Annotated in this window: 80 protein-coding genes and 8 tRNA genes; 12 read left to right on the top strand and 76 right to left on the bottom strand. The window is 41.6% G+C overall.

All coding sequences use genetic code 11. From position 1 onward, the window contains the following. Nucleotides 1-343: 343 nt before the first annotated feature. From BUB56_RS04290 to BUB56_RS04280, 3 genes are all read left to right on the top strand, one after another. Nucleotides 344-2,158 (top strand): heme NO-binding domain-containing protein, encoded by a 1,815-nt coding sequence (locus BUB56_RS04290; RefSeq protein WP_110940137.1) that lies wholly within the window; start codon nucleotides 344-346, stop codon nucleotides 2,156-2,158. A gap of 117 nt (nucleotides 2,159-2,275) precedes the next feature. Beyond that, entirely contained in the window at nucleotides 2,276-3,016 is a 741-nt protein-coding gene (locus BUB56_RS04285) for a CAP domain-containing protein (RefSeq protein WP_110940136.1), read from the top strand. 11 nt (nucleotides 3,017-3,027) lie between these two features. Next, nucleotides 3,028-3,372 (top strand): hypothetical protein, encoded by a 345-nt coding sequence (locus BUB56_RS04280; protein WP_110940135.1) that lies wholly within the window; start codon nucleotides 3,028-3,030, stop codon nucleotides 3,370-3,372. 37 nt (nucleotides 3,373-3,409) lie between these two features. Here the strand turns inward: BUB56_RS04280 and BUB56_RS04275 are convergent, their stop codons facing one another. The 24 genes from BUB56_RS04275 to BUB56_RS04160 all read right to left on the bottom strand — a co-directional run bounded on the left by BUB56_RS04275 (nucleotide 3,410) and on the right by BUB56_RS04160 (nucleotide 32,234). Continuing rightward, nucleotides 3,410-4,648: an efflux RND transporter periplasmic adaptor subunit gene (locus BUB56_RS04275; protein ID WP_110940134.1), complete on the bottom strand. Its 1,239-nt coding sequence runs from the start codon at nucleotides 4,646-4,648 to the stop codon at nucleotides 3,410-3,412. Nucleotides 4,649-4,660: 12 nt separating this feature from the next. Then, nucleotides 4,661-7,012 carry an ABC transporter permease gene (locus BUB56_RS04270; RefSeq protein ID WP_110940133.1) on the bottom strand — a complete coding sequence of 784 codons (2,352 nt, stop codon included), beginning with the start codon at nucleotides 7,010-7,012 and terminating at the stop codon, nucleotides 4,661-4,663. Next, on the bottom strand, nucleotides 7,012-7,722 hold the full coding sequence (locus BUB56_RS04265) for an ABC transporter ATP-binding protein (RefSeq protein ID WP_110940132.1): 711 nt from the start codon (nucleotides 7,720-7,722) through the stop codon (nucleotides 7,012-7,014). Before BUB56_RS04265 ends, BUB56_RS04270 begins: the two co-directional genes overlap by 1 nt. A gap of 26 nt (nucleotides 7,723-7,748) precedes the next feature. Next, nucleotides 7,749-8,321, bottom strand: a complete 573-nt coding sequence (locus BUB56_RS04260; RefSeq protein WP_110940131.1) for a TetR/AcrR family transcriptional regulator — start codon at nucleotides 8,319-8,321, stop codon at nucleotides 7,749-7,751. Between the two features lie 120 nt (nucleotides 8,322-8,441). Beyond that, nucleotides 8,442-9,482: an HD-GYP domain-containing protein gene (locus BUB56_RS04255; RefSeq protein WP_110940130.1), complete on the bottom strand. Its 1,041-nt coding sequence runs from the start codon at nucleotides 9,480-9,482 to the stop codon at nucleotides 8,442-8,444. A gap of 189 nt (nucleotides 9,483-9,671) precedes the next feature. Then, nucleotides 9,672-9,767, bottom strand: coding sequence for a MetS family NSS transporter small subunit (locus BUB56_RS04250; protein ID WP_110940129.1), 96 nt, complete (start codon nucleotides 9,765-9,767; stop codon nucleotides 9,672-9,674). Nucleotide 9,768: 1 nt separating this feature from the next. Continuing rightward, entirely contained in the window at nucleotides 9,769-11,274 is a 1,506-nt protein-coding gene (locus BUB56_RS04245; RefSeq protein WP_110940128.1) for a sodium-dependent transporter, read from the bottom strand. A gap of 473 nt (nucleotides 11,275-11,747) precedes the next feature. Continuing rightward, on the bottom strand, nucleotides 11,748-13,199 hold the full coding sequence (locus BUB56_RS04240) for a HAMP domain-containing sensor histidine kinase (RefSeq protein WP_190014189.1): 1,452 nt from the start codon (nucleotides 13,197-13,199) through the stop codon (nucleotides 11,748-11,750). Then, complete coding sequence (locus BUB56_RS04235) at nucleotides 13,180-13,884, bottom strand: response regulator transcription factor (RefSeq protein ID WP_110940126.1); 705 nt, start codon at nucleotides 13,882-13,884, stop codon at nucleotides 13,180-13,182. Before BUB56_RS04235 ends, BUB56_RS04240 begins: the two co-directional genes overlap by 20 nt. 25 nt (nucleotides 13,885-13,909) lie before the next feature. Beyond that, nucleotides 13,910-14,587, bottom strand: coding sequence for an ABC transporter ATP-binding protein (locus tag BUB56_RS04230; RefSeq protein WP_278319454.1), 678 nt, complete (start codon nucleotides 14,585-14,587; stop codon nucleotides 13,910-13,912). 5 nt (nucleotides 14,588-14,592) lie between these two features. Beyond that, on the bottom strand, nucleotides 14,593-15,195 hold the full coding sequence (locus BUB56_RS04225; RefSeq protein ID WP_110940125.1) for a hypothetical protein: 603 nt from the start codon (nucleotides 15,193-15,195) through the stop codon (nucleotides 14,593-14,595). Between the two features lie 20 nt (nucleotides 15,196-15,215). After that, the gene (locus BUB56_RS04220) at nucleotides 15,216-16,406 is read right to left on the bottom strand and encodes an ABC transporter permease (protein WP_110940124.1); all 1,191 of its coding nucleotides are present in this window, start codon (nucleotides 16,404-16,406) and stop codon (nucleotides 15,216-15,218) included. 15 nt (nucleotides 16,407-16,421) lie between these two features. Further along, complete coding sequence (locus BUB56_RS04215) at nucleotides 16,422-17,663, bottom strand: efflux RND transporter periplasmic adaptor subunit (protein WP_110940123.1); 1,242 nt, start codon at nucleotides 17,661-17,663, stop codon at nucleotides 16,422-16,424. A gap of 142 nt (nucleotides 17,664-17,805) precedes the next feature. Beyond that, nucleotides 17,806-18,621 carry a hypothetical protein gene (locus BUB56_RS04210; RefSeq protein WP_110940122.1) on the bottom strand — a complete coding sequence of 272 codons (816 nt, stop codon included), beginning with the start codon at nucleotides 18,619-18,621 and terminating at the stop codon, nucleotides 17,806-17,808. A 172-nt stretch (nucleotides 18,622-18,793) separates the two neighbouring features. Further along, a complete protein-coding gene (locus tag BUB56_RS04205) occupies nucleotides 18,794-20,950 on the bottom strand; it encodes a DNA topoisomerase III (RefSeq protein ID WP_110940121.1) in 2,157 nt (718 codons plus the stop codon). 344 nt (nucleotides 20,951-21,294) lie between these two features. Further along, on the bottom strand, nucleotides 21,295-22,428 hold the full coding sequence (locus BUB56_RS04200; protein ID WP_110940120.1) for an ABC transporter permease: 1,134 nt from the start codon (nucleotides 22,426-22,428) through the stop codon (nucleotides 21,295-21,297). Between the two features lie 14 nt (nucleotides 22,429-22,442). After that, nucleotides 22,443-23,219 (bottom strand): ABC transporter ATP-binding protein, encoded by a 777-nt coding sequence (locus tag BUB56_RS04195; RefSeq protein ID WP_110940119.1) that lies wholly within the window; start codon nucleotides 23,217-23,219, stop codon nucleotides 22,443-22,445. Between the two features lie 14 nt (nucleotides 23,220-23,233). Next, nucleotides 23,234-24,229, bottom strand: coding sequence for an HlyD family secretion protein (locus BUB56_RS04190; protein WP_190014186.1), 996 nt, complete (start codon nucleotides 24,227-24,229; stop codon nucleotides 23,234-23,236). 13 nt (nucleotides 24,230-24,242) lie between these two features. After that, nucleotides 24,243-24,854, bottom strand: a complete 612-nt coding sequence (locus tag BUB56_RS04185; protein WP_190014184.1) for a TetR/AcrR family transcriptional regulator — start codon at nucleotides 24,852-24,854, stop codon at nucleotides 24,243-24,245. Between the two features lie 363 nt (nucleotides 24,855-25,217). Continuing rightward, on the bottom strand, nucleotides 25,218-26,981 hold the full coding sequence (locus BUB56_RS04180) for a GGDEF domain-containing protein (protein ID WP_242946220.1): 1,764 nt from the start codon (nucleotides 26,979-26,981) through the stop codon (nucleotides 25,218-25,220). A gap of 477 nt (nucleotides 26,982-27,458) precedes the next feature. Continuing rightward, the gene (locus BUB56_RS04175; protein ID WP_110940115.1) at nucleotides 27,459-29,168 is read right to left on the bottom strand and encodes a glycosyl hydrolase family 18 protein; all 1,710 of its coding nucleotides are present in this window, start codon (nucleotides 29,166-29,168) and stop codon (nucleotides 27,459-27,461) included. A 796-nt stretch (nucleotides 29,169-29,964) separates the two neighbouring features. After that, complete coding sequence (locus BUB56_RS04170) at nucleotides 29,965-30,486, bottom strand: chromate transporter (RefSeq protein WP_110940114.1); 522 nt, start codon at nucleotides 30,484-30,486, stop codon at nucleotides 29,965-29,967. Next, on the bottom strand, nucleotides 30,483-31,097 hold the full coding sequence (locus tag BUB56_RS04165; RefSeq protein ID WP_110940113.1) for a chromate transporter: 615 nt from the start codon (nucleotides 31,095-31,097) through the stop codon (nucleotides 30,483-30,485). The genes BUB56_RS04170 and BUB56_RS04165 overlap by 4 nt, the downstream gene beginning before the upstream one ends. Nucleotides 31,098-31,118: 21 nt before the next feature. Further along, complete coding sequence (locus BUB56_RS04160) at nucleotides 31,119-32,234, bottom strand: aminopeptidase (protein WP_110940112.1); 1,116 nt, start codon at nucleotides 32,232-32,234, stop codon at nucleotides 31,119-31,121. A gap of 229 nt (nucleotides 32,235-32,463) precedes the next feature. Here BUB56_RS04160 and rd point away from each other — a divergent pair, with 229 nt between their 5' ends. Both rd and BUB56_RS04150 read left to right on the top strand, forming a co-directional pair. Continuing rightward, entirely contained in the window at nucleotides 32,464-32,625 is a 162-nt protein-coding gene (gene rd, locus BUB56_RS04155) for a rubredoxin (protein WP_110940111.1), read from the top strand. A gap of 129 nt (nucleotides 32,626-32,754) precedes the next feature. Continuing rightward, the gene (locus BUB56_RS04150) at nucleotides 32,755-33,651 is read left to right on the top strand and encodes a DMT family transporter (RefSeq protein WP_110940110.1); all 897 of its coding nucleotides are present in this window, start codon (nucleotides 32,755-32,757) and stop codon (nucleotides 33,649-33,651) included. A 64-nt stretch (nucleotides 33,652-33,715) separates the two neighbouring features. On the opposite strand, the gene yihA is transcribed toward BUB56_RS04150, so the two are convergent. The 19 genes from yihA to BUB56_RS04055 form a co-directional block, all read right to left on the bottom strand. Next, on the bottom strand, nucleotides 33,716-34,348 hold the full coding sequence (gene yihA, locus BUB56_RS04145; protein ID WP_110940109.1) for a ribosome biogenesis GTP-binding protein YihA/YsxC: 633 nt from the start codon (nucleotides 34,346-34,348) through the stop codon (nucleotides 33,716-33,718). After that, nucleotides 34,338-36,686, bottom strand: coding sequence for an endopeptidase La (gene lon, locus BUB56_RS04140; RefSeq protein ID WP_110940108.1), 2,349 nt, complete (start codon nucleotides 36,684-36,686; stop codon nucleotides 34,338-34,340). The genes yihA and lon overlap by 11 nt, the downstream gene beginning before the upstream one ends. 244 nt (nucleotides 36,687-36,930) lie before the next feature. Then, complete coding sequence (lonB, locus tag BUB56_RS04135; protein WP_110940107.1) at nucleotides 36,931-38,622, bottom strand: ATP-dependent protease LonB; 1,692 nt, start codon at nucleotides 38,620-38,622, stop codon at nucleotides 36,931-36,933. A gap of 127 nt (nucleotides 38,623-38,749) precedes the next feature. Next, a complete protein-coding gene (gene clpX, locus BUB56_RS04130) occupies nucleotides 38,750-40,024 on the bottom strand; it encodes an ATP-dependent Clp protease ATP-binding subunit ClpX (RefSeq protein WP_110940106.1) in 1,275 nt (424 codons plus the stop codon). Between the two features lie 18 nt (nucleotides 40,025-40,042). Continuing rightward, complete coding sequence (gene clpP, locus BUB56_RS04125; RefSeq protein ID WP_110940105.1) at nucleotides 40,043-40,627, bottom strand: ATP-dependent Clp endopeptidase proteolytic subunit ClpP; 585 nt, start codon at nucleotides 40,625-40,627, stop codon at nucleotides 40,043-40,045. A gap of 33 nt (nucleotides 40,628-40,660) precedes the next feature. Continuing rightward, on the bottom strand, nucleotides 40,661-41,938 hold the full coding sequence (tig, locus tag BUB56_RS04120; protein WP_110940104.1) for a trigger factor: 1,278 nt from the start codon (nucleotides 41,936-41,938) through the stop codon (nucleotides 40,661-40,663). A gap of 287 nt (nucleotides 41,939-42,225) precedes the next feature. Further along, nucleotides 42,226-42,408: a hypothetical protein gene (locus tag BUB56_RS04115; RefSeq protein WP_190014180.1), complete on the bottom strand. Its 183-nt coding sequence runs from the start codon at nucleotides 42,406-42,408 to the stop codon at nucleotides 42,226-42,228. An 86-nt stretch (nucleotides 42,409-42,494) separates the two neighbouring features. Next, nucleotides 42,495-42,956: an NAD(P)/FAD-dependent oxidoreductase gene (locus BUB56_RS04110; RefSeq protein ID WP_110940102.1), complete on the bottom strand. Its 462-nt coding sequence runs from the start codon at nucleotides 42,954-42,956 to the stop codon at nucleotides 42,495-42,497. Nucleotides 42,957-43,610: 654 nt separating this feature from the next. Further along, nucleotides 43,611-44,927, bottom strand: coding sequence for a GAF domain-containing SpoIIE family protein phosphatase (locus BUB56_RS04105; RefSeq protein ID WP_110940101.1), 1,317 nt, complete (start codon nucleotides 44,925-44,927; stop codon nucleotides 43,611-43,613). Nucleotides 44,928-44,940: 13 nt separating this feature from the next. Beyond that, nucleotides 44,941-45,276, bottom strand: coding sequence for an STAS domain-containing protein (locus tag BUB56_RS04100; protein ID WP_110940100.1), 336 nt, complete (start codon nucleotides 45,274-45,276; stop codon nucleotides 44,941-44,943). 2 nt (nucleotides 45,277-45,278) lie between these two features. Beyond that, the gene (locus tag BUB56_RS04095; RefSeq protein WP_190014178.1) at nucleotides 45,279-45,743 is read right to left on the bottom strand and encodes an ATP-binding protein; all 465 of its coding nucleotides are present in this window, start codon (nucleotides 45,741-45,743) and stop codon (nucleotides 45,279-45,281) included. A 2-nt stretch (nucleotides 45,744-45,745) separates the two neighbouring features. After that, entirely contained in the window at nucleotides 45,746-47,809 is a 2,064-nt protein-coding gene (locus tag BUB56_RS04090) for a chemotaxis protein CheA (protein ID WP_110940098.1), read from the bottom strand. A 27-nt stretch (nucleotides 47,810-47,836) separates the two neighbouring features. Next, nucleotides 47,837-48,295, bottom strand: coding sequence for a chemotaxis protein CheW (locus BUB56_RS04085; protein ID WP_190014177.1), 459 nt, complete (start codon nucleotides 48,293-48,295; stop codon nucleotides 47,837-47,839). A 68-nt stretch (nucleotides 48,296-48,363) separates the two neighbouring features. Further along, entirely contained in the window at nucleotides 48,364-50,640 is a 2,277-nt protein-coding gene (locus tag BUB56_RS04080; RefSeq protein ID WP_190014175.1) for a methyl-accepting chemotaxis protein, read from the bottom strand. A 46-nt stretch (nucleotides 50,641-50,686) separates the two neighbouring features. Beyond that, on the bottom strand, nucleotides 50,687-51,118 hold the full coding sequence (locus tag BUB56_RS04075; protein WP_190014173.1) for a PAS domain-containing protein: 432 nt from the start codon (nucleotides 51,116-51,118) through the stop codon (nucleotides 50,687-50,689). Nucleotides 51,119-51,531: 413 nt separating this feature from the next. Next, nucleotides 51,532-51,894: a Na-translocating system protein MpsC family protein gene (locus BUB56_RS04070; protein WP_110940094.1), complete on the bottom strand. Its 363-nt coding sequence runs from the start codon at nucleotides 51,892-51,894 to the stop codon at nucleotides 51,532-51,534. A 556-nt stretch (nucleotides 51,895-52,450) separates the two neighbouring features. Then, the gene (locus BUB56_RS04065; protein WP_110940093.1) at nucleotides 52,451-53,542 is read right to left on the bottom strand and encodes a GGDEF domain-containing response regulator; all 1,092 of its coding nucleotides are present in this window, start codon (nucleotides 53,540-53,542) and stop codon (nucleotides 52,451-52,453) included. A gap of 556 nt (nucleotides 53,543-54,098) precedes the next feature. Next, nucleotides 54,099-54,647 carry a signal peptidase I gene (lepB, locus tag BUB56_RS04060; RefSeq protein ID WP_110940092.1) on the bottom strand — a complete coding sequence of 183 codons (549 nt, stop codon included), beginning with the start codon at nucleotides 54,645-54,647 and terminating at the stop codon, nucleotides 54,099-54,101. Nucleotides 54,648-54,751: 104 nt separating this feature from the next. Continuing rightward, nucleotides 54,752-56,296, bottom strand: coding sequence for a hypothetical protein (locus tag BUB56_RS04055; RefSeq protein WP_110940091.1), 1,545 nt, complete (start codon nucleotides 56,294-56,296; stop codon nucleotides 54,752-54,754). Nucleotides 56,297-56,739: 443 nt separating this feature from the next. On the opposite strand from BUB56_RS04055, the gene recJ reads away from it, so the two are divergent. From recJ to BUB56_RS04040, 3 genes are all read left to right on the top strand, one after another. After that, nucleotides 56,740-58,464: a single-stranded-DNA-specific exonuclease RecJ gene (recJ, locus tag BUB56_RS04050; protein ID WP_110940090.1), complete on the top strand. Its 1,725-nt coding sequence runs from the start codon at nucleotides 56,740-56,742 to the stop codon at nucleotides 58,462-58,464. Between the two features lie 105 nt (nucleotides 58,465-58,569). After that, nucleotides 58,570-60,300: an NADH-dependent [FeFe] hydrogenase, group A6 gene (locus BUB56_RS04045; RefSeq protein ID WP_110940089.1), complete on the top strand. Its 1,731-nt coding sequence runs from the start codon at nucleotides 58,570-58,572 to the stop codon at nucleotides 60,298-60,300. A 101-nt stretch (nucleotides 60,301-60,401) separates the two neighbouring features. Next, a complete protein-coding gene (locus BUB56_RS04040) occupies nucleotides 60,402-60,914 on the top strand; it encodes a hypothetical protein (protein ID WP_190014171.1) in 513 nt (170 codons plus the stop codon). A gap of 209 nt (nucleotides 60,915-61,123) precedes the next feature. On the opposite strand, the gene BUB56_RS04035 is transcribed toward BUB56_RS04040, so the two are convergent. Then, nucleotides 61,124-61,315 carry a hypothetical protein gene (locus BUB56_RS04035; RefSeq protein WP_190014169.1) on the bottom strand — a complete coding sequence of 64 codons (192 nt, stop codon included), beginning with the start codon at nucleotides 61,313-61,315 and terminating at the stop codon, nucleotides 61,124-61,126. Nucleotides 61,316-61,436: 121 nt separating this feature from the next. Between BUB56_RS04035 and BUB56_RS19330 the strand changes: the two genes are divergently transcribed. After that, nucleotides 61,437-61,577, top strand: coding sequence for a hypothetical protein (locus tag BUB56_RS19330; protein WP_190014167.1), 141 nt, complete (start codon nucleotides 61,437-61,439; stop codon nucleotides 61,575-61,577). A gap of 223 nt (nucleotides 61,578-61,800) precedes the next feature. Here BUB56_RS19330 and BUB56_RS04030 read toward each other — a convergent pair. From BUB56_RS04030 to BUB56_RS03955, 16 genes are all read right to left on the bottom strand, one after another. Further along, nucleotides 61,801-61,877 (bottom strand) — tRNA-Arg (locus BUB56_RS04030). Nucleotides 61,878-61,884: 7 nt separating this feature from the next. Continuing rightward, nucleotides 61,885-61,961 (bottom strand) — tRNA-Arg (locus tag BUB56_RS04025). 11 nt (nucleotides 61,962-61,972) lie between these two features. Next, nucleotides 61,973-62,046: transfer RNA gene (locus BUB56_RS04020), tRNA-Gly, on the bottom strand. 7 nt (nucleotides 62,047-62,053) lie between these two features. Beyond that, a tRNA-Leu gene (locus BUB56_RS04015) sits at nucleotides 62,054-62,136 on the bottom strand. Nucleotides 62,137-62,149: 13 nt separating this feature from the next. Next, a tRNA-Lys gene (locus BUB56_RS04010) sits at nucleotides 62,150-62,225 on the bottom strand. Between the two features lie 4 nt (nucleotides 62,226-62,229). Further along, nucleotides 62,230-62,306: transfer RNA gene (locus BUB56_RS04005), tRNA-Gln, on the bottom strand. Between the two features lie 10 nt (nucleotides 62,307-62,316). Next, nucleotides 62,317-62,392, bottom strand: a tRNA-His gene (locus tag BUB56_RS04000). A gap of 167 nt (nucleotides 62,393-62,559) precedes the next feature. After that, nucleotides 62,560-62,636: transfer RNA gene (locus BUB56_RS03995), tRNA-Pro, on the bottom strand. A 208-nt stretch (nucleotides 62,637-62,844) separates the two neighbouring features. Then, nucleotides 62,845-63,318 carry a metallophosphoesterase family protein gene (locus BUB56_RS03990; RefSeq protein WP_110940086.1) on the bottom strand — a complete coding sequence of 158 codons (474 nt, stop codon included), beginning with the start codon at nucleotides 63,316-63,318 and terminating at the stop codon, nucleotides 62,845-62,847. Continuing rightward, on the bottom strand, nucleotides 63,296-63,928 hold the full coding sequence (locus BUB56_RS03985; RefSeq protein WP_110940085.1) for an XTP/dITP diphosphatase: 633 nt from the start codon (nucleotides 63,926-63,928) through the stop codon (nucleotides 63,296-63,298). Before BUB56_RS03985 ends, BUB56_RS03990 begins: the two co-directional genes overlap by 23 nt. Continuing rightward, nucleotides 63,918-64,700, bottom strand: a complete 783-nt coding sequence (gene rph, locus BUB56_RS03980) for a ribonuclease PH (RefSeq protein WP_110940084.1) — start codon at nucleotides 64,698-64,700, stop codon at nucleotides 63,918-63,920. Before rph ends, BUB56_RS03985 begins: the two co-directional genes overlap by 11 nt. 176 nt (nucleotides 64,701-64,876) lie before the next feature. Next, entirely contained in the window at nucleotides 64,877-65,896 is a 1,020-nt protein-coding gene (locus tag BUB56_RS03975) for a GerMN domain-containing protein (RefSeq protein ID WP_110940083.1), read from the bottom strand. Between the two features lie 80 nt (nucleotides 65,897-65,976). After that, nucleotides 65,977-66,498 (bottom strand): DUF2179 domain-containing protein, encoded by a 522-nt coding sequence (locus BUB56_RS03970; RefSeq protein ID WP_190014166.1) that lies wholly within the window; start codon nucleotides 66,496-66,498, stop codon nucleotides 65,977-65,979. Nucleotides 66,499-66,637: 139 nt separating this feature from the next. Further along, nucleotides 66,638-68,731, bottom strand: a complete 2,094-nt coding sequence (locus tag BUB56_RS03965; protein WP_190014164.1) for an N-acetylmuramoyl-L-alanine amidase family protein — start codon at nucleotides 68,729-68,731, stop codon at nucleotides 66,638-66,640. Nucleotides 68,732-68,930: 199 nt separating this feature from the next. Next, nucleotides 68,931-69,917 carry an AIR synthase family protein gene (locus tag BUB56_RS03960; protein WP_110940081.1) on the bottom strand — a complete coding sequence of 329 codons (987 nt, stop codon included), beginning with the start codon at nucleotides 69,915-69,917 and terminating at the stop codon, nucleotides 68,931-68,933. Nucleotides 69,918-69,967: 50 nt separating this feature from the next. Next, nucleotides 69,968-70,558 carry a hypothetical protein gene (locus BUB56_RS03955; RefSeq protein ID WP_110940080.1) on the bottom strand — a complete coding sequence of 197 codons (591 nt, stop codon included), beginning with the start codon at nucleotides 70,556-70,558 and terminating at the stop codon, nucleotides 69,968-69,970. Nucleotides 70,559-70,709: 151 nt separating this feature from the next. On the opposite strand from BUB56_RS03955, the gene BUB56_RS03950 reads away from it, so the two are divergent. Continuing rightward, on the top strand, nucleotides 70,710-70,880 hold the full coding sequence (locus BUB56_RS03950; protein WP_110940079.1) for a hydroxymyristoyl-ACP dehydratase: 171 nt from the start codon (nucleotides 70,710-70,712) through the stop codon (nucleotides 70,878-70,880). A gap of 205 nt (nucleotides 70,881-71,085) precedes the next feature. On the opposite strand, the gene BUB56_RS19325 is transcribed toward BUB56_RS03950, so the two are convergent. The 16 genes from BUB56_RS19325 to BUB56_RS03860 form a co-directional block, all read right to left on the bottom strand. Beyond that, nucleotides 71,086-72,468: a hypothetical protein gene (locus BUB56_RS19325; RefSeq protein WP_190014160.1), complete on the bottom strand. Its 1,383-nt coding sequence runs from the start codon at nucleotides 72,466-72,468 to the stop codon at nucleotides 71,086-71,088. Between the two features lie 109 nt (nucleotides 72,469-72,577). Next, nucleotides 72,578-74,200 (bottom strand): peptide ABC transporter substrate-binding protein, encoded by a 1,623-nt coding sequence (locus BUB56_RS03930; RefSeq protein WP_242946219.1) that lies wholly within the window; start codon nucleotides 74,198-74,200, stop codon nucleotides 72,578-72,580. Nucleotides 74,201-74,612: 412 nt separating this feature from the next. After that, nucleotides 74,613-75,596, bottom strand: coding sequence for an ABC transporter ATP-binding protein (locus BUB56_RS03925; RefSeq protein ID WP_110940074.1), 984 nt, complete (start codon nucleotides 75,594-75,596; stop codon nucleotides 74,613-74,615). Then, nucleotides 75,596-76,618 (bottom strand): ABC transporter ATP-binding protein, encoded by a 1,023-nt coding sequence (locus BUB56_RS03920; RefSeq protein WP_110940073.1) that lies wholly within the window; start codon nucleotides 76,616-76,618, stop codon nucleotides 75,596-75,598. Before BUB56_RS03920 ends, BUB56_RS03925 begins: the two co-directional genes overlap by 1 nt. A gap of 18 nt (nucleotides 76,619-76,636) precedes the next feature. Continuing rightward, nucleotides 76,637-77,563: an ABC transporter permease gene (locus tag BUB56_RS03915; RefSeq protein ID WP_110940072.1), complete on the bottom strand. Its 927-nt coding sequence runs from the start codon at nucleotides 77,561-77,563 to the stop codon at nucleotides 76,637-76,639. 14 nt (nucleotides 77,564-77,577) lie between these two features. Beyond that, entirely contained in the window at nucleotides 77,578-78,498 is a 921-nt protein-coding gene (locus BUB56_RS03910) for an ABC transporter permease (RefSeq protein WP_110940071.1), read from the bottom strand. 780 nt (nucleotides 78,499-79,278) lie between these two features. Then, nucleotides 79,279-80,736, bottom strand: a complete 1,458-nt coding sequence (gene gatA, locus BUB56_RS03905; RefSeq protein ID WP_110940070.1) for an Asp-tRNA(Asn)/Glu-tRNA(Gln) amidotransferase subunit GatA — start codon at nucleotides 80,734-80,736, stop codon at nucleotides 79,279-79,281. Between the two features lie 93 nt (nucleotides 80,737-80,829). After that, the gene (gene gatC, locus BUB56_RS03900) at nucleotides 80,830-81,117 is read right to left on the bottom strand and encodes an Asp-tRNA(Asn)/Glu-tRNA(Gln) amidotransferase subunit GatC (RefSeq protein ID WP_110940069.1); all 288 of its coding nucleotides are present in this window, start codon (nucleotides 81,115-81,117) and stop codon (nucleotides 80,830-80,832) included. A 102-nt stretch (nucleotides 81,118-81,219) separates the two neighbouring features. Next, nucleotides 81,220-83,214 carry an NAD-dependent DNA ligase LigA gene (gene ligA, locus BUB56_RS03895; RefSeq protein WP_110940068.1) on the bottom strand — a complete coding sequence of 665 codons (1,995 nt, stop codon included), beginning with the start codon at nucleotides 83,212-83,214 and terminating at the stop codon, nucleotides 81,220-81,222. Between the two features lie 137 nt (nucleotides 83,215-83,351). After that, the gene (pcrA, locus tag BUB56_RS03890) at nucleotides 83,352-85,544 is read right to left on the bottom strand and encodes a DNA helicase PcrA (RefSeq protein ID WP_110940067.1); all 2,193 of its coding nucleotides are present in this window, start codon (nucleotides 85,542-85,544) and stop codon (nucleotides 83,352-83,354) included. A 554-nt stretch (nucleotides 85,545-86,098) separates the two neighbouring features. Then, nucleotides 86,099-87,076, bottom strand: a complete 978-nt coding sequence (locus tag BUB56_RS03885; protein ID WP_110940066.1) for a 2-dehydro-3-deoxygalactonokinase — start codon at nucleotides 87,074-87,076, stop codon at nucleotides 86,099-86,101. A 27-nt stretch (nucleotides 87,077-87,103) separates the two neighbouring features. After that, a complete protein-coding gene (locus tag BUB56_RS03880) occupies nucleotides 87,104-87,757 on the bottom strand; it encodes a bifunctional 4-hydroxy-2-oxoglutarate aldolase/2-dehydro-3-deoxy-phosphogluconate aldolase (RefSeq protein WP_110940065.1) in 654 nt (217 codons plus the stop codon). Nucleotides 87,758-87,795: 38 nt separating this feature from the next. After that, on the bottom strand, nucleotides 87,796-88,830 hold the full coding sequence (locus tag BUB56_RS03875) for a tripartite tricarboxylate transporter substrate binding protein (RefSeq protein ID WP_207650394.1): 1,035 nt from the start codon (nucleotides 88,828-88,830) through the stop codon (nucleotides 87,796-87,798). A gap of 156 nt (nucleotides 88,831-88,986) precedes the next feature. Beyond that, complete coding sequence (locus BUB56_RS03870; protein ID WP_190014159.1) at nucleotides 88,987-90,501, bottom strand: tripartite tricarboxylate transporter permease; 1,515 nt, start codon at nucleotides 90,499-90,501, stop codon at nucleotides 88,987-88,989. 23 nt (nucleotides 90,502-90,524) lie between these two features. Further along, nucleotides 90,525-90,980 (bottom strand): tripartite tricarboxylate transporter TctB family protein, encoded by a 456-nt coding sequence (locus BUB56_RS03865; protein ID WP_110940064.1) that lies wholly within the window; start codon nucleotides 90,978-90,980, stop codon nucleotides 90,525-90,527. Nucleotides 90,981-91,209: 229 nt separating this feature from the next. After that, nucleotides 91,210-92,202, bottom strand: a complete 993-nt coding sequence (locus BUB56_RS03860) for a tripartite tricarboxylate transporter substrate binding protein (protein WP_110940063.1) — start codon at nucleotides 92,200-92,202, stop codon at nucleotides 91,210-91,212. Nucleotides 92,203-92,505: 303 nt separating this feature from the next. Between BUB56_RS03860 and BUB56_RS03855 the strand changes: the two genes are divergently transcribed. Next, complete coding sequence (locus BUB56_RS03855; RefSeq protein WP_110940062.1) at nucleotides 92,506-94,365, top strand: sensor histidine kinase; 1,860 nt, start codon at nucleotides 92,506-92,508, stop codon at nucleotides 94,363-94,365. Beyond that, nucleotides 94,343-95,779: a response regulator gene (locus BUB56_RS03850; protein WP_190014158.1), complete on the top strand. Its 1,437-nt coding sequence runs from the start codon at nucleotides 94,343-94,345 to the stop codon at nucleotides 95,777-95,779. The genes BUB56_RS03855 and BUB56_RS03850 overlap by 23 nt, the downstream gene beginning before the upstream one ends. Nucleotides 95,780-95,994 lie beyond the last annotated feature (215 nt).

Below are 95,994 nucleotides of genomic sequence, written 5' to 3'. Positions count from 1 at the left end.
AACCTTTGGGAGGATATCAGTCTTGAATTTCTGATACTTGGGGGAATGAATATCATCATGAGCCCATTGCCCAAGGGGAACATATTTAGAAAGAAAAAGCACAAGCCAACGAATTTGTTGATTTTGGTATTGGATTATTAAAAGTAAATAGGTTATAATTGAGTTCATAACAATGACCTTTCTTTCAGGGAGAATTTTGTGTGAGAACTTAATTATAACCGAAAATAGGGGGTCATTGTTTTTTTATTTCAAAAAACTTTGTAACCCTTAATATATAAAGAGTTTAAATCTAAAAAGGGGTGTCATACTTGACACTACCTATGCACTATAGGAGGACATACATATGAAAGGTACTGTTGTATCTACCTGGATTAAGAGTCTGGAAAAACTCTACGGAAAAGAAGTTGTTGACCGGGCTGTTTCTAAGGCCGGCTGGGAAACCGACCGGGTTATTACCCCTCTTGAGGATATCCCCGACCAGGAACCTATGGCAATCGTCCGGGAAGTAGCTGCTACTGTTGGACAGCCTGCAGAAAAGGTGTGGCGGGAAATTGGCAAAAGCAATATCGAAACCTTTCGCACCTGGTTTCCTTCCTATTTTGAGCGTTTCAGCTTAAAAAGCTTTCTGATGATGATGGATGATGTTCACAGTCAGTTGACAAAAATGGTCAAAGGCGCAAATCCTCCTCGTTTGATTGCCAGGGAAATAGGGGATAAAACTATTGAAATACTCTATGAATCCAAGAGAGGCATGTTTGATTACTTTCTTGGACTTCTGGAAGGCAGTGCCGCCTTTTTCCAAGAGCGAATTGAAACAGAAATATTAGAAACCGGAAAATACCAGGATGGCAGGCATTTTATGCGTATAAAAATCCTTCTGGAGAAAGATCCCCGTGAAACTGTAAAATACCCCTTAAGCCGCATCCTTTCTTTCGGCATTATTCGCAATGTATCTGCCAAGATCTCCCTTTCTGTTGCTGTAATCTCCTCAGCCCTGCTTTTTTTTCTGTTTGGCAGAGAACAACTCCTTCAAGTTTTCTTCTCTTCGGCAGCCATCTTCTGTATTACGCTGCTTTTCAGCAACGTGGTATTGGCACCTTTTCAGAGGATTCAGGAGCAGTTGAAGAAGCTGTCGGATATGGATTTTGAGGAGAATCTCTCCATCAAAACCGGTGATCATTTGGAAGATTATATGACAGACCTAAACCATATCAAGGAAAAAATGAAAAAAGATTTTCTTTTTCTGAAGGGCGGAACCGACGATATGCACAATTTTACTATGAAATTCTCTCAGGTAGCCGAAGATATGAAGGAAGTTTCTCAGGGCATATCGGATTTGGTACAGGAAGTAGCCAGCGGAGCTGTACACCAGGCCGAGGAAACAGAGAAGTCTGTATATATTCTAAACGAAAACATCGATAATCTAAACCGGCTTGCGGAAGAAGAAGTTCACAGCCAAAAACAATTGGAGATTGCCGTAGCAGATATTCGCAAATCCTTTGGACAGGTTCAAAGAATTGCAGCTGCCTTGCTGGAGATCAAGGATGATTTCTCTAGGGTAAATCATCAGGGAGAGGATTTATCGAAGCGGGCCCATGACATTATGGAAATTGTAACAACTGTTGCACAGATTTCTGATCAGACCAATCTATTGGCTCTCAATGCAGCCATTGAGGCCGCCAGAGCAGGGGAAATGGGCAAGGGCTTCACAGTCGTAGCGCAGGAAATCCGCAATCTGGCTGAGGATTCAAAAAATGCAGTAAAGACGATTAACGAAGGCCTGTTAGCATTTATTGCAGACGTAACCAAAATGATTGAGCAGGTGGCCAATCAATTCCATCGTTTAGAAGACAGCAACAAAACACTGGATGCTGTGGCAAAGGATAATGAAAAAGCTACCGATGAAATCACTAAGGTGGCAAAGAAAATCATAGAGTTGGTGGATGCACTCTCCTCTGAGGCACAAAAAATCTCCGATGTATTCCAAAACATTCATTCTCTCGCCGCCATTGCAGAGGAAAATTCCGCAGCTTCTCAGGAAATGAGCGCCAATGTAGTCCAGTATTCAAGCCGAATCGGCGATTTGATCGATTACATCCAGCAGCTAGACAGTCTCACAGGAAATTTAAAATCAGAATTGAAAAAATATAAAATATAGTGTGGTTTTCCACACTATATTTTTTTCCACTTATGGCAATATATGAATGCTGCCCCTCAACACGATAAATAAATTTTAAAAATGCTCCCGGTAATACTATTACTGAGGTGATGAAAAATGAAAAAAGTCATAGGGATTTTCATCCTTTTATCGCTGTTTGCTGCAGCCTGCGCTCCAGGTCGCCCCCAGCAGCGTCCTATGCTTGATCCGCAAGCCTCTTCCATTTTCCAAAGAGGTGCTGTACGTCAAATTCGCATCGTCAACAACAATGCCCCTCTACGCTCCGGGCGCAGTCCCAAGGCTCCTATCATTGCCCGTTTACCACAAGACAAAATTTATAACGTGGTAGGTGAATTCAACAACTGGTACGTCATTGAAGGGGATCAGGGAGAAATCGGCGCTGTTGAGCCTAAGGATGCCCAACCCCATATTGAAGCCCCCAGCATGGCAGGACAAACGGAGGCCATTGCAAGATTGACACCCAATGAGGAAGAAATGCTCCGTTTATTGAATGCAGAGCGTATTAAAAAAGGTCTACATCCCCTGAAGGTAGACATGGAAATTACCAAAGTAGCAAGATTGAAATCTCAGGATATGATTGATAACAATTATTTCAGTCATAATTCCCCTACTTACGGCAGTCCCTTTGATATGATGCGGCAGTTTGACATTCGCTACATCTATGCAGGAGAAAATCTTGCGGGCAACCCTACGATACAGGGGGCCCATACTTCTCTAATGAACTCCCAGGGACATCGCGACAATATTCTTAATCCAAACTTTACCCATATCGGTATTGGTGTACGGGAAGGCTCTCGGTATGGAAAAATGGCCACCCAATTGTTTGTAGGCAGATAGGAGTGGATATAATGAAACATGAAATCGACAGCGAAAAGCATTATCATAATTTAACAAAAACCATAGAAGGAACTGCCTGGATTCTCTGTGATGCCATTCATACCATGGCAGAAAAGGGAATTGTCCCCAATGACCAAACAGACAATGATTTGACTTCCCGACTGGCACAGCGTCTGGCGGAGATTTTCGAAGTCATCTCAGAATGTGAGGAACCGGAAATCATCGATTTTGCAGCGGATAAAATGCTTGAAACCGCAGGTAATCAGCAGGAGCAGCTACTCCAATACCTGGCACGCTATATGGGGGATAATCCTCTCTATAAAAGGATTTATGAAAACTATCATGATAAAGGATAAAACCCGGGTATCCGGGTTTTATCCTTTATCATGATAGTTATTGATCTTTTGGCTGAATTTTTATTCCCTCTTTAATCTTGTCATTGGGTGAAAGAATTACTTCCTCCCCTTCCTGTAATCCTTCTAATATCTCTACCTGATCACGCTGAGAAATACCCTTCCTTATTTTTCTTAAAGCAGCTTTCCCTGTTTGATTTACAAAAACATGATCTTCTCCATTGATTTCGAATACTGCGGAATCCGGTATCAGCAGAATATTTTCCTTCCGGTCGGTGATGATTTTTAAATCCATATCGTATCCCGGCCGTAAAGCGGTTGTGCCGTCCTGCATACTGACTTCTATCCTGATTCTTTTTTGCTCAATGCCCAAATCCGATACCTTGCTAAAAGCTACGGGATAAATCTTGGTAATGGTTCCGGAAAGCCCTGCAATTTTCAGATCCTCGTTGCTGATCTCCACAGGAAGACCTTCCCTAACCTCAGCCATTTCTCCTGCCAGTATATCGCTTTCTATATAGAGCTGTCCTCGATCTCCAATGTCAAAGAGGGGCATACCAGGTTGAATATAGCTGCCAGCCTCTATATATTTCACCAGTATCATACCATCTATAGGTACCTTGATTTCCAAATCTCCCATCTGTCTCTGCAGCAGTGCGATTTGGGCATCCAACTGTTTCATTTGACCTTCAAACTGAGCCCTTACATGCTCAGAGGCAGATTTCTGACCCACTTCCAGGTTTAGCTTTGCCAGCTTCAAAGCCGCTGATTCTACATCCAGATTTACTTGGGCCTTTCTATATTCTTCGAAGCTGACAGCTCCTTCTTTATACAGCAATTCATTGTTTTCAGCCTGTCTTTTTGCTTCTTCGTAGCGAATTTGAGAAGCTTCCACCTCTATTTGAAGCTTTCTTATTTCCTCTTGATCCATTGGTTTGACAGCCTCACGATATTGAGCTGCAAGAGCCTCTCGCTGTGCTTCCAAGCCTCTTAACTGAATATTCATTTCCTCCGGGTCAATTCTCAACAAAACAGCTCCAGCCTTAACTTCATCGCCTACCTCTACTAAAAGCTGCTGTACTTTACCGGTTACCGTTGAGATGATTTTTCGATCCTGTCTTGTCTTGATGACACCGGTTTCCTCCACTGCGTCTTCCAGATTTCCCCGTTTCACTGACTGAAGGTCCACTTTAACTGCTTGATTCATTTGAAACAGCAGGTAGGCAGCCATGCACAATATGGCAGCTACTATACCAATCACAATCTTTTTATTCTTCATTTCTATCCCCCTCTAGGAAACACGATTTTTTAAAGCATCTATAAAGTTCAGGTGATAAATTTTTCGGATGGTGGCCAGCTGAGCAATCCCCACAAATAAGATAGTTCCTACAGCAGCATATAAGTAGGTTGCCGGTGTTATGATTACAGGAAATGTATAAAGATCTGTGTTGAAAGCCTCAGAAATTCCATTGCACATGGCCCATCCTACAGGAATTCCCAATATGATAGCGATAATGGTCATTAACCCATTTTCCTTGGTAATCATTTTTACAATATCTCTTTTATCAAAGCCTAGTACCCGTAGGGATGAGAATTCCATCTGCCGCTCTGCAATACTGATAATTGTAGAATTATAAACAATGGCAAAACCAAGAATTCCTCCGAACAGCATCATAACCGTTGTAGATACTATTACAGAATCTAAAAACTGCATAAAACTATTTTTCATATCAGTAATAGATTGGATGGCAGAAATATTTTTCACATTGGTTAATTTCTCCCGGACCTGATCCCGGGAGAGAAAGGATACCCCTGTAATCATGCCTTTTTCTGCCAGCTGACCATCCATGGCCTCTATATTCATATATGCATTGATTCCCAAGTATTGCCGGATAATTCCCTTAACCTCCACATTCACATCAGATTTACCGGGAAGATAATTTTTAATAAGGATCTGATCTCCAATAGAAACATTTAATGCCTTTGCCAATCCCTCTGTAAGCAGGATGCCATTCTCAGGGAGGGATATGGCATTGCCCGCCTTATCTTTAAAGGCATAAAGCTTTGTGTCCCTGGGCAGGCCAATGATCGTAACCACTTTTTTCCGCCAGCCCTGCTTCAGCTCAAAGGGGATCTCCAGCTTTGGTTCCATATGCTGAACTTCAATCAACTGTTTTATTTCTCCCACTGCCCGTTTGTGCATGGGTCTTGAGAACTCTATGGTATAATCCATCCTCTGAAAATCTCCATACTGTAATTCAAACATGGAAATCATTCCTTCAAACATATAAACCGGTACTACATTGATCCCATAGGTTAAGGCCAATCCCAGAATCAAAAATGCAAAACGTTTTTTCCCTCGGGCTACATTACGGATTACCATTTTCCAGCTAAAGGTTAAAGGGCCCCATATGAATTTGACTTTCTCTAAAAAAACCCGTTTTCCGGTTTTTGGTGCTTCGGGCCGCATAGAATCTGCCGGCATAATCTTCAGCACAGATTTAGCCGCCAATAATCCCGATACAATGCAGAAGACACTGGTCAAAAGGATGGCGTAAACCATATAAATATAGTAAATATCCTGTCTTAAAATAGGAATGTTATAATACTGAATGTACATATTTGCCAGCATTCCGGAAAGCTGGATGCCCGCAAGTATCCCTATCAGAGATCCAAAAGCTCCGATAGCCAATGCGTATTTGGTATAGTGAAGCAGAATCTCCCCGTTGCCGTAGCCCATGGCCTTTAGAACACCAATGACGGTTCTGTCATTTTTTACGATCCTGGACAGCATGATGACGATTACAATTGAAGCTACAATCAGGAAAAGCAAGGGAATGGCACTGGAGGTCTTTTGGAGCTGGCTGATTTCCTCTGACAGCATCCGATTGCTTAACTGATCGTCTCTCTTAATCACTCGTTTAACACCGTATTTATCAAGGCGGTCTTCCAGCTTATCTGCAATCTCATCGATTTGATCCAAGTCTTTTACCCGTACCAGCACTTCATTATAACTATCTCTGTAACCATAGGCAGATTGGGCAAAATCCTCGCTGACATAAAGAACTCCAAATTTCTCAGGAGCCGGGAGCAGTGCCTGTTCATTTTCCATCAAATAAACATGCTCAGAGCTTGCGGCAATTCCCACAACCTCCAATGGATGGGCTCTCCCATTAATATAGGGCGAAATTTTGTCGCCGATTCGAATTCCCCTTGCATCAGAAAACTGTTCCAGTACTACTGTGCTCTTTAAATCGTTCCTTAGAGGAGCCCCCTCCAGCATGTAGAGTGAAAAGATTTGTTCCGGTGTCTGCGGTATAGATACGATTTTCACCGTTACCTTTTCCCGGGGATCCTGTACCCGAAATGGAACCTGAAAGCTCACTCTTCCCTGTACCATTTCTACCCCGTCAATTTTTCTTAAATCCTCCACAGCCCCTTTTGGAATGCGCACCAGTTGAACAAGGATATCACCAAAATTAGTGATTTCATAATAATAGTTTTTGGTATTCTCCAGATTGATAGCGGTCATGCTAAAGGAGACATAAATAGCCAGGCCCAGGATGATGACCGCTGCAATAGAAAAAAATTGTCCCTTTGATTGTTTGATCATACGCCACAGTCTTAAATCCAGCTTTTTCATTACCATTCAATCCTTTCCGGCGGAATTGGATTGGTATTTTCCTTAATCTCAATGATATTGCCGCTGCGCATTTTAATGACACGATGGGCCATATCTCCAATGGCCGCGTTGTGGGTAATGATCAAAATAGTCTTATTGTATTGTTTATTAATTTTATCCAGCAGAGATAAAATCATAATCCCTGTCTTAAAATCTAGCGCTCCGGTGGGTTCGTCACAAAGCAGCACCAGAGGATTCTTTGCAACAGCTCTGGCGATGGCTACCCGCTGCTGTTCACCTCCACTCATCTGAGCGGGAAAATGATCTTTCCTTTCCCCTAATCCTACCTGCTCCATTACCTCATCAATATCTAATGCATTTTCACAAATTTCTGTAGCCAGCTCTACATTTTCCCTGGCTGTAAGATTACCCATCAAGTTATAGAATTGGAATACGAAGCCAACTTGATCCCGACGATAGATGGTAAGCTGTCTGTCATTGTATTGGGTGATTTCCTTTCCGTTGACGAAAACCTTGCCTTCCGTAGGTAAATCCATTCCTCCCAGTATATTGAGCAGTGTACTCTTGCCGGAGCCGCTAGGCCCAAGAATTACTGCAAATTCACCTTCGTAAAGCTCAAAAGAGGCATTCTGCAAAGCGTTGACCGTTACTTCCCCCATTTTATAAGTCTTGCTGACATTCTCTACCCGCATCAAAACCTTTCGGTTCATTTCCATCCCCCTTTCTAATGACCCTTCTATTTTCTTAATATCCCATATTTGATGAGATCATACACATTTGCCACGATCCACTTGATTCCCTTGTCTTCATGCTTCATGATGAGGTTGTGCAGACTATACTGTAGATGATTGAAAAAGGATGCTGCAAACTCGATATCAATCGGCCTTATTTCTCCTTTTTCAATTCCCTCCCTGATAATTGCCCGCCATGTCTCCTCTAACTTCTTTCCTTTGTATTTTATGATGGCCTCCATTACATAAGGCAGGTCCATGAGATCCTTATATAAATGGATTGAATAATTTTCTACGTTTTTGATGGTGTAATCCAACATGTATTCAATTTTTTCCGTACTGGTGGGTATTTTTTCAGTTTCAGCAGCTATTACAGCAAAATGCCTTTCTATCATTTGTATTAATACTTCTGTAAACAATGCCTCCTTAGAGGAAAAATGTTTATAGATGGTCATTTTACTAATACCTGCAGCAGCTGCCAGCTCATCCATGGAAATACGCTTGTATCCTACTTTCATAAAGAGTTCCTCTGCTTTTTCCATCAACCGGTTATATTTTTTTTTGCTTTCCTTTGTCATTGTCCCACACCTTTTTATACTTTTATACTCTATTAGTATATTTTTATTATACCCTTTTTATCCCATGAATCAAACATTTTTTTGAAATTAGAAAAAAAAGAACAGCTTTTCGCTGCTCTATTACACTACAACATCTAAGATTTGTATGTTCCTGCTTTCAGATAAATCGATAAAACTGTCCTTCGTTCTGACTACAGGCCGGGTAGGATGATTGTTGTGGATATAGATTACCTCCCCTACCTTTCCGTTGCTGAGAGAAACTCTATTCCCTATATAAAAACTGACCATGTTTTTTACAAATAGCAAAGAGAGCGCCGGATCAACCTTTTGAAACCTTGCATCTAAAATATGCTCTAAGGCTTCAAAATAATTATGAGCCTTTGTTCCTCTTCCTGAAATCAAATTATCATAAAGATCTGCAATGGCCACAATCCTGGCAAAAGGATGAATATTTGAAGATTTGATTTTCATGGGATACCCACTGCCGTCTATGGCCTCATGATGCTGCAGTGCAATAATGGCAACATCCTTTGAAAGCCCGTAAACCTCGGAGAGCAGCTGATAGCCATACACACAGTGTTTTTTGATTTGCCATTCTTCATCGCTATCTAATCTATAGTTGCTGTGATAAGCTTTCTCCACCAAATAGTCTCCCACCTTGGTCATTCCGATGTCGTGGAAAAGGGCCCCATATGCGATTCGTTTTATTTCTTCATCAGATAAATTTAACCATTTTGCGATCAAAACCGATATCACCGCTACATTTGCTGAATGAAAGAATAATCCTTCATCTTTTTTGTCAATCACCTTTAAACAGGCAATCAAATTGTTGCTCTTGACCAACTCTGCAATTAACTGATCAATATTGGTATCTAATTCATCTGCAATATATTTTCGGCCAAAACGGAGTGTACGAAAGCTGTATTTAAGCTTTTGAACAAGGTTGCCATACCGAATCTTTAATTTGTTATAATTGATAGTATCGGTAGCATCAGTTTCCTCATGGATGTATACATAATCAACTTCTACGCTTTTTAGCCGGTTGATGGTAAATTGGCTAATCTCTGTGCCCGCCGCAATTAAAAGAATTCCTGTGGGTGATGCGATTTCCTTAGCAATTCTCATTCCATCCTTTAAATTTGCAATGGCAATTCTTCTCATCCCTTGTCCCTCCCTCTTGTCTTAATCCGGTCATGTTATTTCTATTAGTTTATAATATTTTCACGTGAATTCCTAGTATTTGAGAACAACTTCCGACGGGATGACTAGGGAATATTAAAACAGTTGGTACAGGAGTCCTATCGCTTATAGAAAAAAGGAGATGCTTTCGCATCTCCTATACTTTACAGTCTATTTATCTTTGAGGGCTTTGCTCAAAGTAAAAGCCAATCCTCCCCATAGTACTACTGCACCAAACAAGAAAAATATAATTGATGTTGCACTCATACTATTTCACCTCCTCGGCGTTATAAGACAATGCGCCTTCCTTCCAAGGTTTTGAGGCCACATAGAAGGATAGTGCGATAATCGCTGCTACTACACCCCATCCTAATAATAGCAATGCAGACATTGGGTAGCCTTCATAAGGTGCTTTAAACTCTGTAACAAGGTTAGAGATCAACATGTATACCAATACTGCCGGTGTAATGAATTTAACCATAACATCCCACCAAGAACCTACCGGATAAATGGAAATTGGATTAACATGTTCTCTAATCTTATGGGCACCATACAGCCAACCTACAATTACTGCTTCGCTTAAACCGATAACTACAGTACCATAGGCATTGATGAAGTGATCGATAATATCCAGGAAGTATAGTCCTGCACCAGTTGCAAACAATACCCCTACTGCATAACCGCCTATTGCAGTATAAGTAACAATTTTCTTTCTGTCTGCGCCTGTTTTATCCATTACTGCTGAAGCAAAGGCTTCAACCATGGATACAGAAGATGTTAATCCAGCGAATACCAGGCAGGCAAAGAATAATACGCCAAATACCACGCCTAATGGTCCCATCAATCCAAATACCTTCGGGAATGCAACGAAGGCAAGACCGATACTGGCTGTAACAACCTCTTCTACAGGAACACCTTGGCTGGTTGCCATAAATCCAAGGATACCAAATACCCCGATAGCTGCCAGGAATTCAAAACCACTGTTAGCAAAAGCTGTCATAAATGCACTGTTTACGATATCTGTTTTCTCTGGCAGGTAACTGGAGTAAGTGATCATAACCCCCATTGCCAAGCTCAAGGAGAAGAATATCTGTCCGTAAGCAGCGATCCAAACCTTGGGATCCATTACCTTAGACCAGTCTGGAGTAAATAGTTTATTTAAACCTACTACTGCGCCTGGAAGGGTTATTCCTCTGATTACGATTAAGATCATAATTCCAACAAGGGTTGGCAGCAATACTTTGTTTAACTTCTCAATACCGCCGGAAACACCGCGGTAGCAGATAAACCAGTTAATAAACCATATTAGCGTGATTCCAAAGAATATAGGCCACTTGATTCCGCCTAACTCAAAAGGACCGCTGGAAAGACTTAAGAATTCTCCAAAGAAGAATCCATTGGGGTCAGAACCCCAAGCCTGTGTAAAGGCCAAGAAGAGGTAGTTCACAGCCCAACCTAAAATCATAGAATAATAGGTTAAGATTACGATAGAATTAAAGCTCGGCCACCATCCAAGCCATTCCCACTTTTTATTGGCTCTTGCTAAAGCTAAAGGGGTAGAACCTTTAAATTTATGTCCGAAGCTGTACTCTAAAATCATTAGCGGAATACCCGCAGTAAATAATGCGAAGAAATAAGGAACTAAGAATGCGCCTCCACCACTGGAGTAAAGCAAATATGGGTATCTCCAAATGTTACCCAATCCAACTGCGGAACCAACTGCCGCAAGAATAAAACCTATTTTGGAACCCCATTGATCTCTGTTTTGAGACATAATTTCACCCTTTCTAGTTTATTTTATGGACTTAAAATGACACCTGTGAATCTGTCTGCCGCCAAAACAATAATTATGATTGAATAAATAAATCCGAAGGAATCATTCGGTCTTTTGGCGATTGACTTCTACTGAAACCTCCTTTCTGTAAATATTACAAAAACGTAAAAACTATTATATGTTATTATATTACGAACAAAAAAATGTATCAATTTTCAGATTTTTCTCAATGGTGCCAAAATATAGCTGTTTTTTACTATTTAATTCGTTTATCTTCTGATTTCTTTTATTCACTAGCTATCAATCCACTTTTTTCTATTTTTCATCCCAGTCCCTTAGCTCTATAAAAACACTCCCTAAATTTCAACCTTTTGAATAGTAATTATTTTTTAATATTTCAAAATTTTTAATGCATCAAAAAAATCCCCTGATTTGATCAGGGGCAGCTTTAAAAACCTTTGCTTATCTTCTTTTTATAGGATATATTTCGGAATCTCCATCCAAACCATGGTTCCCTTATTGATTTGGCTTTCAATACCAAATTGATATCTGTGGGCCTTCAGGATATTTTTCACGATGGCCATCCCTAAGCCGGTGCCGCTGCTGTCTCTTTTCCTGGACTTATCTACCTTATAGAACCGATCCCATATATAAGGCAGGTCCTCTTTTGGAATCCCCTTTCCATTGTCAATCACTTCAATCCTTAGGAGTTCATCCTTCTCAGTGATTTTAATCACTATTTTTCCATTCTCATAGGAATGATGGATGGCATTGTTAATAATATTGTAAAATACCTGATAGATTTTGTTCTTGTCCGCAAATATGACAGGATGCTCACTTTCCAATTCCAGAGCAACGCTGATATTATTTTTTGACGCAAAATAAGATAGTTTCTCTATAATGCAGTCCAGGATTTCCTGCAATGAGAATTGCTCATATTCCAGATCAGCGTATCCCGACTCCATTTTGGACAAATAGAGGATATCTTCTACCATGTTGTTTAACCGGTCGGATTCATCAATGACAACCTGCAGATACTGATCTTTATCCTTCACATCAAAGTTATCCATATCCTTTACTACCTCCGCATAAGCTTTGATCAGGCTAATTGGCGTCTTTAGCTCATGGGATACATTGGCAATAAATTCTTTTCTCAGTTTTTCGGTTTTATCCAGCTGCCTGGCTAAATCGTTGATGGTTTCTCCAAGTACGCCGATCTCATCATTAGAGGGTTGAATGATTTCTACGGAATAATCTCCTTTTGCAATACATTTTGAAGCATCGATGATCTTTACAATGGGCTTGGTGAAAAATTTCGCCAGGGATAAGGCCAATAGGGTTCCTATCCCCAAAGAAAGTATTGTAATAATAGAAAGCTGCTTTTTTAGAATGGTTGTGGCTTCTTCAATAGGAGCTAAGGCAGAAGAGATCACAATATTTCCGATCAATTGGCCTTGCCGTGTAACAGGGACCCCTACGATAATAGAGGCTTCCGGACCCCTGGAACGTATTCGCTGCAGAGTAAATGGCTTTCCCTGTGCCATCAAGCCTTCTATCTCTCCATCTCCCATAAGAGGAGATGGAAACCTGCGATCATTTCGATCCTGTTCCCGATTGTTGATGAAAAAACGCCCCGGTGTATTGACAAATATCATATTATTCTTTTTATCTATAATCATGACAATAGCATTGATGGATGCTGTGAAGCGGTGGATCTCCTCCAGCGCCTCCTGTGATAAAATATTAAACTCCTCTGATTGCTCCATAATCGAACTTAGCTTTTTTGCTTCATTCTGCAGAATACTTTTCCTTTCCCGAATATAAAATTCATTTAACAAACCGATCTGAAACAACCAAGTAATGAGTAATATGATCAATACTAAAGCGGTAATACCTAGCCACAGCTTACTCAGTATACTTTTCATTTTCATCTCCCGCCTTAAACTTATATCCCGTTCCCCAAACCGTATGTATATATTTTTTATAATCCCCCAGCTTCTCCCGCAGCTGTTTAATATGGGTGTCCACCGTTCTTGCATCCCCTAAAAAATCATACCCCCATACCTGATTTAGCAGCTGCTCTCTCGAATAAACAATTTGCGGGTTTTTTGCGAGAAAATACAGCAGTTCATATTCTTTTGGCGTGAGCAGAAGTTCCTGACCATCCAGCAGGGCCTGCTTATACATAGCTTTGATTTCTAATGCTCCAGCCCGAATATCCTTTGGCCCCTTTCCGCTGTGCTCCAGGGTCCGCTTTAAGACTGCCCGTACTCTGACGGCCATCTCTTTTAAACTAAAAGGCTTGGTAAGATAGTCGTCTGCCCCCAGATCAAATCCAAAAATCTTTTCATATTCTTCGCTTCTTGCTGTGAGCAGTATAATGGGAATCGATGACTCCTGACGAATTTTTCTGCAAACGGTCCAGCCATCGATTTCCGGCATCATCACATCTAACAGTACCAAATCATAAGGCTTGCCTTCCAGCTTTTCTAAAGCTTCTCTCCCATTCTCTGCAGTATCTACTTTATAACCCTCGTTGGATAGATACACTTTTATAATATGGCGCATTTTTTCTTCATCATCAACCACAAGAATTTTAGCTTCGTCCATTTTTTCTCTCCTCTTTTTCGTAACCCTACTGCTCTAAAACCTTTCCATCCCTTACATGGATAATTCTTTTCGCCTGCTTTGCAACATTTAAATCATGGGTAATCAGTACAATGGTATTACCCTCATGATTCAAGGCTAAAAACATCTCTATAATTTCGCTCCCCGATTTGGAGTCCAAAGAACCGGTGGGCTCATCGGCCAATAGTATGCTGGGCCCTCCCGAAAGGGCTCTGGCTATAGAAACTCTTTGCTGCTCTCCGCCGGATAGCTCAAGGGGCTTATGATTCATTCTATCGCTTAATCCAACTCTTTCCAAGAGTCTTGTTGCTTTTTTATAGGCCTGTTCTTTTCCTAAACCTCTCAAAAGCAGCGGAAATGCTACATTATGGATAGCCTTATATTTAGGGAGAAGATTAAATTTTTGAAAAACAAACCCGATTTCCCGATTTCGGACATGGGCCAGTTCGTCTTCATTTCTGGCTTTAATATTCTCTCCTTTCAGTATATACTCTCCGGAGTCTGCCACGTCAATACAGCCGATAATATTCATCAGCGTTGATTTCCCTGAACCAGAAGGCCCAAGTATAGCAACAAACTCCCCTGCTTTAATCTCCAGGGACACTTCTTTTAATACAGTCAGTTTATTTTTACCTATTTTATAGGATTTGACGATATCCCGCATATAGATCATATTGTTTTCCATAGCTGCTACCTTCCTTGCATCACACGGACTTGCGTAATCATTTCCTTATCATTTGGATCCAGCCATATTTGCATCATCATCCCCTGGTAAATGTCCGCAAGATCCAGTTCCTTCTGGGTGTTTTGTCCAAAGCTGATGATCGGGATCCCTACAGGAATCAAAATGGTTTTCGTTTCTCCTGTTAGATTCAGTGCTCTGGCAGTTCTTTGCTGTCCGCTACCGGAGAGCATCGGCCCGCCTCCACCTCCAGGTATTGCGGGCATGGCACCTCCGGCAGTCATTGCTCCGCCTCCTCCACTTTGCCGGACACCACCCGGAGATGCCCCATCACCCGGAGAAGTCCCACTGCTTCTTTCCGGCATTTCAGCCAACTCCAATAGGACTTCATTGCCAATAATGCTTTTTACTCTACCATACAGATCCGGTCTTTGAAACTGGGGTCTATTGTTCTGATCGTTACTCCCCTGTGGGTTTGCTGCCTGCTGACTTTGTGTCTCAGGATTGGTCTGTGCAGGCTGATCTACCGATGCATCGGTTTTTCCGCATGCAGTGAATAATAAGGAAATACTTAAAAGTCCTAATATGCTCAAGGTAATTGCATTCTTCATAACTTCTACTCCTTTATTGTTTACTCATAGTTGAGGGCATCGATAGGTTTTAGTGCTGCTGCTCTTGAAGCCGGATAATACCCAAAGAAGGTTCCAATACCTACAGAGAATCCAAATGCCAGCAGATAGGCAAAATTTGTAGGGATGGCCCTTACCTGGAAGTAATTCATAATCGGCATCGCCAGCATACTCCCCAGGATACCCAATACGCCACCAACAGCACTAATCATAATGGCTTCCAGCAAAAACATCAATAATATATCTCTTTTTTGCGCCCCTATGGCTTTTAGAATCCCAATTTCTTTGGTCCTTTCTTTTACGGAAACAAATAATACATTCATAATTCCGATGCCGCCTACGATCAATACTACAACTGCCACCGCAAGAAGCATCAGGGTCATGGTCCTGGCTGAGTTTTTTGCAGATTGCAGTCGATTGCCTGCATCGATAATTCTAAACTGGTCACTTTTATTCCGATAGACCTCCTGCAGTACCAGATTGATCTCTTCTATAGCTGACTCCACATGGTCAATATCTTTCGCTAAGGCTATAATCGTTGGTCTGGCCAATCTCCCCACAATGTATTTTTCAGCTACCTTATAGGGTACGAATACTGCACTGTCGGGAGAAATCCCACCCATGGAGGAATCTCCCATCCCTTTTAATATGCCTGTAATTTCATACCTTCTGCCTAATATGGTTACCCTCTCCCCAATAACATCTCCTATCTCATCTCCAAAAAGTTCTTGTGCAATGTCCGATCCGATTACGGCTACCCGTTGTGCATCCTCATTTTGTTCTTCTGTAATAAAGGTCCCATAGGCCATCTCCAGATTATTGATAAACATTAAATCTTCCGTAACTCCCCCTAAAGAGGCTGATGCAGAGGTGTTTGAATAGCTTATATCGGCTCTGGCAGCCAATATCATAGATATATTTTTAATAGAGGGCGCCTCTGCTCTAATTTGGGCTGCTACTTCCGAGGTCAGCCTCTCTGTGGCCCTTCCGCCAAAAGCGGGCATGATTTGCAGCGTACCTACGTTTAAGTTTCTGAACTGTTCTTCAACACTGGCTTGACTGCCGTTTCCAATAGAAATCACCAGCACAATGGTCAAAGCCCCCACGATAATTCCCAGGGTTGTAAGAAAAACCTTCGTTTTGTTTCCTTGGATATTCATAAAAACTGCTCTAAAAATTTCAATCAGATTCATATGTCCCACCTGCGCTTATTTCTTATTCTCTATCAATACAGTTTCACCAGGGTTTAGTCCTTCTGTTACCTCTACGTTTTTTCCGTCGGTTAATCCTGTTTTAATGTTTCTGCTTTCAATTTCTCCATTTTGATGCTTTATTTTTACCACTTGTTTTCCATCTACCATTTTTACTGCTTTATTGGGAATCATAAGTACATCCTTACGCTGTCTGAGTATAAAGGATACGGAGCAGGTCATACCGGATTTGATTTCGTCGAAGCCGCTGTCCAGTTCAATTTTTACATCATATGTAACCAATCCATTTTGATCTACCTTATGGAGCGATGCGATAGATATCACCTTTCCCGTAAAAATTTGTCTTTCCAATGCTTCAAAAGCAACCTCAACCCCTTGACCTACAGCTACATTAGCCAAGTCCAATTCAGAAACAGGTACGATGACCTCGATTTTTTTTGCATCGGATACCACAAGAAAATGATTGGTATCTGCTGTGATTTCTCCAGAACTATTGGGTGTAGACACAGTTTCCCCTGGCTTATAAGCAACGTTTAAAACCTTTGCATTTACATCGGAACGTAAAACCGTGTTGTTAAGCTCATCCTGCGCCGTCTCCAGTGCAATTCTGGCAGTTTCCAGGTTTGTTTCTTCCAAGGCTAAATCAAGATTGGAGTTGGACAAAATGTTGTACCTTTCCTGCTGTATGGTGTAGGCCTTTTTTGCACTTTCGTAGGCCATTTTTTTCAGTTCCAGCTCTTGTCTGGAATAATAATCTGCCATTTCTGTCATGGGCAAGTATTCCATTTCTATCTGATCCAGCTTAGTCTTCAGATCATCCAGCTGCTGTTTCTCGTTCACAAGTGTAAATTTAGTATTTTGTTTCTTCTGTTCGAGATTCAACAGCGCCCGGTCGTAGTTTATTTGCGCCGTTTTTAGTTTTTTTATGTATTCTGTATCATCCAGCTTCGCCAATATTTGTCCTACCTGTATCTCATCATTTTCCTTTACATACAGTTCCTTTAGTTTTCCAGACAGATTAAAATTCAAATTTACTGTTGGAATTCTGGATTTCCCATCACCGGCAAAGGCGATGGTCAGATCCCCTCTTCGAACGCTCTCCTCTGTTACTGTGATCGTCTCCGCTGTGGAAGGAGCTGCTTTATGAAGCGTTTTAAATCCATAGAAACCGCCCCCTGCAAGAATCAACAGCATCACCCCTATTTTAACTCCTTTGCTTTGAAACAACTTTTTCAGCAATCTCTATTACCTCCTTTTATGAATACAGCCTATTATGCTAAATTGTATTATATTTCCTATTTGTGAGGGTTTTGTGATGACATTAAAATGGTTTTATGAATTCTATCAATCAAGCCCTTGCAATATGCAAGGGCTTGATTCATTAGGCGTTATTCTTTTCTTTATAGGATTTCATCTTGATGTTTTTCAAGCTTTCAGCTTCTTCTTCGGTGAGTAATCCATTCTTTACCAGTTCATCCAATATATTGACTCTTTCTTTTTTGTTTTCCTCAAAGTACTTTTGTCTTTCTTCCTTCGTCATATTCTTTAGTTGATCAAACTCAGCCTTACGCGCTTCTGCTTTTTTCTCAAAATATGCCTTTATCCCATCGGCTTTTTCTTTTGTCAGTTTGCCTTCTTCTACAAGCTTGTCCAGCGGAAGCCCCATGCCTCTTTTATGTCCAAGTTTTCCCTGTACTTGAGGCATCATCTCTTTCATTTTTGCTTCAATTTTTTCCTTTTGCTCTGCTGTAATAATACCATCCTGAACTAACTGTTCAGTTAGATGGATTTTTTCTTTAACCAGTGCCTTTTTCTCTTCTAAATACTTTTGTCTGTCCTCCAGCGTCATGGCTTTTATCTTCTCAAGTTCTGCCTTTCTTGCCTCCGCCTTTTCTGTCATATACTTTTTAATTTCCTCTGACTTCGCCTGGGTAAGGGTTCCTTCCTCGACCAATTTGTCTAGAACAGCCTCTAATCCTCTTCCCGGTGCCTTATCCTTTGCAACAAAATCCAGCTGTCCTCCAAATCCCTTTCCCTGCTTAAACTTCTGCATGATCCTTACTGTTTTCCCAGCAGCTGCTTCTGAATTTGCTGCCGCATCCGGTTCCTGTGCCAGCGCAGCACCGCCCAAAGCAAGCACCATGCTGCTCGCCAATACACCTGATAGTATTTTCTTCATAAAAAATCTTTTCTCCATTATCATTCTCCCTTCTTAAAAGTTTTTGTCAGTCCTGCTGACAGTACTATTATGTACAAACTTTGTGAGGGTTTTGTGAGGATAAGGTGGGTAAATTTTAAAATTTTTGTGAGGAAAAAGTAAAAGTTTCTATAAAAGAAAAGGAGATCCCACCATGCAAGACCCCCAAGAACTAATCGGCTTTTTCTTTTTTTTCAAAATCAAAAGTCCATCCCCAATAGCCTGTTTCCAGCTGCTTTAGCTTGATCTTTGCGTCAAACTTTCCTCCCTTTGGAGATACTACGCCTTTGAGCAAAGCCTCACCCTTTTGAATTAACTGCTTAGCAATGGTTTTGCTCATCTTTTTCTTGTATCTGGCCATCAGTTTATCCTGCTTAAACAGGCCAAACTTGCAGCCCTGCTTATAATTGCTGCAATAGTAGTTTTTACTTCCTTCCAGGATTTCCCCAGCTTTGCAGGCGGGACAATTGCCCAGCTTCTCCTGAGTGGCAGCAGTACTTGCTCCTTTGCTTCCTTTCTTGGCTGTCCCTTTTTTCTCTCTTTCAAAGATGACTTTTGGGTTTCTTTCGTAGGCATCCTTAACGAGAAAAGCGGTGAAGCGTTCAATTCCTTCCATGAATTTCTTTTCATCCATTTTTCCCTTTGCAATTCGATTCAAGGCTCTTTCCCATTTCCCTGTCATTTCAGGAGACGACAGTTCTTCCGGTACGATAGCAATCAGATTTTTTCCTTTTTCAGTAGGTATCAGATTTTTTCCTTCTCGTACCACATAACCAACTTCGATTAACCGCTCAATAATTGATGCCCGGGTAGCGGGTGTTCCAATCCCGCTTTCCTTTAGCTGCTCCCGCAATTCTTCATCTTCTACAAGCTTCCCTGCATGCTCCATGGCAGACAGCAGTGCAGCCTCTGTATATCGCTTCGGGGGCTGGGTTTGTTTATCTTCGATATTCGTTTCCTCAACGAAAACCTTTTGTCCCTTTTTCACCTTAGGGATATTGTCCTTATTTTCTTCTTCATCACGGTAGAGGCCCTGCCACCCTATTTGCAGTACCTGCTGTCCTGTAGTCTTAAACCATTCCTCCATGACTTCCGTGATCACCGTTGTACTGTTATAAATGTAGTCGGGGAAAAATACCGCCAGGAAGCGTTGTGCAATCAAATGAAATATGTTCTTCTCTTCTTGAGAAAATTTGCTGATATCCCCTTTTTTATCCGTTGGAATAATCGCATGATGATCGCTCACCTTGCTGTCATCTACTATTCTTTTGCTTATGGGCAGTTTCTCCAGCTTTAGCAGGTATTCACAAAACTCTTTATACTGCCCTTCTCTAAGATTTTCAATCTTCTTTCCCAGACCCTTAACCAAATCCTTCGATAAATATTTGCTGTCGGTTCTCGGATAAGTGATTGCCTTGCGTTTTTCATATAATCCTTGGGCAATGGACAGGGTTCTTTCAGCAGTATATCCGTAGCGCTTATTGGCATCCCGCTGCAGTTCTGTCAGATCATAGAGGAGGGGCGGCTTTTTTACCATTTTCTTTGATTCAATGTCTCTGACGAAGCCTTCCTGTTTAAGCACCTTTTTTTCCAGGCTCTCTGCTTTTTCCCGGGAATCAATTCGGCTTTCCTTTGTCTCCCGGTCAATCCATATTCCCTTATAACTGCCAAAGTCTCCGCTTAATTCCCAATAATTTTGAGGCACAAAGGCCTCGATTTCCGCTTCTCTCTTTACGAGGATGGCCAAAGTCGGTGTCTGCACCCTTCCAATGGTCAACAGGCTTTTATATTTTACAGTATAGGCTCGAGTCCCATTAATTCCAACCAACCAATCACTTTCGCTGCGGCATTTTGCGGAAAGATAAAGAGGATAAAACGCCTGTCCATCCTTTAGGTTTTCGAAGCCCTCCCGGATGGCCTCATCAGTTAATGAGGAAATCCACAACCTCTGTATCGGCTTATTGCACCGGGCCAGATTATAAATATATCGGAAGATCAGCTCTCCCTCTCTTCCCGCGTCAGTTGCACAGATAACTGAGGTTACCGACGGGTCTGCCAACAGGTTTTTGATGATGCGATACTGCTGATAGGTTTTTTTGATGGGCTTTAGCTTCATTTCTTCAGGCAGCAGGGGAAGGGTCCGCATATCCCATCGTTTATATTTGATATCATATTCCTCTGGATCACATAGAGCGACTAAATGCCCGATGGCCCAGGTCACAATATAGCCATTTCCTTCAAGACAGCCTTCGCCCTTTGTCTTTGCCCCTAATATCTTTGCGATGTCCCGGGCAACGCTGGGTTTTTCTGCAATAACAAGTTTTTTCATATGTTTCCCCACTTTGTTTAAGGTTATATAGATAGTTTATCATATCTGCACCTAAACCCAAAGTACCCACCTTGAACTTAACCGGTTAGCTAAAGAAAGAGATTGCCTAAAAATAGAGCCCCCGATTCGCTAATAAATAGAAAATACAAGATACTAGAGAGCGTCTCTTTGATCCTTTTGCCTTCGTTCTTAGGGAATGCAGGCAAAGAATCCTAATGAATATTCGGAACGACGAGGGCGTCAATCCCTACCTTTCTATCGAGCTTTATATAGGGAACGGCCTCTGTGCCGTTCCGCTGAATGTTAAATTTTTAAATCACACATCTATATTATAAAAGGGCTACTTAATCCAGCCGCTTCTTAAAACGCATGACCGCAACAAATATGAGTAGAAATGTAAAAAACAGCAACAGCCCTGTCTGCTGCCGCAACGCATCTACCCCAACCCCCTTCAGGACAATTCCCCGGATAATCTGGAGGTAGTAGGTAAGGGGCATGACAAAGCCCATCAAGTAGATAGGTTTCGGCATTGCTTCCCTGGGAAAAACAAATCCGGAAAGCAAAACGCTGGGCAATAGAAGTAATAGTGCCATTTGCATTGCCTGCAGCTGGGTTTTTGCAATCGTTGAAATGATCATCCCCATAGCCAGTGCGCAGATTACAAAGCAGGCTGAAAAAAGCAGCAGCATCAGCATGCTGCCCCGGACCTCCATACGGAAAACCGTCATGGCTAAAATCATTACCAAAGCAAAATCAAAGAATCCAATGAGAATATAGGGAATCAGCTTCCCCAGAATCAGTTCTATAGGACGTATCGGTGTAATAATCAACTGTTCCAGTGTTCCCCTCTCTCTTTCGCGGACTAATGAAAAGGCCGTTAATATAATCGTGATATTTTGAATAACCAACCCAATCAATCCAGGTATAGTAAATTTGATGCTTTCCATGGCAGGGTTATAGAGCACCCTGGGCAATGCCCGAATTCCCCCAGCGCCGATTCCTAAAGGGCCGGCTTTTTTCAGCATCTCCTCTCTGATGTCCCTTCCGAAATCAGAGGATAAAAGCATCGTACTGGAAAGGGCAGTCCTTGCAGTGGTGGCATCGCTGCCGTCTATCAGAAATTGTACTTGGGCTTCCTTCCCCCCCTTGATCAGCCTTTCAAAATCAGGGGGAATGATCAGTCCAACCTTTACAATGCCTTTATCTACCATTTCTATGACTTCCCGATCACTGCCGGCATAATAACGGTCTATAAAATAGTCCGTATGCTTCAGCTTTTGAACCAAGGCTCTGCTCTGGGCGCTGTGATCCTGGTCAAAGACTGCCATATCCACCCGCTCAACCTCTAGCTTTACCGCATAACCAAATAAAAACAACATGAGGAGAGGTGCAGCTAAAGCGATCATCATACTGGCTTTGTCCCGGCGTATATGGATAAATTCTTTCCTAACAATTGCCATAAACCGATGCAGATTCATATCCATCCTCCTCACTAATCCAAATGATTCCGGATTTCCATAAAGGAACCGGTTACTTTGATGTCACTCACACGCTCAACATAGGAGATAAATATATCTTCTATACTATGCATCCCTTCCCGTTGACGTATTTCCTCTACCGTACCCAGCTGCATCAGCTGTCCTCTATATATAAATCCCAGCAAATCACAGCTCTCTGCCTCGTCCATGTAATGGGTCGTTACCAGAATGGTAATACCAGATCGAGCTAACCGATGGATAACTCCCCAGAAAACCCTTCGGGATACGGGATCTACTCCGGCTGTAGGCTCATCTAATATCAAAAGCCTCGGCTGGTGCAATAGGGAGCAGGCCAGGGCCAGCCGCTGCTTCCAGCCCCCGGAGAGAATCCCTGCTGCCGCGTGCTGTTTTTCTCCCAGGCCACAGAGCTCCATGATCTCCTGAATCCTCTCCTTCTTCATGATTCCTGAAATTCCATAAATAGAAGCAAAGAAATTCAGATTCTCTTTAATGGTTAAATCTTCGTAAAGGCCAAATTTCTGCGACATATATCCAATGCTCTGTTTAATTTTTTCTGCATCTTTCACGATATCCAGACCCAATACTGTACCGGAACCGGAAGTAGGTGTCAGCACGCCGCAAAGCATTCGAATTGTAGTGGATTTACCGGAACCATTGGGGCCCAGAAAACCGAAAATTTTACCCTTTGGGATAGAAAAACTGATATGATCAACAGCTGTAAAATCTCCAAAGACTTTGGTAATATTATGAATTTCTATTGCATATTCCATCTTTCCACCCTCTTCTACTCACTTAATTCTGCATCCAAAATCATTCCCGGTCTCAAATAGGTTTGACCCTGTATGATCTTAATCTTTACTTCGTGGACCCTGTTGTGACGATCTTCTTTAGTGATTACATTGGAAGGGGTAAACTCGCTTCTTGGAGAAATAAATATCACTTCTCCCAGAAATTCATTCTTTTTGAGGATATCAGAGATAAGCTTTATCTTCTGTCCCAGCTGCACTCTGTACAATTCTTTTTCTGGTATATAAACGTTCATCCAAAGGTCCTCCAGGTCTATCAAGGTTACTAGAGGTGCACCCATGGGTAAAAACTCCCCTAATTGAAAATTCTTATATAATACGACTCCCTTAGCGGGAGCATTGATATTTGTTTTATCCTGCTGCAGCTTCGTTTGTTCATAGGCTCTTTTAGATTGCTCGGCTAGATGCTCCTGTGCTTTGATTTGGTCCTCACGAACCCCTCTTTCCAAGAGCTCCATTTTTACAACTGCTGTATCGAATGCCTTCCGGGCATTTTCCATACTATGCTCCGCCTGATCCATTAAATATCTGGCATCCTTCATTTGCTGTTCCGGTACGGCTCCCTGTTCAAACATCTCCCTTGTCGTTTCATAAAGATCTTTTCGATAAGCAAAGGTATCTTCTGCTGCCCTTAGCAGTTGTTCGGCTCCTTGAATCTGTTGATAGGCTATATTCAGTTCCTCCTGACGGGTACCCTTCTTTAGATCTGCTAATTGTGCGGTTTGTGCCTGATAAGCAGCTTCCCGCTGCAGGGTAGATAAACCCAATGCAGTGTCCTCCAGCTTTCCAAGCAGCTGCCCTGCCTCCACCTGCTCCCCTTCGGAAACCATTATTTCTTTAATCATTCCGCTCAGCTCTGCTGAAACATCTATCTGTGTTGCTTCTACGGTTCCGGTATACCTGGTGTTTTCCACTTTGCCACACCCCACAGTAAATATCAAAATACTAACCAGTAAAAGGATTGCCTTTTTCACGGATGCTTCCCCCTTAATTCTTTGAGATTCCTGTCAATAATACATCGGCCATCTGTTCCATAATTTCTTCCTTAGATAATCCTTCAACAAAATGTCGGTTGTGCTGCAGCAGTACACTCATACCTACTGTTCCCACCATCATCGCCGTAAGGATAGAGGGATGATACTGCCTAAATCTTCCTTTTTTAATACCTTCCATAAAGAAGTGATCGATAATTCCCTTAATAGGCGGAAGCACTTTTTGAAAAAACAACTCCTGAATATCCGGATGATATTGGGCTTCATTAAGAACTACCTTAATCAGGGTAAAGTTTTGCTGGACAATCTCCAATCTGTTTTTCATAAAAGCAATCAGGATTTCCCGGTCACTTTTATCACTGTTATCATCAAAGATTTCTGCTACACCCTTGCCAATAATCTTTGGCGCCATGATCTCAATCGCTTTTACCAGAATGCCATGGAGCAAGTCCTGTTTCTTAGGAAAATATCTAAAAATCGTACCCTCTGCAATTTTGGCCTTCACAGCAATTTCCTTCGTTGTGGTGCCATTGTATCCTTTTTGAGAAAATATCTCGATAGCAGCCCGTATAATCTTATCTTCTGTGCTTTCAATTTTTTTATCCATAACAACACCTCCTATCATGAGTGATTACTCACTCATGATCAGTGTATCTCTTTCTGCTACTTTTTTCAATCCATTTTTTTGTCATTTTCCCGGGAAATATTGCAGGTAATGTCAAAGCCCTCTAAGAATAAAAGGATATTCTTAGAGGGCTAGTACTACATCTAATATGGGATTTGAAGCCGTACTTATAGAGATGTGTGATTAAGAAATTTAACATTCATCGGAACGGCACAGGGGCCGTTCCCTGCATAAACCCTGATAGAAGTGTAGGGATCGACGCCCTCGTCGTTCCGAATATTCATTAGGATTCTCCGTCGCATATCTATATAATAAAGGCACTGCTTCGCTAGTTTTGACTTTCGATCATTCAACAATATAATTACTGGTCCAACAGCTTTTACACTTTTTCTTCACTTTACTGGCATGCTCTGCAATTTGGCTTACGCTTTCATACTTTTGTTTGCGATTATTCACTACTGCAATAGACAGGCTCATCAAAGGGAATTTTTCCATCATCCCATGGCGGTTTTGTGCCATTATATATCCATGATCCCGATCCAGCTCCGTATAGAATTCAGAAATTCGTTTATCAAATTTTTCAATGATGGCTTCGCAAAGCTTGTTCACGCTATAAGAAGGTAAAATCGCTACAAAATCATCGCCGCCTACATGACCAAAAAAACTATCCTCGAATTCCAAAGCCTTCATCCTCTGTTCAATGACTTCTGCTGTCATTTCTATAACCCGGTCTCCATTCTCAAATCCATAAACGTCATTATAGGCCTTAAAGTTATCCAAATCAAAATAGAGTACAGAGTAGGGCCTGTCCCCAGCAATGACATCCTTTAGTTTTTGTTCGATTAAAATATTGCCAGGAAGTCCTGTTAATGGGTTAGCATACTTTGCCCGGTTCAGTTCAATTTCCGTTGTTTTTTGAAGCAAATCCTTTACGGTTACGATTCCAAAATACTTGCCCTCCCGCAGGACAATAATATAATCGTAGAGAGACTCTTCCTCCCGCATCATAGCCATTTCCGAAACCCGGTCCAATGGTGTATCATAGTCTACCGTTAAGGGATTTTTTTCCATAATTCTATCGATGGAACGTTTCATAAAGATTACATAACCGTACTGTTTGCCTAAGTTTCTATAAAATTTATGCTTCATGATCAATCCTACGGGCTTCCCCCCATCCACCACGGGGATTCCTTGCAGTTCTATTCCGGATTCAAAAATTTCATTTACCTCTTTCCCAAGGGTTTTGGAATCAATAGCAAGGTACCCTTTACTGATTTCTCCTACCTTAGTGTTTGTAATATCGCCAAGCTTAATCTTGTTTTTGGACTGATACTTTTCATAAATTTTTCTTTGCGTCAAAGGATGAATATCTAAAAAACCTGGAGCAGGTCTCTGGATATAATAGCCTTGTCCATAATGAACACCCAGCTGAACCAATTGTTCCAGCTCTTCCTCCTGCTCAATGCCCTCGGCAATGAGATAAAAATTGAGTGAATTGGCTATATCTACCTGGGTCTTTATTAGTATTTGCTTTACTTGATCCTTATGAATATCCCGTATGAAGGACATATCCAACTTGATAAATATGGGACAGGATACATTTGAAATAAAGCTCAAATCCTGACTGTTATTCACCATATGGTCCAGTGCAGCCCCGCAGTTTTTTATCTTATATTTCATAAGCACTTCTAAAAATTCCCTAAAATGATTTATGCTGCTATCTCTTGTCATCTCAAATATAATATATCGTGTATCCATTTTATCATCACGGAAAAAGTTCTGCATCCACTGCTCTACCTTATGGCTGTCATCAAAAAAAGAGGGATCAATATTGACAAAAAGCTTAACGGGCTCATTGCTTTTATCAAATTTTTCTACTGCTTTTGCTTTCGAGAGCCACTCCAATTCCACAATTTTGCCGGTTTGCCTGGCAGCTTCAAATAAGACACTTGGTTTTTCATAAGGCGTTCCTACCGGTCCACGGCATAAGGCTTCATAACCCAATATTTTTCCGTCCTTTAGAGAAACAATTGCCTGAAATACATTTGTGATGCTTTCTTTGTCCAAAATCTCCAGAAACTGCCTTTGGAACAATTCATTTTTTCCCATTTGTCCCAATTCACCCACTCCAAATCTATGTATATTTAGATGGCAACAAACACCCAGCATTTACCTTCATTATATAATTCTAAAGTGTCTTATTTGTTATGGATGTGTAAATTGTCTTTTAATTTATAGTATAAAAGTCCTGTATTTTACATTATGGGAAAATGGGTAATTTTTTTTTTGATGAATTTAGGAAGGATGTGTCGTTAGACGGACCCACGGGACGTGGTTTCCTACATTGTATGCCCCAAATCATGCTTTCTTGCAGGGAAGAACATCGTTCTCCCAATGCGTATCATCAGCGGGCACACACTGTGTGCCCCTACATCTGTCACTGTCATAGAGATGTCATCCTGAACGAAGTGACGGATCTTTGGTTTCTGTCTTAAAGATCCTTCGTTTTACTCAGGATGACAACCATATAGAACCGTACTATGACACATCATTTTACGATTACTGCATATCCCCCAACAACATTTTTTAAAACGGATTATGAAATACCAATTCTTTGTGATCCCTGCCTTGCTTAATCATATCCTGCAATACGGGCCACACAGCCTCATCCTCAAAACCCCTTCTCCAAGCAGCAGTACCCGCTAACCGGTATTTGCCTACCAGGCTGGCCTTTAAAGCAATTGATCTTGGGTCCTCCAGCCATATTTTATACTGGTCTCCATTCTCCTCATATTGGGCAAAGTATTGTCCTGCTTTTTCATCCCATCGGACATCTGCCTTTTTCTCCAGAATGATCTCTCTTGCACGAACCATTGAAATAGCCTTAGACTCTACCCTGTTCTTCCCGTTTTCATCCTTGAACTCACGCCATACTCTTGTATAAAAAGGGAGACCCATTAGGACCTTCTCCTCAGGGATTAATTCCAAGCTTCTTTGAATTCCCCGCTCCACCCATCCAATAGAGGCTACGGATCCGCTTACGGGGCTAGATCCCCAATGTTCGTCATAGGTCATTATCGCCACATAATCCACAATATCCGCCAAAGCCTTTCGATCATAGACCTTGGACCATCGTTCGCTGGAGGAAGGCACCGTAACATCTACAGAAAGTACTAGATTCTGAAGCTTGATCTGGTCTTTTAATTCTTCCATAAAAGCTACGAAAGCAGCTTGATCTCCATAATACATATTTTCAAAATCCACATTAATCCCATCCAGATTGTAAAGGCTGGCGTAAAACACCAGCTGTCCGATAACTTTACTTCTTAAGGCCTTGTTATTAAGAATTTTAGTGGTTAGATCAGGATTAAAGCTGTTCTCCACCAAGGCCCATACCTGGTATCCCTTTTTATGAGCCTCCTCTACATAACGCCTATCGGCTTTATTCAATACGGTACCTTCCTCATCGGCTACACTAAACCATGTAGGTGCAATCACATCCAGAGCTTCAATCCGCTCTTCCCCTGTAAGCTTCGGAGATTTCTCGTGGACATATTCCCAAGCCAAATTTATTTTTTTACCCTCAGGCCTGAAGTCTTCCCGTCTTTGGTTCAGCTGAAAATCCACGATTTGCACTTCATCCTTCGCCAATACCTGTTGTTTGTTTAGATAGCCAATATTTCCAGCCTCGCTGCGCACCCTTACCCATCCTTCTCCTTCTGCAAGGATACGTACCTGGCTGTCCTTATGCAGCCTCTCCAATGCCAGACTATAGGGTGTAGGCTTTGGTGTAAGTCTTGCCTGATCTGCAACGACAACGCCCCACAACTGCTTTTCCGTGAAAGCATCAACAAATACGGCCTTTCCATTTCCGGAGATACTTACCTGAAATCCATAAATCTTTTGCAGCAGTTCTATAGGAATGTAGATTTCTCCCTCTAAATTCTTCACGGGAATATTAATAATAATTCCGTTGTCCTGGATCATTTCCGTCAGTCTTGCATCCTCTAGTTGAGTTTCCTTGCCCATAAGGGGAATAAATACTCTTTTTCGGTCCTCTGATAAAAATATATCCTCTCCCATATGCTTCTGTACCAACCCATAGGGCAGATAAATCCCCGTATCATCCACAAAGGGCTCCCCTTCGTCTCCTATCTCAGCATCACCAAGGATCAACCTTGCATGACTATTTAAAAATGCAGCATGGGTTTTCTTCCATTCCATCACGCCTAAAGTGGCTCCTATCCCCATGAACAGGAGCAAAATCATAGCGATCATCCATCCCTTGCTTCTCATGGTCTTCCCCCCTTGTCCTTTTTCCTAACTCTATTGTATCATATTGACACAGTGCCTTTCGTGGTAATATCAGTAAGTATGTCTGGACATTCAACACGAAGCTTCGTGTGTGCTTAGTCTTGACTCAAATTCGTAGGATAATCGCTATTATTCGTTACACGTTGCATGTTACACAGAGTTATAAGATCTTTTTATTTTTTAAAAATTTATAAATTATTTATTAGCGAGCATATCGTTAATAAATAAAGCTCTGTTAAACTATAATGTTGATTTTGTAGGGTGCGAACCCCCGTGTCCGCCCGCTTATTTTAATAAGGCATCTGCGGGTGGACAGAGTCGTCCACCCCTCCCCGCGTCACAACCTATATCTAAAATATATAATATCCACACTAAACTTTAACAAAGCTAAAAACAAAGTCATACTTCTTTGGAAGTATGACTTTGTTTACTGCATGACCTTATAATTAGGAACTTAATATCTTATAGCGTGCATCGTGGAACGCGTAACGTGCATCGAAAAATGGAACAATAACGTTCCTAAGTTAAATAGCGGAAATAAGAAAATTAAATTTTATAATCTCACATTTAATTCATAGGCGTCAACTTAACCCATCATTTGTCATCCTGAGCGGAGTAAAACGGAGTCGAAGGATCTTTAAGCTAGATGATATATTCTGATAATCAAAAGTAATCTTGCTTATGTTCTATAAGATTCTTCGCTAACGCTCAGAATGACATGCTTCTAAGGTTTATTTGGAAATAATTGGATTACGTTGACGCCTATGACATTTAATTATCAATATAACAATGTTCCCAGCACCCCTGCACCCAAAATGCTCAAAATCGGATGCAGCTTTAATCTATTGATGCTGAATAACACTAAAAGTGAAATCAACACACTTTTATAGTCAATAAAGGCCGTCTTCCCTACAGAGATTCCCGCACTCAAAATCATTCCCAGCACCGCAGGACGAATGCCTTCAAATACAGCTTTCGTCTCCTTTGCATCCTTTACCCGTAAAAAATATCTTGCGACCAGGATCACCAGGATAAAGGAAACAATGGTTACACCAATGCTTCCTGCTAAGGCTCCAGGGTAACCGGCTACTTTATAGCCTACAAAGGTCGAAGTATTGATGGCAATGGGGCCGGGAGTCATTTCCGCTATGGCAATAATGTCTACAAACTCCTTGGCTGTAAGCCATTGGTGATTGATCACTACTTCCTTTTCAATTAGTGGCAGCATGGCCAGCCCGCCACCAAAGCTGAACCCTCCAATTTTCACGAAGGTAATAAAAATCTCCAGTATGATATTCATAGACCCTGCTCCCTTCTGAAAAGGACGAAGCCTAACAGTCCTGATCCTATAATGATTGGGATAGGGTGTATGCGAAAGAAAGCAATCAAAACAACGACTCCTAGAATCCAAAATAGATTTCTCTTGGTTCTCGGCATGTTCTTTCCAAGCTTCAGTACAGCCCCTACAATCAATGCTACCACTGCCGGGCGGATGCCTTTAAAGGCCGCTTCCACAGCATGCATTTGGTGAAACTGAATAAAGAAAACAGCAATCAACAGGATCATTAGAATAGATGGCAGGATAGTAGCTGTACATGCCAGCAGGGCACCCTTAAGACCAAACATTCTATACCCTACATAAGTAGAAGAATTGATAGCCAAAGCTCCAGGAATCGTCTGAGAAAGGGCGATCACATCCATAAATTCATCTTCTTCAATCCATTTGTTTTTTTCCACAATTTCCTCTTGGATCAGCGGGATCATGGCATAGCCCCCACCCAGGGTAAAGGCTCCAATTCGAAAAAAAATGGAAAACAGCTTTATTAAGTCCTTCATTGCTTCGATTCCTTTCTTCGAATAACCAACTCCATTGTTTCTAAAAATTCTATATGATTTTCTTTTTTTTGTCAAATCTCTTAATTCCTATCCTGCTTATTTCAACTGCTCAGGGTTTAAACATTCTAATTCAGGAATCACAAAAATGCCGTCCTTTCGAATCAGCCTGCCGTCAAAATAGATTTCTCCTCCGCCATATTCCGGGGTCTGGATACAAACCAAATCCCAGTGGATTGCCGAATCATTGCCGTTGCTGGCGTCATCATAGCTCTGTCCCGGTGTAAAGTGGAAGCTTCCCATGATTTTTTCATCAAATAGGGTATCCTTCATTGGCTTTAGAATGTATGGATTCACTCCGATAGCAAACTCACCAATATATCTTGCTCCCTCATCGGTATCAAAAACTTCGTTGAGCTTCTGGGTATCGTTGGCTGTGGCTTTTATGATTTTTCCCTTTTCAAATTCCAGACGGATGTTTTCATAGGTGAAGCCTTGGAAAACTGCAGGACAGTTATAAGATAAAACCCCATTGACAGAATTCTTGATTGGCGCAGTAAATACTTCTCCATCGGGTATGTTTAGCTTGCCGTCACACTTAATCACAGGAATTCCTTTGATGGAGAAGGTTAAATCCGTACCCTCCCCTTTAATTCTAACCTGATCTGTCTTTTCCATTAAGCTTACCAGACTGTCCATGGCCTTTGACATTTTACTGTAGTCTAGATTACATACATCAAAGTAAAAGTTTTCGAAGCTTTCCAGGCTAGTGTTTGCCAACTGGGCCATTCCCGCATTGGGGTACCGCAGTACTACCCATTTTGTGTGATTTACCCTTTGTTCAGAGTGAACCGGTTTTTGGAACAGCTCTGAGTACAGCTTCATTTTATTGCCTGGCACATCACTGAGTTCATTGGCATTTAGTCCTGCCCTTATGCCTATGTATGCATCCATATCCTTCATTCTTTCCAGTTCATATCGGGCCATCATTTTTAACTGATCCTCTGTACATTCAAGCAGCAGCTCTCTCTGCAGCTGTGGGTCCTTTATAGTTACAAAAGGCTTTGCACCAACCTTATAGGCTTCCTTTACCAATTCCTTGACAAGGGGTATCTCTAAACCAATAATTTCAATAAGTATGCTTTCCCCTGCCTTCAACTCTGTAGAATAATTGATGAGATTATGTGCCAACTGCTGGATTCTTGGATCTGTCATGTTATCTCCTCCTGAAATTTATTTTTAAATTTTATACTAACCCTTATACTGTATTTAGTAATTTGTACATATAACTATTATTTTATGAATATTATAACATGGAGTCTGTGATGAAAACATAAATTCCAGTAATTTTTGGTTTATTTTTTTGTTTAGGGTACTGGGTTTATGGGTAAAATCATGATAGACTGTTTGTAATTATTTTTAATGGATGAAAGGAGAAGATTTTATGCAAAAATACAGATGTATTCCATGTGGTTATCTTTACGATCCAGAGGTAGGCGATCCCGATGGCGGCATCGCTCCGGGAACAGCTTTTGAAGATATTCCGGATGACTGGGTATGTCCGGTATGCGGTGTAAGCAAGGATATGTTTGAACCTGAAGAATAAAATACATAGAATACAAGCTTCCTAGGTTTCCTATGGAAGCTTTTTTCATGAACAGTCTATTTAGATATCGAAGGTTATAGATTTTTATGGTAAACTATTTAAGTAATAGAAATATAGGAGGCTGATTCGATGAAAAAACAACATCAGGCAGATTTAGCGTTGCTACTGGTCACTCTGGCATGGGGTATTTCATTTATTCTTACGAAAAACACCTTAGATACCCTGTCGACCTTTAACTTTCTATCTATCCGTTTTATCATCTCTGCATTGACTTCTGCACTCATATTTTATAAACGTATGCTAAAGCTGGATAGACAAACCTTAAAATATGGATTGCTCATCGGAGTGATTATGTTCTTAGGCTATGCCACCCAAACCCTGGGGCTTAATTATACTACAGCCTCTAAATCAGGCTTTATCACCGGATTTTCAGTAGTTATAGTGCCCATTTTCTCAGCTTTAGTTTTGAAGAAAGCGCCTAAACCGGCAGCTATTCTTGGCGTTGTATTTGCCATTGTAGGTTTAGGCTTGCTAACCTTAGACAACAACCTGAGCTTGAATATGGGAGATCTGTATACCCTAATCGGTGCCTTCTGCTTTGCTTTTCATATTATTACCGTAAGCAAGTATGCGGTTAAGGTAGATGCTATCAATCTGGCAATTCTTCAGATCGGTGTAGTAGGGGTTTTGAGCGGCATCATCAGCTTATTATTTGAAGCTCCGGTTATTCCCACTGGAGCTGGTGTCTGGGGTTCTATTCTGTTTCTAAGCTTTGTCTGCACCTCCGGCGCCTTTATTATACAGAATACGGCACAGAAATATACTACGGCCACCCATACGGCTTTAATTTTTTCTGGAGAACCGGTATTCTCTGCAATGTTTGCTTACCTCCTGGCGGGGGAAGTATTAACTGGGAGAGGCATCATAGGCAGTATCCTGATTCTTTCCGGCATGCTGGCCGCAGAGTTGGATATTAACCTGCCATTTTGGAAGCCAAAAGCCCAGGTGCAGGATATGGATGCATAGAGGCACAGTGTAAGAAAAATGCAAATTGAAACCCAGCCTAGAGGATATCGTCGGCTGGGTTTGTTTATTCATTCACGCTCTGTTCTTCTTCTCCAAATTCAAACCCATTGACCCGGAAAACCTCCAGGATGACTTCCCAAAGCTGCTCCTTGCCTTCCCGGGTCTCTGCAGAAACAGGAATCAAAATATCCTCCGAGGTCATCTGCAGCTCCTTTCGGATCATACTTAAATGCTTTTGCCGCTGGCCTCTTGATATTTTATCCAGCTTTGTGGCGATCACAATGCCGTTAAATCCAAAACTCTTGATCCAGCTGTACATATGCTTATCCTGCTGTGTGGGCTCGTGTCGGATATCTACCAACTGAAAAACCTCATAAAGATTTTTTCTTGTGGTCAGGTAGGTTTCCATCATCTTTCCCCAAGCTTCCTTACTGCTTTTAGATACCTTAGCGTATCCATAACCGGGTAAATCTACAAAGTGAAACTGCTGATTAATCCGGTAAAAATTGATGGTTTGGGTTTTACCGGGGCTAGAGCTGGTTCTTGCCAGCTTGCGCATATTTACCAGCATATTGATCAAGGATGATTTTCCCACATTGGAGCGCCCTGCCAGAGCAATCTCTGGCAGCAGAGGTTCTATAGGATATTGTTCCGGCTTCACCGCACTGATGACAATCTCCGCATGCTTAATTTTCATAATTTTCTTCCTTCCTCACCAAAGCATGCTCTAATACCTCATCCATATTGCTGACAAAAACAAGCTCCAGCTTTTTCTTTACATTATCAGGAATCTCTTCTACGTCTTTTTTATTCTCTATAGGCAGCAGTACCTTGGTAATACCTGCCCGATTGGCTGCCAATACCTTTTCCTTTACCCCGCCGATGGGCAGCACCCTGCCACGAAGGGTAATTTCTCCCGTCATAGCCACGTTCTTATTTACAGCAAGTCCCGTTAGTGCAGAAATCACTGCTGTGGCCATAGTAATCCCTGCCGATGGTCCATCCTTCGGAATAGCCCCCTCCGGTATATGAATATGAATATCCAAGGTTTGATAGAAATCCTCTGTGATCTTCAGATCTTCCATCTTTGACCGAATGTAGCTGATGCCGGCCCGGGCAGACTCCTTCATTACATCTCCCAGCTGTCCTGTTAATACCAGCTTGCCATTTCCTTTCATGGTGGTTACCTCAATGGATAAGGTATCACCGCCTACCCTTGTCCAAGCTAACCCTGTAGCAATGCCTACTTCATGATCCTCATGGATCTTTTCATAGCGGAATCTCGGAATGCCTAGATATTGGCTTAGATTTTTCGGATGAATCCGAATCATCTTCAAGTTATCTTCTACAATCCTTTTCGCAGATTTTCTGCATAGAGTAGCAATTTGCCTTTCAAGATTTCTTACTCCCGACTCTCTTGTATAGTAGTTGATCACATCCCGTAATCCCTGTTCTGAAATCTGAAGATTTTCTGGTTTTAGACCATGCTCCTTAATCTGCTTGGGTACTAAATAACGTTCACCGATTTTTAGCTTTTCCTCTTCTGTATAGCCGGAGATCTCAATGACTTCCATTCTATCCAGCAGTGGTCTTGGTATCGTGCCTAAGCTGTTGGCCGTAGTAATAAACATAACCTTAGACAGGTCAAAGGGAACCTCCAAATAATGATCGGTAAACTCCTTATTTTGCTCCGGATCCAGTACCTCGAGAAGCGCAGAAGCAGGATCTCCTCTAAAATCGTGGCTTAACTTGTCTATTTCATCAAACAGGAACACAGGGTTTTTAGAACCGCCCTCTTTAATACAAGCGATGATTCTTCCGGGAATAGCCCCTACATAGGTTCTTCTGTGACCCCGGATTTCTGCTTCATCTCGGACTCCCCCCAGAGACATTCTAACGAAGTTACGGTTTAGGGATCTGGCGATGGATTTTGCAATAGAAGTTTTTCCTACCCCCGGCGGCCCTACAAGACACAAAATAGGCCCTTTCATATTCTGAGACAGCTGACGAATGGCTAAATATTCTAAAATCCTTTCCTTAACGCTTTTTAATCCGTAATGATCCTCATCCAGGATAACCTTAGCCTGTTTGATATCCAGTCGGTCCTTGGTCTGCTTGTTCCATGGCAGATCTAAAATCCAATCTACATAAGTACGAATTACACCACCTTCTGCAGACCCAGGAGCCAATCGAAAGAGTCGGTCAATTTCCTTTTCTACCTTTTCTTCTACCTTCTTAGGCATTTTTGCCTTTCTGATTCTTTCCCGGTATTCCTCGGCCTCATCGTGAACTCCGCCTTCTTCTCCCAGTTCCTCTTGAATGGCCTTTAACTGTTCCTTTAAGTAATACTCCTTCTGTAGTTTGTTGATTTGCTTCTTTACCCGGACATTGATTTCCTTTTCTATTTCCAGAATTTCTATTTCCCGCAGCAAAATTTTATACAGTACTTCCAATCGGTCTTTTGGATCAAAGGCTTCTAAAATTTCCTGTTTCTGCTCAATTTTTAGAATCATATGAGAGGCAATCACATCTGCCAGTCTTCCGGGCTCTTCTATGGAGCTGACGGAAATCAGCACCTCAGGGGAAATTCTGTTGCTTACGCTAATGTAGTTTTCAAAGGCATCCATGACTGTACGCATTAATGCCTCCATCTCTTTATCTGCTTCAATTTCGCCCTCGTAATGATCTTCTACTAATTTAGCCTTAAAGAAAGGTTCTTCCTGGGTAAGTTCTATAATTTTTGCCCGGCTAATGCCCTCTACCAAAACACGAATGGCATCCCCGGGAAGCTTAAGCATCTGCTTGATCTTGGAGATGGTGCCTACCTTATAAAAATCTTCCTCTGTAGGAATGTCTGTTTCTGCTTCTTTTTGTGTAGTTAGAAAAATCATTTGGTCGTTTATCATGGCCTCTTCAAGGGCATTAATAGATTTTTCACGACCCACGTCAAAGTGCAACACCATATATGGAAAAACAGAGAGACCTCTTAATGGAATTAAGGGCAGTTCATACTTCTTTACTTTCTTTTTGCTCATGTCATCAACTCCTCATTTGTAAACTCATGTGCTTAGTTTTTGTATTCTCTGCGAAATTATGCTACAATCGGATTTCGAGTAGAAAACCTATAGAATCTATCGGGGTAAAATTGTTATCTATTTCATTTATACGTTATCCAGGTATTGCTAAACTATTTTCTTGTGCAATTCATTATTATATATAATCTTGTAAGATTTTTCAATAAAATCCCTCAATATCTTTACTAAAAAGCACCCCAATCTGCTAGTTTGGGGTGCCAATATGCTTTTGCATGCCGTCTGCCATTGCAATGGTCAAGGGAGAGGGTATAGATGCAACCCAGTCCATGGTATCAAGACGAAAAGCATGGGCTATGACTTCCTGGATATCTTCTATTTTTACTACTTCAATTCCTGCATCTCTAAATCTCTCCTGCCAGTTCTCAGCAGGAATCAATACCTTTGTACAGCCAGCCTGTTTCGCTGCTTCGATCTTCGCTGCGACCCCACCAATAGGCTTTACCTTTCCCCGAATAGACAATTCTCCAGTCATGGCTATCTTATTATCAATCTCCTTGTTGGTAATAGCTGAATAGATCGCTGCAGCTACAGTGACCCCAGCAGAGGGTCCATCTACCATCATTCCTCCTGGGAAGTTCAAGTGAATATCATAATCCAGGGGATTTAATTGAAATTGCTTTCTTAGAACCGTTAGAACATTCTCTATGGAGTTCTGCGCAGTGCTTTTTCGCTTCAGCTTTCTCCCCATGGAGGAGACCTCTTCTTCATTGACGATTCCTGTAATTCGTATGCTTCCGGTTCCCTTCGGCACCGGAATCGCTGTGGCTTCTACCTCTGATAAAACACCGACACTGGGGCCAATGACCGCCAGTCCATTCACTACACCTACTTGTGGATTTGGATGGATTCTTGGCTGAGGCCGGGGCAGATAATGACCGCTCTCTACTACCCATTCCAAGTCTTTTACGGTTAATGCCCTACGATTCTCATTTAAAGCTACACTGCTGGCAATTTGTATCATATTTACCGTCTCTCTTCCGTTGTGGGCATATTTTTTTACAATCTCTACAGCTCCCGGTTCTATTTCAAAGCCGCATTTATCTACTGCATTTTTGCATATTTTAGATATTTCCTCTGGTAATAGGGGTCTAAAGTATATTTCTACGCAACGGGAGCGCAGGGCAGCAGGCAGTTCCTCCGGTGTTCTGGTGGTTGCACCAATCAATCGAAAATCTGCCGGCAGCCCTTTTTGGAAAATCTCATGAACATATCTTGGAACACTAGGATCTTCAGAATTGTAATAGGCGCTTTCTAAAAAAACCTTTCGGTCTTCTAAAACCTTAAGCAGCTTATTCATTTGGATAGGGTGGAGTTCTCCTATCTCATCAAGAAATAATACGCCTCCATGGGCTCTTGTAACAGCACCAGGCTTTGGCTGAGGTATACCTGACTGTCCCAATGGTCCTGCCCCCTGATAGATAGGATCATGTACAGAACCCATCAAGGGATCTGCAATACTCCTTTCATCAAATCGTACCGTGGTGGCATCCATCTCAACAAACTTAGACCGATAGTTAAAGGGCGAATGCTTAATTTTCTTGGCCTCGTCCAGAACGAGGCGCGCAGCGGCCGTCTTCCCGGTACCCGGCGGCCCGTATATGATCACATGCTGGGGATTGGGACTGCATAATGCAGCCTTTAGCGCCTTAATCCCATCCTCTTGACCCACAATGTCGTAGAAAGATTGGGGCCGGGTCTTTTCTGAAAGCGGAAGGGTCAGAGACTGGTTCCTTAATTCATTGAGCTTATCCATTTCCTTTTTGGATTCCTTTTCTATAGCAGCCTTGCTTCCTGCCTGACTCTTGAGTAAGTTTAAGAAGTACAGGCCAATCACAATAGCAAAGAAAAACTGAATAAAAAACACAATGTTTGGCAATTTGTTACCTCCCTTCGAATCTAGCAATGGATTCTAAGGTTAGTATGTGGAATTTCAAGGATGCCTATTGATTACAAAAAATGGGGCATAAACAATAAAGTAGGCGAATATCCTATTCGCCTACTGTTTAAGATGCAGTTTCCTCTTTTTTCTTCTTTGTCTTTCTCTTTTTTGCATCAGAAATTACTAAAGTCGGTTCTGTAGCATTTTCTACGGTTTCCTTCGTCACAATGCATTTTTCAATGTCATCTCTGGATGGAATATCATACATTACATCCAGCATGATATTCTCCACGATGCTGCGCAAGCCTCTGGCTCCAGTCTTACGTTCAATAGCCTTTTTTGCAATAGCCACCAAAGCCTCCTGATCCATCTCCAGCTCTACACCATCTAATTCAAACAGCTTTTTATATTGCTTTACCAAAGCGTTCTTTGGTTCCACTAAAATCTTTACTAAAGCTTCTTCATCCAGTTCATGTAGGGTTACCATTACCGGAAGTCTGCCTACAAATTCAGGGATCAGACCATATCTTAACAAGTCCTCCGGCTGAATCTTATTTAGCAGCTCTCCTACATCCTTGACAACTTTACTCTGGATATTTGCTTCAAAGCCCATAGACTTTTGTCCAATTCGCTTCTGAATGATTTTATCTATGCCATCAAAAGCACCACCGCAGATAAATAGGATATTGGTGGTATCAATCTGTATAAACTCCTGATGGGGATGCTTTCTCCCCCCTTGAGGCGGTACGCTGGCAACGGTTCCTTCTAATATTTTCAGAAGAGCCTGCTGTACCCCTTCACCACTTACATCTCTCGTGATCGAAGGATTATCTGACTTTCGTGCGATCTTATCAATTTCATCAATATAGATGATTCCTTTTTCTGCCCGCTCGATGTCATAATCTGCAGCTTGAATGAGCTTTAGCAGGATATTCTCAACATCTTCCCCTACATAGCCTGCTTCTGTTAAAGAAGTAGCATCTGCAATGGCAAAGGGTACATTGAGGATACGGGCCAGTGTTTGTGCCAGCAATGTTTTGCCCGAGCCCGTTGGGCCAAGCATTACGATATTGCTCTTTTGCAGTTCTACATCATCATGTTTTCCCTGACGGTTGATACGCTTATAATGATTGTATACAGCAACCGCCAAAGCCCTTTTTGCCCGATCCTGACCGACAACATATTGATCCAGCACATTTCGAATTTCCTGTGGTTTTGGAAGATCTGTCATTTCCATTTCTACATGCTCTTCGAATTCTTCTTGAATAATCTCTTGGCACAATTCTATACATTCATCACATATATATACACTGGGACCAGCTATGAGCCGTCTTACTTGATCTTGAGATTTTCCGCAAAAAGAGCATTTCAACTGCTTCTTATCATCAAATCTTGACATCCTTACACCTCTCTTGTCTTATTTCCTGGAAGTGATAACCTTATCGATCAATCCGTAAGTAACGGCTTCTTGGGCCTCCATAAAGAAATCTCTATCAGTATCTCTAGATATTTTCTCTAAGGGCTGTCCTGTTCTCTCGCTAAGGATCTTGTTGATCGTCTCCCGCATTTTTAGAATTCTTTCTGCATGAATTCGAATATCCTCTGCCTGACCTCGGGTTCCTCCAAGAGGTTGGTGGATCATAATCTCTGCATTGGGAAGTGCAAATCTTTTCCCTTTGGCTCCTGCCGCTAATAAAAAGGCACCCATGCTTGCTGCCATTCCGATGCAAATGGTAGACACATCCGGCTTAATATACTGCATGGTATCATAGATTGCCATCCCTGCTGTGATAGATCCGCCAGGGCTGTTGATATATAGCTGAATATCCTTATCTGGATCTTCTGCCTCTAAAAAGATCAGTTGTGCTACCACCAGACTGGCTGTATGATCATTAACCTCTTCCCCTAGAATAATGATTCTATCCTTTAATAACCGAGAGTAGATATCATAAGATCTTTCTCCTCGATTGGTTTGTTCAACTACCATTGGAACTAAAGGCATTAGAATATACCTCCTTTTGTAAATTTCTTCAAATTACTTCGCCTGTTGAACGATAAAATCAACAGCCTTTTTAATTTTAATACCCTCTTTCATGTAGCCATAATCCTGCGGTCTCATGGATTTCTTAAACTTTTCTACATCTGTGTTGTATTGCTTGGCATATTTTTCAATTTCCTGATCAACTTCCTCTTCTGATACCTCTATATTTTCTTCCTTTGCAATCGCTTCTAGGGTCAATTGCGTTTTTACTCTATTATATGCATCATCTTTCATTTGTTCCTTGATCTCTTCAATTTTCTTATTGGCATACTTCAAATAGCTCTCCAAATTTAAGCCCTGGAATTGAAGCTGTCGATCAAAGTCATTCAGCATGCTTTCAATTTCATCCTCTACCATTACCTTAGGAATATCTACTTCTGCGTTGGCTACCGCCTTGTCTAAGATAGCATCTCTGCGTTCTCTTTCAGCTCTGTTTTTTGCGGTTTCCTCTTGCCTTTTGCGGATATCTTCCTTTAACTCTGCTAAGGTATCATGCTCGCTAACATCCTTTGCAAACTCATCATCCAGGACCGGCATTTCTTTTTCCTTTATTTCATGAACCGTTACTTTAAATAGAGCTTCTTTTCCGGCTAAATCTTCTGCATGGTATTGCTCTGGGAATGTTACCTTAACCTCTACTTCCTGGCCAATTTCTGTACCAATCAATTGTTCTTCAAATCCAGGGATAAACTGTCCTGAGCCAATCACTAGGGTCTGCTTTTCAGCAGTTCCGCCGGCAAACTGATGATCTCCTACAAATCCTGCATAGTCGATAATTAAGGTATCTCCATCTTTAACCGGTCTTTCAACAGCAACCAGTCTTGCGTTACGCTCTCTCAATCGCTGGATTTCAGCATCTATATCTTCTTCCTTAACATTATACTCGATTTGCTCTACTTCTATACCTTTGTATTCGCCCAGCTTTACCTCCGGCTTCACCGTTACAGTAGCTGTGAAGATGAAATCCTGTCCTTTACCGATTTGCTCAATATCAATAGCAGGTCTGTCAACCGGCTCAATATTATGCTTCTGGATTGCTTGCTCATAAGCCTTAGGGAATAATTCATTGATGGCTTCCTCATAGAATACGCCTTCTCCATACTGCAGTTCGATCAGCTTCCGAGGAGCTTTCCCTTTTCTGAAACCATTAATGTTGAATTTCCCCTTCATTTTTTGATAGGATTTTTCTACGGCTTTTTCAAATTCTGCTGCAGTAGCCTCGATTTTTAAAGTTACCTCATTATTTTCCTTCTTAACAACAACTGAACTCATGAATATTGTTCCTCCTCTATCTATCTTTATCTTTAATAGAATTCATGGGTAGTTCCCTTTTTTAACCCTTATATTATATCATAAAAACTGTATGTACACTAATATTTTGCCAATTCCCCTAGATTTCTTGAGTTCTATACTGTCCTAATTTTTACCGAAAGCAAAACAAACTATACAGTCCTTAAGGGATTTTAAAAGACCAATGGTTTTTACCATTGGCCTTTTAAAGAATATCTATTGATTCATATTAAATTATAACATTCTACTATAAAATGTAAACCTCTCATTTAAAAATTGTTTATTATTTTTTCTACCATAGTCTTTTTTTTTAGCCAATTCTGCGTGCTTTTATGTATTTTTCCAATAGTTTCTAATGCTAGTAAAATTTCTCTTTTTTCTCCTTCTTCTGCTTCCCTTGCCGCTTGTGCATAATCCCAAATGCCTTCCTTAATATTCCCTTGGATATGCAATCTCCTGCCACTAATCCAAATAGGCAGCGGCGCGAAAGGCCCGCTGAGGATCTCCAGGCAGCAGGACATATTCTGAAATATCCTCTTTAGAGCATAGTATATGGGGCTGTTTCATCCTGTTCACCTCCCCGCTCCTCCAGATTCCGTGCTGTCTCCCAAACCGATTCCCATAAACTGGGGTGAACTACAAGACTGTCCTCTAAATCCTTTAGGGTTATTCTTTTTCTAAAAATGCTATGCAGCGGTCCTATATATTCCGATACATCCTGGCCTGCCATCCATAACCCTATTAATTCATCGTCCTCTCCGAATAACACTTTAACAAACCCCTGGTTGATGCCCTTTGTAAATCCTCTCCAGGTATGGATGAAGGGGTATTTTCCAACTTTATAAGACCGATGTTCTGATAAAAGCTGATGCTCCTGGCATCCTAAACCGGCAATTTCAGATATAGTAAATATGGCACTGGGAATAGCTGTATGGATATCCGTTTCTCTTTTCTTTCCTAAGAGCAGGTCTGCCACAAAAACACCTTGTTGGATAGCCAAAGAGCGTTTTCATAAAGGACATATGTCTCAAAGTAATCTGGTATTTTTTTATTTTTAGTAATAATTTTATAAAGTTTGGGAATTATGTCCCAACTTCTCTATTTTATATGTAACCTATTCCCGATCAAAAATCAATAGTTCCTTTTTCAATGTATATCTATATCCGCCTAAAAATACAAAAAATGATGATCGGTTCGCCATATGTTTCCATTGCATATGGGAACCGATCATCTGCCAGATCCTAATTCACGGTTAAAATTTTCATCTTCAAACTGAATTACAAACACATTCCTTTCTCAGGAAAACCTAATGCTTCGGTACTTCATTACCATACGATGTGAAAAACCTCAACTCAATAGAATGATCCATTTAATTTTACTTACCAAATACCTGCTCTATATTCCTTTCAAGCTTTCTTAAATCCAGTCTTGCAAACTAACTGCTTTACCGATTCAGCTTTCTGCAAACTTAAACAAACAACCTAATTTTGGGTGAATTAGAATCTGTAAGAAGAATTTCTCCTTCTTGTATATTATTATAGCATAAATACTTATAAAAATACAGCTATTTTTTCAGAATATTATAAATTATCTATGCTATTTTGTGGATTCTTTGGTAAGTTTTGCTGGATTATAGTGATCTTTATTCCCCTTTCTAAACCTCTCTTTTAATGGCCAAGAGCGCGATATCATCCTCCATATGGGTCTTGTCTAAACCTTCGAATAGGCTATGAATCTTTGCCTGGAATTCTTTTTTCCACTCCTGTTGGGGTTTTATTTCCAATATTCTTTTGATAAAGTCTGTGTCCTCAATATTTTTATGGGCACTACCGGAACCATCCATCTCTATGGCCCCATCGGTGAGGAGGATCAACTGCTCTTCCTTTTCCAGAGAGATGGCAGTTTCTTCATAGGATAATAGAGAATGATCTATTTCCCAGTTGTTGATCGGTGGTCCTTTTAATTCATAGGTAATTACCTGTTGATTATTTGGGTCCAAATAAACGGGTTCTACATTGTGGCCTGCATTGGCAAGGGTAATGAGGTGCCTTTTAAAATCCAGGATTCCTACCAGTGTCCCAATATAAACGGTTTCGTCCATTTGAAGATCTCTAAATCGAATCTGCAGCTTTTCCAAAATAGCTGAGGGCTTTAGCTTATATGTTTCCGGGAAGGATTGTACAATCCCTCTTACTGCCTGTTTTAGAAAAACAGTTAAAAGGGAGGCCGCTACGCCATGACCGGATACATCGGCAATATAGAAAACAACCCGCTGCTGATCTATTTGAAAAGTATCATAGAAGTCACCGCCTAAATACCGGGCTTGCTTATGGTCTCCATAGATCATGTAATCGCCATATTTGCGAAATCCTCTGGGCATCAAATAGGATTGAATTTTCTGTGCAAACCTGAGATCCTCCTGAATTTTTTGATGCTGATCTGCAATAATATGTTTTTCTAATATCGACTGCTGCAGCAGCAGACAGTTTTTAACAGCCACTCCAATGGGTAGTGCGATCAACTCCAAATGCTTGATATTTACCGCTCGGAAGCTGTCTTCATCTAGGTTTTCCAACATAACCACCCCTAAATTTTCGCCTTCGTACTTGATAGGCACCGCAATAAAAGGGTTCTTTTCATTTCCTACATATATTTTCTTGCAATAAATAAAAAAACATTTAGATCCTAATTCACTGCGTTTTAGGATGTGTTTTCTAATTTCACCTTTTTCCAGGATATAGGATGCATACTGGTCTGCAGATGCCTCTTTGCGTACAAATCCTATGTTTCCGCCTACCAGACGATGCATCTGCTCCATGACGCGAAGAGAAATTTTCTCAATATTTGTCTCCGATAGAAGGGTGCTGCAGAAATCTCCAAAGAATAGCAGTTGGCTGTTTTGAATCCTTAACTTCTCCAGCTTTTCCCGCATTAGTAACATTTCCTCATCCATAGGGCTATGTTCAATCATTCATTATCACTTCTCATTTCTTATAGGAGGCAAAAGCATCCTCCTGTTTTTCATAAAGAGCAATCATCTTATCTAGCTTGGTAATGGTAAATAGTTTTTTGATGTGCTCCTGCAATTCACACAATCTTAAATCCCGTCTGTCCTTTTTTACATAGGCATATGCCTTGACGATGCAGCTCAATCCCATACTGTTAAGGTAGCTTAGGCCTCCTAGGTCCAGCAGAATATTGTGACTTCCTTCAATACTTCTGAGCAGTCCATCCCCAAATTCCCGATAATTCTCAAAGTTGACTTCTCCAGACACCTTTACAACCTTTATATGTTCCTTTATGCAGGTCTCTATCATCATCTTCAGCACATCCTTTCAAAATATATTTTAACAAGTGTGCCCTGATCTTGGCACCTTTCGATTTCCAATTTTGAAGACAGACTATTTACCAAAAACAAACCTCTCCCATTTTCGCAAAAAGGATCTTCCACCAGCTCAGGTATACCTTCCAAATATTTCTCGCAAATGCCCACTCCAAAATCACGGATATAGGTCACCAAATAATTGTCCTCCAGCTCAAATTGTATATTCACCACACCGCCTTTTCCCTTATAACCGTGTACGATACAATTTACAAAGACTTCATCTGAACAAAGAATGAATTCAAAAATTTTGTCTGGCTCTTTTAAATATAATGATGCAATTTCGTGACAATAGTATTTGAATATTTTTAGTGCCGGAATATCCGCATTTAAATTTAGCTGTGCAAGAATCTTACCCTCTTTATTGATTTCAGGAAGTCCACAGTTTTCGTTTAAAGTATCCACGACTATCCCCCCATTCTTCTACTGATGGCTGCCATATCTATAATCTGTGCAAAGCTTCCATCACCCAGTATACTTACACCGGAAATACCTTGGATATTTCCAAACAATTTGTTTTTCCCGATAAAATCGCCAATAGATTTTATGACAATTTCCTGTTCACCCATCAGTTTGTCTACCACCAGTGCAAATTTTCTTTCCGAGTACCCTACAATTATAATAAACAGCCTGTCCCTTTGCCGCACATCCTGAATACCAAAATATTCGCCTACCCGAATCACTGGGACAGCTTGTTCCCGCCAGTTAAAAACCTCTACTCCCCCTATGCTGTGAACAGCCTCAGGAACTTCATTTCCTTTCAGACGAATGGTTTCGATAATAGAGGAAATGGGCAATGCAAAGATATATTCGCCTTCCCGAATCAGCAGTGCTCGAACAATGGCAAGCGTAAGGGGCAATTTGATGATAAATTTCGTTCCTTTTCCCAATTCTGTCTTAATATCAACGACGCCATTTAACTTCCCGATATTGGATTTCACTACGTCCAAACCCACTCCCCTACCGGAAATATCACTGATTTCCTTAGCGGTAGAAAACCCGGGCTCAAAAATATAATAAATGACTTCTGCATCTGAAAGATTGTTCAGCTGTTCTGCTGTTGATAATCCTTTTTCTATGATCTTTTCGCGAATTCTATGAGCATCGATCCCTTTTCCATCGTCTTTTATCTCGATTACTACGCTGCTCTCTTCATGGCGGGCACTAAGCCTAAGAGTACCTGAGGGATTTTTTCCTTTTGCCAATCGTTCTTGTGCCCCTTCGAAGCCATGATCTACTGCATTCCTTAGAATATGGGTCAAGGGATCGATGAGTTCTTCAATGATCCCCCGGTCGATTTCTGTTTCCCTTCCCTCAATTTCAAAATGTACCTCTTTGTTGCATCGCTGTGCTAAATCTCTCACCATTCTGGGAAACCTGTTAAATATATGTTCCATAGGCAACATTCTGGTAGACATGACAGTCTCTTGCAATTCTGAGCCTACAAAGTTGATATGGGGCAAAATATTATTCAGTTTTTGAACCAATGGATCATTTTTATATTTTCTTTTTAAGTCCGCGCCAATCTGATTCAGATTCTCCTTATCGATGATAAATTCTCCTACCAAATTCATCAGCTTATCTATTTTATTCACATCCACCCGAACAGTAACATGATCATCTCTTTTCATGCCGTTTTGACTGCCGCCTACAAGACGGACATTGTCCGGAAGCCGAATATTATCTTCACTGCCTTCCTGAACCTTCTTCATATAGATATGCTTTATCTCAGAGATGGTATTGATGTTTTTGTAGATCATCTCATGGTCACGATCGGTGGCTATGATGAGGGTAAAATAATCACCAAAGGATTCATCCCCTACCTGTTCATAGTCCGGGGGATAGGTCGTAATAATATCGCCGATTCCAAGGAGATTATTGACGATCAGAAATGCTTTTACAGATTTCATTTTCGCACTCTTATCTAATTCTATAAGAACTTTATAGATATGATATTTCTTAGCAACCTCCTGACACAATGCTTCTTCTAGTTTTGTCAACTCCAGCGCTGCTTCCTCAATCTCTTTTTCTGCTGGGGGAGCCTTTTCCTCTGGAAAAGCTTGTGCCTCTTGATTTTTTTTATTCTGAATAATGCATTGTATCTCGTCAATAATGCTGCCGATGTCTATTTCTCTTACACTCCGCTCCTGGATTCCCCGGTGAATTTCTTGCAAGGTATCTAAGCTTTTAAAAAAAGTATTCATTACTTGGGTATCCACCTGTATTTCCTTAGCCCTAACCCTTGATAAGAGATTCTCCAGATGATGAGAAAGACTTGTCATATCATCAAATCCCATAGTTGCAGAAGCACCCTTAATCGAGTGGGCCATTCGGAATATGCTGTTGATGGTCTCTGTATCACCCTGACCTTGCTCTAGAATGAGAAGTTCCTGTTCGATGGCCTGGATCTGCTCCTTAGTTTCTTCTAAGAACATGGCATAATACAGATCATCCATGTCTAGTCTATCCATCTTTATTTCTCCTTTGTCTTCGATTTATTAGGCTCCCAGCTGCTGTATGTCTTGCTGTTCTTCTATGTGAAGAATTTTTTCGATATCCAATAAAAAGATCATCCGCTTGCCTTTTTTCCCTAAGCCGGTGATATATCTGCAATTGACCTTTATTTCTTCAGGAGGCGGTGAAATTTCTGTATTTTCAAAAGACACTACATGGGAAACACTGTCTACTAAAAGTCCAATCATCTTTTCCAATATTTTTACGATTACAATCCTGGATGCTTTACTGATTTGCCTGGGTTCAATACCGAATTTTTTACGTAAATTGATGATAGGCACAACTTCACCGCGAAGATTGATAATCCCTTCGATAAAATCCGGAACCCTTGGAACCTTAGTAATGGTAATTTCCTTTAATCGATTGATCTCATGAATTTTTACGATGTCGATAGCATACTCTTCATTATCTAAGTGGAATACCACATATTGATTTTCATCCATTCCTTTGTCCTCCTTGCTTTTATCCTGACGGTACCCCCACCCTAAAGGGGTTTGATATCCGTCGTGCATTATACAATCTTGAATTTGGATACAATGGCTAACAAGGAATTTGCTTGACTCGCAAGGTTCTGAGCCGTTGATGCTACTTCTTCACTGCCGGCTGATACCTCACTGGCTACTTCATTAACATTCTCCGTAGTGGCTAGGATCTCTTCGCTGCTGGCAGATTGCTCTTCCGCTGCTCCCGCAACTTCTTGAGCTAAACTATTCATTTTCTCCATGGATAAAATCACATCCTGGATAGAAGAGGCCTGTTCCTCTACTGCGGCAGAAACCTGCATGGATAACTCATTGACCTTTTCCACCGCGTCCATAATTGCTTTACTTGCTTTTGCCTGCTCATCGGTTGAAGCCGCAATATCATTAATCATCTTTGTCGTACGCTCAATAGCCACAAATATCTTATCTAGGGCAGTCCCCGTATCCTTCACCAGATTTACTCCATTTTCCACCTGCTTTGCTCCAGAATGGGTAGTTTCGATGGCATTGTTTACTTCTTCCTGAATCTGTTTGATGAGATTTGTAATATCCTTGGTAGCATCACTGGATTTCTCTGCAAGATTGCCAATGGCTCCCGCAACTACTGCAAAGCCTTTTCCGTGCTCCCCTGCTCTAGCTGCTTCAATGGCTGCATTCAATGCCAGCAGATTGGTTTGCTCTGCAATATCATCGATCACTTCCACAATGTCTCCTATTTGAATTGCTGCCTTTCCCAGGCCTTTAATGGCATCGGTCAGATTAGCCATGGCTTTATTGATCTGATCCATCTCTGTAATGGTATGTCCTACTGCCGTTTTGCCTTCTTCTGCAACCAAAACTGTATTTTTAGCTTCTCCACTGGCCTTATGGGCATTGCTGGCTGCCTGTTCAATGGATGTGTTCATTTGTTGTATAGAGGTGGTTACGTCTACAATGGTGGCAGAGGTATCTTCTGTGCTTCGAGCCACCTCTTCAGCAGATTTACCCAGCTCCTCCATGGCACTGCTTACACTGCCTACATTACCTGCCATCTGTGATATATTGGCAGCTACCTGTCCAATGGAAGAACTCATTTCATTCATAGCAGTGGTTAGTTCTTCCAAAGAAGCAGTTTGACTCTCTGCAGAAGCAGACATTTCCTGAGAAATACTGCTGGCTTGCTGTGCAGCACTGCCTACCTGGTTGGCTGCGTCCAATACCTGAACCATAGCCTCCCTTTGACCCTGAATCATATGATTAAAGCTGGCGGCTAAATCACCGATTTCATCCTTAGCCTTTACCTTGGCTGCAACGGTCAAATCCCCGGCTTCCGCTTTGCCCATCAGCTCCATTAGGTGCTTTATCGGATTGGTAATCTGTCTGGCTGCGAAGAATGCTACGAATGCCCCGATCAATGCAGACAAAAGGCCTACGATAAGAGAGCTTCTTTTGATGCTGTTTACTTCTTTCATATACTCTTCAGTAGGAATATTTACGGCCAGGGACCAGTTTCCTACAGGCATGTACATGTTTAACTTATTTTCGCCATTATAGGTATATAATCCGGAGCCCTTGCCTCCCTGAGTCATATGAACCACCTGTTCCTTCAGGGAACCTGCAGCGGTTTCCAACAGATTTTCTTTCAAAATCTTATCTTTCACAGGATGATATAATACTAAACCATTTTTGTCGACTAAATATCCATAACCGGATTCACCGGCCTTCATCATAGCTACCCATTTGCTGAAGGCTTCAAATTTTATAGCGATGGCCACGATGCCGACTATATCCCCTGTATCTGTTTTTAAAGGAATACTATGTACAATCACTGGATTTCCAGTAATCTTTGACTGCAGCACCTCACTCCATAAGGCTTTTCCTGTCATGCTTTCTCTAAAATATTCACGTCCGGAAAGATCCATCCCTGCATTGGCGCCTCCTGTACTGTCCATTACAACCTTTCCTTGATTATTGGTAATCAGAATATCTTCTGATATGATTTCGATAGATTTGCGAAATTGTGCAGTGGTTTTTTGCGCTAACCTTACTGTGTTTTCACTAACCTGGCCTTTTCCAAGCTCTATAGCATAGGACTCAATCTCCGGAAGGCTGTTAAATATACTTCCCAAATTCTCAATGTTCTTTTTTTCTGTCGTCAAATCCCTTGCTCCGCCTTCAAGTACAGCCAGTAACAACGCTTCAGCCTTTTCAACCAGCGCCTTTTCAGCACTGGTGTAGGAATAAAGGCCTAAAACCGATACGGGAATAATGATCAATGCCAGAAAGTAAGCCATTAGTTTTGTCATTAAATTCATCTTGATTTTCATCATGCAACCCCCTTATGCCATTAGTTTTATTTTATATATTTTTCTATTAAACTTCTTTGCAGTGGGACAGCTCCTGTACAATTTTAGCCATTAAGTCTACAGACCGCTCGTAGGTCCGCAGCACCTCCTGCTGCTCTGTAATTTCCCGGATACAGCTAATGGTATAGCTTTCTCCTCCGTACTCCACGATGGACCATTGTATATCCACATCAATAATCCCGCCGTCTTTCTTTTTGTGTTGGCGCACTAACCGGCGCTTTCTCTTGTTTTTCAGAGAAAACTCTAATACTTTTTGGTGCACAGCCCCATCCTCTTCATCAATTCCTAAATCTACTAAGAAAAGTTGCGTAAATTCCTCAGGGCTATAACCATATACTTCTTCCACCGTTTTGTTGGCATATATCAGTCTGCCCTTCCCATTCACGATGAAAACAGGAATCGGTAATAAATCATAGGTCTCAAATTGCTTCAGATCCATATTCATATTGCCACCTCACTCTCCCTTCAATCTAAGATTTCACTGATTTCACTGCCCAAACCCAAATTTCTCTTCCTGCCTTTGGCAAACAGTAATAAAACAAAAAAAACAACACTGCAATCTTATAAAAGCAAGATTACTGTGTTGGTCTACTTCCAGCTAGGATTATGGTCTCTATGGCACCATTTCTCTCTGTCCATCTAACCTGCATATTATGTAATAATCATAGGTGTCAACTTAATCCAATTATTTCCAAATAAACCTTAGAAGCATGTCATTCTGAGCGTTAGTGAAGAGTCTTATAGAACATAAGCAAGATTACTTTTGATTATCAGAATATATCATCTAGCTTAAAGATCCTTCGACTCCGTTTTACTCCGCTCAGGATGACAAATTATGGGTTAAGTTGACGCCTATGATGTAATAATAAGAGTAATTCTGCAGCAGTCTTGAATAAGCCTTCGCTGCACATGTAAAACCTGGAGTTCCATTGCTGTGACCTCGGACAATTTCCTCTCAATTTCTTTATGAATTCTTTCTCCGATGCACTCCCTGATTTGCTCTACCAGTACTATATTATCAGCAGCTATTAGAAATTGTTCTAAATCTGTAAGAAAGCCCTCTATAGAGATTTCTACTACGTCTTCCAATATTTTTGCCCTGACGTTCCTTGGTCCCTTGCCTGTAGTTTCCCTAAGAAGCTTTGCTACAATGATAGCCATCTGCTGCTCATTCTGTATTCTCTTCGCTTTGGTGATCTTTCCATGAATAGGCATTGAGACACCTGCGTTTCTAGTCCAATATAACTAGATTATACATAGTTCTACAATCCTCGTCAATAAAATGTCACAAATTGCGTGAACTTGGAAGAATCTTTCGTGTAACAATTTTCGACATTGTTGCAAAATTTGAATAATCCATTGAAAAGTATAAAGCCAATTGATAATATAATAGGTATAGAAAGGAGGGTTTTTATGAAGGAAAAGCTATTGAGCATCTCCTCTGTCTTCACCGCTGTCTTTGCCGCTTTATGTTGAGGTGGAGGCCTGCTGCTGGCGCCCCTAGGTTTAGGGATATTCGGTTTTACCATTGCCGCAAGACTTGCACCCTATCGCAACCTCTTTATCTTTATCACGGCTTTACTCTTATTTTTTGCCTACCGCATCATTGAGAAAAAACCAAACAATCGTAACAGCAAGATCGTCTTCTGGCTCTCCGTACTGCTGGTCCTGCTCCTTCTATACTATCCAACCCTTTCCACATGGATGATCCGTCTGTTTCCATAGGCAATAGACAATAAACACAGCCAAGTTCATAGGTCCTTGGCTGTTGCTATTGATATAAATTATTAATATTTTTTCTTTGCAGAATATTTTTCACTTCATCCTTGGTAATACGGAGTCTTTCCATCATGCCGTCGATCTTTTCCAGGGCCTGCTTTCCTTCAAGATCCTCATTTCTTAAAAGGGCCGTAATTAATATATCTGCCATTTTTTTATGGTAATGCCCCTTCGCATTTAGCTTATGCTCGTACATCTTCTGATCTGCTCGGTGAAAGATTTGATGGAGCCGTTCTGAGGCATCTAGGCTAGTGGCACAGCCTATAGACATGCTGATGGGTACGTAAGGATTCCCTGTATTATAGGCTTCTACCGCCTCCAATATCTCCCGCTTTTTTTGATTGCAGGTCTCTTGATCCACACCGGGCAGCAGGACGCCAAACTCGTCGCCCCCTAATCTGGCGATGATATCTCCTTTACGGAACGGCTTACGAATAATTTCCGCTGCACACTTCAGCAACTCATCTCCAGTGGTATGGCCGAGTATATCATTCACCATTTTTACTCCATCCAAATCAATGACCATAATGCTAATTACCGGATATCTTTCACGATCCTTATTTATGCGCTCCATTTCCTGATCAAAAAACATTCGATTATATATTCCCGTTAAGCCATCATGGCAGCCTAAGTGACGGATCAATTCCATTTCCCGGCTCAGATCCTCATTGGCCTTTACCAGGGCCTTCTTTTGTTCGTAGCTCTTTAACGCATTTCTTACCTTTAATGGCAATACCACATCGGTTTGTTCCTTAGAAAGAGGACGGGTAACATAATCATAGACGCCCATTTCCAGTGCTCTTTGAATACTTTCAATTTCATCGGCAGCGGAAAAAACGATCACCGGAATGTCCTTATGCTGTTCATTTGCCTGTATATTCAATAAAAAGGAAAATCCATCCATCACCGGCATCATTAGATCGAGAATAATAAGATCGATACTCTCCTCTTTTATAATCTCCAATGCCTTTTTTCCATTCTCCGCTTCGAAAAAGATTCCGCCTTCTATATGCCTTTTCAATATATCCCGCATGATCCTTCGATTAAATACCGTATCATCTACTATTAATATATTGGGACCCATAACTATCACCTCTGTGTAAAATCAAGATTCTGCTTTTACTACATGCAACAAAAGGCTTGCCTATGCTCAATCATACATTAGAAAAGGTTTATTATAACAAAATAGACTGTACAGCATTCCGAGGTCACTGAAAAAGTCAAAAGTGCAACAACTAGTCCAGTTTGTCATCCTAAGCCTTTAGTCCTGAGCGATAGCGAAGGAGCTTGCGAAGGATCTAAGTATTTAAGCACTTTTAGAGATTCTTCATTCCACTACCTTTCATTCAGAATGACAAAGCTTGGACTTTTTCAGTGACCTCCAGAATTCCATCTGTTTCTTCAATGGACTAGCTAGGGTCCCAGAAATTTCTAGGCCTTTTTTCCTATTTCATATTAATAGAAATTATAACATATTTCGTAAATTTGCACTATGATTTGTAAATTTTTTGAAAAATATATTTTTCCCTAATAAGGTTTATTTTTCCATATTTTCCCAATAATGAAAATCCCTTCTGCCGCCAGCCTAAGGGATCCCAATATTTTTGCTTCAATATCAACTTTATTACAAATTAAAAATCTTAATCCAGTTTTCCAAACTTATCTACGGGCAATACTCTAAAAATTGCTTTTCCTTGAATCATCTCTATGTTCACAGGTCCAAAGCTTCTACTGTCTAAGCTATTGTCACGATTATCTCCCATTACAAAAACTTTTCCTTCCGGAATCCTATCGATTTCTATATCTCCTGAGGTATAGGTGCTGCTCAGATAGTCTTCAGTTAACTCCTCGCCATTTACATATACCTTGCCATCCTGAATCAACAGTGCATCCCCTGGCAATGCAATAACCCGCTTAATGAGGTTCTTGGTCTTTCCCTGACGCAGTCTTTGAATAAAATTAAACTGTCTCAGTTCAGCTTCAGTAAACTGAATGTCTGTTTTAAAAGAAATAATATCTCCACGTTCAACCCTATGGGTGTTTCTCAGAATCAAATAATCATGCTCTACTAAGGTTGGATTCATGGAAACGCTGTGAACCTCCAATGGCGTAATAAAAAATGTTATCGTAAAAGCAATGGCTAATGCCAGTGCGATCGTCTTTAACCACTCCATCGCCTCTTTTCTCATTACACATTCCCCCCAAGTCCATATTCGAATTTATGTACCCTATCTATTGTACCACAATAGCAAATAAAAAAGAAACTCATAGCTTGTGGCCTTTCGTTTCTCTTCTATTTAAAGCTATCCAGTTCGATATCATCCAACCACAGAATAGATGGCGTCGACAGCAGCATCTCCAGGTTGTCTATGGCCTCTAATCCACCCTCTATATTTAATAATTCCCATAAATAGGCTCTACTTGGCTGATGCAGAATATTTTTTTCAAAAACTACGCGGTTCTTCCTCATGCCTTTTAGCCTGATTTTCACAACATCCCCAGTATCTGTCATAATCCACATGGAAAAAATACTCTGATCCTTTGCAGACAATTCTTTAAGCTGTATCCTTCTTGGAGAATCGGTTGCTCCCTCAACACGGATGCCATAACTTCCCGATTTGTAATAATCATGATCCAGAGAAACACCTTGGGTTGTATCATAATCCAGCTGGAACATGGCTAATCTTTCAATCTCTTGGACGGGGGCAGGGGCTTCTTCCTCCGAAGCGGACCCTTCCCTAGAACTTCCTTCCATGGAGATAACTTCTACATAGGGTTCACTCCATTTTCCCTTATTCCCTTGCACCCTTAGACTTATATGATAGCTTCCCTCTTCCGGTGAAGGGAGGATTATATCTTTTGTCTCTGTACGCTCAACCAGTACCTCGTCCTTTGTAATTTCCCAAATCGATTGCTCTAAATTTGCTGCTGTACTTTTATTAATAAACGCCCATCCCTCGTCTGTTTCTATTCTTTCAAAATAGGCCGTAGGTTGTACAAAAGCCTCTTTTGTTTTGGATTCCTGAAGCATAAATTTTGACAGACCGAAGGCACCTGCCCCTAAAGCTGCCACTATCAGGATCGCCTTAGGCAGAACTCCTTTTTTGCCGGCAGTTTGGGTTCTTGTTCTGCTGCCGGCAGGGTGCTCTGCCAATGAGGATTTCTTTCTGGCTTCTCCAGGCTGATTTCCCATAGCCCATTGATATAAATAATAACTGCGAAAGGCGTGATAAATCTCCTCCGTATCTCTATAGGAATGCTCACCCCTCCATAGTCTGTGTATAAACTCAAGAATATCCCGATTCTCTTCTTCTTCCGATGCTCCCACCGTAAGAATTTTTCCCATCACACCGGCGATCTTTTTTGTTAATCCTTCAAAGGTATGATCCAGCTGTAGATTTTTGTCCAGCAAGATTAATTCGCTAAAGAAGGGCTGGTGATTATCCACTAGGATTTGCGCTTCATCGATCATCATACTTTGCAAAGGATAGCTTAACTCCTTATACTTTACCAGATCCCTTAGATAAGCAAATAAAATATTCACTCTTTTGTGAATTCCCACATGTTTTTGCTGGAGGTAGCCTTCCAAGGGCTGTGCATCCTTAAATGCAGTCACCAGCACAAGACCCTCTTCAGTCCTTTCCAAATGCAAGAGATTGCCCAGTGCCTTCTGAAGCTTTTCCTGATCCCTCTGCCATAAATCCTCTAAGTCCTTTAATATATTTATGATTACGATCTCATCTTCCTGATCCTTTACGGTACCAATGAATACTGTTTGGCGGTCATTACTTTGAAAGGTTTGCAAAATATTATATTTCTCTATATAGGAAACATTCATATATTTTATTCACAGCCCTTCTCGTCGTCATTTCTGCCTTTGTTGCATCCCCAAAAACAGATTTCCATCATTCTCCAGCTTCATTGCACTATAAGTTTTATTGTACAGGAAAGCCCTGAATAATACAATTCTCCTCCAGGTCCATTCCCTAGGTCTATATTCCTATTTCTTCCTGCCAGCAAACATATCCCCTGCTTTCGCATTGCATAATCCTTGAAATTCACAATACTTGCAGCTTTTATCGAGCAGGTTTAACAGTATTTTTTCTCTGGCCCTTTCATGTAAAATGGTTCTTACCCCTTCAGTCTATATATTGCCAGATTGGCCCTAATCATCCTTTTTTAATCTTTCGACAAAATGTTTATCGTCACCCTCCCGTTGAAATCTTAGGTCTTTTATGGTAGCATAGGCTTTACAGCACAGCTTAATTAGGAGGTTCTATTATGGTTGAAACCCTATGGAAATTTCATGGTATAGATGATGCCTTTATCCCTAAGCCCAATGGCATTGATCCGATCATTCAGAAGGTATTATTCTCTAAGGGGATCACAGACACGGCCGAAATGGAAGAGTTTCTTTCACCGAAGCCCCAAAAAACCTATAATCCTTTCTTGATGAAAAACATGGAAGAAGCATCGGCATTAGTGCTTCAATACATTCTGAAAAAAAAGAATATCTGGATTTATGGCGACTATGATGTGGACGGTGTGGCCAGTATAGCACTGTTAATGGACTTTCTGGGCCGTTTCACTGATCGAATCCATTACTATATTCCTCTGCGGGCAGAGGAAGGCTACGGACTAAACTGTGAGGCCATACAAGAGATTAAGAACAAGGGAGCAGATCTGATTATTACTGTAGACTGTGGCTCCACTTCTGTAAAAGAAGCAGCTTTGGCAAAATCTCTGGGAATGGAAATCATCATCACCGATCACCATAATCTATCGGAAGAAAAACCGGACTGCTTAATTCTCAACCCTAAACAAGAAGGCTGTTCTTATCCCTTTAAGCTGCTCTGCGGCTGCGGCATTGCTTTTAAGCTGGCTCAGGCACTGCAGCAAAAGCTCGGTGCCCCTAAGAACTGCTTAAATGAAATATTGGACTTATTAGCTTTAGCTACGGTAGCTGATGTGGTTCCACTGATTGACGAAAACCGTACCATGCTAAAATACGGTCTTCAGCGGATCAATCAGCCTACCCGCCATGGACTAAACTTTCTTATCCAATCCATCGGACTTGGAGGAAAAAAAATTACCGCTCATCATATCGGGTACATACTAGGTCCTCACTTTAATGCCAGCGGGAGATTGGATGATGCCCGGGCAGGAGTAGAACTGCTGCTTGCCAGGGAGCCTGAAAAGGTTGCAGCTCTTACCCGGCACCTGATTGCCTGTAATAATGAACGTAAGCTGATACAGGATCAAGGATTGGAGTTCTGTCGGGAAAAAGTAGAAAAGGAATATCCCAATGATTTGTTTTTAGTAATCGATTCAGGCAATACCCATGAAGGCGTTATCGGGATTATTGCAGGGCGAATTCGGGATATCTATTATAGGCCTACTTTAATCGTAACAGAAGCCACTGAGGAAGGAATATTAAAGGGCAGCGGCCGCAGCATCGATGGATTGGATATTTATGAGACATTAAAAAAATCAGCGGATCTATTTGTTAAATTTGGCGGTCATAAAAATGCCTGTGGATTCTCTATCGAAAAAAATAAGCTTCCTCTGCTTCGCCAACGATTAAATCAGCAGGCTGCGGAGATTAAAGCAGAGAACCCTGGTATATTTATGAAGTCCCTGAAGGTTCATGGAATCCTGCGTCCTACAGAGATCACTGAAAAGCTTGTGGAAGAATTGGAACGGATTGAACCCTATGGTATGGGCAATGAAAAGCCCCTCTTTCTAATGTCAAACTTGCCGGTTTCCTATCCCTCGGAGTTATCCTTTATAGGAAAGGCCAAAGAACATATTAAACTGAGGGGTATCCCCGGAAGCAGGGGACCGATGGAAGCCATCGGTTTCGGGCTGGCCCAGTGCTATCTGGACCGCTTAGGTGCTCCTGAAGCCTTAGACCTGCTGGGTTTTCCCTGCTTCAATGAATGGAATGGCAATCGCAGCATTCAATTTATGATTAGCGATATGAAAAAAAGCAGGAATAAAGACTAATTTTTTTTTATAAAAACCAATCTGGTTAAAAAAATATCAAAGGATATTCCCAATCGATGTTGAATAGTAGCATAAGGTGAGTTTTTAGTAAAAGGGGGATATACTTTGCAGAAGGTAAAAGTAGTGATTAATGAAAAAGAGGTATTTGTACCAGAGGGAAGCACAATCCTTGAAGCCTGTCGAAGCATGGATCTGTGGATTCCAGCATTATGCTACCATCCTGATTTAAAACCAGGATCAAAATGCAAAATATGCAGTGTTGAAGTAGAGGGGCTGGAAGATCTGGTGGAATCCTGCTCCACAGTTATTGCAGAGGGTATGATCATACGGACTCAAACAGAAAAAATCCACAACAAGAGGCAAGAAATCCTTTCTAAGATCCTGGAAAACCATCCCAATGACTGTCTAACCTGTATGAAAGCTTCAGGGGATTGTGAACTTCAAAATCTATGCTATGTAATGAATGTAACTAGAGAAGACCACGCTTTTCAGAATAAAATTATTGAGGAATATATTGACCGATCCAGTGATGCCATTGTCAGAGATATGAATAAATGTATCCTGTGCGAAAGATGTATTCAAATGTGTGATGAAATCCAGGGCATCGGCATCTATGCTTTGGTAGAACAGGATGGCAGAAAGCTGGTAACAACAAAAGACGGTAAGCCTTTATCAGAAACCAGTTGCATAAACTGCGGTCAGTGTGTAAAGGTCTGTCCCGTAGGTGCCCTCCACGAAAAAAGTGCTATCCAGGATGCCTATAGAGCATTGAGAGACTCCCGCAAGCATGTAGTGGTGCAGGTGGCGCCGGCCATTAAAAATACCTTAGGAGAAGAATTTGGCCTTGCACCGGGAACCGACGTTACCGGTAAGGTAGTCGCTGCCTTGAAAAAGCTGGGGGCTGACAAGGTATTTAACACGGACTTTTCTGCTGATGTTACTATTATGGAAGAAGGAACAGAATTGCTTAACCGGCTGAAAGAAGGCAAAAATCTTCCACTGCTGACCTCCTGTTCCCCTGGCTGGATTAAATTTGTGGAGCATAATTTCCCGCAGCTGCTTCCCAATGTCTCCTCCTGCAAATCCCCCCAGCAAATGTTTGGGGCTCTTGCAAAATCCTATTACGCGGAAAGAGAAGGAATTAACCCGCAAGATATTGTAAGCATTTCCATTATGCCTTGCACCGCAAAGAAATTTGAGGCAAACAGACCTGAAATGGAAACTAATGGACTGCGGGATGTGGATATCGTCCTTACTACCAGGGAGTTAGCCAAGCTTTTAAAGCTTCAACAGGTGCCTTTCCTACAGTTAAAGGATGCGCCCTTCGATGAATTCCTAGGAACAGGCACCGGTGCGGCAAGGATTTTTGCTGCTTCCGGCGGGGTAATGGAAGCAGCGCTAAGAACTGTCACCCATATTTTGACTAATGGAGAAATGAATACCTTAGATTATCATGGAGTAAGAGGTTTGGAAGGTACCAAGGAGGCTGAATTGGAAATCGCCGGCCAAAAGCTGAAGGTGGCTATTGTAAATGGTACTAAGCATGCGAGAAATCTTCTGGAAAAGGTAGCCGTTGGAGAAGCGGAGTATCATTTTATTGAAGTAATGGGCTGTCCCGGCGGCTGCTTAGGCGGTGGCGGCGCTCCCATACCCGACCATCAGGAGACACGGGAAAGACGAAAGGAAGGCTTATATGCTTCCGATGCTGAAAATACCATTCGCAGATCCCATGAAAATCCTGAGGTGCAAAGGTTATATGATACTTACTTAAAGGCTCCAGGCAGTCACAAAGCCCATAAACTGCTCCATACCCATTATGTAGACAGAAGTAAATAGATCATTTTCCTATCATAAAAAGACTGTATCATGATATTTTTCATGTACAGTCTTTTTTTCATGAGTATTCTTTTCAGTGATTCACTGCATAATAATTACTATTGGAGGTGAGATACATCATAGCGAATTTTATAAGCTTTCTGGATCGTTACAATCTGCCATGGCTGCTGCTGGCTATCATTTCCTGGATAATCATTTATTTTACATCTAAACACAAGTCATTCTTTCGGGCATTTCCAATGGGCATATGGACTGCTGTAGTAGGCTATTTATTAGAAAGGTTTTTTATTGCCCATAAATTCTGGACAGAGCGGTTTATCATGATTAATATTAACGATATTGATCTATTTGTTGTCATAGGACCTTTCTTTTCACTAGGCATTTTGCTGATTCAGTATCTGCCTGAAACTGCAATGAAGCAGCTGGCTTCTGTTTTACTTTGGTCCTGCTTTGCCACAGCCATAGAACTCCTTGCAATAAAGCTAGGATTTCTATCCTATATGGAGGGAAAGTGGAGTTATCTCCATTCCTTACTGGCTTACTTTCTCTGCCTTATGAACGCCCTAGGCTTCTACCATACCCTTCAAAGCGGCAAAAAGTATAAACTTTTTTGATGAAAGAAAAAGCATGGATTCTCCGTGCCAGACTGATGATAAAGTGATATTTATAAGCAATCTCACATGGATTCTCCATGCTTTATTTCGGTGTATTGAAGTTTTGCGTATAGTAGGTATGATAGGCGCCACCCAGATGCACCTCTACACCCAAACGCGGACATCCTCCTAAAATATTGGCTCGGTGCCCTGCTAAATTCATCCACCCCTCATGGGCAAAAATAGCACTGGACTGCTCCCATAGGTGCCAGTGTTCTCCCTTTAACAATAACCGGAGGTACATCTACTGCCAAAAGTTGTCCATCTATACTGATTTGTACCCTATCTGCTGCATAAGTCAGTCCCGTGCTAAGGGAAAGGATCATAAGCACTACTGTCAGTAAAAGGCTGCATCGTTTCATGAAATCTTTCCTTTGTACAAGTTTTATTTCAGCGATCATATTCACAAAAGTACTTGCATAAAGCCCCCCCTCAAGGGTATCTTATAGTTAAAACCATATTATGCTGAGGGAGGACACTTATTTGGAAACACAGCGTATTTGTATAGAATTTTCAGCGAGGGAGCTGGAGGAAATCCAGCAAGCTGCCGAAGCCCATCAAATGAGCTTAGAGATATTTGTAAAAGAACTGATCATGTTTGCCATGCGTCCGCCTAATCAATAGGTATTGCACTTCCATCGTAGTAAATACGTAACATCTCTCCTATTTGGGGCCTAAGCCGGTAAAGCGGTAAAAAAATCCTATCAGAATCGATTCTATATCCTTTTTTACCGGGGATAAAGAATAATAATTCCTAATTAGATGCTCAATCGCAAAGCAATTATTTTTTCTAGTCATAAAGAAAAACATAGCAAAGCCTCTAGTCAGTATGACTAGAGGCTTTTTCTGGTGCGCCCTGAGGGTCTCGAACCCCCAACCTTCAGATTCGAAGTCTGCAACTCTATCCAATTGAGCTAAGGGCGCATATATATGGTGAGCCCACAGGGATTCGAACCCCGGACACACGGCTTAGAAGGCCGTTGCTCTATCCAACTGAGCTATGGACCCACAAAATAGAATGGAGCGGATGATGGGAATCGAACCCACGCTATCAGCTTGGAAGGCTGAAGTTCTACCATTGAACTACATCCGCATGCATGTGGTGCGGGCAAAGGGATTCGAACCCCCACGGTTTCCCGCTAGAACCTGAATCTAGTGCGTCTGCCAATTCCGCCATGCCCGCATGCTATCATAACTGGTGACCCATCCGCGGCTCGAACGCGGGACACCTTGATTAAAAGTCAAGTGCTCTACCTGCTGAGCTAATGGGTCATAATGGCTGGGGTAGCTGGACTCGAACCAACGAAATGCCAGAGTCAAAGTCTGGTGCCTTACCGACTTGGCTATACCCCATTGAAATAATTGGGGTGGCTGATGGGAATCGAACCCACGAGTGCAGGAGCCACAATCCTGTGTCTTAACCGCTTGACTACAGCCACCATGTATTGGACATCCATAGGGGTATCTCCATGGACTCACCATCCAGAAGGCATCTGATCAGCAGGGGAGTGTCCCTTTAGAAACAAACCCTCTGTATCAACAGGATATTATAATATCATGTTTCTCTCGTCCTGTCAATAGATCTTTATCTTCCAGTTTTTACCAATGGTCGGGGTGACAGGATTTGAACCTGCGACCCTCTAGTCCCGAACCAGATGCGCTACCAAGCTGCGCTACACCCCGATCTGACTGACAAAATATAGTATACTCTAAATTTAACAAAAGGTCAAAAATAATTACATAGAATATACGTGATTTTTTACTCTTTTTCCATGGTTTTTCTCATGGATTGACTTTCTTTCATTGCATAGCTCTTCTTATTGAATTTATTCATCCAATCCTTCCATAGTATGGACGACTGTACGTCCTATTATACTTGCTGTTTTCAAAATTATAACTCAATGATCTCACTGGTGATCTTTCCCTCACGGATTTCGATAAGCCCGAAGGATGCCCGGGATCCACCCCTAGGTTGTGCAACACTGCCGGGATTAAGAATTAAAAGCTCTGATTTTTTAATATTCTCTGGTATATGGGTATGACCATAGAGAGCAATTTGGCAGCCTAGCTCCAGAGCTCGGTAATATAATCGGTTTAGACTCATTTTCACCTCATATTGATGACCATGGGTCAAAAAAAGCCTCAATCCTTCTAAATCCAGCACCAGCTCCTCTTCTCCCTGGGGGCCGCGATCACAGTTTCCCTTAATCATTACTATATTGGCATTCAGCCGCTCTTTTAGACGTATTCCGTCTTCATAATAATCTCCCAGATGTATCAGCAAGTCGATATGTCCCATTTTGGCCAATGCTAATTCGGCCCCTTCCAGATTTCCATGGGTATCACTGATTATTCCGATCTTCACCGTCTCTTCCTCCTACTATTTCCCTCAACTCATCCTGGAGCTTTGCTAGTGCCCTGGCCCGATGACTGATTTTATTCTTGATTCCTTCACCTAGCTCTGCAAAGGTTTTATCATACGCTGGTACGATGAATAGAGGATCATAGCCGAAACCATGGTCACCTTTCGGCTCAAACCCGATTATACCGGGACATTCTCCCCGTACACTGACTTTTCTTCCGTCCGGAAAAGCAAGAGAAATAACCGATACAAACCGCCCCTGGCGTTTGTCCGCAGGAATTCCCTGCAGCATGTCCAACAATTTTTCGTTATTCTTCTGATCAGTAGCCCCTTCCCCTGCAAACCTGGCAGAGTACACTCCCGGCTGATTGTCCAGTATGTCTACCTCCAGTCCGGAATCATCAGCCAGCGCAATGCTGCCCGTGGCCCTCATGACAGCCTCTGCCTTTTTCATTGAATTCTCTTCGAAGGTTTCCCTATCTTCCACTACCTCCAGATCTGTAAGTCCCGCTTCATCCATAGAGAGGATATCAAAATGGAAAGTCCTTAGAATATCTTTTATTTCTTCGATCTTATGCCTATTTTTTGATGCAATCACCAGCTTATTCCTCATGATTTCCTCCCTCTTTATGCAGATTCCTTCCCTGACTGCCGATTAGCTCTGCTGCTTGGCCAATGGCAGCTTTCTGCTTCTCTATCAGGGCTTCGTTTCCCCTTTCCCCCAGCTCCAAAAGCTTTAACAGCTCCTCACGGCTAAAAGGTGCTTCCTCTCCCGTTCCCTGCAGTTCTACAAATTCCTTTTTATCCGTCATAATGATGTTCATATCCACCTTTGCTTTAGAATCTTCCTCGTAGCATAAATCCAACACCGGCATACCCTCTACAATTCCTACACTTACGGCAGATACGAAGCTGTTAATGGGGAACGTTTTTATCTGCTGGGTTTCATATAGCTTATAAATCGCTTCTACCAAAGCCACAAAAGACCCGGTGATTGAAGCCGTTCTCGTTCCCCCGTCAGCCTGGATAACATCACAGTCGATCCATATGGTTTTCTCTCCTAAGGCTTCCAGTTGAATCACCGATCGCAGGGCTCTGCCAATCAATCTCTGAATCTCCTGTGTCCTTCCCTCAACTTTTCCCCTGCTGGACTCTCTTGGTTTTCGTATTTGCGTCGATCGTGGCAGCATTGAGTACTCTGCGGTAATCCATCCGCTCCCAGTTCCTTTTAGAAAAGGGGGCACCCGGTCCTCTATTGATGCAGTGCAGATTACTTTTGTATTTCCCATCTCTATCAACACGGACCCTTCCGCATATGCTAAATAATCCTTTGTAATTTTCACGGGCCTTAACTCCCATGCACTTCTCCCATCAAATCTTTCCATCGTGATCTTCCTCTCTTTTGTTGTTTGCTATAACATATTCTACCATATTCTCATCCCGATTACATCTTGGATTATTTTAACCCTTTTCCCAAGATTTTATTTTCCACTCCACCTATATAGACGACGTTTATGCAGAAAACACAAGACCGGGAATCACCCCGGTCCTGCACAGCTCTTTAATATTGATTTGCAAAGGTAGGTACTGCCACTGGCTCTTCTTTGCTCAAATTGCCCAGATTAACTTCCTTCCCGTTTGAAAGAATTTTTACGCCTGTCAGGTCTCTATACTGTTCTCTTACTGTCAATGCAACAGCTTTTGCTACCTCCTGGCCTACTTCCACATTCTTCTCCAGCTCTTTAATCTTCTCATTAAAGTTTATATATGCAATGCCATTGCTTACATCCACTCCCAGTACCTGGGTTCCTTCCGGAATCTGACTGTAGAGCCCCAGCCCTGATGGCGGCCCCTCTACCAATGCATCTAAGGCATCCAGTACATTTACAGGTGTATTATCCAGCTTTTCAATGTTTTTGGTTACAGGTACAAAATAGGTTTCCATGCCATTGATCGTGCCTTCATAATAGACAATTACTTTTTGATTGCCCGGCCCAGTGCTGACATAATTAATATTATCCCGGGTAATAGGCTTATCGGTCTTTGTGCCATACTTCAATGCTTTATGAACCTGTCCTTCAACCATAATCTGAACGCTGTCAATAGTGATAAATTCTGTCAATGTATAAACAACAGCCTTTACCAGTGCTTCTTCTTCATCTTTACTTGCATAATTTAAGAAGTCAGAAGTAAAGTCTACTTTACACAAGCCATTGGTAATATTCATGCCACGAATTTCTGTATTGGCGGGAATAACAGGAATCAATCCGATCCCTTCAATATCTTTTCGATTCGCAGGATTATCTACCAGTGCACCGAGTGTAGCCTTTGCAATCCCCTCTGTCCATGGTATTTTACGCATAACAGGAATTAAAAATCCTTTGTCATCTTTATAATACAATACTGTATCTCTTAGCTGAATATCCCCCTCTTGTATCTCACTGCTCGTTACAATCTGGGTTGCAGTTTTATCTTCTTTATTGAACAGGCTTCTGACCAAGCTTATTGGACTTTTACATCCTGCTAGGCTTATCATCATGCAAAAGGTGAGAATCAATGCTAGTATTCTCCTGTGCTTCACGGACGAAACCCCCTAACCAATAGTCTTTATAAAATTATATTAGTCAAGGGGCCATACTATGTCTAAATTATTTTGATTCCCTACTTTCTTTTCATACGGTCCATGTATCCTCCGCGAATATTTTGCGTATCTAAAACAGTGATAAATGCATCTTTGTCGTATTCTTCCAGCATCCCATACAGTTTTTGCAGTGCACTTCTCTTCAACATAATATTTAAGATGTGCTTGATACCGTTTTTCCCGTATCCTTGCACAACGGTTACCCCGAAGCCTTGTGCCCGCAGCAGTTCTACCAGCTGACCTTCATCCTCACGGGTAATCACCTGTACCGATACATTTCCCAAGGCCATTTTTCCCTCAATTAAAATACCTACCATCTGTCCTGTTCCAAAGCCAAGAGAATAGGCGATCAGATTGCCGATATTATCTAATTGCCCCATGATCTTTGTTAAAATCGAAATATATATGAACACTTCGATAGCTCCAAGGCAAGCTGCTTGAATTTTTTTACCCCGAACCATCATGAGGGTTCTTACAACAGAAATCGATACATCCAGTACTCTTGCAGAAAAAATTAAAAGATATCCTAACAATAACTCCATGATACCCCTCCTCCTCACTCTCTATTTACTATATTACCACACTTATGCTATATCCCAACAGATTCATGCCATATATTTTAATATTTCTTTTCTTTAATAAAAAAGGAAATACAGTACAAAGACCGCATTTCCTTTTTTATTACTTAAGGATTACTTCATCAAAATATCTTGTAATGCCGTTGAATAGCGCTTGGGCACATTTTTGCCTATATTCCTCCGTAGCTATCCTTGCCTCCTCCTGCAGATTCGTGAGGAATCCAAGTTCTGTCAATACAGCAGGCATTTTTGTCTCTCTGATAACTACCAGTTTGGGCCTATCCACGATGTTGCGGTTCACAGCACCCATATCCTGAATCATCTGCTGCTGCATAATCTGAGCAAAACGCTTGTTGTCCCGTGTGGTATCTTCGCCGTTATATAGTGTCTGCACTCCATCTATTTTACTGTCAGGGTGGGCATTAAAATGAACACTTACGAAGACATCTGCGTTAATTCCATTGGCCATTTCAGTTCTTTCATATAGCCCCACATAGGTGTCATCGGTTCTGGTCATGATAGTGGTAAAACCTGCATCCTCTAAAAGCTTATTCAGTCGCAGGGATACATCTAATGCCAAATCTTTTTCTTTTAGTGCCAGCTTTGGACTCACTGCCCCTGGATCTTTTCCTCCGTGGCCTGGATCGATGACAACAATTCTCTGATTATACTTAGAGGCTGTCAGCCATAGATTTTCAAATAGCACACTGATGCGATCTCCGGTTCCTGTCGGGGTCAGCAGCCGATAATCGGTTCCTGCTGCCAGCTTGAGGCGTATGACATAATTTTCCTCATCAGCCTTATCATCGATTTGAATAGAATCGATTACCTTATCGGCTGTATTCAGTCGCATCTCCTTCAATTCCATAAGGGCTTTCGGTACAGTCACCACATATTCGTTATTCCAGGAATCATAACCCGCATCGAAGTTTCCTCTTTCAGAAAGCTGCAAATTGAGTATCGACCGGTTATAGGCTTCTTTACGATAGTCAAAACCCTTAAGGGGCTTGTCCTGGAAGTAAATCAGAATATTATTCCCCTCATCCTCAACAAAGATGTTTTCAGTAGTTTGTCCTTCTTCTAAATCCAGCACGATTCTAACAATCTTATCGTCAGGGTTGTAGTTGCTGTCTGGCGCAAAGGGGGCCATTCTAATCCTTTTCACGCCACCCTTGCCTATGTTGATTTCTCTATTATCTGTCTTTAAATGGGCGTTGAGTATATCTACCACCATTCTATTCCCTAAATCAATGGTATTATAGACCGGTGCCTCCTCCGTATAAACAGCAATCACTTCAGCATTATTGTTCTTCTCAAGCTTCACCTGTTTAACGCCATTTAAGAACTGGACTCTAATTTCGTTCTTTGCTTTATCAAAATCAATATTATAACCTTTTGGTGCTTCTAAATCAAAAACAATCCGTGTTACCTCTCTTGGTGCCGGTTCAAAAATAGAAGCCCGGACACTGGTGATACCATTCCGACCGATTTCCTTGCGCACTAAACCCGATGCATTTACAATCGATCTGTCTTGTATGTTCAGTTGAACATTGGGCAAATCCAGTACCAGCCGATCTGTGCCACCCACCTTGCTGCCCTGCAGGTAAATAGGTGTAATCCCTACCGGCCCTGTAGTTTTGATGGTGATCTGCGGAAGTCTGCCGGAAGCATCATGCTCGATAGCCAAGACAGACTGTTTGGGCAAATCTACGGCTGCAGTCATGGTTTGGGCAATCCAGTTTACATCCATGCCCAATTGCTCCGATATAAATCGCAGCGGTACCATCGTTCTAAAATTGTTCCTATAGCCCAGCAGCTTTGCGGGCACTTTATCTGGCAATGTTGTTTTCTGCCCGTTTACAAGGGCTGTAGGACTGTCGATTTGCAAGACGATGGTTTTGTCTGCCATCGTAATGGTTGCTTTACGTTCTTTTTGGTTCCACTCGATTTTTGCCCCTAGGTTTTCAACGACGAATGCAATGGGTACTAGGGTACGGTTGTTAAACAGCATCGTTGGCACATCTGTTACTACATCTTTGCCACCCATCAGTAGATTTACCACAGTTACGTCATAGTTTTTCTTTGTCACTCCGTCCACAACACGGATCGATGTGGCCTCCGACTTGGCGGCAAAGGCAGTAGAGCAGGTCCCTAATAAAAAAGCAAATACAAGCAAAAAAGCAGTGAATCTTTTCATTTTTCGTCCCCCTATTGTGATTGCCTTACCTCCCTTTGTTGCATCATTCATTTTTCCACAATTTCTCCAATTGTCCAGTTATGTAGTTTTATAGCACATTTCGACAGTATTGTCCTATACTTATAGTTATATAACGCTGGAAAACTTATGTCAACTTTATTAACAGAATTGTAACTCAGTTGTAATATGCGTAATAGAACTAAAGAATCTTAAATAATTCGTCCCTTTCCGGAGGTGATATTTCCCTCTGATTTCCAGCTTCTATAATATATCGGCCATTTTCTATAATTTCACCAATCACTGCAATTGAAATCCCCTGTTCCCTCATTTTCTCCAGCAGGGCCTCTTCTTTTTCCCGATCAACGGTCATCAGCATACAACCGCTGGAAATAAGCCTTAAAGGATCGATTTGAAAGAAGTTGCAAATTCTCTCAGTTTCCGGTGCTATGGGGATCGCCTCCCGATAAATCCGGGCTCCTACCATAGATGCCTCACAAAGCTCCCAAAGAGCCCCCAGCAGACCTCCCTCTGTTACATCGTGCATGCTGGATACCCCTACTGCCCCTGCAGCCTTTCCCTCGGGTATCACACTGATTTGTTCTACCATTTTTTTTGCGCCTTCGACGATTGCCTCACCCAATTCCCTCCGCAGACGTGCTTCATGGTCATAGGCCAGAATGGCGGTTCCTTCTAATCCTGCGGATTTAGTCATCAGGATTATATCCCCAATCTTAGCTCCTTGAGACAGTACTACTTTATCCTTTCGCTGTCTTCCGATAGCAGTAGCAGAAACCACGATACGATTCACTGCTGAAGTTATCTCTGTATGGCCTCCAATGATCTCAACCCTGAGCGCTGCTGCAGTTTCACCGGCCTGTTCCATGACCTGCCGAATCTCTTCTATGGTTGTTCCTTCCGGTGCCATAATGGTAAGAAGAAGTCCCAAGGGCTCAACACCACTGGAAGCAATATCATTGCAGGAAATATGCACGGCTAATCTTCCTACCTCGCTGGCTGCTCCAGTGATAGGGTCTGTGGACAATACACAGGCATATTCTCCAAAATCTACTATGGCACAATCTTCACCAACGTTTGGTCTCACCATGACTTCTTCACGATGATAGGTTATTTTATTTAAAACACTTTGTCTTAATGTTTCTGTATCCAGCTTTCCAGCCTTCACCATAATACCTCCTTTTGTCCTGTTCTCTCCATTCTCCATTATATACCAGATTTTTACCTGCAACAACAAAAACGAGCTTTCCATGCATCAATGTCCATCATTCGATGGTCAGAAATAATATACTTTAACTCTATATCTTCAGGAGCTATATCATGAAGAACTAATACCTCTGCATCATATCTCTCTTTTTTGTCATATCGATATACCAGATTTTCTGTAAAACTGTGGGAGGTATTCCAATACTGCAGTAAAAGCTCCTTTCCTTCCGTCTGGAGATAATGTACACAGGGAGCGTATTCTTGAAGGTTTTGCAGCACAAAGGGTTCATAGATTTGATTGGCACAGTTCTCATTGGCAATCCAGCATCTTTCCGGGTTAATCTTTAGGGCTAGTATGGCTGTATGTGAATGAAATTTGTGGTTATCAGGATAATTTAAGCTTGCAAAGACGGCCTTGCTTCGAATCACCCAGGAAGGCACCCATTCTGGCTTCAATGCATCGATCATTCTATGAAATTCGTAGTACCGGGTGTGATAAGACAGCTTGTCGTCGAATTGAATACCATAGTGCAGGGTGTTTTCCAAATCATGAATGCTAATGATGTGGTAGACTCTCTCTGTTTGCTGATAATCCTTAAAAATCATAAAATCACTTCCTTATTTTATTCTCAGTTCTTGCTCTTTTTATATTTTCGATTTTTGCGGCTTCCTATACCCATCTGCATACATGGGCATACATAATTTTCAAGTCATGAAACTGTTATTACTTCAGATACTAACATTAGGAGGGGATATGATGATGAATATTAATTGTTCACTAAATTGTTTTTTTCAAAATGATGGAAAATGCACTTTAACCCATACTCGTACAGCTTCTTCCACACCCCATCCGGAATGTGTCTACTTTATGGAAAAACCCGACACATCTTCTTTAGCAGCACAGCATAAAAATATACACCAGCAATAAAAAGCTGTTAATCAATAGACTAACAGCTAATATCCGTGCAATACGAACTTAGACACTGATTATACTTCTACTTTCATAGGTCTAAACCTTAAATATGAAAACTTATTACATGTATCGTGCAACGGGCAACATGTAACGAGATTAAAAAATCAATCCCTAATCTCATAGGCTTATGAATAATAATCAGGTCTTTTTTCTTCAGTACCTATATCAAGAACATCGCTACGATAGTGGTAACAATCAATCCTGTTACAACAGGAATAAAGTTGCGTCTTGCCAAATCCATAGGCAGTACTCTGCAAATCGCAGCAGCAGGAATCAATCCCCAAGGAACTAATGTACCGCCGCCTACCCAAATAGCTCCTATCTGCCCTAAGGCTGCCAAAACAGCTATGCTGCCATTGACGGCCGTTCCAAATACCTTGGCTAATGATCCTGCCAGAGACATTCCTGAAAAACCTGAACCGTCCAATCCAGTAATGGCTCCTACCAGCATTTCCATTGATGCTGCAACGGGGCGATTCATCGGTGCTATGGATGCCATGGCAGCTCCCATATCCGATAGTATGCCCTGGGAGCCTTCAGGCAGTGCACTAGCTCCTAATACTGCATGAACCGGGTCTACCTCCCCCATGTAGAAGAAAGCAGCAATGGGTAATATGGGTCCAAATATTTCCATTCCGAACATGAAGCCTTCTCGTACAAATTTCGTTATCTTGTCTAATGCCTCGTATTTATACTCTATGCCACAGATGAAGGATAGTACCAGTACTGCGGTCCCCCCAATGAGAGCAGTTGCATCTCCCCCTCGGAGTTCAAATAAAAACATGGCAATGATATCCAGACCAAAAGCAACCGGAACCAGTATCGCTGCCATCTTTGCAATCGGTTTAATCTCCTTTGGCTCATTGAATTCAATATCCTCTAAAACAGGCTTCTCAATTAAACCCCTTTTCATATCCCGTTTTAACAGTATAAAGGCTGTGATAATGGTAACAAATCCCATAATTAAAAATAATGGAGTTCCTTGTTTCATTACAGCTTCTACAGGCACACCGGCTGCCGTGGCAGTAATTGTAGGCGCCCCTTGAATGATATAGTCACTGGATAGGGCCAAGCCGTGACCAAATAGATTCATGGCCATGGCCACACCAATGGCCGGCAAACCCACTTTCAGCGCTACCGGCAAAAGCACTGCACCCACCAGGGCTGTGGCTGGAGAAGGCCAGAAAAACCATGAAACCACAAGCATCACCAAGCCTGTAAACCAGAAAGCAATATCGGGGGTTTTGATGAACTTTGTAAAGGGTGCAACCATAAGTTTATTGGCTCCGATTTCCTCCAGCATCTTTGACATCGCTACAATACAAGAGATAACAACAATAATGCCCAATAGCTCTGTACCGGCCACAATTAGACCATCAAATACGGCTATGGCAGCTCCCATGATGCTGTTTTTTGCTACAACCCCCATAAGGAATACACCGAGTATACATGGAATAATGGTATCTTTTCGAAAAATCATAACAGTTAAAATCACCAATACCATGATGACATATACCCAATGAAGCAGGGTTAATTCTACCATAAAGATACCTCCTTTATTTTTGACTTATATTCATCATATTCTATAAAGGAGGTTTTGGTTACAGATAAAGGATGGTACACCCGCACCATCCTTTATCTGTTTATACTATTTATTTAACTATATCAGCAAATCCGAAGAACCAGTGTCCAAGCAAGGTTTTCTCCCAACCCTTTACATGCTCTTTTACAGCAATAGGATCTGTATAGTAGTAGATAGGCATAACGATCATTTCTTCCATCATCAATGCTTCTGCTTGATATAATAAGTCAAATCTCTCTTTTCCAGCTAATTTTTTGGAATCTTCGATTAACTTATCATATTCTTTATTTCTCCATTGTGCGTCGTTGTTTCCGGAATATGACAACCATAGGTCAAGCATTGTCATAGGATCAGCATAATCTCCTAACCAACCTGCTCTTGCGATTTCGAAGTTTCCGTTATGTCTTGAGTCTTGGAATACCGCCCACTCTTGATTTTGGAGCTTAACGCTGATACCAAGATTTTGCTTCCACATTTCTTGAATCGCTTCACCAATTGCTTTGTGGTTTTCGCTGGTATTGTACAATACTGTCAATTCTGGGAATCCTTTTCCGTCTGGATAACCCGCTTCAGCTAATAATGCCTTCGCTTCTTCTACCTTGGCAGCCTTAGGATCAATACCATAGTCTCCAGCAACAGTTCTGAACTCTTTGCCGTCAGCATCCAGCAATCCTGGAGGTGTAAATCCAGTAGCAGGAATCTGTCCGCCCTTGGTTACCTTTTCAACGATAGCAGTTCTATCAATGGCTAATGATAATGCTTTTCTTACTCTTACATCATCTGTAGGTTTCTTTGTTACATTGAAGATATAGTAGTAGGTTCCGATTTGCGGCAAGATTCTAAATGTAGGATCATTTGCTTGCAATCTAGGAATTTCTTGGTTTGGAACTTCGTCAATTACATCCAACTCTCCAGCTTCATAAGCAGTTAATCCAGTGGTTGATTCTACGATCATGCTGACTTCGATCCGGTCAAGCTTTACCTTATCGGCTTGCCAATAGTTTTCATTCTTAGAAAGAATAAGCTTATCGCCAATCTTATATTCTGTAACCTTGAAAGGTCCATTGCAAACTGTGATCTCAGGATTTTTTGCCCAGCCTTCCGGATCCTTTTCAACAACATCTTTTCTTGTAGGCATAAATGTATAGAAGGTTGTTAACTCAAGGAAGTAAGGTGTAGGCCCTTCTAATACAACCTCAAGGGTTTTGTCATCCAATGCTTTTACAGCTACATCCTCAATGCTTCCAGTCCCTTCATTGTACGCTTGTGCACCCTTGATGTAGTACATTTGGAAAGAGTATTCAGAAGCTGTAGCAGGATCTAGTGCTCTTTTCCAAGCATACTCAAAGTCATGAGCCGTTACAGGCTTTCCATCTGACCACTTGGCATCTCTGATTGTAAACTTATACGTTAAGCCGTCTTCAGAGATTTCATATTTCTCAGCCATCGCATTTTCAAGTTTCCCATCGATCTCTCTCATGAGACCTTCGAAGGTGTTGTTAACGATGTGTCCGCCGTCAGCAGCACTGTTTAGCTGTGGGTCAATTGTCTTTGGGTCTGCATTGAGGTTGAATTTTAATACCTTTGGTTCTGCTGGTTTTTCTGCTTCTGTTGGCGCTTTAGATCCACAGCCGGCAAAGGCCGTCACCACTAATGCCAATATAAGCATCAATACTAAACTTTTTTTGAACAAGTAAATCCCCTCCCATATTTTTCTTTGTACTGCATTTTGCATTTATAAATAATGGTATTGCTAACGTTTTAAATTACTAAAGATCACCTCCTTAAAATGGAGAATCTTGTTATATCCTTATTCTATTGTTTTTAAAAAAATGTACAAATCTTTATTAACAAGATTTAATGTTCTTGAATAGTCTGAAAAAAATCACTAAAAAAAATCTGCTAAACTGATAAAGTATTATATTCTACAGAAGCATAAAAATTCCTTCCGCCATGATGAATTATATAACTTTTTTTAAATAAAAAATATTTTTATTTTACTAAAATTTCTTCTGATGCCTATAACAAGGGGAAACTACCAATGATCCGCTAAGACCATCTTATAGATTCCCCTTGCTCTATCATCTTTTTTTATCCAACCATTGCTACAACAGGTGGCAAGCTGCCATATGCCCGCTGCCAATATCCTTCATTTCCGGTTCAGCTTCAGCACACTTTGGCATTGCATACTTGCACCGTGTACGGAATCTACAGCCTGAAGGCGGATTTAAGGGACTTGGAACATCCCCATCCAAAATGATCCGCTTCTTGGCTTTTGCAATATCAGGATCTGGAATGGGAATGGCTGTCAACAGCGCCTGGGTATAAGGATGAGCAGGATGCTCATACAGTTCATTGCGATCTGCAACTTCTACCAGCTTGCCCAGATACATAACCCCTACACGATTGGATATATGGCGCACCATAGAAAGGTCATGGGCGATAAAGAGGTAGGTCAGTCCCATTTCACTTTGCAAATCCTCAAGCATATTTACAACCTGCGCCTGTATGGAAACGTCTAAGGCAGATATCGGCTCATCGCAAATAATAAATTCCGGCCTTACAGCCAAGGCTCTGGCAATACCAATACGCTGTCTTTGTCCGCCGCTAAACTCGTGGGGGTATCTTACAGCATGGTCCGGAGCTAAGCCTACTTTTTTCAGCAAATCATGAACAATTTCCATTTTTTCCTTTTCTGTAGCCAAGCCATGAATCTCTAGCGGTTCGCCAATAATATCCCCAACGGTCATACGGGCATTTAATGATGCGTAGGGATCCTGGAAGATCATTTGTATTCTTTTTCGGAATGGCAGCATTTCTTTTTCCTTCATCATTCCGATCTCTGCCCCGTTGAAAATGATTTCTCCCGCTGTAGGATCATATAGCCGTATAATGGTTCTTCCTGTAGTAGACTTGCCACAACCGGATTCCCCTACCAAACCCAGAGTTTCACCTTTGCGGATGTGAAAGCTTACATCGTCCACGGCTTTGACATATTGGGTTTCCCCGCCAAAAAATCCTTTGCGGACAGGAAAATATTTTTTAAGGTTTTTAACCTCCAATAAAATCTCATGATTATTTACATTCATTATGCTCTCCTCCTTACTACACCGGTTTCAACTTCAATCTGGGGAGCATCTTCATGTAACAGCCAGCATGCGGCCCGATGCTTTTCATCCACAAAAGTATACTCTGGCCGCTGCTCAATACAAACTCTCATTGCATAAGGACACCTTGCTGCAAAAGGACATCCCTTTGGCGGCTTTAACAAATCTGGCGGAGAACCTTCGATTGGCACTAATCTCTTTTTGCCCCCCAAATCTAGACGGGGAATAGATTTTAGCAGCCCCATGGTGTAAGGATGCTTTGGATTGTAGAAAATATCCTCAGTCTTTCCTTCTTCCATAATCAACCCGCCATACATGACAATGATGCGGCTGCACACATCAGCCACAACCCCCAGGTCATGGGTAATCAGCATAATAGATGTATTGATCTTTTCTTTTAAATCCTTCATCAGCTCAAGAATCTGTGCCTGTATGGTTACGTCCAGTGCTGTTGTTGGTTCATCGGCAATCAACAAACTAGGCTCACAGGAAAGTGCGATGGCAATCATAGCCCTTTGCCGCATCCCGCCGCTAAACTCATGAGGATAATTGTCTACCCGTTTTTCCGGCGAAGGAATTCCTACCAGACGGAGCATTTCAATGGCTTTTTTCTTTGCCTCTGCTTTATTAAGGCCTTGATGGCGACGGATGGCTTCTATAATCTGATCTCCAACAGTATATACAGGGTTTAGTGAAGTCATTGGATCCTGGAAAATCATAGCAATCTCATTTCCCCGGATCGCCTGCATCTCCTTATCGCTTTTCTTTACAAGGTCCTGTCCTTTAAAAATCAATTCCCCTTCCACAATTTTTCCAGGGTACTGCAACAGTCTCATGATAGAAAGAGAGGTTACACTTTTCCCGCTTCCCGATTCTCCTACGATACCGATGGCTTCTCCTTTGTCTAAGGCAAAGCTGACGCCCCCTATAGCCTTTACTTCCCCTACATGGGTAAAGAAGGAGGTTCTTAGATTTTTGACTTCCAATAATTTTTCGTTTTTCATCTTCGTCACCTCTCTATTCTACTTTCGCAAGCGGGGGTCAAGAGCATCTCTTAAGCCATCCCCCAGGAAGTTAAAAGCCAACATCGTTAAACAAATGGCCGCCGACGGGAAGAACAATTGATAAGGATAGGAACGAAGTCCCCCTAATGCATCTGAAGCAAGTGTTCCCCAGGAAGACATGGGCGCAGAAACTCCTAAACCGATAAAACTTAAGAAGGATTCTGTAAATATCGCTCCCGGAATCAACATGGTTGCTGTAACAATGATGGGACCCATGGCATTGGGAATCAGGTGACGGATCAAAATTCTCCAGGTGCTGGCGCCGATGGTTCTGGCTGCCAGCACAAATTCCTGTTCCTTAAGAGCTAGGATCTGTCCCCTTACAATCCGTGCCATGTTTACCCAATAAATCGTACCTAGGGTAATCATAATACTCTTTAGCCCGGGGCCTACAACAACCATCAATACAATCGCATACAGGGTTGGGGGAATGGTAAAAATGATATCCACAATACGCATCATGATATTGTCCACTCTGCCGCCGATATAACCAGAAATTCCCCCATATAACACCCCGATGAAGAAGTTTACTATTGTAGCCACCATGGCTACCGTCAGAGAGATTCGTGCTCCGTATAACACTCGAATATATAGGTCTCTGCCGTGGCTGTCGGTTCCAAACCAGTGTTTTGCGCTGGGTCCTTGGTTTATGTTGGTTAAATCCTGGTCTGAATAAGTGATGCTGGCCATCATGGGTCCAAATACGGCCATAAAGACAATGACCATGATTGTAATAAGACCCCACATGGCCATTGGATCTTTTTTCAATCTTCTCCAAGCATCCTGCCAATAGGTCATGCTGGGGCGAACAATTTTTTCTTTTTCTCGATCCTCGGAGCCAATTGGCTCCCACATATTTTTGGGAATACTTTTTAAACTTTCCATTTCTGCGGCCCCTCCTATTCTTCAACCTTGATTCTTGGATCAATCAATCCGTACAGCAAGTCTACAACTAATACCATGATGACCAGGAATAGGGCATAGAATACCGTCATGCCCATGAGTACAGTATAGTCACGGTTTCCTACACTCTCAACGAAGTGTTTCCCCATACCTGGAATTGCAAAAATTCTTTCTGTAACAAAAGATCCGGTTAGAATCGTTGCGATCAATGGTCCAATATAGGTTACAACCGGTATTAAGGCATTTCGAAGGGCGTGCTTTGCAATCACCACAAATTCTGATAATCCTTTAGCTCTTGCAGTACGAATATAATCCTGCTGCAGTACTTCCAACATGCTTGAACGTGTCAGACGGGCCACAAAGGATAAGGAATATCCGCTCAGGGCAATCACCGGACCGATATAGTGCTTAGGCGTTTTCAATCCGAAGGATGGGAGCCAGCCTAGTTTGGCACTAAAAATATAGATAATCAGCGTTCCAATAACAAAGCTTGGAATAGTAATCCCTAAGGTAGCAATGAACCGGACTGTCTGATCCTGCCATTTGTTCTGCTTTAGCGCCGAGATCATGCCCATTGGTATGCCAAGGGCAACCACCACCAGTACAGAAAGGCCTCCTACCCTTGCCGATACAGGAAATCCTTCACGAATAAGGTCATTTACAGTAACCCCCACCTTTTGAAATGAAGGCCCCAGCTCAAGTCGTGCAATTCCTCCTAAGTAATCCACATACTGCTTCCATAGGGGCTGATCAAGCTTATACTTGGCCTCCAAAGCTTTAATAACTGCCGGCGGCAATGCTTTTTCCCTTGTAAAAGGACCGCCGGGTATGGCATGCATCAATAAAAATGTAATGGTAATGATTAATAATAGCGTAATAAGCATAGAAACTATTCTATTTGCAAGAAATCTTCCCATACAACTCACTCTCCTTTCTAAGATTTATAAGTAAAGCAATTCAGATGAATTAGGCATCCCTCCCAGCCCGTAGTCTTTTCAAAAGGATAAAGGCATTACTAAAACTTTTTATTTGGTCTTAAAAAATTTTAATATTGCCTTTTCAATAAATAAAACAAGACTTGCTACTTATTTGCTTTCTTTTCTAAATATTGCAAAAGTCCTGTTTGCTTAGTTCTAATTATCATAATAGCTGAATTTTCTATACAATTCAACCGATTCTGCAGAATCCTAAGTTTAAATATTTGTAACAAATCCCACCAACTTTGATACTACTGGCTTCTGACTCTGGGATCGTTTTCCTGTTTTTTATTTGATAAAGATATTTTTCATATCTATGATTTTATTTGTTTTTTAAAGTTTTATTAAAACGCAAACGCAAAAGATATGTAATATTATAAAACGATATTCATAGGTTATGCAATGGCATTTCTCAAGATTTTCTTTAAGAATCCTTAATAATTAGACGGGCATTTCTAGATTTTGTTTTCAATGTGCGTACACTCGTTTATGACAAATAGATTTTTTGTTTTTTTAATCTGGGTTTCACCCATTGAATCCGAATAATTATACAAAAAACACGCCATTTATGACGTGTTTCTGCCTGATCCCTTACTATATAGATTTAATCGTCTAAAACAAGATATTTTTTTGTAGGGGCAGACCTGCGTGTCTGCCCGCTTTTACAGGACGACCCATCGGTGGTCCCCTGTATGGATCTTTCATTTTGCTGGCGTTTATCTACAATGCAGGTCTTTCCTTATGATAGGCATTATTTTGTTCTACTGTATAGGCTACTCTCAACAGCGTACTTTCCGCAAAGTGCTTGCCCATGATCTGCAGACCCACCGGCAATCCCTCAACGAATCCGCAGGGTACGGAGATTGCAGGAATACCTGCGATATTGATCGGAACCGTACATACATCGGACATGTACATTTGCAGGGGATCATCGGTTTTTTCTCCTAGCCTAAAGGCTGGCGTCGGCGTAGTAGGTGCAATCAATACATCAAATTTTTCAAAGGCTTTATCAAAATCTTGTTTAATCAGGGTTCGCACCTGCAGTGCCTTTTTATAATATGCATCATAGTAGCCGGAACTCAATGCATAGGTCCCCAGCATAATCCGACGTTTTACTTCCTCACCAAAGCCCTCGCTCCTAGTCTTAACAAACAAATCCGTCAGATTGTCATAGGATTCCGTACGATATCCATAGCGAATACCGTCAAATCGGGCTAAGTTAGAGCTGCATTCAGAGGAAGCAAGGATGTAATAAGTTGGCAGCGCATACTCCGTATGGGGCAAAGAAACCTCTTCATAGTCCGCACCTAAGGACTTCAGTTGTTCAATTGCAGCATATACATTTCTCTTAACTGCCTCATCGATTCCTTCACCAAAATACTCTTTTGCTATGCCAATCTTTAATCCCTTCACATCACTGATTAAGGCCTTTCGGTAATCAACTTCTTTTCCTTCCGCTGAAGTGGAGTCCATAGGATCATGGCCTGCGATGGCATTTAGCACCAATGCACAGTCCTCCACGTCCTTCGTCAGCGGACCAATCTGGTCTAGGGAAGAAGCATAGGCGATTAATCCATACCTGGAAACAAGTCCATAGGTGGGTTTTAGTCCTACCAGTCCGCAAAAGGATGCCGGCTGGCGAATAGACCCTCCGGTATCTGACCCCAAAGCATAAAATACTTCACTGGAAGCCACAGCCGCTGCAGAGCCTCCGCTGGATCCCCCCGGCACCCGCTGCTCATCCCAGGGATTTTTTGTTTTTCGAAAGGCTGAGTTTTCAGTAGAGGACCCCATGGCAAACTCATCCATATTGGTTTTTCCCACTAAAATGGCCTTTCCCTGATACAGTTTTTCTGTAACTGTTGCATTATAGGGGGGTACAAAGTTTCCCAGAATTTTAGAGGCACAGGTGGTAGGAATTCCTTCTGTACAAATATTGTCCTTTAGGGCCATAGGAATACCGGCTAAATCGCTTAATTCCTGTCCCTCCTGCAGCCGCTTGTCCACTTCCTGAGCCCAGGTCAAAGCACGCTCTCTGCTGGTATGTAAAAAAGCCTCTATCTGCCCGTCGATTTTTTCAATTCTATCTAAAGCCGCCTCTGTAAGCTCCTTTGAGCTGATTTCCTTTTTTCTCATCAGATCACGAACCTCATGGGCAGTCCGTTGAAGCAAATCCATATTGCACACTCCTTCTATTTTTGTATTCTGCATCCTTTTCTGACTTGATCCTGACGATACAATCAACGCATATTCAGACTGCATGCGGAATTGTTATTCCATAATTTTAGGCACTTTGAAGCATCCCTGCTGCGGATCCGGTGCATTGGCCAGTACTTTCTCCCGCTCCATGGATGGTTGAACTTCATCCTTTCGCAGTACATTTAATAGAGGCAGTACATGGTAGGTAGGTTCTACCCCTTCCACATTTACCTCATTCAGTTTCTCAATATATCCTACGATAGCCGTCAGCTTCTCTGCAAAGTCCTGTTTTTCCTGCTTCGTAAAGGATAATCGTGCCAGATTAGCTACCTGCTCTACATCCTTTATGCTAATGGTCATGGTTACTCCTCCTTGCATGATTATTCACCAAAAAAGTATTTATAGTTGATTATATATCAACCCTGTTCCTTTTTCTAGATGCTTTGCTGCGTTTTCATCACTTTATTGCTGAATCATGGCATCAAAGGCAGCTTCATCCAAAACGGGCACCCCTAATTCCAAAGCCTTTTCCAACTTTGATCCTGCCTCTTCCCCTGCAAGCACATAATCGGTCTTCTTGCTGACACTGCCCGAGACCCGGCCTCCTAGCCGTTCAATTAACTCCTTTGCTTCATTGCGCTTGTATTTCACAAGGGTCCCTGTAATTACGAAGGTAAGTCCCTCCAACTTTTGCTCACCTGCTTCTGCAGCCTTCTTCCGATTTTCCATATTGACACCGGCCCTGCGCAACTTCTCAATCACCTTAAGGTTTCGTTCCTCTTGGAAAAAGGCCAGTACACTTTCTGCCATCTTCTCTCCAATTTCAGGAATGGAGATGATTTGATCGTAGCTTGCATGCATCAGGCTGTCCATGCTGCCAAAGGCTTCAGCCAACAATTTGGCAGCCCTGGAACCCACCAGTTTAATCCCTAATCCAAAGATAACCCGGTCCAGGCCATTGTCTTTAGATTTTTCAATGGCATCTACCAGATTTTGAGCCGACTTTTCTCCCATTCTCTCTAGGGGGATTAATTCTTCCTTCTTAAGGTAGTAAAGATCCGCCACATCCTCAATTAGCTGCTGTTCTAATAACAAAGCTGCGATAGATTCCCCCAGTCCGTCAATATTCATGGCCTCCCGGGAAACGAAGTGGATAATGCCCCGCCGCAGCTGTGCCGGACATGCGCTGTTGATGCATCGGGTAACTGCCTCTCCCGCTATCCGCACGGTTTCTTCGCCGCATTCAGGACAGACCTTTGGCATCGCAAAGATTTTCTCATCTCCTGTACGCTCATCAAAAAGGACACGAACTACCTCCGGGATCACGTCCCCTGCCTTCTGAATGATTACCTTGTCCCCAATACGAATATCCTTCTGACGGATATTGTCTTCATTGTGCAAAGTAGCACGGCTGATCACCGATCCGGCAACACGTACAGGATCCAGTATGGCCGTAGGCGTTAGTGCCCCCGTTCTCCCTACCTGAATGATGATATCCTGTACAGTGGTTTTTTGCTGTTCTGCCGGGAACTTGTAGGCAATGGCCCATTTCGGGCTCTTGGATTTCATCCCTAAAGCCTCCCTTTGACGGAGACTGTTTACTTTAATCACCAATCCGTCAATGTCAAAGGGCAGCTCCATTCGCCTCAATGCCCATTTTTCACATAACTCAATTACTTCCTCCATACGGCTGCAAACCTCATAGGGGGAGGTTTTGAATCCCAGGTGCTTTAGATAGTCGAGCCCTTCTGTATGCTTATCAAAGATATGGTCCTCTACCTGTTGTATATTAAAGATGAATATATCCAAAGGTCTTTGGGCAGTTATTTTAGAATCCAGCTGACGAAGGGATCCTGCTGCTGCATTTCTCGGGTTGGCAAAAATGGTCTCTCCCCGTTCTGCCTGCTTCCTATTGAGGGCAGCAAACTTTTCCCGAGCAATATACACCTCTCCCCGTACCTCTAAATCAACTTCTTCCTTCAGCTTTAAGGGAATACTTTTGATGGTGCGAAGATTTTGGGTAACATCCTCCCCTATATAGCCATCCCCCCGGGTAGCTCCCTGCACAAATCTACCATCCTCATACCGGAGGGCAATGGACAATCCGTCAATCTTATATTCCACAACATATTCAATCTCTTCCTGTATGGTTTTGCGGATACGCTTGTCGAATTCCATCAGCTCTCCATGGCTGTAGCTGTTATCCAGGCTCAGCATAGGTACACTGTGAACTACCTGCTGAAATTCACTTAGGGCTTGCCCCCCTACTCTTTGGGTAGGCGAGTCCGGGCTGGACAGTCCTGGAAATTTTTCTTCCAGATCGATCAGCTGCTGCATCATCAGGTCATATTCATAGTCGCTGATCTCAGGGGCATCCAGCACATAATACCGATAATTGTGATATTCTAGCTGTTCCCTTAGGAAAGCAGCCTTTTCTTTGGCTTCATTAAATTCCATGAAAACCCTCCTTTTTCGTTAGCCGTTAGCCGTTAGCCGTTAGCCGTTAGCAGTTAGCCGTTTACTGCTTTCGTCAAGGCAACTTAAATTAATATCAAAAATCCTCTAAGAAATCCATTACGGCTATGGGCTAACCGTTAACTGCTAACCATCTTTATGGGTGCAAAGCCTAAAACCAGCTTCTTGATCCCTGCATTGTCAAAAGCAATGGTCAGTTCCGCTTTTTCCCCGCTTCCCTTTATAGAAATCACTGTCCCCACGCCAAACTTTTCATGACGAATCTTGCTGCCAGGCTTGATCTCGCTGCTGCTTGCATTTGCTGCAGGCTTCGTTTTAATATCCATGCTAAGACCTCTATATATGCCTGGGTCGGGGACTAAGCTTTGTTCCTGCTTCCTTGCCTCTTCCTGCTTGTCCATATCAATATAATCTTCAGCAATCTCATTGATAAAACGGGAGATGCTGTTATAATTGGTTCGGCCATAGAGGGTTCTTACTAAGGCATGGGTCAGGAATAAGATCTCCTTTGCCCGGGTAATTCCTACGTAGCACAGCCTTCGTTCTTCTTCTAAATCCTGATCGCTGAATAGGGCTCTAGAAATGGGAAAAATACCTTCTTCCATTCCCGCCAGAAACACAATGGGAAACTCTAACCCTTTGGCACTGTGGAGCGTCATAAGCACCACAGCATTTTCCTGTTCCTCCATCTGGTCAATATCAGAAACTAAAGAAATGGTTCCTAGGAATTCCTCCAAGGTATTTTCTTCCGCTGTTTTTTCAAACTCCATAGCTACCGATAGAAATTCCTGAAGGTTCTCGATCCGCCCATTGGCTTCCATGGTGTTTTCCCTCTGCAGTTCTTCGATATATCCTGATTCCTCCAATACCTTAGAGATCAGCTCCGCTACACCCATTTCATTCTTTAACTCACTAAATTTCATAATCAATGCGGCAAAGTCATTGATACCTTTCACCACTCGTCTAGATAAATCCCCTAAAACTTCTGCTTCCAGCATGGCACTAAAGAGGCTCTCTCCTGTTCTCGCTGCATGCTGCTCCAGCTTTTCTATGGTCTTGTCTCCAATTCCTCGTTTTGGTACATTGATGACTCTTCTAACGCTCAGGTCATCTACGGAGTTTTGGATCAAGCGCAGATAGGCGATCATATCCTTGATTTCCTTTCGGGCATAGAATTTTAGTCCGCCAAAAATCCGATAAGGAATCCCCGCCCGCATCAGCATCTCCTCTAATACCCGGGACTGGGCGTTGGTCCGATAAAGAATGGCAAATTCTCCGTAATTTCGCCCTTCTGATTCATGCATCTCCTGAATTTGATTGACAATAAACCGGCCCTCTTCATGCTCATTCATGGCCTTATGGTAGCGGATACGGTCTCCCGCCCGATTGGAGGTCCACAGCACCTTGCTTTTTCGGCCCCGGTTGTTTTTGATCACGCAGTTGGCCGCATCCAATATGTTCTGAGTGGACCGATAGTTTTGTTCCAGTTTGATCACTGCTGCATTGGCAAAATCATCCTCGAAATTCAGTATATTTCGGATATCTGCTCCTCTGAAACTGTAGATGCTTTGGTCATCATCCCCCACCACACACAGGTTCTTATGGGCAGATGCCAGCATATGTATAAAGGTGTACTGAATCTGGTTGGTGTCTTGGTACTCATCCACCATGATGTATTGAAACTTATGTTGGTAAAAGCTCAACACCTTCGGTTCTTTTTGGAAGAGCTCCACGGTTTTAAAGATCAGATCATCAAAATCCAGGGCATTGTTCTTTTTCAGCTTTTTCTGATACAGCTCATAAATCTCTGCAATCTTTGTAAGCTGAAAATCCTCGGCTGCCTCCTTCAGGAAACCTTGGGGTGTCAGCATGCGATCCTTGGCATCGCTAATCTTATTTTGCACCATTGCAACAGGAAATAACTCATCATTCACATTTAATTCTTTCAGGCAATCTTTCAAGATGTTTTGCTGATCTGCTGCATCATAGATAACAAAATCCCGGGTATAGCCAATTTTTTCAATATCTCTGCGCAGTATTCTCACACAGGCAGAGTGAAAGGTACTGACCCAGATATCTGTGTGTTCACCCAAAAGGGCTTCTACCCTTTCCTTCATTTCCCTTGCAGCTTTATTGGTAAAGGTGATGGCTAATATATTTCCCGGATATACACCCATTTGTTCTATTAAATAAGCAATACGATGGGTCAAAACCCTCGTTTTACCAGACCCTGCACCTGCCAGAATCAATAGGGGACCTTCGGTTTTCAGTACGGCTTCTCTTTGTTTATCATTTAAATGATTTAAATCCATGGATAAACTCCTTTCTATTTGTTGCTCTCTTATCTATCTTATAGGATTTTGTCCATCCTGACAATTAAATCATACATTTTCCAGAACGAATGTTCTTTTTTTAAAAAAGAATTATGCTGGCTTTTTTCTCCTATGTGCCAGTTAATCAATCTGCAGCGAACAAATTAAAAGAAGCCTCTCTCCCACGCGGAGAGGCTTCTTCGTTTTCTGCCTTCCCAATTAGAATAAATGATAATATAGATTTACGTAAGTACAATGAAAGATAAATCCTTTGAAGGATCCCATGAAAATATTCATAAAGCCATTCGACTGAGTTTTAAACATATGTCTCAATTTATAGAATAAGGAAGGAGTAGCCTCCTTACCTTTTCTATGATCTCTTTTGTAAACTCCCCCCTCTTATTGAAAAATCTCCTTTTGCAATAAGAATCAGTTGTCCACACCCATTCTGCTTGCGAAAAGGAGATTTTTTAGATTGTCGATTATTTCGTTAAAAAGAAAATCCATCAAGCATTGTAAAGATTAGAATAACCAACCCACGCTTCCTTAAAGGCTTAACCTCCTGCTAGGATTTTTAAAGCCCCTATAGAGCTTGCTTTTTCAACCACCGGATCCTCCAACAGGATGATCTTATCCCTATCATATCCCAGGATTTCCAGTATGGTACCGTACAATTCCCGCAGCATCCTTTTTCCCCCCACAATTATTGTCGGTTTATATTCTTCCAGTACTTGTGCTATGGATTTGAGATCCTGGTAACCGATTGCACCGGCTATAAAGTTCACTCTTTGATTGGGTGTTGTATCTGAAAAAAGATCCATGCTTCTTACCAAAAAACAGGTTTTTGTAAATCCGTGTTTTTTCACTGCAGCGATCCCGGCTTCAATATACTCCCTCTCTACACTTGAGATCAAGCTTTTGGGTATTGAATGGGCCAGTATGGTTTCACTGGCAAGGGCCCATAGGAGTTCTCCTGCAAGGGTTGTGCTGCATTTTTTTATTCTATGGTTCTCATCAAAAAACACAAATTTTGTATGCGAACCCGGTGATATGTATAAGCGCTCTCCTTTCACCTGGGTAAAGCATAAAGCTCCTATGGATTCCGTTTCTTCTCCCCGCATCATATCCATACTCATAAATGCTCCGGGAGAGCTATTCTCTACTTTGTTTTTCACTCCCGGAATAAAATAGATGGGTACATCCACGATCTCCTGAAAGCTTTTTTGAACGATCCCCTTCTTCAACTCCTTCAAGCCTACAGGCGCCTCTAAATGGGGGATCTCAATAAGTCCTAAGTTAGAGGTAATCATTCCAAAGGCAATAATCTTCTCAACATCCCAAAGCTCTCTATGACTATTTGCCAGACAATGGGCGATGCCCCTTTTTATTGTCCTTTTCAAATTTTCAAGACTGCCTGTAATCGCTGTATCCCTAACCCCTACTTGCTCTTGATAGCTTCCTAGAAGGCTATCCTTTTCAATATATCGTATCCTCGTATTGGTCGTGCCTGTATCTATGGTTATATACCCCACTCTGCCCGCCTCACTTCTTAAGGGACTCTACGTTTTGAAAGCCTTACGAGTTTCTTTAATTCTATCGGTAAATGCCCTTGCCTGCTTTGTAATGAGTAGATATTCCTGATTATCTATCCCTTTTGCATTTGTCAAAGAACTTCCTACCCCTGCACATACACAGCCATTTTTTAGGTATTCTCCAATATTATCCAAATCAATACCCCCTACCGCCATCATATCAATGTCATCCAGCGGCCCTGACAACAACTTAATGTAGCTGGGTGCCACAGCAGCAGCAGGAAAAATCTTAACGATATCCGCACCCCATTTTTTTGCCGTAATGATCTCTGTAGGTGTAAATGCCCCCGGTATGGAAATCATGCCTTTGGCTTTGGAAAAATCAATGACATCCTTGTGCAGGCTGGGGCTTAAAATAAATTCCGCACCGGATTCATAGGCTATTCGGGCGGTCTCTTCACTGGTTACCGTTCCTGCTCCAACTAGAACCGTACCCCCAAAGGTCTTCTTGATGTTTTCAATCATTTTATCTGCAAAGGGAGTATTAAAAGTCACTTCAATACATTGAATCCCCCCCTTCAGAAGGGCTTCAGCTATATTGAGCACCTTTTCACCCTCTATCCCCCTCAGGATTGCAACAATTCCGCTTTCCTTAATGGTTTCAAGCTTTATATTATTCATCTAACTCACGCTCCCAAAACCGATGCAATACCATCTTTTTATTTATCATTATTGGCTGCTTCCATACCCAGTTCCTCAATCAGAACTTTAATGGCCTGATGATGGTTTTCTATGATTTCTAAAAACTCATTCCTTCCGGCTACCTTATAGCCTAACTCCAATTGGTTCATAATCTCTATAAAGTCTAGGTCTTGAGCAGCCTTCGAAAATCCTGCCTCCAGTATCTCCACAACTTGCTCCGGTGTATTCTTTGGTACACCTAATCCTCTCCATGTGCTTACAGCCACATCATAGCCTTGTTCCTTAAAGGTTGGTACTTGGGGGAGACTGCTGATTCTTTCAGCGGATAATATCCCAAGCACCTTCAATTCTCCATTTTTCACATGGGTTAATACTTCCGCCGGGCTCACCGTTACTGCGTCGATATAGCCTCCTAATAAATTGACGACCGCAGGTGCAGCTCCGTCAAAATAAACATGCTTTAATTTCGTCTTTGTACTCTTCCCAATATCTGCTGCAGCAAAGTGCCATATGGAACCTTCTCCGGAGTTGCCAATTCGAATCTTGTCAGGATTATTTTTCGCATACAGCACAAAATCTTCCACCGTATTCCACGGTGCATCCTTTCTAACCGTAAGGGCAGCCGGATCTTCATTCACCTGTAAAATAGGTTGAAAATCCGAGTATGTAAAGGGAGCCAACCCTAAGTTGGGGAGCGTAACCAGTTCACTGGTCACCATGGTTACCGTATATCCATCGGCTTGCGCATTTACACCTTCCGTCATGCCGATGGCGCCCCCTTCACCGGTTTTATTCACAACCAAAACCGGTTTATTGAAATATTTTTTTGCGGCATCTGCCAATGCCCTCGCCACAGAATCCGTCCCTCCCCCGGGCGCGTAGGGAACAACAATTTGAATGGCTTTGCGAGGGAAAAGATTCTCTTCAATTTCCACTTCCGAGCTGTATTCCTGTGTGCTGTCCTCTTGGGTTCTATATAGGCTGCTGCATCCCCAAAGGTATAAGACCATCAGCCCTATCATGCATATGCTGAATATTTTTCTCTTTGCCACCGGATCTACCCCTTTTATGTTGCGTGCATATTTCACAATTTTTCCATCATTATAGCCTAATCTACCGGTAAAGGCAATTGTTAAAACCCAATAGGACAGACAAATAGCCCTAATCTGGTTTCATTGCGGCCAGTGCCTTTGAGGTATCAACTGAATTTACTTAAATGCAGCCTCTGATTCTTCCTGTGCCAGTCTTTTCTCTACCCGTTTTTGTTTCACAAAGGAGGAGATCAGAGAAACTACTGCTAACCCTAACAAAATCACACTGATAGGTCTGGTAAATAATATGGATATGTCTCCCTTTGATATTACCAAGGCTCTTCTTAAATTACTTTCAGCCATTGGGCCTAAGATGAGGGCCAACAATATAGGTGAAGCGGGAAAATCATATCGTTGCATGAAGTATCCTAAAATTCCAAATAAGATAGCTACCCATACGTCAAAGATGCTATTTCGCATGGCATAGGAACCCACAATGGATAGTAAAAAGATAACAGGAATCAATATATTTCGATCCACAGTGATAACCTTTGAAAAGAATTTAACCCCTAGGGCACCAATAATAAACATAACGATGTTTGCTACCATCATTGCTGCAAATACACTGTAAACTACATCCATGTGATCTCTATAGAGTAAGGGCCCCGGGCGTAATCCCTGAATTACAAAAGCCCCTAACAGCACAGCTGTTACAGCATCTCCAGGCACGCCCAGGGACAGGAGGGGAATCATTGCACCACCTGTACAGGCGTTGTTTGCTGATTCTGCTGCAGCAACGCCTTCGATGACACCGGTTCCGAACTTTTCAGGATACTTAGAGGTTCTTTTTGCTTCACTGTATCCTACGAAGGCAGCGATATCGCTTCCTGCCCCCGGAATAGAACCGATAAAGGTACCAAGAATACTGGATTTTAGAATCACCTTCCAGCATTTTTTGATATCTGCTAGTGTAGGCAGCAGTTGGGTTATTTTATTATCCACCTTTTCACGGGTTAAGATGGTTTCAACCCCTTTAAAGATTTCTGATAAAGCAAACAATCCAATCAATGTAGGTATAAAGGCAGGGCCCTCAAAAAGATCCATTTGGCCAAATGTGAATCGCGGATATCCCGATATCGGATCTAATCCGATAGTTGATAAGGTCAATCCAAAGATTCCAGCCATAACCCCTTTAAGAATGGAGTTTCCCGAAACCGATATGATAATGCTTAGCCCAAAAATGGCTAAAGCAAAGTATTCAGGAGGACCGAATTTTAAGGCTACCTTTGATATTTGCGGGGACAGGAAGGTCATGATCAAAGCTCCTGAAAAGCCTCCAATAAAAGAAGCAAATACAGACATACTCAGAGCCCTTCCCGCTTCCCCCCTTTCAGATAATGGATATCCATCTAAAAGTGTAGCGGCAGCAGCCGGAGTTCCTGGCGTTCGTATTAAAATCGCCGAAATGGATCCCCCATAAATTGCCCCGCAAAAAATTCCCAGAAGCATTGCCATGCTCTGATTAATCGGCAATCCAAAAGTAAATGGGACTAAAAGTGCTACACCCATGGTTGCTGTCAGTCCTGGCAGTGACCCTACCATAATTCCCCCTGTCACGCCCAAAACTACCATGAGCAAAACATTTAGCTGGAGGACATTGGCAAACCCTTGCATCAGTAAGTCAAATCGCATATTTTCACCCTTTCCCTAGCCTATTATCCAAAAAAACCCGAGGGCAGTGTAATGTTTAAAATGGTTTTAAAAATGATATAAATACCGACAACAACGGCTGTAGATATCATTGTCATTTTTACATAATTCCGTTTTTCCAGTAAATACATTAAAAAGACCAAATAAAGTATACTGGAAGGGATAAATCCAACCTTATCCAATATCATACAGTATACAATTGTACTCAGCAGTGCAATCCCAGCTCTCTGAATTCCTGGCTCTTTGATGTCAAATTTCTCAGCAGGCTTCTTTGATTTCCCCATATAAGCTTGCAGAATAAGAATGCCACTCACCAGCAGCAGTCCCATAGCCAATATTCTAGGAAAATAGCTTGGACCAATCTTCATTACAATATCCTCTGGAAACTTACTGGATTCATAAAATACAAATGCACTAATGAATACACCCATCAATCCACCTATGATATCTGCCTTTCTCAAAGTCTCACTTCCTCTCCTGTGTTTCTATAGATTTACGCATCTAGAACAAGATATTTTTTTGCAGGGTCGGACCTGCGTGTCTGCCTGCTTTTTCGTGACGACAGAGTCATCGTCCCCTACATTTATCTTTTATTTTGCTGGCGTTTATCTACATCAGTAGGCTCTTATAAAATTTCAGGTAATTGTTAAAGACTGATTAACAATTACCTGAAAGAAATTCCTCTATCTGCTATTTTGCTAATCCTAATTTTTTCATTACCTCGGCAACATCATTTGCATTTGCCTCTAAAAACTTTGCATACTCTGCTGCATCCTGATAAGCCAATCCTAATCCGGCATTCTTTGCAAAATCCTGGAATCCTTGACTATCATAAGCTTGTTTGAAACCATCCATCAGTATTTGTTTCACTTCATCTGGTGTTCCTTTAGGAACAGCTAGGCCTCTCCAAGTACCAAAGACCACATCAATGCCGCTTTCCTTGAAGGTAGGAACATCCGGTATCGATGGTAATCTTTCTGCACTCATAACACCCAATATCTTTAAATCTCCTGCTTCAACCTGTCCGATTACCTCTGGAACACTTACTGAAACAGCTTCTATATGTCCTCCAACCAGCGCTGTAACTGCAGGAGCTGCTCCTTCAAAGGGTACATATTCCACTTGAATGCCTGTCTTTTCTGCCATAAGTCCTGCTGCGATATGCCATACGGAGCCTGGCGCAGAGTTACCGATATTGATTTCACCGGGATGCTGTTTTGCATACGCGACGAATTCTTCGATGGTATTATAGGGAGCATCCTTTTTTACAGTGAGTGCTGCCGCATCCATGTTAATTCTCATAAGCGGATCAAAATCCTTATATGTAAAAGGAACTAATCCCTGAGGCGGCAATGAATTCAACTCAAAAGTAATCATTCCTACGGTATAGCCATCCGGCTTGGCTTTCATAATTGCACTATGGCCTATGGCTCCGCCACCACCGGTTTGATTTACTACGGTTATGGTTTGACCTAAAATCTTTTCAGCTTCTAAGGTCAGTCCTCTCAAGACAGCGTCGGTTCCACCCCCGGCTGCCCACGGACAAATTGCTGTGATTCCTTGCTTCGGAAAGTCTACCTTTGGTGCAGCCTCTTGCGCTGCCTGCTGTGGCTTCGTACAGCCAGTAGCAACTACAGTGAAAACCAATACCAATGTCAAAAATAAAGCAATTTTTCTTCTCATCAGTATAAATCCCCCTTTTCATTTTTGTGTTTGAAAACGTTGTCCTCATCTAAATTCATTATAAAGTTTTCCACAGTTAGAATAAATTGAACCTCTTTACCTGTTCTTTTAAATTTTTTCACAATTCTCTTTTTGCAGATTTCCTTTTTGGAAACCTGTACCCCTTTACGTCGTAAGTATTAATTTTTTTGCTTTATATGATTTTTTTTACACTTGTGCTGTGCTGCCCAGAAATACTCCTGTAAATACCGAATAATGTAGTATAATTGTTTTATATACTTTTACTTCAGGGAGAATGGGCCTATGAAAATCATAGATGCTATAAGGCAGTCAGCATTTAAATCTCTCTTTTCCATCACTTCGGCCTATCGTCATTATGCAGCCTCTATTCGTTATAAAATTATCCTTTTGGTAGTACTGGCGATTTTAATACCGCTTTCTTTGTTTGGTGCCTATATGTACTCTTTTATCTACTACAATATCCTTGAACAAAACATTAAAAATGAATTGAAGCATTCTATTGAACAAATGAATGACAGCTTGGTAGCTAATTACAGAATCATTAACAATACCTTTAATCTCTTTTTATCGAATCAGGTTATCCGCTCTAATCTTGAAGAACTGTCTACACAGGAGCAGACTTATTATTTGAAAGCCCGTACAAAGCTCGATATTGAAACACAGCTTAAATACTCTGTCCTTCATGATTATGCCTGGAACAGCGGTCTCCTGAAATCTGTCTTTGTTTTTTTTGATCATGACAACTACTATTATTTGCTTTACAATTATTTGCCCAATGAAAGAGTTCTCAAGGATCATGTTCGATTTTACAATTCTGCGAAGGATATTACCCAGGTTCCTACGGTTATACAGCCTTCTCCCTATTTTAATACGGTTTATCTCATGCGTGATGTCAGTGCTCTGATTACTAAAAACTCAATGGGTAAAGTTGTGCTGAGTATAGATGAAAATATCATCTTGGATTCTTACCATAACATTATTAAAAATAAAAACTGGAAAGCTTTTATTTTCGATGAACAGGGCACCATTTTTTTTCATAATGATCGGCGTCTCATCGGGGAAAAGATCGACCCAAGGATCTTATCTGCCGGACAATCCAGTTTAATACAAGAGCTGTCAATAGATGGAACTCCCTATATCTTTGATTCTAAAAAAATCAGTGATATGAATATGACCTCCGTAATACTGGTTCCCAAGGCTGAGTTTTCATCCAATCTAAACACGCTCATTTCCTATTATCTATATATTATTGTTTTTGCAGTTCTCCTCTCTCTCGCCATCAGTATGTTTATCATCACCAGTATCACAAAGCCAATTCAGGAGTTAATTTTACATATTAAAAATATTCATCATGGAAACTTTCAAATAAAAATGCCTCAGTACAAATATGCAGAGTTGAATGAGGTAAGCAGTACCTTTAACGATATGATCGATAAAATCCAATATCTTTTTAATGAAGTGTACAAGCATCAAATTCTGGTAACGGAGTCTGAGTTAAAAGCACTGCAGGCGCAAATCAACCCTCACTTTTTGTTTAATGTCTTAGAAACCATCAGTTGGGAAGCCCGAATGTCTAACCAGGAAACTATCTACAAAATGGTTGATTCATTAGGCAAATTATTGAGGGCAAGCTTGACCTTCAGCAGTCACAAGAAAATAACACTCCGGGAAGAGCTCGAATACGTTGAATTTTATCTCTATCTGCAAAAAATGCGTTTCGGAGATAAAATACAGATCGAAAAATTTGTTTCTGTTCCAACCCTGCTGGACTTTTATGTACCCAAGCTTTGTATCCAACCGATTGTTGAAAATGCTATCATTCATGGATTGGAAAATAAAATCGACAAAGGCAGGGTCTCCATCTGCATTTTGGAGGAAAAGGAAAAGATATTCATAACCGTTGAGGATGATGGTATTGGATTTGATTCAGGACAAATTGATTTGAATGAAGCCATGAGCCGTGAGATTAAAAAAGGGGAAAAGCATGTAGGTTTATTAAATGTACATAAAAGAATTAAGCTGATCTATGGTGCCGATTACGGTTTATCCATTGAAAGCAGTATAGGGAAAGGTACGATGATCTCTATATGTATTCCACTTGACAGAGGTGATGAAAAGCATGTTTCGTGTAATGATTGTTGATGACGAACATATTATTCGCAAAGGACTCATCAATTTTATCGACTGGGAAGCCCTCGATTGTATGGTGCTCTGCGAAGCGGATAATGGCATCCTTGCAAAGGAACTGCTAGAGAGCAAGAAACCGGATATTGTCATTGCAGATATTAAAATGCCTGGATTAGATGGTATCAAGTTAGCGCAGTACATTCATGAAAACAACCCTTTAACAAAGATCATTCTTTTAACCGGCTATTCAGATTTTGAATATGCAAAATCTGCCATTAAGTATAATGTAGTGGATTTTATTCTGAAGCCTTCAAATACAGAACAGTTAATCGAAGCCATCCATAAAGCCAAGACACTTATTCAGGAGGAGCAAATGAAAGCCCATAGGGTACTGGATTTGGAGAATAGAATCAAAGAAAATCTTGTAGAAATGCATGAGAAGTTTTTCCAGGATTTGATCAATGGGGTTTTAGTACACCCGTCCAGGATTCTCAACAAAATGGATAAGCTGAAAATCCAGCTACATCATTTTTATGTATTGGTCTATAAAGTAGATGGCACTGACACTGTCGAATCAGACGGGGTTTTAGAAAGGAAAGGAAACATTCTTTTAGAGATCAAAAGCTTTATATCCTTAATATTCAAAGACTTTGACCATTATACCATTCTTGTGGACAACAAAACCCTCTGTACAGTGATATCCTTTGAAGATCTCTGCTGTCCTCAGCCGATGCCGGTTATTGTCTCAAGAAGTGAAGAAATACTAAATTTTGTAAATAACTTTCTCAGTATTCCTATTTCCATAGGCATCAGTGATATACATGCCCATCCATCAGAAGTGCAAAAAGCTTTCCATGAAGCCCATAAATGTGTTTCCTACAAATTTTATGAGGATGGAAATATTTTTGTATATTCTTCCTTTCATTCAAAGGAGCATCACCTGGAGGAAATCGTTGTCTATCAGTATATTGACAAAATCATAAAGCATCTGGAGTCGGGCAGTACCTTGAAAGCACTAGAAACACTTTCCCAGCTATTTGAGTATCAAAGAGCTTTCACATACCCCATCGAGCATGTAAAGACCACAAGCATCGTAATTTGTTCGCTGTGCGTTAAGCTGTTAAATAACTATAATTTAAAGCTTTGTGATGCCATTACAAATGCGGATCAAATCTATGCCAATATCCTAAACTGTGAATCTATCGGCAAACTATATGATACCCTTGAAGGACTGGTTCAGTCCGTTGGTACAGCGCTAAGCACTTTAAACACCCAGCACAGCTATATCGTTCAAAAAGTAATTGAGTATATCAAAGAGCACTATCATGCCCCCATTAAGCTGGATCATCTGGCGGATTTGGTCCACATGAACAGTTGTTATTTAAGCCGCTTATTCAGCAGAGTAAATTTCATAATTTTTAAGCCTTGAAATAACAATGTTTCAAAAATATAAAAAAACAGTCTACCCCAATCCGATAAATAATTTGTAAAAAAAATCCACAGAAAGGGGCGACTGCAAATTATGTATCGGCAAACAACTTTATTTACTTTAGATCAAATTATTGAACTTCAACCATTAACAAAATTACAGGCTATTTTGACTTTCATTGACTATTCCATTTTACTACAAGCTTTTCAAATTCA

Origin of the sequence: Geosporobacter subterraneus DSM 17957 (assembly GCF_900142145.1) — a bacterium.
GTDB lineage: Bacteria > Bacillota > Clostridia > Peptostreptococcales > Thermotaleaceae > Geosporobacter > Geosporobacter subterraneus.
This window is presented reverse-complemented; position numbering and strand designations above follow the sequence as displayed.

Excerpts from the sequence above, each read along its gene's own strand:
- BUB56_RS04290 (WP_110940137.1), top strand. The coding sequence starts at position 344 with ATGAAAGGTACTGTTGTATCTACCTGGATTAAGAGTCTGGAAAAACTC.
- BUB56_RS04285 (WP_110940136.1), top strand. The coding sequence starts at position 2,276 with ATGAAAAAAGTCATAGGGATTTTCATCCTTTTATCGCTGTTTGCTGCA.
- BUB56_RS04280 (WP_110940135.1), top strand. The coding sequence starts at position 3,028 with ATGAAACATGAAATCGACAGCGAAAAGCATTATCATAATTTAACAAAA.
- BUB56_RS04275 (WP_110940134.1), bottom strand. The coding sequence starts at position 4,648 with ATGAAGAATAAAAAGATTGTGATTGGTATAGTAGCTGCCATATTGTGC.
- BUB56_RS04270 (WP_110940133.1), bottom strand. The coding sequence starts at position 7,012 with ATGAAAAAGCTGGATTTAAGACTGTGGCGTATGATCAAACAATCAAAG.
- BUB56_RS04265 (WP_110940132.1), bottom strand. The coding sequence starts at position 7,722 with ATGAACCGAAAGGTTTTGATGCGGGTAGAGAATGTCAGCAAGACTTAT.
- BUB56_RS04260 (WP_110940131.1), bottom strand. The coding sequence starts at position 8,321 with ATGACAAAGGAAAGCAAAAAAAAATATAACCGGTTGATGGAAAAAGCA.
- BUB56_RS04255 (WP_110940130.1), bottom strand. The coding sequence starts at position 9,482 with ATGAGAAGAATTGCCATTGCAAATTTAAAGGATGGAATGAGAATTGCT.
- BUB56_RS04250 (WP_110940129.1), bottom strand. The coding sequence starts at position 9,767 with ATGAGTGCAACATCAATTATATTTTTCTTGTTTGGTGCAGTAGTACTA.
- BUB56_RS04245 (WP_110940128.1), bottom strand. The coding sequence starts at position 11,274 with ATGTCTCAAAACAGAGATCAATGGGGTTCCAAAATAGGTTTTATTCTT.
- BUB56_RS04240 (WP_190014189.1), bottom strand. The coding sequence starts at position 13,199 with ATGAAAAGTATACTGAGTAAGCTGTGGCTAGGTATTACCGCTTTAGTA.
- BUB56_RS04235 (WP_110940126.1), bottom strand. The coding sequence starts at position 13,884 with ATGGACGAAGCTAAAATTCTTGTGGTTGATGATGAAGAAAAAATGCGC.
- BUB56_RS04230 (WP_278319454.1), bottom strand. The coding sequence starts at position 14,587 with ATGGAAAACAATATGATCTATATGCGGGATATCGTCAAATCCTATAAA.
- BUB56_RS04225 (WP_110940125.1), bottom strand. The coding sequence starts at position 15,195 with ATGAAGAATGCAATTACCTTGAGCATATTAGGACTTTTAAGTATTTCC.
- BUB56_RS04220 (WP_110940124.1), bottom strand. The coding sequence starts at position 16,406 with ATGAATCTGATTGAAATTTTTAGAGCAGTTTTTATGAATATCCAAGGA.
- BUB56_RS04210 (WP_110940122.1), bottom strand. The coding sequence starts at position 18,621 with ATGGAGAAAAGATTTTTTATGAAGAAAATACTATCAGGTGTATTGGCG.
- BUB56_RS04205 (WP_110940121.1), bottom strand. The coding sequence starts at position 20,950 with ATGAAAAAACTTGTTATTGCAGAAAAACCCAGCGTTGCCCGGGACATC.
- BUB56_RS04200 (WP_110940120.1), bottom strand. The coding sequence starts at position 22,428 with ATGAATCTGCATCGGTTTATGGCAATTGTTAGGAAAGAATTTATCCAT.
- BUB56_RS04195 (WP_110940119.1), bottom strand. The coding sequence starts at position 23,219 with ATGGAATATGCAATAGAAATTCATAATATTACCAAAGTCTTTGGAGAT.
- BUB56_RS04185 (WP_190014184.1), bottom strand. The coding sequence starts at position 24,854 with ATGGATAAAAAAATTGAAAGCACAGAAGATAAGATTATACGGGCTGCT.
- BUB56_RS04180 (WP_242946220.1), bottom strand. The coding sequence starts at position 26,981 with ATGGGAAAAAATGAATTGTTCCAAAGGCAGTTTCTGGAGATTTTGGAC.
- BUB56_RS04175 (WP_110940115.1), bottom strand. The coding sequence starts at position 29,168 with ATGAGAAGCAAGGGATGGATGATCGCTATGATTTTGCTCCTGTTCATG.
- BUB56_RS04170 (WP_110940114.1), bottom strand. The coding sequence starts at position 30,486 with ATGAATATCATACTGGAGATTTTTATTACCTTCGTGAAAATTGGAGGG.
- BUB56_RS04160 (WP_110940112.1), bottom strand. The coding sequence starts at position 32,234 with ATGACAGATCCAAGAATCCAGCAGTTGGCACATAATCTCATCAATTAT.
- rd (WP_110940111.1), top strand. The coding sequence starts at position 32,464 with ATGCAAAAATACAGATGTATTCCATGTGGTTATCTTTACGATCCAGAG.
- BUB56_RS04150 (WP_110940110.1), top strand. The coding sequence starts at position 32,755 with ATGAAAAAACAACATCAGGCAGATTTAGCGTTGCTACTGGTCACTCTG.
- yihA (WP_110940109.1), bottom strand. The coding sequence starts at position 34,348 with ATGAAAATTAAGCATGCGGAGATTGTCATCAGTGCGGTGAAGCCGGAA.
- lon (WP_110940108.1), bottom strand. The coding sequence starts at position 36,686 with ATGAGCAAAAAGAAAGTAAAGAAGTATGAACTGCCCTTAATTCCATTA.
- clpX (WP_110940106.1), bottom strand. The coding sequence starts at position 40,024 with ATGTCAAGATTTGATGATAAGAAGCAGTTGAAATGCTCTTTTTGCGGA.
- clpP (WP_110940105.1), bottom strand. The coding sequence starts at position 40,627 with ATGCCTTTAGTTCCAATGGTAGTTGAACAAACCAATCGAGGAGAAAGA.
- tig (WP_110940104.1), bottom strand. The coding sequence starts at position 41,938 with ATGAGTTCAGTTGTTGTTAAGAAGGAAAATAATGAGGTAACTTTAAAA.
- BUB56_RS04105 (WP_110940101.1), bottom strand. The coding sequence starts at position 44,927 with ATGATTGAACATAGCCCTATGGATGAGGAAATGTTACTAATGCGGGAA.
- BUB56_RS04100 (WP_110940100.1), bottom strand. The coding sequence starts at position 45,276 with ATGATGATAGAGACCTGCATAAAGGAACATATAAAGGTTGTAAAGGTG.
- BUB56_RS04090 (WP_110940098.1), bottom strand. The coding sequence starts at position 47,809 with ATGGATAGACTAGACATGGATGATCTGTATTATGCCATGTTCTTAGAA.
- BUB56_RS04085 (WP_190014177.1), bottom strand. The coding sequence starts at position 48,295 with ATGGATGAAAATCAATATGTGGTATTCCACTTAGATAATGAAGAGTAT.
- BUB56_RS04080 (WP_190014175.1), bottom strand. The coding sequence starts at position 50,640 with ATGAAAATCAAGATGAATTTAATGACAAAACTAATGGCTTACTTTCTG.
- BUB56_RS04075 (WP_190014173.1), bottom strand. The coding sequence starts at position 51,118 with ATGGATCTGAAGCAATTTGAGACCTATGATTTATTACCGATTCCTGTT.
- BUB56_RS04070 (WP_110940094.1), bottom strand. The coding sequence starts at position 51,894 with ATGCCTATTCATGGAAAGATCACCAAAGCGAAGAGAATACAGAATGAG.
- BUB56_RS04065 (WP_110940093.1), bottom strand. The coding sequence starts at position 53,542 with ATGGGTCCCAATATATTAATAGTAGATGATACGGTATTTAATCGAAGG.
- lepB (WP_110940092.1), bottom strand. The coding sequence starts at position 54,647 with ATGAGAAAAGAGGCGATGGAGTGGTTAAAGACGATCGCACTGGCATTA.
- BUB56_RS04055 (WP_110940091.1), bottom strand. The coding sequence starts at position 56,296 with ATGAATGTTTCCTATATAGAGAAATATAATATTTTGCAAACCTTTCAA.
- recJ (WP_110940090.1), top strand. The coding sequence starts at position 56,740 with ATGGTTGAAACCCTATGGAAATTTCATGGTATAGATGATGCCTTTATC.
- BUB56_RS04035 (WP_190014169.1), bottom strand. The coding sequence starts at position 61,315 with ATGAAACGATGCAGCCTTTTACTGACAGTAGTGCTTATGATCCTTTCC.
- BUB56_RS03985 (WP_110940085.1), bottom strand. The coding sequence starts at position 63,928 with ATGAGGAATAAGCTGGTGATTGCATCAAAAAATAGGCATAAGATCGAA.
- rph (WP_110940084.1), bottom strand. The coding sequence starts at position 64,700 with ATGGAAAGATTTGATGGGAGAAGTGCATGGGAGTTAAGGCCCGTGAAA.
- BUB56_RS03970 (WP_190014166.1), bottom strand. The coding sequence starts at position 66,498 with ATGGAGTTATTGTTAGGATATCTTTTAATTTTTTCTGCAAGAGTACTG.
- BUB56_RS03965 (WP_190014164.1), bottom strand. The coding sequence starts at position 68,731 with ATGAAAAGATTCACTGCTTTTTTGCTTGTATTTGCTTTTTTATTAGGG.
- BUB56_RS03960 (WP_110940081.1), bottom strand. The coding sequence starts at position 69,917 with ATGGTGAAGGCTGGAAAGCTGGATACAGAAACATTAAGACAAAGTGTT.
- BUB56_RS03955 (WP_110940080.1), bottom strand. The coding sequence starts at position 70,558 with ATGATTTTTAAGGATTATCAGCAAACAGAGAGAGTCTACCACATCATT.
- BUB56_RS03950 (WP_110940079.1), top strand. The coding sequence starts at position 70,710 with ATGATGAATATTAATTGTTCACTAAATTGTTTTTTTCAAAATGATGGA.
- BUB56_RS19325 (WP_190014160.1), bottom strand. The coding sequence starts at position 72,468 with ATGGTAGAATTAACCCTGCTTCATTGGGTATATGTCATCATGGTATTG.
- BUB56_RS03925 (WP_110940074.1), bottom strand. The coding sequence starts at position 75,596 with ATGAATGTAAATAATCATGAGATTTTATTGGAGGTTAAAAACCTTAAA.
- BUB56_RS03920 (WP_110940073.1), bottom strand. The coding sequence starts at position 76,618 with ATGAAAAACGAAAAATTATTGGAAGTCAAAAATCTAAGAACCTCCTTC.
- BUB56_RS03915 (WP_110940072.1), bottom strand. The coding sequence starts at position 77,563 with ATGGAAAGTTTAAAAAGTATTCCCAAAAATATGTGGGAGCCAATTGGC.
- BUB56_RS03910 (WP_110940071.1), bottom strand. The coding sequence starts at position 78,498 with ATGGGAAGATTTCTTGCAAATAGAATAGTTTCTATGCTTATTACGCTA.
- gatA (WP_110940070.1), bottom strand. The coding sequence starts at position 80,736 with ATGGATTTGCTTCAACGGACTGCCCATGAGGTTCGTGATCTGATGAGA.
- gatC (WP_110940069.1), bottom strand. The coding sequence starts at position 81,117 with ATGACCATTAGCATAAAGGATGTAGAGCAGGTAGCTAATCTGGCACGA.
- ligA (WP_110940068.1), bottom strand. The coding sequence starts at position 83,214 with ATGGAATTTAATGAAGCCAAAGAAAAGGCTGCTTTCCTAAGGGAACAG.
- pcrA (WP_110940067.1), bottom strand. The coding sequence starts at position 85,544 with ATGGATTTAAATCATTTAAATGATAAACAAAGAGAAGCCGTACTGAAA.
- BUB56_RS03880 (WP_110940065.1), bottom strand. The coding sequence starts at position 87,757 with ATGAATAATATAAAGCTTGAAACCATTAAGGAAAGCGGAATTGTTGCA.
- BUB56_RS03870 (WP_190014159.1), bottom strand. The coding sequence starts at position 90,501 with ATGCGATTTGACTTACTGATGCAAGGGTTTGCCAATGTCCTCCAGCTA.
- BUB56_RS03860 (WP_110940063.1), bottom strand. The coding sequence starts at position 92,202 with ATGAGAAGAAAAATTGCTTTATTTTTGACATTGGTATTGGTTTTCACT.
- BUB56_RS03855 (WP_110940062.1), top strand. The coding sequence starts at position 92,506 with ATGAAAATCATAGATGCTATAAGGCAGTCAGCATTTAAATCTCTCTTT.
- BUB56_RS03850 (WP_190014158.1), top strand. The coding sequence starts at position 94,343 with ATGTTTCGTGTAATGATTGTTGATGACGAACATATTATTCGCAAAGGA.